Source organism: Pseudomonas sp. GV047, assembly GCF_003058245.1.
GTDB classification, from domain to species: Bacteria; Pseudomonadota; Gammaproteobacteria; order Pseudomonadales; family Pseudomonadaceae; genus Aquipseudomonas; species Aquipseudomonas marginalis.
The window spans coordinates 458,849-543,247 of record NZ_QCWA01000004.1 but is presented as its reverse complement, the minus strand read 5'-3'; the positions used below and the strand labels follow the sequence as shown (position 1 = coordinate 543,247).

At 61.3% G+C, this 84,399-nt stretch carries 88 protein-coding genes, 4 tRNA genes, 1 pseudogene and 1 riboswitch (1 of these 94 running past the window's edge); of the genes and pseudogenes, 41 read left to right on the top strand and 52 right to left on the bottom strand.

Features of this window, described 5'->3' with window-relative positions; genetic code table 11:
• Positions 1-239 precede the first annotated feature (239 nt).
• From asd to leuC, 5 genes are all read right to left on the bottom strand, one after another.
• Entirely contained in the window at positions 240-1,352 is a 1,113-nt protein-coding gene (gene asd, locus C8K58_RS13675; RefSeq protein WP_027604071.1) for an aspartate-semialdehyde dehydrogenase, read from the bottom strand.
• A gap of 64 nt (positions 1,353-1,416) precedes the next feature.
• Positions 1,417-2,499 (bottom strand): 3-isopropylmalate dehydrogenase, encoded by a 1,083-nt coding sequence (gene leuB, locus C8K58_RS13670; protein WP_017530190.1) that lies wholly within the window; start codon positions 2,497-2,499, stop codon positions 1,417-1,419.
• Positions 2,500-2,551: 52 nt separating this feature from the next.
• Positions 2,552-3,316 (bottom strand): class I SAM-dependent methyltransferase, encoded by a 765-nt coding sequence (locus C8K58_RS13665; RefSeq protein WP_108573828.1) that lies wholly within the window; start codon positions 3,314-3,316, stop codon positions 2,552-2,554.
• Positions 3,317-3,445: 129 nt separating this feature from the next.
• On the bottom strand, positions 3,446-4,090 hold the full coding sequence (gene leuD, locus C8K58_RS13660; protein ID WP_027604069.1) for a 3-isopropylmalate dehydratase small subunit: 645 nt from the start codon (positions 4,088-4,090) through the stop codon (positions 3,446-3,448).
• A gap of 10 nt (positions 4,091-4,100) precedes the next feature.
• On the bottom strand, positions 4,101-5,519 hold the full coding sequence (gene leuC / locus C8K58_RS13655; protein ID WP_027604068.1) for a 3-isopropylmalate dehydratase large subunit: 1,419 nt from the start codon (positions 5,517-5,519) through the stop codon (positions 4,101-4,103).
• A 140-nt stretch (positions 5,520-5,659) separates the two neighbouring features.
• On the opposite strand from leuC, the gene C8K58_RS13650 reads away from it, so the two are divergent.
• Together C8K58_RS13650 and C8K58_RS13645 are read left to right on the top strand one after the other, a co-directional pair.
• Positions 5,660-6,550, top strand: coding sequence for a LysR family transcriptional regulator (locus tag C8K58_RS13650; RefSeq protein WP_027604067.1), 891 nt, complete (start codon positions 5,660-5,662; stop codon positions 6,548-6,550).
• Positions 6,551-6,616: 66 nt separating this feature from the next.
• Positions 6,617-9,895 (top strand): EAL domain-containing protein, encoded by a 3,279-nt coding sequence (locus tag C8K58_RS13645; RefSeq protein ID WP_108573827.1) that lies wholly within the window; start codon positions 6,617-6,619, stop codon positions 9,893-9,895.
• Between the two features lie 3 nt (positions 9,896-9,898).
• Here the strand turns inward: C8K58_RS13645 and C8K58_RS13640 are convergent, their stop codons facing one another.
• The 13 genes from C8K58_RS13640 to uvrB form a co-directional block, all read right to left on the bottom strand.
• A complete protein-coding gene (locus tag C8K58_RS13640) occupies positions 9,899-11,155 on the bottom strand; it encodes a hypothetical protein (RefSeq protein WP_108573826.1) in 1,257 nt (418 codons plus the stop codon).
• A gap of 70 nt (positions 11,156-11,225) precedes the next feature.
• On the bottom strand, positions 11,226-12,182 hold the full coding sequence (locus C8K58_RS13635; protein WP_108573825.1) for a hypothetical protein: 957 nt from the start codon (positions 12,180-12,182) through the stop codon (positions 11,226-11,228).
• 97 nt (positions 12,183-12,279) lie between these two features.
• Positions 12,280-13,590, bottom strand: coding sequence for a hypothetical protein (locus tag C8K58_RS13630; protein ID WP_133822118.1), 1,311 nt, complete (start codon positions 13,588-13,590; stop codon positions 12,280-12,282).
• Between the two features lie 487 nt (positions 13,591-14,077).
• A complete protein-coding gene (locus tag C8K58_RS13625) occupies positions 14,078-15,037 on the bottom strand; it encodes a tRNA-dihydrouridine synthase (protein WP_027604063.1) in 960 nt (319 codons plus the stop codon).
• A gap of 55 nt (positions 15,038-15,092) precedes the next feature.
• Positions 15,093-15,527 (bottom strand): thioesterase family protein, encoded by a 435-nt coding sequence (locus C8K58_RS13620; RefSeq protein WP_027604062.1) that lies wholly within the window; start codon positions 15,525-15,527, stop codon positions 15,093-15,095.
• Positions 15,528-15,566: 39 nt separating this feature from the next.
• On the bottom strand, positions 15,567-16,400 hold the full coding sequence (locus C8K58_RS13615; RefSeq protein WP_027604061.1) for an alpha/beta hydrolase: 834 nt from the start codon (positions 16,398-16,400) through the stop codon (positions 15,567-15,569).
• A 14-nt stretch (positions 16,401-16,414) separates the two neighbouring features.
• Positions 16,415-16,954, bottom strand: coding sequence for a TetR/AcrR family transcriptional regulator (locus C8K58_RS13610; protein ID WP_027604060.1), 540 nt, complete (start codon positions 16,952-16,954; stop codon positions 16,415-16,417).
• 182 nt (positions 16,955-17,136) lie between these two features.
• Positions 17,137-17,212 (bottom strand) — tRNA-Glu (locus C8K58_RS13605).
• A 78-nt stretch (positions 17,213-17,290) separates the two neighbouring features.
• Positions 17,291-17,366, bottom strand: a tRNA-Ala gene (locus tag C8K58_RS13600).
• A 50-nt stretch (positions 17,367-17,416) separates the two neighbouring features.
• A tRNA-Glu gene (locus C8K58_RS13595) sits at positions 17,417-17,492 on the bottom strand.
• A 78-nt stretch (positions 17,493-17,570) separates the two neighbouring features.
• Positions 17,571-17,646 (bottom strand) — tRNA-Ala (locus C8K58_RS13590).
• A 147-nt stretch (positions 17,647-17,793) separates the two neighbouring features.
• Positions 17,794-19,275: a glutamate--tRNA ligase gene (gltX, locus tag C8K58_RS13585; protein ID WP_005789780.1), complete on the bottom strand. Its 1,482-nt coding sequence runs from the start codon at positions 19,273-19,275 to the stop codon at positions 17,794-17,796.
• Between the two features lie 200 nt (positions 19,276-19,475).
• Positions 19,476-21,491: an excinuclease ABC subunit UvrB gene (gene uvrB / locus C8K58_RS13580; protein ID WP_027604059.1), complete on the bottom strand. Its 2,016-nt coding sequence runs from the start codon at positions 21,489-21,491 to the stop codon at positions 19,476-19,478.
• A gap of 342 nt (positions 21,492-21,833) precedes the next feature.
• Between uvrB and C8K58_RS13575 the strand changes: the two genes are divergently transcribed.
• Both C8K58_RS13575 and C8K58_RS13570 read left to right on the top strand, forming a co-directional pair.
• A complete protein-coding gene (locus tag C8K58_RS13575) occupies positions 21,834-23,030 on the top strand; it encodes an amino acid aminotransferase (RefSeq protein ID WP_108573823.1) in 1,197 nt (398 codons plus the stop codon).
• A gap of 101 nt (positions 23,031-23,131) precedes the next feature.
• Complete coding sequence (locus C8K58_RS13570; RefSeq protein ID WP_016970937.1) at positions 23,132-23,341, top strand: hypothetical protein; 210 nt, start codon at positions 23,132-23,134, stop codon at positions 23,339-23,341.
• Here the strand turns inward: C8K58_RS13570 and C8K58_RS13565 are convergent.
• Positions 23,338-24,210, bottom strand: a complete 873-nt coding sequence (locus C8K58_RS13565) for a LysR family transcriptional regulator (RefSeq protein WP_098479026.1) — start codon at positions 24,208-24,210, stop codon at positions 23,338-23,340. The genes C8K58_RS13570 and C8K58_RS13565 overlap by 4 nt on opposite strands.
• Before the next feature lie 103 nt (positions 24,211-24,313).
• Here C8K58_RS13565 and C8K58_RS13560 point away from each other — a divergent pair, with 103 nt between their 5' ends.
• The 3 genes from C8K58_RS13560 (at position 24,314) to C8K58_RS13550 (ending at position 27,601) form a co-directional block, all read left to right on the top strand.
• The gene (locus C8K58_RS13560; protein WP_108573822.1) at positions 24,314-25,705 is read left to right on the top strand and encodes an aldehyde dehydrogenase family protein; all 1,392 of its coding nucleotides are present in this window, start codon (positions 24,314-24,316) and stop codon (positions 25,703-25,705) included.
• 73 nt (positions 25,706-25,778) lie between these two features.
• Positions 25,779-27,221 (top strand): ATPase domain-containing protein, encoded by a 1,443-nt coding sequence (locus C8K58_RS13555; RefSeq protein ID WP_108573821.1) that lies wholly within the window; start codon positions 25,779-25,781, stop codon positions 27,219-27,221.
• 23 nt (positions 27,222-27,244) lie between these two features.
• Positions 27,245-27,601, top strand: coding sequence for a response regulator (locus C8K58_RS13550; RefSeq protein WP_108573820.1), 357 nt, complete (start codon positions 27,245-27,247; stop codon positions 27,599-27,601).
• Between the two features lie 2 nt (positions 27,602-27,603).
• Here the strand turns inward: C8K58_RS13550 and C8K58_RS13545 are convergent, their stop codons facing one another.
• On the bottom strand, positions 27,604-27,909 hold the full coding sequence (locus C8K58_RS13545; protein WP_027604053.1) for a protealysin inhibitor emfourin: 306 nt from the start codon (positions 27,907-27,909) through the stop codon (positions 27,604-27,606).
• A gap of 14 nt (positions 27,910-27,923) precedes the next feature.
• Positions 27,924-28,985 carry a M4 family metallopeptidase gene (locus C8K58_RS13540; RefSeq protein WP_027604052.1) on the bottom strand — a complete coding sequence of 354 codons (1,062 nt, stop codon included), beginning with the start codon at positions 28,983-28,985 and terminating at the stop codon, positions 27,924-27,926.
• A gap of 129 nt (positions 28,986-29,114) precedes the next feature.
• On the opposite strand from C8K58_RS13540, the gene C8K58_RS13535 reads away from it, so the two are divergent.
• From C8K58_RS13535 to C8K58_RS13520, 4 genes are all read left to right on the top strand, one after another.
• Complete coding sequence (locus C8K58_RS13535) at positions 29,115-30,044, top strand: DNA/RNA non-specific endonuclease (protein WP_092354936.1); 930 nt, start codon at positions 29,115-29,117, stop codon at positions 30,042-30,044.
• Between the two features lie 36 nt (positions 30,045-30,080).
• Positions 30,081-30,275: riboswitch (cobalamin riboswitch) on the top strand.
• Between the two features lie 113 nt (positions 30,276-30,388).
• Complete coding sequence (locus tag C8K58_RS13530) at positions 30,389-31,399, top strand: ABC transporter substrate-binding protein (RefSeq protein ID WP_027604050.1); 1,011 nt, start codon at positions 30,389-30,391, stop codon at positions 31,397-31,399.
• Entirely contained in the window at positions 31,396-32,400 is a 1,005-nt protein-coding gene (locus C8K58_RS13525) for an iron ABC transporter permease (RefSeq protein ID WP_027604049.1), read from the top strand. Before C8K58_RS13530 ends, C8K58_RS13525 begins: the two co-directional genes overlap by 4 nt.
• The gene (locus C8K58_RS13520) at positions 32,397-33,161 is read left to right on the top strand and encodes an ABC transporter ATP-binding protein (protein WP_092354939.1); all 765 of its coding nucleotides are present in this window, start codon (positions 32,397-32,399) and stop codon (positions 33,159-33,161) included. Before C8K58_RS13525 ends, C8K58_RS13520 begins: the two co-directional genes overlap by 4 nt.
• Before the next feature lie 100 nt (positions 33,162-33,261).
• Here C8K58_RS13520 and C8K58_RS13515 read toward each other — a convergent pair whose 3' ends face one another.
• From C8K58_RS13515 to C8K58_RS13490, 6 genes are all read right to left on the bottom strand, one after another.
• Positions 33,262-33,735, bottom strand: coding sequence for a DUF1203 domain-containing protein (locus C8K58_RS13515; RefSeq protein ID WP_027604047.1), 474 nt, complete (start codon positions 33,733-33,735; stop codon positions 33,262-33,264).
• Positions 33,736-33,811: 76 nt separating this feature from the next.
• Complete coding sequence (locus tag C8K58_RS13510) at positions 33,812-34,264, bottom strand: GNAT family N-acetyltransferase (protein ID WP_166655304.1); 453 nt, start codon at positions 34,262-34,264, stop codon at positions 33,812-33,814.
• Complete coding sequence (locus C8K58_RS13505; protein ID WP_223841618.1) at positions 34,261-34,800, bottom strand: hypothetical protein; 540 nt, start codon at positions 34,798-34,800, stop codon at positions 34,261-34,263. The genes C8K58_RS13510 and C8K58_RS13505 overlap by 4 nt, the downstream gene beginning before the upstream one ends.
• 208 nt (positions 34,801-35,008) lie before the next feature.
• On the bottom strand, positions 35,009-35,935 hold the full coding sequence (locus tag C8K58_RS13500) for an alpha/beta hydrolase fold domain-containing protein (RefSeq protein ID WP_108573819.1): 927 nt from the start codon (positions 35,933-35,935) through the stop codon (positions 35,009-35,011).
• Positions 35,935-36,375 carry a TspO/MBR family protein gene (locus tag C8K58_RS13495; protein WP_065925072.1) on the bottom strand — a complete coding sequence of 147 codons (441 nt, stop codon included), beginning with the start codon at positions 36,373-36,375 and terminating at the stop codon, positions 35,935-35,937. The genes C8K58_RS13500 and C8K58_RS13495 overlap by 1 nt, the downstream gene beginning before the upstream one ends.
• Before the next feature lie 68 nt (positions 36,376-36,443).
• A complete protein-coding gene (locus C8K58_RS13490; RefSeq protein ID WP_108573818.1) occupies positions 36,444-37,016 on the bottom strand; it encodes a nucleotidyltransferase family protein in 573 nt (190 codons plus the stop codon).
• Positions 37,017-37,145: 129 nt separating this feature from the next.
• On the opposite strand from C8K58_RS13490, the gene chrA reads away from it, so the two are divergent.
• Positions 37,146-38,354, top strand: coding sequence for a chromate efflux transporter (gene chrA / locus C8K58_RS13485; protein WP_092354942.1), 1,209 nt, complete (start codon positions 37,146-37,148; stop codon positions 38,352-38,354).
• 35 nt (positions 38,355-38,389) lie between these two features.
• On the opposite strand, the gene C8K58_RS13480 is transcribed toward chrA, so the two are convergent.
• Complete coding sequence (locus C8K58_RS13480) at positions 38,390-38,623, bottom strand: hypothetical protein (RefSeq protein ID WP_074847337.1); 234 nt, start codon at positions 38,621-38,623, stop codon at positions 38,390-38,392.
• A 223-nt stretch (positions 38,624-38,846) separates the two neighbouring features.
• On the opposite strand from C8K58_RS13480, the gene C8K58_RS13475 reads away from it, so the two are divergent.
• Positions 38,847-39,998: a hypothetical protein gene (locus C8K58_RS13475; RefSeq protein WP_092354945.1), complete on the top strand. Its 1,152-nt coding sequence runs from the start codon at positions 38,847-38,849 to the stop codon at positions 39,996-39,998.
• 138 nt (positions 39,999-40,136) lie between these two features.
• On the opposite strand, the gene C8K58_RS13470 is transcribed toward C8K58_RS13475, so the two are convergent.
• A complete protein-coding gene (locus tag C8K58_RS13470) occupies positions 40,137-40,823 on the bottom strand; it encodes a tetratricopeptide repeat protein (RefSeq protein WP_175472291.1) in 687 nt (228 codons plus the stop codon).
• A 14-nt stretch (positions 40,824-40,837) separates the two neighbouring features.
• Positions 40,838-41,503, bottom strand: coding sequence for a hypothetical protein (locus tag C8K58_RS13465; protein ID WP_092354950.1), 666 nt, complete (start codon positions 41,501-41,503; stop codon positions 40,838-40,840).
• A gap of 192 nt (positions 41,504-41,695) precedes the next feature.
• On the opposite strand from C8K58_RS13465, the gene C8K58_RS13460 reads away from it, so the two are divergent.
• The 3 genes from C8K58_RS13460 (at position 41,696) to C8K58_RS13450 (ending at position 43,707) form a co-directional block, all read left to right on the top strand.
• On the top strand, positions 41,696-42,643 hold the full coding sequence (locus tag C8K58_RS13460; protein WP_108573817.1) for a hypothetical protein: 948 nt from the start codon (positions 41,696-41,698) through the stop codon (positions 42,641-42,643).
• A 136-nt stretch (positions 42,644-42,779) separates the two neighbouring features.
• Entirely contained in the window at positions 42,780-43,259 is a 480-nt protein-coding gene (locus tag C8K58_RS13455; RefSeq protein WP_158277077.1) for a DUF3757 domain-containing protein, read from the top strand.
• A gap of 76 nt (positions 43,260-43,335) precedes the next feature.
• The gene (locus C8K58_RS13450) at positions 43,336-43,707 is read left to right on the top strand and encodes a hypothetical protein (RefSeq protein WP_027604037.1); all 372 of its coding nucleotides are present in this window, start codon (positions 43,336-43,338) and stop codon (positions 43,705-43,707) included.
• 98 nt (positions 43,708-43,805) lie between these two features.
• Here the strand turns inward: C8K58_RS13450 and C8K58_RS13445 are convergent, their stop codons facing one another.
• On the bottom strand, positions 43,806-44,528 hold the full coding sequence (locus tag C8K58_RS13445) for a hypothetical protein (RefSeq protein WP_108573816.1): 723 nt from the start codon (positions 44,526-44,528) through the stop codon (positions 43,806-43,808).
• 142 nt (positions 44,529-44,670) lie between these two features.
• Here C8K58_RS13445 and C8K58_RS13440 point away from each other — a divergent pair, with 142 nt between their 5' ends.
• From C8K58_RS13440 to C8K58_RS13425, 4 genes are all read left to right on the top strand, one after another.
• Positions 44,671-45,051, top strand: coding sequence for a cupin domain-containing protein (locus C8K58_RS13440; RefSeq protein WP_027604035.1), 381 nt, complete (start codon positions 44,671-44,673; stop codon positions 45,049-45,051).
• A gap of 103 nt (positions 45,052-45,154) precedes the next feature.
• Positions 45,155-46,414: a hypothetical protein gene (locus C8K58_RS13435; protein WP_027604034.1), complete on the top strand. Its 1,260-nt coding sequence runs from the start codon at positions 45,155-45,157 to the stop codon at positions 46,412-46,414.
• A gap of 21 nt (positions 46,415-46,435) precedes the next feature.
• Positions 46,436-46,915 carry a VOC family protein gene (locus tag C8K58_RS13430; protein ID WP_108573815.1) on the top strand — a complete coding sequence of 160 codons (480 nt, stop codon included), beginning with the start codon at positions 46,436-46,438 and terminating at the stop codon, positions 46,913-46,915.
• A 39-nt stretch (positions 46,916-46,954) separates the two neighbouring features.
• The gene (locus tag C8K58_RS13425) at positions 46,955-47,581 is read left to right on the top strand and encodes a glutathione S-transferase family protein (protein WP_108573814.1); all 627 of its coding nucleotides are present in this window, start codon (positions 46,955-46,957) and stop codon (positions 47,579-47,581) included.
• A 29-nt stretch (positions 47,582-47,610) separates the two neighbouring features.
• Here the strand turns inward: C8K58_RS13425 and C8K58_RS13420 are convergent, their stop codons facing one another.
• The 3 genes from C8K58_RS13420 to C8K58_RS13410 form a co-directional block, all read right to left on the bottom strand.
• Positions 47,611-49,350: an OPT family oligopeptide transporter gene (locus tag C8K58_RS13420; RefSeq protein WP_092354968.1), complete on the bottom strand. Its 1,740-nt coding sequence runs from the start codon at positions 49,348-49,350 to the stop codon at positions 47,611-47,613.
• A gap of 131 nt (positions 49,351-49,481) precedes the next feature.
• Complete coding sequence (locus C8K58_RS13415) at positions 49,482-49,940, bottom strand: transposase (protein WP_092354971.1); 459 nt, start codon at positions 49,938-49,940, stop codon at positions 49,482-49,484.
• Positions 49,941-50,217: 277 nt separating this feature from the next.
• On the bottom strand, positions 50,218-51,126 hold the full coding sequence (locus C8K58_RS13410) for a hypothetical protein (RefSeq protein ID WP_223841619.1): 909 nt from the start codon (positions 51,124-51,126) through the stop codon (positions 50,218-50,220).
• 126 nt (positions 51,127-51,252) lie between these two features.
• Between C8K58_RS13410 and C8K58_RS13405 the strand changes: the two genes are divergently transcribed.
• Complete coding sequence (locus C8K58_RS13405; RefSeq protein ID WP_108573813.1) at positions 51,253-52,374, top strand: lactonase family protein; 1,122 nt, start codon at positions 51,253-51,255, stop codon at positions 52,372-52,374.
• Positions 52,375-52,434: 60 nt separating this feature from the next.
• On the opposite strand, the gene C8K58_RS33090 is transcribed toward C8K58_RS13405, so the two are convergent.
• The 3 genes from C8K58_RS33090 to C8K58_RS13390 all read right to left on the bottom strand — a co-directional run bounded on the left by C8K58_RS33090 (position 52,435) and on the right by C8K58_RS13390 (position 56,223).
• Entirely contained in the window at positions 52,435-53,127 is a 693-nt protein-coding gene (locus tag C8K58_RS33090; protein ID WP_370671250.1) for a methyl-accepting chemotaxis protein, read from the bottom strand.
• Positions 53,128-54,803: 1,676 nt separating this feature from the next.
• Entirely contained in the window at positions 54,804-55,499 is a 696-nt protein-coding gene (locus C8K58_RS13395) for a tRNA (adenine(22)-N(1))-methyltransferase TrmK (protein WP_108573812.1), read from the bottom strand.
• A gap of 13 nt (positions 55,500-55,512) precedes the next feature.
• Positions 55,513-56,223, bottom strand: coding sequence for a FadR/GntR family transcriptional regulator (locus tag C8K58_RS13390; protein ID WP_108573811.1), 711 nt, complete (start codon positions 56,221-56,223; stop codon positions 55,513-55,515).
• 338 nt (positions 56,224-56,561) lie between these two features.
• Here C8K58_RS13390 and C8K58_RS13385 point away from each other — a divergent pair, with 338 nt between their 5' ends.
• Entirely contained in the window at positions 56,562-57,923 is a 1,362-nt protein-coding gene (locus C8K58_RS13385) for an MFS transporter (RefSeq protein ID WP_027604026.1), read from the top strand.
• Positions 57,924-57,942: 19 nt separating this feature from the next.
• Positions 57,943-59,268: a glucarate dehydratase gene (gene gudD / locus C8K58_RS13380; RefSeq protein WP_108573810.1), complete on the top strand. Its 1,326-nt coding sequence runs from the start codon at positions 57,943-57,945 to the stop codon at positions 59,266-59,268.
• Positions 59,269-59,455: 187 nt separating this feature from the next.
• Here gudD and C8K58_RS13375 read toward each other — a convergent pair whose 3' ends face one another.
• Together C8K58_RS13375 and C8K58_RS13370 are read right to left on the bottom strand one after the other, a co-directional pair.
• Positions 59,456-59,845: an addiction module antidote protein gene (locus C8K58_RS13375; RefSeq protein WP_092354977.1), complete on the bottom strand. Its 390-nt coding sequence runs from the start codon at positions 59,843-59,845 to the stop codon at positions 59,456-59,458.
• A gap of 1 nt (position 59,846) precedes the next feature.
• Positions 59,847-60,149: a type II toxin-antitoxin system RelE/ParE family toxin gene (locus tag C8K58_RS13370; protein WP_027604023.1), complete on the bottom strand. Its 303-nt coding sequence runs from the start codon at positions 60,147-60,149 to the stop codon at positions 59,847-59,849.
• 322 nt (positions 60,150-60,471) lie between these two features.
• Here C8K58_RS13370 and C8K58_RS13365 point away from each other — a divergent pair, with 322 nt between their 5' ends.
• Both C8K58_RS13365 and C8K58_RS32710 read left to right on the top strand, forming a co-directional pair.
• Entirely contained in the window at positions 60,472-60,702 is a 231-nt protein-coding gene (locus tag C8K58_RS13365) for a hypothetical protein (RefSeq protein ID WP_092354980.1), read from the top strand.
• 99 nt (positions 60,703-60,801) lie between these two features.
• Positions 60,802-61,248 carry a hypothetical protein gene (locus C8K58_RS32710; RefSeq protein ID WP_027604021.1) on the top strand — a complete coding sequence of 149 codons (447 nt, stop codon included), beginning with the start codon at positions 60,802-60,804 and terminating at the stop codon, positions 61,246-61,248.
• A 15-nt stretch (positions 61,249-61,263) separates the two neighbouring features.
• Here the strand turns inward: C8K58_RS32710 and C8K58_RS13355 are convergent, their stop codons facing one another.
• The 4 genes from C8K58_RS13355 to C8K58_RS13340 all read right to left on the bottom strand — a co-directional run bounded on the left by C8K58_RS13355 (position 61,264) and on the right by C8K58_RS13340 (position 62,909).
• Positions 61,264-61,506 (bottom strand): hypothetical protein, encoded by a 243-nt coding sequence (locus C8K58_RS13355; RefSeq protein WP_027604020.1) that lies wholly within the window; start codon positions 61,504-61,506, stop codon positions 61,264-61,266.
• Between the two features lie 12 nt (positions 61,507-61,518).
• Positions 61,519-61,998 (bottom strand): hypothetical protein, encoded by a 480-nt coding sequence (locus C8K58_RS13350; RefSeq protein WP_092354986.1) that lies wholly within the window; start codon positions 61,996-61,998, stop codon positions 61,519-61,521.
• Between the two features lie 138 nt (positions 61,999-62,136).
• Positions 62,137-62,643, bottom strand: coding sequence for a peptide-methionine (S)-S-oxide reductase MsrA (msrA, locus tag C8K58_RS13345; RefSeq protein ID WP_092354989.1), 507 nt, complete (start codon positions 62,641-62,643; stop codon positions 62,137-62,139).
• Between the two features lie 95 nt (positions 62,644-62,738).
• Positions 62,739-62,909, bottom strand: a complete 171-nt coding sequence (locus C8K58_RS13340) for a CGNR zinc finger domain-containing protein (protein WP_371921652.1) — start codon at positions 62,907-62,909, stop codon at positions 62,739-62,741.
• A gap of 508 nt (positions 62,910-63,417) precedes the next feature.
• Between C8K58_RS13340 and C8K58_RS13335 the strand changes: the two genes are divergently transcribed.
• Complete coding sequence (locus tag C8K58_RS13335; RefSeq protein WP_092354992.1) at positions 63,418-63,762, top strand: DUF6124 family protein; 345 nt, start codon at positions 63,418-63,420, stop codon at positions 63,760-63,762.
• 313 nt (positions 63,763-64,075) lie between these two features.
• Here C8K58_RS13335 and C8K58_RS13330 read toward each other — a convergent pair whose 3' ends face one another.
• The 4 genes from C8K58_RS13330 to C8K58_RS13315 form a co-directional block, all read right to left on the bottom strand.
• Entirely contained in the window at positions 64,076-64,867 is a 792-nt protein-coding gene (locus C8K58_RS13330) for a hypothetical protein (RefSeq protein ID WP_227432253.1), read from the bottom strand.
• A gap of 611 nt (positions 64,868-65,478) precedes the next feature.
• Positions 65,479-65,889 (bottom strand): ASCH domain-containing protein, encoded by a 411-nt coding sequence (locus tag C8K58_RS13325; RefSeq protein WP_092354998.1) that lies wholly within the window; start codon positions 65,887-65,889, stop codon positions 65,479-65,481.
• A 258-nt stretch (positions 65,890-66,147) separates the two neighbouring features.
• Positions 66,148-66,687: an AAA family ATPase gene (locus C8K58_RS32705; protein WP_092355001.1), complete on the bottom strand. Its 540-nt coding sequence runs from the start codon at positions 66,685-66,687 to the stop codon at positions 66,148-66,150.
• A 114-nt stretch (positions 66,688-66,801) separates the two neighbouring features.
• Positions 66,802-67,203: a GFA family protein gene (locus C8K58_RS13315; protein ID WP_108573809.1), complete on the bottom strand. Its 402-nt coding sequence runs from the start codon at positions 67,201-67,203 to the stop codon at positions 66,802-66,804.
• Between the two features lie 366 nt (positions 67,204-67,569).
• On the opposite strand from C8K58_RS13315, the pseudogene C8K58_RS33085 reads away from it, so the two are divergent.
• The 8 genes and pseudogenes from C8K58_RS33085 to C8K58_RS13280 all read left to right on the top strand — a co-directional run.
• A pseudogene (locus C8K58_RS33085) lies at positions 67,570-68,763 on the top strand (FIST signal transduction protein); the annotation flags it as partial.
• A 372-nt stretch (positions 68,764-69,135) separates the two neighbouring features.
• Positions 69,136-69,630 (top strand): methyl-accepting chemotaxis protein, encoded by a 495-nt coding sequence (locus C8K58_RS33080; RefSeq protein ID WP_371263349.1) that lies wholly within the window; start codon positions 69,136-69,138, stop codon positions 69,628-69,630.
• A gap of 95 nt (positions 69,631-69,725) precedes the next feature.
• On the top strand, positions 69,726-70,766 hold the full coding sequence (locus tag C8K58_RS13305; RefSeq protein ID WP_092355010.1) for an alpha/beta fold hydrolase: 1,041 nt from the start codon (positions 69,726-69,728) through the stop codon (positions 70,764-70,766).
• 87 nt (positions 70,767-70,853) lie between these two features.
• The gene (locus tag C8K58_RS13300; protein ID WP_027604011.1) at positions 70,854-71,099 is read left to right on the top strand and encodes a helix-turn-helix domain-containing protein; all 246 of its coding nucleotides are present in this window, start codon (positions 70,854-70,856) and stop codon (positions 71,097-71,099) included.
• Positions 71,092-72,327 carry a type II toxin-antitoxin system HipA family toxin gene (locus C8K58_RS13295; RefSeq protein WP_027604010.1) on the top strand — a complete coding sequence of 412 codons (1,236 nt, stop codon included), beginning with the start codon at positions 71,092-71,094 and terminating at the stop codon, positions 72,325-72,327. The genes C8K58_RS13300 and C8K58_RS13295 overlap by 8 nt, the downstream gene beginning before the upstream one ends.
• A gap of 114 nt (positions 72,328-72,441) precedes the next feature.
• Positions 72,442-72,960 carry a DUF2569 domain-containing protein gene (locus tag C8K58_RS13290; RefSeq protein ID WP_027604009.1) on the top strand — a complete coding sequence of 173 codons (519 nt, stop codon included), beginning with the start codon at positions 72,442-72,444 and terminating at the stop codon, positions 72,958-72,960.
• A 205-nt stretch (positions 72,961-73,165) separates the two neighbouring features.
• Positions 73,166-74,392, top strand: coding sequence for an MFS transporter (locus C8K58_RS13285; RefSeq protein ID WP_027604008.1), 1,227 nt, complete (start codon positions 73,166-73,168; stop codon positions 74,390-74,392).
• Between the two features lie 11 nt (positions 74,393-74,403).
• Positions 74,404-75,792, top strand: a complete 1,389-nt coding sequence (locus C8K58_RS13280) for a PLP-dependent aminotransferase family protein (protein ID WP_027604007.1) — start codon at positions 74,404-74,406, stop codon at positions 75,790-75,792.
• On the opposite strand, the gene panB is transcribed toward C8K58_RS13280, so the two are convergent.
• Entirely contained in the window at positions 75,780-76,595 is an 816-nt protein-coding gene (panB, locus tag C8K58_RS13275; protein WP_092355013.1) for a 3-methyl-2-oxobutanoate hydroxymethyltransferase, read from the bottom strand. The two genes, C8K58_RS13280 and panB, sit on opposite strands and share 13 nt — an antisense overlap.
• A 164-nt stretch (positions 76,596-76,759) precedes the next feature.
• Between panB and C8K58_RS13270 the strand changes: the two genes are divergently transcribed.
• Entirely contained in the window at positions 76,760-76,921 is a 162-nt protein-coding gene (locus tag C8K58_RS13270) for a DUF2986 domain-containing protein (protein WP_092355016.1), read from the top strand.
• 1 nt (position 76,922) lies between these two features.
• On the opposite strand, the gene C8K58_RS13265 is transcribed toward C8K58_RS13270, so the two are convergent.
• Positions 76,923-78,134 (bottom strand): YeeE/YedE family protein, encoded by a 1,212-nt coding sequence (locus C8K58_RS13265; protein ID WP_092355019.1) that lies wholly within the window; start codon positions 78,132-78,134, stop codon positions 76,923-76,925.
• A gap of 130 nt (positions 78,135-78,264) precedes the next feature.
• On the opposite strand from C8K58_RS13265, the gene C8K58_RS13260 reads away from it, so the two are divergent.
• From C8K58_RS13260 to C8K58_RS13250, 3 genes are read left to right on the top strand one after another with little or no spacing between them, the layout of a single operon-like run.
• Complete coding sequence (locus C8K58_RS13260) at positions 78,265-78,540, top strand: metal/formaldehyde-sensitive transcriptional repressor (RefSeq protein ID WP_098479004.1); 276 nt, start codon at positions 78,265-78,267, stop codon at positions 78,538-78,540.
• Positions 78,537-79,439, top strand: a complete 903-nt coding sequence (gene dmeF / locus C8K58_RS13255; protein ID WP_108573808.1) for a CDF family Co(II)/Ni(II) efflux transporter DmeF — start codon at positions 78,537-78,539, stop codon at positions 79,437-79,439. Before C8K58_RS13260 ends, dmeF begins: the two co-directional genes overlap by 4 nt.
• Before the next feature lie 26 nt (positions 79,440-79,465).
• Positions 79,466-79,645 carry a DUF1289 domain-containing protein gene (locus tag C8K58_RS13250; RefSeq protein WP_027604002.1) on the top strand — a complete coding sequence of 60 codons (180 nt, stop codon included), beginning with the start codon at positions 79,466-79,468 and terminating at the stop codon, positions 79,643-79,645.
• A 9-nt stretch (positions 79,646-79,654) separates the two neighbouring features.
• Here C8K58_RS13250 and C8K58_RS13245 read toward each other — a convergent pair whose 3' ends face one another.
• Complete coding sequence (locus C8K58_RS13245; RefSeq protein WP_027604001.1) at positions 79,655-80,452, bottom strand: DNA/RNA non-specific endonuclease; 798 nt, start codon at positions 80,450-80,452, stop codon at positions 79,655-79,657.
• Positions 80,453-80,545: 93 nt separating this feature from the next.
• A complete protein-coding gene (locus C8K58_RS13240; protein ID WP_092355025.1) occupies positions 80,546-81,763 on the bottom strand; it encodes an MFS transporter in 1,218 nt (405 codons plus the stop codon).
• Positions 81,764-81,885: 122 nt separating this feature from the next.
• Between C8K58_RS13240 and C8K58_RS13235 the strand changes: the two genes are divergently transcribed.
• Positions 81,886-82,539, top strand: coding sequence for a TetR/AcrR family transcriptional regulator (locus tag C8K58_RS13235; protein ID WP_108573807.1), 654 nt, complete (start codon positions 81,886-81,888; stop codon positions 82,537-82,539).
• Between the two features lie 12 nt (positions 82,540-82,551).
• Here the strand turns inward: C8K58_RS13235 and C8K58_RS13230 are convergent, their stop codons facing one another.
• Positions 82,552-83,448 (bottom strand): LysR family transcriptional regulator, encoded by an 897-nt coding sequence (locus C8K58_RS13230; RefSeq protein WP_027603998.1) that lies wholly within the window; start codon positions 83,446-83,448, stop codon positions 82,552-82,554.
• 122 nt (positions 83,449-83,570) lie between these two features.
• Here C8K58_RS13230 and C8K58_RS13225 point away from each other — a divergent pair, with 122 nt between their 5' ends.
• Positions 83,571-84,233 carry an RraA family protein gene (locus C8K58_RS13225; protein WP_027603997.1) on the top strand — a complete coding sequence of 221 codons (663 nt, stop codon included), beginning with the start codon at positions 83,571-83,573 and terminating at the stop codon, positions 84,231-84,233.
• A gap of 11 nt (positions 84,234-84,244) precedes the next feature.
• On the top strand, positions 84,245-84,399 hold the beginning of the coding sequence (locus C8K58_RS13220; protein WP_027603996.1) for a pyridoxal phosphate-dependent aminotransferase. Its footprint extends 1,054 nt past the window's final position; 155 of the gene's 1,209 nt are visible here — the first part of the coding sequence; the start codon lies at positions 84,245-84,247; its stop codon lies beyond the right edge, outside the window.

Genomic DNA, 84,399 nt, shown 5'->3' with positions numbered 1-84,399 from the left:
AGGGCATGATCAGTTACCTCCTGATCATGCGTATTAGCCTGTAAACCATGTCCCCGGTTAGAAATGTAAACGATGTCCCCGGTTTGTACCGGGGCAAGCCCCCTCCCACATTCAACCGAGTTCCAACGTTGAAATGCTGTTCACTGTGGGAGGGGGCTTGCTCCCGATAGCGCCCGAAAGAACAATAAAAAACCCGCGCCTGTCACCAGAACGCGGGTTTCTATTATTGCTTCAAGCGATCAACGCTCCAGCAAAATCCGCAGCATGCGACGCAGCGGCTCCGCCGCGCCCCATAGCAGTTGGTCGCCGACGGTGAACGCCCCCAGGTACTGGGTGCCCATGTTCAGCTTGCGCAGACGGCCCACCGGTACATTCAGGGTGCCGGTGACCTTGGTCGGGCTCAGCTCCTGCATGCTGATGTCGCGGTTGTTCGGCACCAGCTTGACCCAGGGGTTGTGCTGACTGATCAGCCCTTCGATATCAGCGATCGGCACGTCTTTGTTCAGCTTGATGGTCAGCGCCTGGCTGTGGCAGCGCATGGCGCCGATGCGCACGCAGATGCCATCCACCGGGATCGGGCTCTTGAACCGGCCGAGGATCTTGTTGGTCTCGGCCTGGGCCTTCCACTCTTCGCGGCTCTGGCCGTTCGGCAGCTCTTTGTCGATCCACGGGATCAGGCTGCCGGCCAATGGCACACCGAAGTTCTCGGTCGGGTAGGCATCGCTGCGCATGGCTTCGGCCACACGGCGGTCGATGTCGAGGATCGCGCTGGCCGGGTCGGCCAGTTGATCGGCGACAGCGGCGTGGGTCGCGCCCATCTGCTTGATCAGCTCACGCATGTTCTGCGCGCCGGCACCGGAAGCTGCCTGATAAGTCATGGCGCTCATCCACTCGACCAGGCCGGCTTCGAACAGGCCGCCCAGGCCCATCAGCATCAGGCTGACGGTGCAGTTGCCGCCCACATAATTCTTGGTGCCGGCATCCAGCTGCTGGTCGATGACCTTGCGGTTGACCGGGTCGAGGATGATCACGGCGTCGTCCTGCATGCGCAGGCTCGAGGCGGCGTCGATCCAGTAACCCTGCCAGCCGGCTTCACGCAGCTTGGGGAAGACTTCGCTGGTGTAGTCGCCACCCTGGCAGGTGAGGATCACGTCGAGGGTTTTCAGCTCTTCAATGCTGTAGGCGTCCTTGAGCGGGGCAATATCCTTGCCCACGGACGGCCCTTGGCCACCTACGTTCGAAGTGGTGAAAAACACCGGCTCAATAAGATCGAAATCCTGCTCTTCCAGCATCCGCTGCATGAGCACGGAACCGACCATACCGCGCCAACCGATCAGACCTACACGTTTCATCGCAACTACACCTTGTTAAAAAGTGGGCCGCCTTGCAGCAACAACTGCAAGCGGGCCCGAGAGATTACAGATTCCGCAGCGCGGCGACTACTGCGTCGCCCATTTCCTGCGTACCCACCTTGGTGCAACCCTGCGACCAGATGTCGCCGGTGCGCAGGCCCTGGTCCAGCACCAGGCTCACGGCCTTCTCGATCGCATCCGCGGCGTCGCTCAGGTTGAAGCTGTAACGCAGCATCATCGAGACCGACAGGATGGTCGCCAGCGGGTTGGCAATGCCCTGGCCCGCAATGTCCGGCGCCGAGCCGTGGCAAGGCTCGTACATGCCCTTGTTATTGGTGTCCAGGGACGCCGACGGCAGCATGCCGATGGAACCGGTGAGCATCGACGCCTGGTCGGACAGGATGTCGCCGAACAGGTTGTCGGTGACGATCACGTCGAACTGCTTCGGCGCACGGACCAGTTGCATGGCGGCGTTGTCGACGTACATGTGGCTCAGCTCGACGTCCGGGTAGTCCTTGGCCACTTCTTCGACAATTTCGCGCCACAGTTGGCTGGAGGCCAGGACGTTGGCCTTGTCCACCGAGCAGACCTTCTTGCCACGCACACGGGCCATGTCGAAACCGACGCGGGCGATACGGCGGATTTCGCTCTCGCTGTACGGCAGGGTGTCGTAGGCCTGGCGCTCACCATTCTCCAACTCGCGCACGCCCCGTGGCGAGCCAAAGTAGATACCGCCGGTCAGTTCACGCACGATCAGGATATCCAGGCCCGCTACCACTTCCGGCTTCAGGCTCGATGCGTCGGCCAGTTGCGGGTAGAGGATCGCCGGGCGCAGGTTGCCGAACAGGCCCAGTTGCGCGCGGATTTTCAGCAGGCCGCGCTCAGGGCGGATATCACGCTCGATCTTGTCCCACTTCGGGCCACCCACGGCGCCAAGCAGCACCGCATCGGCGGCGCGGGCGCGGTCCAGGGTTTCGTCGGCCAGGGGCACGCCGTGCTTGTCGATGGCAGCGCCGCCGATCACGTCGTGGCTCAATTCGAAGCCCAGGCTGTACTTGCTGTTGGCAAGCTCCAGGACCTTGACCGCTTCGGCCATGATTTCCGGACCAATACCGTCGCCAGGGAGAATCAGAATCTGCTTGCTCATGGGTTCCTCATTTCATCGAGCGACCTGCCCGTGGGCAGGTCGGGAAAATTAATCAGCGTTCGGCCCAGACCACCAGCACGTCGGTGCTGAAAGTGCCGTCGGCCTGAATCTCGTAGTAATCGCGCACTTCCTGGCCCATCGCCTGCTGCAGCTGCAGGATCGCGGCGCGCAACACTTGCGGTGTGCGCATGCGTTCGACCCACGAGATGTATTCCAGGCGCAGGCGCTGGCGGCTGCTGTTGCGTACGTGCAAGCCGGCTTCGCTGAGCTGGCGCATCCATTCGGCGGCGGAGTAGTCACGCACGTGGCTGGTGTCGCGCAGCACTTCGACGGTTTGCAGGTAAGTGTCCAGCAACGGGCTGCCCGGTGACAAGACATCGACAAACGCCGCCACGCCGCCCGGCTTGAGCACGCGGCGCACTTCGCGCAGCGCCACGCCGAGGTCGCTCCAATGGTGCGCCGAATAACGGCTGAACACGAAGTCGAATTCGCCATCGGCGAACGGCAGGCGCTCGGCGGCGCCGTTTACGGTGCCGATATTGGTGAGACCGCGATCTTGCGCAGCGGCGGCCACCACATCGAGCATCTGCTGGGACAGGTCGTAGGCCACCACTTCCTTGACCAATGGCGCCATATGGAAACTCACATGACCGGCACCGCAGCCCAGGTCCAGCAACCGTGCATGGCCCTGCCCGGCCAGTTCAGCCTGGAGCAGCGCGAATTCGGTGCCTTGGGCGTGCACGGCACTGCTCAGGTAGGCAGATGCCTGTTCGCCGAATTGTTTTTGCACGACTTGGGTGTGGGCGGTGCTGGTCATGGTGGCATCCTTCAAGGGTTGTGTTGCTGGTATCGGCCCTATCGGGGGCAAGCCCCCTCCCACATTTGGAATGCGTTCCCCCTGTGGAGGGGGCTTGCCCCCGATGAAGCCGGTCCTGCCTACATCAATTTATGCGTCACGAAACAACCAGGGCTGGCTCGCCCGGTGCCTGGCTTCGAACGCGGCAATCGCATCGCCGTCCTGCAAGGTCAGGCCGATATCGTCCAGGCCGTTGATCAGGCAGTGCTTGCGGAAGGCGTCCACCTCAAAGTGGTACACCTTGCCGTCCGGACGGGTCACGGTTTGCGCAGCCAGGTCGATGGTCAACTGGTAGCCCACATCGGCTTCCACTTGCTTGAACAGCTCGTCGACTTCTTCGTCGGTCAGGATGATCGGCAACAGGCCGTTCTTGAAGCTGTTGTTGAAGAAGATGTCGGCATAACTCGGCGCGATGATGCTGCGAAAGCCATATTCTTCCAGGGCCCACGGCGCGTGCTCGCGGCTGGAACCGCAACCGAAGTTTTCCCGGGCCAGCAACACGCTGGCGCCCTGGTAGCGCTCGGCGTTGAGCACGAAGTCTTTGTTCAGCGGGCGCTTGGAGTTGTCCTGGTAGGCGTAGCCCACGTCCAAGTAGCGCCATTCGTCGAACAGGTTGGGGCCGAAACCGGTGCGTTTGATCGATTTCAAGAACTGCTTGGGGATGATCTGGTCGGTGTCGACGTTGGCACGGTCCAACGGCGCGACCAAACCGGTGTGTTGGGTAAAAGCTCTCATCGGGTTTTCCTCAGATCAATTCGCGAACGTCGATGAAACGACCGTTGACGGCAGCGGCGGCGGCCATGGCCGGGCTGACCAGGTGGGTACGGCCACCCGCGCCCTGACGCCCTTCGAAGTTACGGTTGGAGGTGGACGCGCAATGCTCGCCCGACTCCAGGCGATCCGGGTTCATCGCCAGGCACATTGAGCAGCCCGGCTCACGCCACTCGAAACCGGCTTCGAGGAAGATCTTGTCCAGGCCTTCGGCCTCAGCCTGGGCTTTTACCAGGCCCGAGCCTGGCACCACGATGGCCTGCTTGATGGTCGAGGCGACTTTGCGGCCCTTGGCGATCACCGCCGCCGCGCGCAGGTCTTCGATCCGCGAGTTGGTGCAGGAGCCGATAAACACGCGATCCAACTGGATGTCGGTGATCGCCTGGTTGGCCTTCAAGCCCATGTACTTCAAGGCGCGCTCGATGGAACCGCGCTTGACCAGGTCGGCTTCCTGCGCCGGGTCCGGCACGTTCTGGTCGACGGCCAGGACCATTTCCGGCGAAGTGCCCCAGCTGACCTGCGGCTTGATCTGGGCAGCGTCGAGTTCAACCACGGTGTCGAACACCGCATCGGCGTCGGACACCAGGTCTTTCCAGGCTTCGACCGCGGCGTCCCAATCGGCGCCTTGCGGTGCAAATGGGCGCCCCTTCACGTATTCAACGGTTTTCTCGTCCGCCGCCACCATGCCCACGCGGGCACCGGCTTCGATGGACATGTTGCAGATGGTCATGCGGCCTTCGATGGACAGGTCGCGAATGGCGCTGCCGGCGAACTCGATGGCATGGCCGTTACCGCCGGCGGTGCCGATCTTGCCGATCACGGCGAGCACGATGTCCTTGGCGGTCACGCCGAACGGCAAGGTGCCTTCGACACGCACCAGCATGTTCTTCATTTTCTTGGCGACCAGGCACTGGGTGGCGAACACATGCTCCACCTCCGAGGTGCCGATGCCGTGGGCCAGGGCGCCAAACGCACCGTGGGTGGAAGTGTGGGAGTCGCCGCAGACCACGGTCATGCCCGGCAAGGTGGCGCCCTGCTCCGGGCCGATCACGTGGACGATCCCTTGACGCACGTCATTCATCTTGAATTCGGTGATGCCATATTCGTCGCAGTAGTCGTCGAGGGTCTGCACCTGCAAGCGCGACACGGTGTCGACAATGGCGTCGATCCCGCCCTTGCGCTCCGGGGTGGTCGGTACGTTGTGGTCCGGGGTGGCGATGATCGAGTCGACGCGCCAGGGCTTGCGCCCGGCCAGCCGCAGGCCTTCGAACGCTTGGGGCGAGGTCACTTCATGGATGATGTGACGGTCGATATAGATCAGCGACGAGCCATCGTCGCGCCGTTTCACTTCATGGGAATCCCAAAGCTTGTCGTAAAGCGTTTTGCCGGCCATCAGTCGGTCCTCATCAGCGGTGTTTCTATGCGCCGGGCTTTTCAATAACCCTTTGGCTTGTGAGGCTGATGGTATGGCGCTACATTAAATAACTCAAATTCATATTTTTTATGCTTTGGATTACCAACTGGAATACAACCATGGACCTGGCCAACCTCAATGCCTTTATTGCCATCGCCGAGACCGGCAGCTTCTCCGGCGCAGGTGAACGCCTGCACCTGACCCAGCCGGCCATCAGCAAGCGCATCGCCGGCCTGGAACAGCAATTGAAGGTGCGACTGTTCGATCGCCTGGGCCGTGAAGTCGGCTTGACCGAAGCCGGCCGGGCCTTGCTGCCGCGCGCTTATCAGATTCTCAACGTGCTGGACGACACCCGCCGCGCCCTCACCAACCTCACGGGAGAAGTCAGCGGCCGCCTCACTTTGGCCACCAGCCACCATATCGGGCTGCATCGTTTGCCACCGATCCTGCGCACCTTCACCCGGGAATACCCGAACGTGGCCCTGGATATTCAGTTTCTCGATTCGGAAGTGGCCTACGAAGAAATCCTCCACGGCCGCGCCGAAGTGGCGGTGATCACCCTGGCGCCCGCCCCCCATCACCTGGTAAGCGCCACCCCGGTGTGGGACGACCCGCTGGATTTCGTGGTGGCGCCGGAGCACAGCCTCACCGGCAACCGCGACGTCAGCCTGGCCGATATTGCCGGCCACCCGGCGGTTTTCCCTGGCGGTAATACCTTTACCCACCATATTGTCAGCCGTCTGTTCGAGGCCCAGGGCCTTACGCCGAACATCGCGATGAGTACCAACTATCTGGAAACCATCAAGATGATGGTCTCCATCGGCCTGGCCTGGAGCGTCTTGCCGCGCACCATGCTCGATGATCAGGTGGCGAGCATCGCTTTGCCGGGCATACAACTCAGTCGCCAGCTAGGCTATATCGTGCACACCGAAAGGACACTGTCGAACGCTGCGCGGGCGTTCATGAGCCTGTTGGATGCACAGGTGGATCTGCCAGTGATACCGGTATGACGCCGTGCGGCCCCAGGTTGTGAATAAAACCGCGCTGTTTGCCCATCGAGCCAAGGCCCTTTGATAATGCGCAACCCTGTCGACCCTCTACCTCCCCTGCCCCGCATCTACGCCCTGGACCCCCAGCAGGCGGAGCAGAGCTGGGACAGCGCCCCGCAACTGCTGGCAGCCCTGAATGCGGCCCGGCTGGGCGCGTGGTGCTGGGAAATCGACACGGGCCGTATCAGCTGGTCACGGGGCACCCAGGCGCTGTTCGGCTTCGACCCGCGCCAACCACTGCCCAAGGACCTGGATTACCTCGACCTGCTGGCGCCGTCGGATCGCTCCCGGGTGGTGCGCGCCTTTCATGCGGTGCTGGCCGGCGAGCCGTTCGAGCAGGCCATGCACCATCACATCCAATGGCCGGACGGCACGTATCACTGGTTGGAGATCAACGGCAGCCTGGCACCGGACAAGGCCGGTCGGCGCCGCATGATCGGCGTGATCCGCGAGACCACTCGCCAGCGCGAGCGAGAGCACGCCCTCAGCCATTCCGAAAAACGCTTCGCCACGCTGTTTCACCTGTGCCCGAACATGGTGCTGTTGACCCGCCAGTCCGACGGCCTGATCAGCGAAGCCAACCAGTATTTCGAGATGCTCTTCGGCTGGCCGGTGGCCGATGCCATCGGCCGCACCACCCTGGACCTGGGCCTGTGGCGCCACCCCGAACAACGCGCGCAGCTGGTCCAGGCCACCCAGCGCAAGGGTGAACCCATCACCATGGAAGTGCAGTTCTGCGCCAGCAACGGCCAGATCCACGATGGCACCCTCAGCGCGCAAAAGGTCGAGCTGGAGGGCGAGGCCTACTTGATCAGCACCTTTCTCGACACCACCGAGCGCAAAAACGCCGAAAATGCCCTCAAGGACAGCCAGGAGCGCCTGGACCTGGCCCTGGACTCGGCGCAACTGGGCACGTGGGACTGGCACATCCCCACCGGCATGCTCTATGGCTCGGCCCGCGCCGCTCAACTGCACGGCCTGCCGCCCGAGCCCTTCCATGAATCCTTCGAAGCGTTTTTCGAGGGCATGCCCAGGCAAGAGCGCGAGAACATGCGCAACGCTTATCGCACCCTGCGCGAAGGCCCGGCCGGCAATTACCAACTGACTTACCGCGTACCACTGGACGACGGCAGCTCGCGCTACCTGGAAAGCCGCGCCCGCCTCTACCGCGACGAGCAAGGGGCGCCGCTGCGCATGGCCGGCACCCTGCTGGACATCACCGACCAGGTGGAGCGCGAACAACGCCTGACCGCCTCCGAAGAAAAGTTCGCCAGCCTGTTCCAGGCCAGCCCCGATCCCATCTGCGTCACCTGCCTGGACAGTGGCGCGTTCATCGAGATCAACCCCGCCTTCACCCAGACGTTTGGCTGGACGGCGGCCGAGGTGATCGACAAGAGCGCCGAGCAGATCGGCCTGTGGGACGAGTCAAGCAAACGCCTGCAGCGTATCGAACAGGTGATTCGCGACCAGGCGTTGAGCAATGTGGCCATCGTGGTGCACCACAAGAACGGCCAAACCCTGACCTGCATGATTTCCAGCCGGCTGATCAAGGTGGGCGACCAGCCGTGCATCGTCACCACGTTGCGCGACATTACCCAGCAACAACGCTCGGAGGCCGCGCTGAAGGCCAGCGAGGAGAAATTCGCCAAGGCCTTCCATTCCAGCCCCGACGCCATCTCCATCACCGAGCGCGACACCGGCCGTTATGTGGAGGTCAACGATGGCTTCTGCCGCCTCACCGGCTACCGCGCCGAAGAAGCCATCGGCCTGACGCTGTACCAGATCGGCATCTGGGCCGATGAAAACCAGCGTTCCGCCTTGTTGGCCGAATTGCAGATCAAGGGGCGCATCCCTCACCTGGAAATGCTCTGGCACAATAAACGCGGCGACGTGTTGGCGGTAGAAGTCTCGGTCGAGCCGATCACCCTCAATGAAACCCCGTGCCTGCTGCTGACCGCGCGGGACGTGAGCCTGCTCAAAAACGCCCAGGCGCAGATCCGTCACCTGGCCTATCACGACCCGCTGACCAACCTGCCCAACCGTGCGCTGCTGATGGATCGCCTGAGCCAACAGATCGCCTTGCTCAAGCGCCATAACCTGCGCGGCGCCCTGCTGTTTCTCGACCTCGACCATTTCAAGCACATCAACGATTCCCTCGGCCACCCGGTGGGCGACACCGTGCTGAAAATCGTCACCGCGCGCCTGGAAGCCAGCGTGCGCATGGAGGACACGGTGGCGCGCCTGGGCGGCGATGAGTTCGTGGTACTGCTCAGCGGCCTGGATGGCACGCGCACGCAAGTCAGCACCCAGGTGCAGGAACTGGCCGATACCCTGCGCGAATTGCTTTCGGAGCCGATGTTCCTCGATGGCCATCGCCTGCAGGTCACGCCAAGCATCGGCGTGGCGTTGATTCCCGACCATGGCACGACCCCGGCGGACCTGCTCAAGCGCGCCGACATCGCCCTGTACCGGGCCAAGGATTCGGGGCGCAACACCACGCAGATGTTCCATAACAGCATGCAAAAGGCCGCCAGCGAGCGCCTGCGCATGGAAACCGACCTGCGCCTGGCCCTGTCACGCGGCGAGTTCAGCGTGCATTACCAACCCCAGGTGGATGCGCGCGGCAACAGGATCGTCGGCGCCGAGGCCCTGGTGCGCTGGCAGCATCCGCAGCTGGGCGCGCAGTCGCCGTCCGAATTCATCAAGATCCTGGAGGACAGCGGCCTGATCCTCGAAGTGGGTACCTGGATCCTCGACGAGGCCTGCGCCGCCTTTGCACAGCTGATTGTCGAAGGCTTGGTGGACCCGCTGAATTTCAGCCTGTGCGTGAACATCAGCCCCCGGCAGTTTCGCCAGAACGACTTTGTCGAACGGGTGGAGCGCAGCCTCAAGCGGCATCAACTGCCCTGCAACCTGCTGAAACTGGAAATCACCGAAGGCATCGTGATTCAGAACCTGGACGACACCGTGGCGAAGATGCGCCGCCTGAAGAAGCTCGGTGTCAGTTTTGCCATGGATGACTTCGGTACCGGCTACTCATCGCTGACGTACCTCAAGCGCCTGCCGGTGGATGCGCTGAAGATCGACCAGTCCTTCGTACGCGACGCGACCCATGACCCCAACGACGCCGAAATCATCCGAGCCATCGTGGCCATGGCCCGCAGCCTGAACCTGACGGTGATTGCCGAAGGCGTGGAAACCCCGGAGCAATTGGCGTTCCTGCAAAAGCTGGGCTGCCATTTGTTCCAGGGGTATTTGCACAGTCGGCCACTGCCGATCGAAGGATTTCGGCGGTTGTTGGTCTAGCCCTTACACCAGCTTCAACGCAGTAAGCGTTTTGCGCCGCCAGGGCGACTCGTTCAAGGCGTACTTTTGCCCATACAGGTCCAGCATCCCTTTGACGACCACCACGGAATGCCAACCGTCTGCAATCGTACCGATTGCACCGTTGACCAACTCCTCGACAGTGCTGTTACGGATGTAACCGAACAGGCCCAGGCGCTGGAGAGCCTCACCGGGGTATTCGCCATCGTTGAGGGTTTCCAGGGCCGCCGTAAAGCTTCTCCCCGCACGGAAATCGTTGTTCTCCAGCTGCGCCCGCTTGGCGCTGCAGGCATAGAGGAAGTTGGCGTAATCCAGCAATACCGGGTTGCTGCCATAGAAGTTCGACGCGGTGGTAGCCTGCCTCAGTTCCTCATGGCTCAAGCGCAACCGGAAGCCATCGCGCATGGTCACTTCGCATCCGGCTGGCGTTCTGTAGATGGCCGTGTAGATGCCTTCGGGGAAACGGGTGATAGCCGCCTTGATCGCCGACACCGTCACGCAATTGCCCTCCACACCTTGATAAAAACCGCTCCAGATATCGGCGTGCCGGATACTTTCCGATACCTGAGCCAGGCCCCTGTCACGCTGCGGTGGCGTCTCACGATCATCAAACAGCACATAACCGTAACCTTCGCCGTGCGTGTGATTGGCGCCGCCCACCACGAGCGCCGCTCCGAAGTCATGGGTCTGGCGGACCCAGGCCAAATCCCTGCCGACCATGTCGCGGGCGGCAACCCATCGCGACAACCCATACACGCCCATTCCCTCCAGGCAACGCTTGCTTGTCTCGCCCTCAAGGGTCTTCGCCAGGGCGGCGTCGAACGTCGCGTAGCCGCCCAGTTGCTGCTTGCGCTTTACAAAGGCCGCCAACATGAAGTTGGCGTGCTTCAGCGCATCAGGGTCCTGCCCTGTGAACCTTGACGCCCGGGTGACCTGTTCAAGCTCTGCCTGGGACACATGCACCCTGTATTGATCCTTCATGGTGACGGCATAACCTTCACCTGCCTGGGTTACCTGGTGGAAGACATCGGAGGGACGCGGGCCGAGGGTCATCATCATCAGTTTGATAACCGCCACGTGAGTACTGCAGTCCATATTTTCGCCGAATCGACGCTCGGCGGCTGCGAATGCATTCACAGGCCCATCAAGGCTCATCCCGGCCCCGGAGCGGACCATACTTGAACCATGCTCAGGCAGCCGTTTTGCAATGACCGTGCGATGCCCCTCAATCAAAGTGTTCATCGGACTGCTCACTCAAGGCTGGACGAAAACGTACAGCCAGGGCACTGGCCGCACCTCTTGCACGCGCACATCACACCAATGCGATGGCGTCCCCACGAGTCGGCGCGGAACCCTGGCGCCCATACATCTCTTCGCGGCCATTGATCACCGCCACGGAATGGAAGGCTCGATTGCACATGCCCAGCTGCCCCCTGGCGAGATCTCGCACACTCACCCTCTTCATGTGCTTCCTGAGGCCCAGACGCAGGAAACCCTCGCCTGGCCCAAACTCATCCTCCCCATTGTTCAAGCTTCTCACGCCGGCGGGATAACTGCGGCTCGCCCAGCCGTCGTTGTTTTCCATCTGCGCACGCTTGGCACTGACGGCGAACAGGAATTGCGCGTCCTTGAGCATGCCTTTATCGCGGCCGATAAAACGCGAAGCCGCGGCGCCAATTTTTAACTCTTGATCCGTCAAGTTAAGTACAAAATCATCGCGCATCGTCACCCGGTAACCATCACTTGTCTTGATCACCTCTTTATAGATATCCGTTGGACTTTGGCCGAACTTGTACATGGCTGCCTTGATGGCCGATACCGTGACACAGTTACCATCCGGGCCTTGACGAAACCCACTCCAGATATTGTCAGGTTTTGCGCCATTACGTTTATCCGACAGGTTCGGTATAGGCACATACTGTTTGGGTTGCGGCTCCGGCGGCACGACGGGCTCGACGGTCGGATTTACCTGAGGGCGCGGCGTACTATCGGGAACCAACTTATCCGTTTTACTCGTTAGAAGATTAAATAACTGCGTAAAAAACGAAGTGAACAACGCAATAACGCTGGCAGCCGGATCTGGATCGGCGCCTATCGCCGCCTGACCGCTTGGCCCGCCTGCGGTAGCAGATGCAGCGCCTGTACCAAACTCGATAGATTTAAACCGATAGGAAGGTGCAGGTTCGTTGACGGCCGCCGGCAAGTTTCTGTTATACGCCTGACGAACATTCACTACGCGCGCAATATTATGAATCGAACAATACGACATGGTGTTCACTCCACTTTCCGAGTATTTCTCCAAGCGCTGTGCCGCCCGGAGAAACACCGTTTTATTTATCCAAGAAGTTGCGACGCAATGGCAGGAATCAGTTTCCTAACCGACGACGGTTGATAAAGGCCCACCCCTTGAAGTCAGTCTCATTTTCAGCAGGGCCAGGACTGGTGACGTCCGCTTCGGGCTTTGACTGATCTGGAATATCCTTCTGCCTGTTATCGGTCGAGGTCACGGTCTTTGTGTCAGGTCGCGGTGTAGTTCCGGGCAGGGGCGTCGATTCAAGCCGGTGCAGCGCGCCAGGATGGATGCCTGAAGACTTGGCTTTGGAGGGTGGTGTCACCTTGGCGTCAGGAGCCTTGGAGTCCGACAACTTTGCGTCCGACAACTTGGTGTCCGACAACTTGGTGTCCGACAACTTGGTGTCCGGCAACTTGGTGTCGTGCCGTGGAGTCACGTCGAGCCTGTGCAACGGGTGAGCATTAAGCCGTACCTCAGGCCTGATGGGCGGCACCTTGGCATCGGGTTGTGGAGTCACCCCGGGGGTGGGCACCGAAAGAGGATTGACCCCTCCTCCGTCGCGCTCCACATGGGTATCAGGACAGTGGCAATTGCCGATATTGAGCTCTACCTTGACCTGCGCATTCGAGTCGTTGCTCACGTTGACATGGGGCACAGGGACCGACTGAAGCGTCCCTTTGTCGACTTTCACTGTCAGCTGGTTCGTCGTATCCGATGTAGCCCTGGGCGTTGTGCCTGGTTCCACCTTCACTTTCAATTGGGTCGCCAGGTCCGGGGTGGTCCCCGGCAACGTGGCTGGTTCCGCCTTTGCTTTCAGCTGGGTCGTCGCATCCGACGTGACCGCCGTCAACTGAGCGGGCTCTGCCTTTGCTTTCAGCTGAGTCATCATGGCCGGCGCGGCCTGCGGCAACTTGCCTGGATCTGCCTTTGCTTTCAACTGGGTCGTCGTATCCGACGTGACCGCCGTCAACTGAGCTGGGTCTGCCTTCCCTTTCAGCAGGGTCGTCGTATCCGACTTGACCGCCGTCAACTGAGCTGGATCTGCCTTCACTTTCAGCAGGGTCGTCATATCCGGCGTGTGCTTGGGTGTTTTATCGGAATGTGTGGCCAGGGCGGGGGTCATGTTTCTCCCCGACACCATCTCACGCATGGTTTTGAAGACTTGCTCAAGCATGTCGAACAATTTTGAAAATGCTCCGGCGTTGATCATCATTTCACCGTGAGGCGCTCGGGCAATATCAGGCCGAAGCGCAGGCGAAATCCATATTGGATCCGCCTTGGAAGAACTCAGCGGCTCATTGTTTTTAACAGGTGTCGATGGCAGCAAATGGTGACGTGGGCTCTCCACTTTTACAGAGGGTGAACCATTAATCGAGATGGACATGAATACGCTCCTTAGTGGGCGCCGCCCGGCGGTTACACGCCAGGAGTGGCGACAGGATTTATATGTACTGGAAAACAACAGCGCTGCCTTACAGTCCCTACTTCGTGGAGCGTGAGACTATCGAGTTCCAGAAATCGCGCCTCACATAAGGAAACCAACGCTAACTTTCAGACTTTACCCCATGGTCATTCCAAGAAAACCTTGATTCATCGCGCACCGGCGCCGTACTAACAGACATACCCACTCATAAAGTGCTGGACATGCAATTAAGAGACATAACTGAACACACCACTAATAGTTGAACTGTGATAATTCACACGCACAGAACATTCACCCGCAATCATCAAAGCGTCGCAGGAACAGTCACCAGAACGTGCAGAATGATTCAGTCCTTATCCAAAGACTTTTAAACGCAGAAGGCTCCTTGTCTTTCGACAAGGAGCCTTCTGTGAAACATATCAGGCGTTCGACACAGCGCGGTGAAAGGTCAGGCGGCGACCGGAGTATCCATCCCCAACAACCGGCTGACCTGCTCCAGTTCGGTCTCGCGGCGCAAGGCGGTAAACAGCGCGACAGCTTCGGGGTAGTTGCGCGTCAGCATTGCCAGCCACTGCTTCAACCGGCCAGGGGCCTGGCGCTCGGTCAACTGTGCGACCGACTGGGTCCAGAAGTCCTGGAGCATGGGTTGCATTTGCGCCCAGGTCATTTCCACGACGTCTTCGCCTGCACGCGCGGCGGCGATTTGCAGGGCCAGGTCCGGACGCGCCACCAGGCCGCGACCGAGCATGATGTCTTCAACACCACTGATCTCCCGACAGCGCCGCCAGTCTTCGACGCTCCAGATATCGCCGTTGGCGAACACCGGCACCTTGACCACCTCCTGCACACGCGGAATCCATTCCCAGTGGGCGGGCGGTTTGTAGCCATCGGTCTTGGTACGCGCATGCACCACGATATGCGCCGCACCGCCTTCGGCCAGGGCCGTGGCACACACCAGCGCGCCATCCGGGCTGTCGAAGCCCAGGCGCATCTTGGCGGTCACCGGGATATGGGCCGGCACGGCACGGCGCACGTGTTCGACGATCTGGTTGAGCAGCTCCGGCTCCTTGAGCAGCACCGCACCGCCGCGGGACTTATTGACGGTCTTGGCCGGGCAGCCGAAGTTCAGGTCGATCACCTCGGAACCCAGCTCGCAGGCCAGGGCGGCGTTTTCCGCCAGGCATACCGGGTCGGAACCGAGCAATTGCACGCGCAACGGCACACCGGCTGCGGTGTGGGCACCATGCAGCAGTTCCGGGGCGAGCTTGTGGAAATACGCCGGGGTGAGCAGGCGGTCGTTGACGCGAATGAACTCGGTCACGCACCAGTCGATACCGCCCACGCGGGTCAACACGTCCCGCAGGATGTTGTCGACCAACCCCTCCATGGGCGCCAAAGCAATTTGCATGGAAAACACTCAACAAAAATCGTGGCGCAGTTTACTGGGTTTCCCGCGGCAACCGTTAACCCCCTGTCAGGGCGGGACCATAACCGTCGAGAAATTCGGCCGGCATGCGCTTGGGCCTGCCGCTGGACAATTCGATGCAGACAAAGGTGGTGTGAGCCCGCAGCAAGGTCGCACCGTCACGCGGGCGTACCAGCTGGAAACGACGAGTCATCTTCAGGCGCTGGTCCCAATCGACGATCCAGGTGGCCAGCTGCAGCTCATCGCCTTCGTAGCCTGCCGCGAGGTAATCGATTTCATGGCGCACCACGGCCATGGCACGGTCCAGGCGGCGGTACTCGGTGAGGTCCAGCCCCAGGCGCTGGGAATGGCGCCAGGCGCAGCGCTCCAGCCAGGACACGTACACCGCATTATTGGCGTGCCCCAGGCCGTCGATGTCTTCAGGGGCGACCTGCAGATCGATGATAAACGGCGTTGCCAAATCCCAGCCCATGCCTTGCTCCAGTCGATTGATGTCGGCGGGAGCAGTGTATCAGGCGGTTTGCCGGTCCTGTAGACGACAGCCGGCCAACAGCGCCAGCACGCCCTCGATCACCCGGGGATCGGCCAGCACTTTCTGGTGCCCGCCTTGCTCCAGGCGCAGCAGGCGGCTGTCGAACCAGGCTTCGTGGATGGCTTGAGACGCCTTGACCGGAACAAAGGTATCGTCTTCGGCGTGCACGATCAGGCCGGGGATATTCATCTGGTAGTGGGCCACATCCAGGTGCTTGAGCGGCATGCCGAACGTCAACTCCACCTCCTGGATAAACGCCGAGCGTGCCCGCGCCGGCAGACCGACCATGGTGGTAAAGCCGCGCAGCACATCCAGGAAGCGCGACGGTGCGGCGATGCTCACCAACGCCTCGGTACGCAGCCCCAACTGCACTGCCAGCATCGCACTGGCGCCGCCCATGGAATGGCCGATCACGGCGTGCAGCGGCGGCAGTTCGGCAGCCGCCTCCAGCATGGCTCGGGCGAACAGCAGCACGTGAGCTTCCCGTCCCGGCGAACGACCATGGGCCGGACCGTCCAGGGCAATCACCGAGTAACCGTTGCCTACCAACGCGGTGATCAAGCTGGCGAACTGGGTTGGCCGGCCTTCCCAGCCGTGCATCAACAACACCGCAGGGCCTTGGCCCCAGCGCAGGGCCGACAGGCCGAAACGCAAGGTGATGCGCTCCGATTGCGCCAGCAGCGGCAGCTCCCAGTCACGTGGCGGCAGGTCGCGTGGCGTCATGAAGGCACGCCGCATCTTGTTGGCCACGGTTTGCGGTGCCAGGTGTCCAACGGTGCCGTTGAAGCGACGAATCCAGGTTAACGCGCCCATCCTCGCACCCTCTTCTAGCGCACAGCCGACTTGGCCGCGCGTAACACTCGGTCCGACAACTCGCCCGGCCCCAGGGCACGCGCCAAGGCCAGCCCGCCGATCATCAACGCCATATCAGCCAAGGCTTTGTCAGTGTCTTCGGGACTCGCGGCAAGCTGGGCCGCCATCAGTTCCACATGCTCGCTCAGCGCCTCGCGGAAGGCGTCCGGCAGCCGCGCCATCTCGCCCACGGTGGCCGGGATCGGGCATGCCTGGACTGTAGAATCGCGGTGCTTGCGTGACAGATAAAACGCCGCCACCAGGCCCCTGCGCTCTTCTCCCGTCAGCTGTGCGTCCATATCGTCGATAGATGCACGCCGCCGCGCCAACAACTGGGTGAACGCCTCCAGCATCAAGGCGTCCTTGCTTTCGAAGTGCGCGTAGAAACCACCGACGGTCAGCCCCGCCGCGCCCATGACTTCGCCCACGCTAGGCTCGGCCGGACCACGCTGGGTCAATGCAGCGCTGGCGGCTTGCAGAATACGTTCGCGGGTTTGCGCTTTTTTATCGCTCATCGTTGCCTCCGACTTTCATGGGTTGAATATTATTACCATAATAATATTTAGCAAGCGACAAGCATGACCACTGGTCAGCAGAGCAAAGGGAATGGGGAGAGAGAATTGGCCAAACGCCAGACAAACAAAAGGGCCATTCAATAATTGAATGACCCTTAAAAATCCCGCAGAGCGGGTAATCGTGGCGTCCCCTAGGGGACTCGAACCCCTGTTACCGCCGTGAAAGGGCGGTGTCCTAGGCCACTAGACGAAGGGGACACAAACCTTCTATACAACTGACCAGGCTGAGACTGATCGATTCAAGGATGGAGTGGCCAAAACCTTGAACCTGTAAATTGGTGGAGCTAAACGGGATCGAACCGTTGACCTCTTGCATGCCATGCAAGCGCTCTCCCAGCTGAGCTATAGCCCCGGATTTTTCGCCTCGCGGCGCAGCAGACCTTTCGAACTGCTTGTTGAAACTGGCGTCCCCTAGGGGACTCGAACCCCTGTTACCGCCGTGAAAGGGCGGTGTCCTAGGCCACTAGACGAAGGGGACAAAACCTTCTGTACAGCTGACCAGCGCTGAGAGCTGATCGATTCAAGGACGGTGTGGCCAGACCTTGAACCTGTAGATTGGTGGAGCTAAACGGGATCGAACCGTTGACCTCTTGCATGCCATGCAAGCGCTCTCCCAGCTGAGCTATAGCCCCTCATCGGTGAGGACGGGGCGAATCTTAATGGCGGTTTGGAAAGGTGTCAAATTTATTTTCAACATTTTCCAAAATTTTTTGCCGGGATAACAATCACTTACCGACGAAACCCCGGAAAACCTGGGTTTCGTCGCTGCAACGGACTGCTTAAGCGATAGCGCCCAACAGCTTTTCCCACTCTTTGTTTTCTTTCTTCGATACACCACCAAGCAAATCAAGGGCTTGGCGCAGGCGGAAACGGGTCAGGTCCGGGCCGAGAATTTCCATCGCATCCAGCACCGACACCGAACTGGCCTGCCCGGTGATCGCGGCAAACATCAGCGGCATGGCATCGCGCAATTTCAACTCCAGGGATTCCACCACCGCCTGGATCGTCGCAGTGATCGCGTCCTTCTCCCACTGGCGCAGGCTTTCCAGCTTCCACAGGATCAGTTGCATCAACTGGCGAACCTGGTCACCAGAGAGTTTCTTCGATTCGAACAACTTGGCATCCGGGTTAACGCCACCGGCAAAGAAGAAGCTGGCCAACGGTGCGACCTGGCTGAACGTCTCCACCCTGCCCTGCACCAGCGGCGCGATCTTCATCATGTATTCAGGGTTCAGCGCCCATTGCTGCACGCGGCTGGCGAATTCTTCCACCGGCAGATCACGCAGCCACTGGCCATTGAGCCACGAGAGTTTCTCGATATCGAAGATCGGCCCGCCCAGGGACACGCGGGACAGGTCGAAGTTATCGACCATTTCCTGCAGGGAGAACTTCTCGCGCTCGTCCGGCATCGACCAGCCCATGCGCCCCAGGTAGTTGAGCATCGCTTCGGGCATGAAGCCCATGCGCTCGTAGAACGTCACCGAGGTCGGGTTCTTGCGCTTGGACAGCTTGCTCTTGTCCGGGTTACGCAGCAGCGGCATGTAGCACAACTGCGGCTGTTCCCAGCCGAAGTATTCGTAAAGCAGGATCAGCTTCGGCGCCGATGGCAGCCATTCTTCACCGCGCAGTACGTGGGTGATGCCCATCAGGTGGTCGTCGACCACGTTGGCCAGGAAGTACGTCGGCAGGCCGTCGGTCTTCATCAACACCTGCATGTCCATGCGGTCCCACGGGATCTCGACGTCACCGCGCAGCATGTCCGGCACCACGCACACGCCTTCGCTCGGCACCTTCATGCGGATAACGTGAGGTTCACCGGCGGCCAGGCGGGCAGCCACTTCCTCTTTCGACAGCAGCAATGCGCGGCCATCGTAGCGCGGGGTTTCGCCACGGGCCTGTTGCTCGGCGCGCATCTGGTCGAGTTCTTCAGCGGTGCAGAAACATGGGAACGCATGACCCATGTCCACCAATTGCTGGGTGTACTGCTTGTAGATGTCGCTGCGCTCGCTCTGGCGATACGGACCGTGCGGGCCGCCGACGTCCGGGCCTTCGGCCCAGGTAATGCCCAACCAGCGCAGGGCATCGAAAATCTGCTGTTCCGACTCGCGGGTGGAGCGCAGTTGGTCGGTGTCTTCGATCCGCAGGATGAATTCACCGCCGTGCTGCTTGGCAAAGCAGTAGTTGAACAAGGCGATGTAGGCAGTGCCGACGTGGGGATCCCCAGTAGGCGATGGCGCGATGCGCGTGCGGACGGTGGTCATGGCAGGTCTCGAATGGGCGATATAACTGAAATTGAAACAAGGGGCGAATGGTAACAGCCTGGGTGATTTCTGGAAAACCGAGGCGCAGCCATCGGGGGCAAGTCGAATCGTCGCACCGCCCCTCCCACATTTGACGGTGTTCACGAGTCAAAGTGTGGGAGGGGGCTTGCCCCCGATGAGGCCAGCCCAGCCACCGCAGATCAGACAGCCAGCAACCGCTCGCGCAACTTGCCAATCTCATCGCGCGTCTGCGCCGCCGCCTCGAACTCCAGGTCGCGCGCCAACTGGTACATTTTCTCTTCCAACTGGCGAATCCGCTTGGTGATCTCACTCGGCGAGCGCAGTTCGTTTTCGTACTTGGCGCTTTCCTCGGCGGCCTTGGCCATGCCCTTGCGCTTCTTGCTGCGAGAGCCCGGCACGGTGGCGCCTTCCATGATGTCGGCAACGTCCTTGAACACGCCCTTGGGCGTAATGCCGTTTTCCAGGTTGAAGGCTATTTGCTTGTCGCGACGGCGTTGGGTCTCGCCAATCGCCCGCTCCATGGAACCGGTGATGCGGTCCGCGTAGAGAATCGCCCGGCCATTGAGGTTACGCGCCGCGCGACCGATGGTCTGGATCAGCGAGCGTTCGGAGCGCAGGAAGCCCTCCTTGTCTGCATCGAGGATCGCCACCAGCGACACTTCCGGCATGTCCAGGCCTTCGCGCAGCAGGTTGATGCCCACCAGCACATCAAAGGTGCCCAGGCGCAGGTCGCGGATGATTTCCACGCGCTCCACGGTATCGATGTCCGAGTGCAGGTAGCGCACGCGCACACCGTGGTCGGCGAGGTAGTCGGTCAAGTCTTCGGACATGCGCTTGGTCAGCGTGGTGACCAGCACACGCTCCTCCAGCGCCACGCGCTTGGTGATTTCCGAGAGCAAGTCGTCGACCTGGGTCAGCGCCGGGCGGATTTCGATCTCCGGGTCGACCAGGCCGGTGGGACGCACCAGTTGCTCGATCACACGGCCGGCATGCTCGGCCTCGTAGTTGCCCGGCGTGGCCGACACAAAGATGGTCTGCGGGCTGATGGCTTCCCACTCGTCAAAGCGCATCGGCCGGTTATCCAGTGCCGACGGCAGACGGAAGCCGTACTCCACCAGGGTTTCCTTGCGCGAACGGTCGCCCTTATACATGGCGCCCACTTGCGGCACGCTGACGTGGGATTCGTCGATCACCAGCAGTGCGTCGTCGGGCAGGTAGTCGTAGAGGGTCGGCGGCGGCGCGCCGGACTCACGGCCCGAGAGGTAGCGCGAGTAGTTTTCGATGCCGTTGCAGTAGCCCAGCTCGAGGATCATCTCCAGGTCAAAGCGCGTGCGTTGCTCCAAACGCTGGGCTTCCACCAGCTTGTTGTTGGCACGCAGGTACTCCAGGCGCTCGGCCAGCTCGACCTTGATACCCTCGATGGCGCCCATCAGGGTTTCGCGCGGGGTCACGTAGTGGCTTTTCGGATAGAAAGTGAAGCGCGGCAGCTTGCGGATCACCTCGCCGGTCAACGGGTCGAAGGCAGACAGGCTCTCGACCTCATCGTCAAACAGCTCGATGCGAATCGCCTCCAGGTCGGATTCGGCCGGGTAGATGTCGATCACATCGCCACGCACGCGGAAGGTGGCGCGGGCAAAATCCATGTCGTTGCGGGTGTACTGCAGGCTGGTCAGGCGGCGCAGCAGCTCGCGCTGGTCGAGTTTGTCGCCGCGGTCGACGTGCAGCACCATCTTCAAATAGGTTTCCGGGCTGCCCAGGCCATAGATGCACGACACCGTGGTGACGATGATCGCGTCCTTGCGCTCCAGCAGCGCCTTGGTCGCCGACAGCCGCATCTGCTCGATATGGTCGTTGATCGAAGCATCCTTCTCGATAAAGGTATCGGAGGACGGTACATACGCTTCGGGCTGGTAGTAGTCGTAGTAGGAAACGAAGTATTCCACCGCGTTGTTCGGGAAGAACGCCTTGAACTCGCCGTACAACTGCGCGGCCAAGGTCTTGTTCGGAGCCAACACCAGCGTGGGGCGGTTGATCTGCGCAATCACGTTGGCGATGCTGAAGGTCTTGCCCGAACCGGTCACCCCGAGCAGCGTCTGGTGCGCCAGGCCGGCCTCGATGCCTTCGACCATCTGGCGAATGGCCTCGGGCTGGTCGCCGGCAGGTTCAAAGCGGGTGACTAGTTGGAAATCCGACATAACGTACCTCTTGAAGTCACCCCAGACTGTAAACCCGTCGGGGACGAAAAAGACCACAACCCGCGAAGTTTCAGAGCGGGTCGTAGGAAAAAACCATGATAGCTGTAGAAGTGGTGGCGAATGTGACGGGTTTCAAGGCAATCGTCCTGTCTGCCGTGGTTGATCAATGTTGCAATAAGACTAACGGTCGGCAAATAAACCGAAAAACTTGGCCGAAAAGCCGTTTCGGTTGTCGCCCTCAGCGGTGATGGCCTCTATACTAGCTCCCCGTTTGTGCACCGCTCTAGTGCATTCGGCTGGAGCGCGACACGTCCCTCCCTTCCCCCATAGAGCTGCCGCAAAATGAGCCTGTTCTCCGCTGTCGAAATGGCACCACGCGATCCAATCCTGGGCCTCAACGAAGCATTCAACGCCGATACACGAACCACCAAGGTCAACCTTGGCGTGGGCGTTTACTGCAACGAGGAGGGGAAGATTCCACTCTTGCGTGCCGTTGCCGAAGCGGAAGCCATTCGCGTGGCGCAACACGCCGCCCGTGGCTACTTGCCGATCGACGGCATCGCGGCCTACGACAAGGCCGTGCAGACCCTGCTGTTCGGCGCTGAATCGCCACTGCTGAACGCTGGCCACGTCACCACCGTGCAAGCGGTAGGCGGCACCGGCGCCCTGAAGCTGGGTGCAGACTTCCTCAAGCAATTGCTGCCAGGCGCTGTCGTTGCGATCAGCGACCCGAGCTGGGAAAACCACCGCGCCCTGTTCGAAACCGCCGGCTTCCCGGTGCAGAACTACCGCTACTACGACGCCGCCACCCACGACGTGAACCGTGCCGGCCTGCTCGAAGACCTCAACGCCCTGCCGCCCCAGTCCATCGTGGTGCTGCACGCCTGCTGCCATAACCCGACCGGCGTCGACCTGAGCCCGGCCGACTGGCAGAACGTGCTGGACGTGGTCAAGGCCCGGAACCTGGTACCGTTCCTCGACATGGCCTACCAGGGTTTTGGCGACGGTATCCACGAAGACGCCGCTGCCGTGCGCCTGTTCGCCGAATCGGGCCTGACCTTCTTTGTCTCCAGCTCGTTCTCCAAGTCGTTCTCCCTGTACGGCGAGCGTGTGGGCGCGCTGTCCATCGTCGGCGACTCCAAGGAAGAAAGCGCGCGCATCCTGTCCCAGGTCAAGCGCGTGATCCGCACCAACTACTCCAACCCGCCAACCCATGGCGCAGCGATTGTTGCCGCGGTGCTCAACAACCCTGAGCTGCGCGCCCAGTGGGAAGCCGAACTGGCCGAGATGCGCCTGCGCATCCGTGGCATGCGTGAGCAGATGGTTGCCGAGCTGGCCAAGGCTGCTCCGGGCCACGACTTCAGCTTCGTCGGTCGCCAACGCGGGATGTTCTCCTACTCCGGCCTGACCGTTGAGCAAGTCACCCGCCTGCGCAGCGAGTTTGGTATCTACGCGCTGGATACCGGGCGTATCTGCGTGGCGGCGTTGAACCAGTCGAACATTGCTGCGGTAACAAAGGCGATTGTTCAGGTTCTATAAGCCTGACGGCGTCATACGAAGGGGGAAGCCGATGGCTTCCCCCTTTTTATTGGCGAACCCACTAGACTGAACCCTGATTGCCCCTTTGCTGTGAGAGCCCTATGAGAAACGACGACCTGGACCTGCGCGCCGACCGCGACGAATTGCACGACTACACCCCGCGCGCGCCCCAAGCCAAGCGCCAGAAAAGCCTGGTGTTGCAGGTGGCGCTCGGGGTGTTCCTGGGCGGTTTGGCGTTGTGGCTGGTGCAATTGGGCGCGACAGCAATCATGGCCAAGCTGGCCATGGGCACCTTCCAGTTTGGCGGCTAGGCCGACGCCACACCCTGCTCTTCCAGCAACTTCACAAAACTGTTCAAACTCTGCGACACGGTGCCCCGGCGCCAGATCAGCCAGGTGTGCAGGGTGCGAAAACTGTCCGTCAGCGGCCACACGCTCACCGTGGTAAACCCCGGCATGCTTTCCAGCATGCTGCGTGGCATCAGCGCCAGGCCGGCCCCGGCGCTGACACAGGCGAGCATGCCGTGGTAGGACTCCATCTCGAAGATCCTCCCCGGCACCGCGCCGTCCTGTGCGAACCAGCGCTCGAAATGGTGCCGGTAGGAACAGTTGGAGCGGAAGGTGTAGATGCTCTCCCCGTTCACATCCTGCCCTCGCGTGATCGGCGCGTGGTGCAGCGGCGCAATCACCACCATCTCCTCCTCGAACACCGCCACGCCTTCCAGGGTGGCATGCAATACCGGCCCATCGACGAACGCCGCCGCCAGCCGTCCCGACAATACGCCCTCGATCATCGTGCCTGAAGGCCCGGTGCTCAGGTCCAATTCAACCTTGGTGTGCTTCTGGTTGTAGGCCGCGAGCAGCGCCGGGATGCGCACCGCCGCCGTGCTTTCCAGGGAGCCCAGGGCAAATGCGCCCTGGGGCTCCTCCCCCGCCACCGTCGCGCGGGCTTCCTGCACCAGGTCGAGAATACGCCGCGCATAACCGAGGAAATTCCATCCGGCGGGCGACAGGCGCAGGCGACTCTTCTCGCGGATAAACAATTCCACGCCCAGATCCTGCTCCAGTTGCTTGATGCGCGTGGTCAGGTTCGACGGCACCCGATGAATCAACTGTGCGGCGGCGCTGATGCTGCCTTGCTCGGCAACGGCCTTGAAGATTTCCAGCTGCACCAGGTCCAAGTCATTCTCCAATCGTGAATGCATTGCTTAATATTATTCAGTTTCCAGAAAACATGCATCCCCGTAGGCTGAACCCATTCCACTCTTTCAGCCGGACGGTGCCATGAACGCTATTTCCCACCAGACCCACGCCCTGTCGATCAACCCCGCCACCGGCGAAACAGTCGGCAGCTATCCCTACGAAAACGCCGCGCAACTGGACGCAGCCCTCGACCGCGCCACCGCAGCCTTCCGCACCTGGCGCCGCCAGCCAGTCAGCCAGCGTGCCGAACTGCTGCTGGCCCTGGCCGGCGCACTGCGCGATCAAGCCGAAGAAATGGCGCAGATGATCACCCTGGAAATGGGCAAGCCCATCACCCAGGCCCGCGCCGAAATCGAAAAATGCGCCCAGCTCAGCGAGTGGTATGCCGCCCACGGCCCGGCCATGTTGGCCCCGGAACCCACCCTGGTGGACAACGGCAGCGCCCGGATCGAATACCGCCCGCTGGGCCCGATCCTCGCCGTGATGCCGTGGAACTTCCCGGTATGGCAAGTGCTGCGCGGCGCCGTGCCGACCCTGCTCGCCGGCAATACCTACGTGCTCAAACACGCGCCGAACGTGATGGGCAGCGCCTACCTGATGAAAGCGGCGTTGCAGAAAGCCGGTTTCGCCGAAGGCCTGTTCGAAGTGATCAACGTGACCCAGGACGGCGTCTCCACCGCCATCGCCGACCCGCGCATCGCCGCCGTCACCCTCACCGGCAGCGTACGCGCCGGCATGGCCATCGGCTCCCAGGCCGGTGCCGCGCTGAAGAAATGCGTACTGGAACTGGGCGGCTCCGACCCGTTCATCGTACTCAACGACGCCGACCTCGACGCCGCCGTGCAGGCCGCCGTGATCGGTCGTTTCCAGAACAGCGGCCAGGTCTGCGCCGCCGCCAAGCGCCTGATCATCGAAGCCGGCGTGGTGGACGCCTTCACCGCCAAGTTCGTCGAAGCCAGCCGCGCGCTGGTGATGGGCGACCCGACCTCGGCCAGCACCTACGTCGGCCCGATGGCGCGCTTCGACCTGCGCGACGAGCTGCACGGCCAGGTCCAGGCCACCCTGGAAGAAGGCGCCACCCTGCTGCTGGGCGGCCACAAAGTCGCCGGTGCCGCCAACTACTATGAGCCGACCGTACTGGCCGACGTCACCGACCAGATGACTTCGTTCAAACAGGAACTGTTTGGCCCCGTGGCGTCGATCATCACCGCCCGCGATGCCGACCACGCCGTGGCCCTGGCCAATGACAGCGAGTTCGGCCTCACCGCCAGCCTCTTCACCACCGACCCGGCCAAGGCCCGCGACATCGCCAACCAGCTGGAAACCGGCGGGATCTTCATCAATGCGTTCAGCGTGTCCGACCCTCGGGTGGCGTTTGGCGGCGTGAAGAAGAGCGGGTTCGGGCGCGAGTTGTCGCATTTTGGCCTGCGCGAATTCTGCAATGCGCAGACCGTATGGCTGGATCGCAAGTAGCAGCAGTGAACAAATGGCGTTAGCATTCTGTCCACTCGGCTTAACAGCATGTTTTTAGGGTCAGGATCGCACTGTGGAAAAGCTAAATCGCCTTCAAAGCGGAATCGAAGGGCTGGACGCTCTGCTCAAGGGAGGGCTGGTGTCTGGGGCGTCCTACATCATTCAGGGCCGCCCCGGCTCAGGTAAAACCATCCTTGCCAACCAGCTGGGGTTTCATCACGCGCGTAATGGCGGCCGAGTCCTGGTTGCCACGCTGTTGGCGGAATCCCACGACCGCCTTTTCCAGTTCCTCTCTACCCTGAGCTTTTTTGACGCCTCCCGTGTCGGCGCCGAAATCCAGTTTGTCAGCGCCTTCGACACCCTGGAAAACGAAGGCCTCGACGAAGTGGTCAAGCTGCTCAGGCGTGAGATCAGCAGGCAGAGGGCCACTGTCATGGTGGTGGACGGCTTGTTGAACGCGCGCTCAAAGGCTGACTCGCCGATCGACACGAAAAAATTCATTTCCGAACTGCAAGGGCATGCCGCCTTCGCCGGTTGCACGGTGTTGTTCCTCACCAGCTCACGCCTGGATGACGGCAGCCCCGAGCACACCATGGTCGATGGCGTGATCGAAATGGGCGAGGAACTGTTCGGCACCCGTTCCGTGCGCCGTATCCAGTTACGCAAGACCCGCGGCAGCGGCGCGCTCACCGGCCTGCACGAGTGTGAAATCAACGACGACGGCCTGGTGGTGTACCCACGCCTGGAAAGCCTCTATGGCCGGCCGTCCGCGCCCGACAGCGCCGACCTGACGCGCATCGCCAGCGGTATCGGCTCGTTGGACGCCATCCTCGGCGGCGGGCTGCACAGTTCCAGCGTGACCCTGGTCATGGGGCCGTCGGGCATCGGCAAGACCACCCTGGGCCTCAAGTTCCTCTCGGAATCGACGGTAGACGCCCCCGGCCTGCACTTCGGCTTTTACGAAAGCCCTCAGCGCCTGCGGCTCAAAGGCCAATCCCTGGGCATCGATATCCAGGAGATGGAAGACAGTGGCGCACTGACCATCGCCTGGCAGCCCACCACCGAAGGCCTGCTGGACGGGCTTGGCGCGCGATTGCTGCGCCTTGTGGAGGAAAAGGGCATCAAGCGCCTGTTCATCGACAGCTTGAGCGGCATGACCCGCGTCTCCAACAACCCGGCACGGATCACCGACTTCTACAGCGCACTGATGAACGAACTGCGCGCCAGGGGCGTCACGGTCTTCGCCACGTGGGAGATGCATGATCTGTTCGGCGCGGAGGTCACTTCCCCCGCGTCTGAACTGTCGAGCATTGCCGACAACCTCATGCTTATGCGTTTCTTCGAGATTCAGTCTGAACTTAGAAGGACGCTTTCCATTCTTAAGGTCAGAGACAGCTTTTATGACCCCTCATTATTGGAGGTGGTGATCCGTGACCAAGCCGTTGACTTAAGAAAGGTCTCAAGAAATGCCCCCTCAGTTGCATCCAATTCAGCGCTGCCTGGTTCAGCTTTTTAAGTCTTTGGGTAGGTTGAATTGACATGGCCACTATCCTGGTCGTCGATGACGAGTACTTGATCGCCGATATCCTTGCCTACGCACTGGAAGATGAGGGGTTCATGGTCGTCACAGCTGGCAATGGGAAAAAGGCGCTGGAGGTGCTGGAGCGAGAACGGCCGTCGCTGATCATCACCGATTTCATGATGCCGGTGATGGACGGTGAGGAGTTCGCCGAAGCGGTCCGTGCACTGCCGGCCGTCAAGCACCTGCCGATTATCCTGATCAGCGGCGCGCAGGCCCATATCGGCATGCAGCGCTCGGACCTGTTCGATGCGGTGCTGGACAAGCCGTTCGACATCGACAAGCTCATTACCAAGGTGAAGGAACTGCTGGGGTGACCTCAACTGCGGATATGCCGGCGCACACACTGCACCAGCCCATCCAGCGCCTGCGACTTTACCGGCGCGAGCACGCACACCGTATGTTCCTGCTGGCCTTCCTTCACGGTCAGGGTGTAGTGCACCTGGCCCGGATTTCCGGGCTCTGGCGTGGTGCTCTGCGGCAATTGAAAGAAGTTTGAAGCCTCGATCAGCTGCCGTAACTCTTGCTGGTCCGGCTCGGGCAACGTGTTCAACTCCACCGTACGAGGCTTGGTCAAACCCGGAAAAAACGCCGGCCCGCCGTTTTCCTTGATCGAAATTTGCATGGCTGTTCCTCACGTCAGACGTTAATGCCAACCGCTTTCCAGCCCTCCTTGACCGCCTTGTGCTCATCCTTGTTCGCGCCGTAGAGACGACCGGCGATATCGTAGGTTATACGCGCAAAACGTAAAAACCCCGAGTTAGGCCGCAACCGCGCATCGCGCAGCGCGTCATACCAGATACGTCCTGCGCGCTCCCAGGCAAACCCGCCAATCCGGGTCGCCACCTGATAGAACGCATGGTTGGGAATGCCGGAATTGATATGCACCCCACCATTGTCCTCGTAGGTCTGGACAAAATCATCCATATGCCCTGGTTGGGGGTCCTTGCCCAGCAGCTTGTCATCGAACGCGGTGCCGGGGGCCTTCATCGAACGCAGGGCCACGCCTTTGATCTTCTTGGTGAACAACCCTTTGCCGATCAGCCAATCGGCGTCTTCGGCGGTTTGCTTCAACGCATACTGCTTGATCAGTGAGCCGAACACGTCCGAGAGTGACTCGTTCAGCGCGCCGGACTGATTGAAATACATCAACTTGGCCTCGTCCTCGGTGACGCCGTGGGCCAATTCATGGCCAATCACATCGAGGGCCACCGTGAAGCGGTTGAACAACTGCCCATCGCCGTCGCCAAACACCATCTGGGTCGAGTTCCAGAACGCATTGTTATAGTTCTGGCCAAAGTGCACGGTGGCATCCAGCGCCATGCCGGCATCGTCGATGGAGTTGCGGTCGAACACCTCTTCGAAAAAATCGAACGTGGCACCCAAGCCGTCATAGGCTTCGTCCACGGCGGCGTCGCCACTGGCGGGCTGGCCTTCACCGCGGACCAGCTTGCCCGGCAGGCTGTCGGTGCCTTCGGCGCTGTAGATCGAGCGCCGTTTGCCGGCGCCCATGACCAGGGCCATGTGGGCCGGCCCTTTGGCGGGCACTGCGACCATGCGCAGCGAACGGAACGTGCTGTCCTTGGCGCGGGTGCGCAGCGCGATGTCGCGCTGGGCCTTATCACCGTGACGCGCGATCTGGTCGAGCATATACGGCGGGATCAGGCAGAAAATCGGGTTGCGGTGGTGGCGATCACACATTAGCTGGCTCCCTGTTGGCATATGGTGTAGCTCCGGTAACCGTTTGAGGATAGCCCCCCAGGGTTAACCCGTGTCATCAATTGTCATCAATCTATGTTGCAGTCGTGTTTATCCAAGGAGGACTTACCCATGCCAGCCCGCAAAGCCAAAATCGATCTTGCGCACCGCCCACGACTCGCCGATCTGCGCCCGTTGATCGCGACCAATCCCACCCTGATGGAAGCCCGGGCGGCGACGCCCCGTGTCACCGCGGCCAAGGATCTACAGGACCGACAGGGCTACGCCGAGGACTTTCTCAGCAGCTTCGCAGTGCCCTGGCCCACCGCCGCTGAGGCATTGGCGGACGACGTCCAACCGCTGCGCCTGGACTACACGCATTTCTCGGTGACGATGTCCCGTTCCCGACGACTGGCGCTCTACGTGGGCGTCAATATCGATGGCGGGCAGCATGTGGAGATAGTCCGCAGCAACGACACCTGGGCCTACGATGGGCGCCTGCCGATCAGCGCCCAGGTGGGCGAAGAGCTCTATGCCAGCAATGGCCTGGATCGCGGCCACCTGGTACGGCGCCAGGATCCCAACTGGGGCGACGCGGCAAACACCGCCAACCTCGACACCTTCCACTTCACCAACTGCTCGCCACAGATGAGCGGGTTCAACCAGAAGACCTGGCTGGAACTGGAGGACTACATCCTCAATAACACGCAGCGTTGGAAAGCCCGGGCAACGGTGTTCAGCGGCCCGGTGTTCGCCGACGACGACCGCCTTTACCGTGGCATCAGAATCCCCAAGGCGTTCTGGAAAGTGGTGGCCTACCTCAGCGATGACGGCAAGCCCTCCGCCAGCGCCTATATGATCGACCAAAGCCGCGAGCTGGGTCAGCTCGACCTGATGTTCGGCCAGGTCAGGACCTACCAGCGCAGCGTGATCCAGATCGAACAATTGACCGGCATCCGCTTCGCCAACCTGGCGGACTACGACGGCTTCAGCAACGAAGAGCGCGCCACGGGCACGCGAATTGAAGCGCTGATCCGAGGCCCCGAGGATATTCGTCTCTGACCGGGCCCCCTTCGGGCTGTATCGCCTGGCCCTAATCAACTACCATACCGCGCCGGTTCCCGAACGGGACTAATAGGGAATCCGAAGCGCGGTACACCGCGTCAATCGGAACTGCCCCCGCAACTGTAGGTGCCGAGCCTGCTCCCCACTGCCACTGGACCGCGTCCGGGAAGGCCGGAGCGTGGCGACGACGCATCAGTCAGGAGACCTGCCGGCCCAGTAATCACTAACCGGCGGGGTGTCCGGGAAGGGCATCCTTGCCTGCCCGTTCGGCAGCGGTCGAGGGCGTATTTCCGAACCGTACCTGCCCTGTTTCCACGTACGGTCCACACGGAGATCGCCTCATGCTGCCACGCGTTACCGCCCTGATCAGCGGCCTGGGTTTCTGCGCCCTGGCCCACGCCGCGCCAACTCAGTACCCGCTTACCCTGGAAAACTGCGGCAGCACCCTCACCTTCCCGCAGGCGCCCGCGCGCAGCGTGACCATCGGCCAGGCCGCCACCGAAATGCTCTATGCCCTCGGCGTGGCTGACCGCGTGGTGGGCACCTCGCTGTGGTTCAACAGCGTGTTGCCGCAGTTCAAGGCGCAGAACGACGGCATCGAGCGCCTGGCCAACAACGAGCCCAGCTTTGAAGCGGTGATCGCCAAGCGCCCGCAACTGGTGGCCGCCGAGCTGGAATGGGTGGTGGGCCCGCAAGGCGTGGTCGGCACTCGCGAGCAGTTTCACGACCTGAAGATCCCCACCTACCTGCTGCCCTCCGACTGCGAAGGCAAGGACAACCTGGTGGGCGCCGACGGCACGCGGCTGGAGCCGTTCCGTATCGAGACGATCTACAAGAGCATCCGCCAGCTGGCGCAGATTTTCGATGTACAGGATCGCGGCCAACAGTTGAACGATGAGCTCCAGGCGCGCCTGGCCCAATCCGTGGCCACCGTGCAGAGCAAAGGCCTCAAGCAGGCCAGCGCGCTGGTGTGGTTCTCCAGCGCCGAACTGGCCAGCGACCCCTACGTGGCCGGCCACAAGGGCATTCCGGAGTTCATGCTCGAAACCCTCGGTTTGCACAACGTGGTGCAATCCGATGAAGAATGGCCCGCCGTCGGCTGGGAAACCCTCGCCAAGGCCAACCCGACCTTCCTGGTAATCGCCCGCATGGACCGCCGCCGCTACCCCGCCGACGACCATGAAAAGAAACTCGCCTTCCTGCGCAGCGACCCGGTCACGCGCAACATGGACGCGGTGAAAAACAACCGCATCATCATCCTCGACGCTCTCGCGCTGCAGGCCAGCATCCGCATGTTCGACGGCCTTGAACACCTGGCCACGGCCATCGACGGCTACGACCTGCCGCAATGATCCGGACCTTACTCGCCCTGGCGCTATTGCTGATCGCCGTGCTCGCCGGCGTGGCCATCGGCGAAACCGCCATCTCGCCCCAGGTGGTGCTGCAGGTGCTCGCCAACAAACTGTGGGCGGCCGGTTACGTGCTGGACCCCATCGATGAAGGCGTGGTGTGGAACTACCGCCTCACCCGTGCCCTGGTGGCCGCCGCCTGCGGTGCGGGGCTGGCCACCTGCGGGGTGATTTTGCAGTCGTTGCTGCGCAACCCGTTGGCCGATCCGTACCTGCTGGGCATCAGCGCCGGGGCTTCGACCGGCGCGGTGCTGGTGGCGCTGATGGGCGTGGGCGGCGGGCTGATTTCACTGTCGGCCGGCGCCTTTGTCGGCGCGATGGCGGCGTTTGCCCTGGTGATCCTGCTGGCGCGGGCCAGCGGTTCGTCCAGCGGCACCGGGCAGATCATCCTCGCCGGCATCGCCGGCTCGCAGCTGTTCAATGCACTTACCGCGTTCCTGATCACCAAGTCCGCCAGCTCTGAACAGGCGCGCGGCATCATGTTCTGGCTGCTGGGCAACCTCAGCGGCGTGCGCTGGCCGTCGGTGTGGCTGGCGGTGCCGGTGGCGGTCACCGGCCTGGTGGTGTGCCTGTGGCATCGTCGCGCGTTGGATGCGTTCACCTTCGGCACGGATTCGGCCGCGTCCCTGGGCATCCCGGTACGCCGCGTGCAGGTGGTGCTGGTGGGGTGCGCGGCGCTGGTGACGGCGGTGATGGTGTCGATTGTCGGCTCCATCGGCTTTGTCGGCCTGGTGATCCCCCACGCGGTGCGCCTGCTGCTCGGCACCGGGCATTCGCGCCTGCTGCCCGCCAGTGCGCTGGGCGGCGCGTTATTTTTGATTGCGGCCGATGTGTTGTCGCGCACCTTGATCAAAGGCCAGGTGATCCCGGTCGGCGTGGTGACGGCGCTGGTGGGCGCGCCGGTGTTTGCGCTGATCCTGATTGGCCGGAGGAATGCGCGATGAGCGTACTGAGTTGCACCGGCCTGGGCTTCAAGGTGCGTGAGGCGGAATTGCTGCGCGATATCCACCTGGAGGTGCAACTGGGGGAAACCCTGGGGATTGTCGGGCCCAACGGCTCCGGCAAATCCACCCTGCTCAAACTGCTTGCCGGCCTGCGCACACCGGCCAGCGGCGACGTGCGCCTGGGCGGCCAGCGCCTGGGCGACCTGTCCCGCCGCGCCATCGCCCAACAGCTGGCGGTGGTAGAGCAACAGGCCGACACCGACGACGCCATCCGCGTGTTCGACGCCGTGGCGCTGGGCCGTACACCGTGGCTGTCGGCGCTGAGCCCGTGGTCCGGCGACGACGACGCCATCGTGCGCCAGGCCCTGCATGATGTGGACGCCACCCACCTGAGCCACCGCGCCTGGCGCAGCCTCTCCGGCGGCGAGCGCCAACGCGTGCACATCGCCCGTGCCCTGGCGCAACGGCCGCAGATCCTGTTGCTGGATGAGCCGACCAACCACCTGGATATCCAGCATCAACTGGCGATTTTGAAAGGCGTGCAAGGCTTGCCGGTGACCACCCTCATCGCCCTGCATGACCTGAACCAGGCGCTGACCTGCGATCGCCTGGCCGTGCTGGACCGTGGGCGCCTGGTCGCGCTGGGCAAGCCGCTGGAGGTGCTGACGCCACAGCGACTACAGGAGACATTCGGGGTGCAGGCGCATTACCTGACGGACCCGTTTGATGGGGCGCAAATACTGCGGTTGCGGTCTAACTGAACAGGACATGTCCACTACACCGGATCCTAATGTGGGAGGGGGCTTGCCCCCTCCCACATTAGGATCTACAGAGGCCTGCGCATATGGGCCGTCTGCCGGCTTAAGCCGGTACCCGATCTATCCGCCCTGAATAACACCCTTGCCTGGCGTTATGCACATGAATGTAGCTGACCTCGGGATTGGCCAACATCCGCTCAATCAAGGGCTCAATCACCAGCCCTTCCACGACATCTGCATCCACCATCATGCCTTCCTCGGAAAATGCCCGCAGGGACAGCAGCCGGATTCGCATCACCTCCGGCACCTGATTAACCGCGTCAAAAGCCTGCGTCGCCCCCTCGCGGATGAAAATCGCGTGCGACGCACGGTACGGCGAATGCGCCGGCTGGCTGACGTGATTGAGCAACAGCACGCTCTGCCCAACCTGCACGTCTTTCATCTCTATGCGGTCGGGAAAACCGGGGTGACGGTCGACTCGGTAACGCTTGATCCCTCGCGCGGCAAGCTCATCGTCGGGCAAACCAAACACACTGAGAAATGGATCGGGAGCAAGGCCCGTAATGCGGAAGTTCATGGTGGGCGCCTCTTAGGGTGAGCCCTATGAGACGAGCACCTGGACAGCGGGGGCTATCCGATTCTTGCGGTGATATTCACGGGCGGCTGGCTCGCTCGTAGCAAAGGTAGTCGTTCGAATCTGTGCCCACACAGACAAACCCGGCGCGCTCATACATCAGCCGGGCAGGGTTATCGGAACGTACGCTCAATCGCAACTTCAAGAAGTCATTCTGCCCAGCCGCCGCCACGTAAGCGTCCAGCAACGTCCGACCGATCCCCTGGCGTCGGTAAGCGTCACTGACGTTGATCGTACACAGCTCCGCAACCCCCTCCTCTGCCGTCCACAGCGAATAACCGGCGAACTGCCCGCCCACCATCGCGATCGTCAAGCGTTCGAAGTTATCGACCCAGCGCGTAAGGTGGCGCTCCAACTGGAGCCGCCAGGCGGCTTCGTGGTCGGGCTCCCAGCGGCGGATGTAGTCCTGCTCTCCCCGATAGATCGACGGCAGATCAGTCACCGTCGCCGGCCTCAACGTCAGCGCGTTCACTCACGCAACTCACACACAGCGCTGCCCTTCATACCGGAGGCATGTACGCTCACGTGGCGCACGGAAAAACCGGGCTTGTCCACGAGCTTCCTCTCTTCCCAGGCCCCACCGCTGGCGACCTGATAACCAATGGCGCCGTCCGCCTGCCAGGTCAGGCGCAACGTATACACACCGCGTTGGTCGGGGGCCCGATGGAAGAAGGTGTCGATGACCGGCTTGGCTTTGTTGAAGGTGCGCAGTTGGAACAAGCGCTGGTCGCTGTCGGTGGGCGTGTAGCTGGAAAGAAACAGGGTGTCGTCCTCGGCAGCGTCCTCGGCCGCCGCAAGAATCACCGACGGCACCCACTTTTCGCCGCGGTCCTGGTTGTCGGTAGTGACCTTGCAGGTCAACTGGCCTGTTCCGGTGACGTTCTGGCGCAGAACGGTTTCATACATCCCATAGGGCACATCGAACGTCAGTGTTTTTTCGGTGACCTGGCCACAGCCTGCCAGCAGATACAGCGCCGATAGACCGATGGCTCCTTGGAGAATCTTCACGTGCTTTCCTTTGCTTGGGGGGAATGTTTGGAGAAAAGAGGGTACCCGGCCTGCTGATAAAAGATAAGGCGGTTGTGGTGAATCGGTCCTTTCTGTGGGAAGCGGGCTTACTCTGCACTGGCTGGTTTTGGGGCTGCTTCGCAGCCCAACGCGAGCAAGCTCGCTCACCACAGAGGAATGGGTGATCCTTAAAGAGGCGCCTATACAGTTATGCCTGTTCGCCATCAATGCACTGAGTGATCCACTGCCGGCTATAGGCCAACACCCCATCCGCCATCGCCACCGGAAAATGAATAAACCCATGGGCCGACTCCGGCAGCAGGTGTGCTTCAGCGTTGGGCCACCGCTCGGCGGTCAGCAGCGTGTCATCCTTAAGCGGGTCCAACTCCCCGACAAACATCAACGCCGGGGGCAGCCCTTCAAAGTCGCCATACAACGGCGACAACGGCGGCTGTCGGCGCTCATCATCACTCAGCCCCGGCGTGAGCATGCGCAACGCTTCCACCATCCCCGGCCCGTCCAGCAGCAACGTTTCAGGCCCGGCCGCGCGTACGCTCGGTGTACCGGCCAGGTCATAAACGCCGTAGTACAGCACCGCGCCGCTTATGCGCTTGAGCAGTTCCGGCCATTGCTTGAGCGCCAGCAATGTCGCCGCCGCCAGATGCCCACCGGCCGATTCACCGACGACGATCACCGGCAGCCCGGCAAATTCATCATCCGTGAGCAGCCAACGTGCGGCGTTCAGGCAGTCTTCCATCAAGCCTTCGACCGGCGTATCCACCGCCAAGCGATAATCCACCGACACCACCGCCACGTCGCACGCCTGCAGCATGCCCAGGTTGAGGTCGTCATCCATCTGCGCATTGCCGATCACCCAGCCGCCGCCGTGGATATCCAGCACCACGCCCTTGGGCTTGCCGTTTGGCCGCAGGATGCGCACCGGGACGTCGTCGACAATCCGGCTTTCAGCCGGTATGGCACGCTTGAGCGTTTGACTGACGCGCAACAGCGCCTGGATCAAACGCGGCGTAACGCGATTGCGGATCTTGAAGCGCGGCAGCCAGGCGAGCTTCTGATTGAAGCGGCGCATCTGGGCCAGTTCCGCCTCGCTGACGGGCCACGGTTGGCGAGCCATCAGCGGTTATTACGCAGGATCGAGAAATTCAGCGCCGCCGCCACACACAGCCACGCCAGGTACGGGAACAGGATCAAGCCGGTGATCAGGTCCAGGCGCACGGCCAGCACCACCATCGCCGCCACGGTGATCCACAGCAACACGATGATCACCATCCCGGCCAGCAGGCGATGCGCGCCGAAAAATACCGGTGTCCACAGGGTATTCAGGGCAATTTGCGCAGCCCACAGCGCCAGCACCATTTGGCTGCCTGGGATCAGGCTCAAGCGATAGCCGGCCCAGGCCAGCAGCAGGTAGATGATCGTCCAGGCCACCGGGAACAGCCAATTGGGTGGGGTGAAGCTGGGTTTGACGAGGGATTCGTACCAGGCGCCGGGTTTGAAAATGACGCCGGTACTGGCGGCGGCGGCGCAGGCAAGCAGGAAGATAAAGAAGGTCATCGTCTGTCCTTGGCGGGAGTGATTTGAAACTTGGACGTGCGACACCTACCTAAAAGTTCAGCGCCAATTCATTCCGGTATCTCCAACCCGACAATCCTCAGCCAGGGCCACCGCGCCTGATAACTGCGCGCCTTCTGCTCAAACAACGCCTGCTCCGGATGCAGTGGATTAATCCGCAAAATCCCCAGTTCCACATCCTCCAACCCATACGGCGCATACACGTCGCCCGTGGCAATCTCCAAGCCGATGCACGTACCGGCCACCAGATAACGGTCGACCCCGTCGCGCGCCGACTGCAACTGCGGGTAAGGCCGACCAAAGCGCCGAGCGTACCAAAGGTGCACCCGCGCCTGGTTCTTGACCTCGACATTCACGCCAAGGTCTTTGAACAGCTCATCCGCCGCACGAATTACCGCATCCTCCGCCTCGTAGGACAGGTCGGTGTCGAAGTAAAAAACGTCGTAATCCTTCACGCCCTGATCAGCCGGCAGATTCGCCTGATGATTCCACACCGCCTGGAACAGGCAGCCCGCCGTGAGCATGCACTGGTCCACACCAAGGTCAGGCAGGCGCGCAGTGATTTCGGCGTTGATGGGGTTGGCCATGGCCAGTTCGAGCAGGGTGTCGACGGTCAATGTCATGGGGGCTCCTTCATCATCGGTACGGTCCTGGGGAGCAACGGTACAACATTGAGCGCTGGCGCCGCTTCTTCACGTCATCAAAATTCGCTAAGGTGCCGCGATGCCCTGCCCTCACCGAGACCGCCCGCCTTGGCTGACTCCCCTGCAGATCGACGCGAAAGCCCCTGGTCAGTGTTTCTGATTTTCCTGCGCCTGGGCCTTACCTCCTTTGGCGGCCCGATTGCGCACCTGGGTTATTTCCGGGACGCGTTCGTGACCCGGCGACGCTGGCTGAGCGAGCGCAGTTACGCGGATTTGGTCGCACTGTGCCAATTCCTGCCCGGCCCCGCCAGCAGCCAGGTCGGCATCGCCCTCGGCCTGTCGCGCGCGGGGTACGGCGGCGCATTGGCGGCGTGGCTCGGGTTTACCTTGCCGTCCGCCGTGGTGCTGATCCTGTTGGCCTTGGGCATCACCCGGCACAGCACCGCCATCCCTCCCGGCGCGTTGCATGGCCTTAAAGTGGTGGCCGTCGCCGTGGTCGCCCAGGCCGTGTGGGGCATGGCGCGCAACCTGTGCACCAACGCCCCGCGCGTGGCCGTGATGCTGCTCGCCGCTTGCGTGGCCCTGCTGCAAACATCGGCGTGGGGCCAGGTCGGCGTGATCCTCATCGCGGGCATGGCCGGCCTGCTGCTGTTCAAGCCCGCACCGCCCACCGCACACGACGCCCTGCCCGTGACCATCAGCCGTCGCGCCGGGGCGCTATGGCTGTCGCTGTTTGGGCTGTTGCTGGCCAGTCTGCCGATTCTCGCCCAGTGGCTGCCCACCCCAACCCTGGCCGTGACCGACGCCTTCTACCGCACCGGCGCGCTGGTATTCGGCGGCGGCCACGTGGTGCTGCCCTTGCTGCAAGCCGAAGTCGTGCCCCGCCACTGGGTGAGCAACGATGTGTTCCTCGCCGGCTACGGCGCCGTCCAAGCCATGCCCGGCCCGTTGTTCACCTTCGCCGCCTTCCTCGGCGCCTCGATGACCCAAGCGCCGAACGGCTGGCTCGGTGGCCTGCTCTGCCTGCTGGCGATCTTCACACCGTCGTTTTTACTGGTGCTGGGCGCGCTACCCTTCTGGGAAAGCCTGCGCCGCAGCCCGCGCACCCAAGCCGCGCTGGCGGGCGTGAACGCGGCGGTGGTCGGCCTGTTGCTGGCGGCGCTGTACCAGCCGGTGTGGACCAGCGCCATCTTCACCGCCCAGGACGTCGCCCTGGCGCTGATTGGCCTGGTGTCGCTGATGGTGTGGAAACTGCCACCGTGGCTGGTGGTTGTAGGAAGCGGCGCGGCGGGATGGTTATTAAGTCTTACGGTGTGAGCCGCCCAGCCACCGCGCCGTGCTCCGGCTGATGATCAGCCTTTCAACTCACCCGCCCGATGACCCGCCGCATCGTCGTAAGCCACATACAACGACTCGGCGATTTGGCTTTTGATGGCCTTGGTGGACTCCAGTCCCAACACAAAACCTTCCGCCTTACCGCCGGCACGGTTGAGTTCTTCGGGGGTGGACGCGCCGGTGATGGCGTCAAGCAGCTTGATGGCGTGAGGGCCTACACCCTTGGGAAGGCTGATTTGGTCGATGGACATGGGCGATACCTTGAAAGAGAGAGATCGGTAGCGCGTGGAACCACTGCCGGGGGTGGCATGGTAGACCGTTATACGCCGCAAGGGGCTGTTTTCCGGGTGAGCCTGATGCCCCCTTTAAACTCAAGACGCCTTCACCATGTCATTTAGCTATCATGCATCACCCCGGCCTCGCGTCATCGCGCGGGCCCCGCACACTTCATCCAACAAAGACCAGGGACAGGCAATGCCGCCATTCAAGACACTGCTCGCCGCCAGCCTGCTGCTGCTCGCGTTCATGCCGGCCACCGCCAGCGCCGGGCTCTACAGTTCCGATAAAAACAACTTCGGCACCCTGAAAACCAGCCTCACCGACGCAAGCAAGTACCGCTACGCCACGCTGGTGTCTACCACGGTCGGTGGTGACAACTTTGAAACCCTGCACCGGCTTGCCCGGATCTACGCCGACATCCTGGAAAAGGACATGGGCGTTCCCGTCAGCCTGTACGACACCGACGCCCTGCAGCTGAAAAACATCGAAAACTACCGCACTTCGGCCATCGAACAGATCCAAGACAAAAACTTTAACGCCACAGTGCAGACCTGCGCGGTCGCCAGCACCTTCCTGTACCCGTCCACGGTCTCAAACCTGCTGCGCATCATGGCTCCCGACATGGTCATCACCCGCAACGACCCCGCCGTGCATGCGCAATTGGTCGATGTGTCCAAGCACTTCCTGGCGCAGGACCTGGGTGTGTTGATGAAAATGTGCGAGGCCGCCCCTTCACGCCAGCAAGTCGGTGCGTTCAAGGCGTTTTTGGAAGCGCTGCAAAAAGAACAACCCTACATTGCCAGCACCGCACGCCTCAGCCAGCATCGCGTGCAGGCCAACGCCGAACAAACCAGCGAAGACGCCCGACGCGCAGAGATCGACCGGCAGGCATGGGCGCGCAAGGCCGAGCAAGATAAGGCCTACCAAGCCGCCGAAGACGCCCGCGACGCAAAAAGCCTCGCCGACCAAGCCGCCGTCCGCGAGGAAAAACGACTCAAGGCCCAACGCGACGAAGCCGCCCGCCAACAAGCCCTGGCCGCCCGCACGCCCGAGCAAGTGAATTGGGATAACCAACGCAACGAAGACGTGCAGCAATGCTACAAATATTCCGCCATGAACAAAGTCGCCACCGACGCCAACAACCAAGGCTTTTCCATCGAAAAAGCCGAGCAATACCTGGTGGATGCCAGGGGCCTCAAAGGCCAGGATGCCCAAGATATGCGGAGCATCATCCGAGTGGTGCGCTTGACTCACGCCAACGACACACCGAACCAAGCCTTCACAACTGAATACGACCGCTGCCTGGCGCTACGGGCCAAGAAGCATGCGGCAGCTGCAGCGAACTGACCAAGGCAAACGCTCCCCCCTGTGGCGAGGGAGCTTGCTCCCGTTGGGCTGCGCAGCAGCCCCCCAACCATTCGCAGCACAGATGAACAACAGAGCCTGGCCACCCCGTGCACATTCGCCCCTAAGCGGGTGTTCCAATTACGGCATGGAAATCCTGTACTCCGCGAGCTTGGCCTTGTTCTCCTGCTCCAGGTACTTCTTGTCGACGATCTGCGAGAACTTCATGAAGTCGGCCTTGGCGTCTTCCCTGTTGCCCAAATGGTCGTACGCGATCCCGCGCGCATAATAGGCCCAGGCGTAGTCCGGCTGGCGCTGAAGGCCGGTACTGAATGCTTCGGCGGCCTCCCGGTACTGACCCAGGTCTGTCAGTGCGAGGCCCAGATGATAGTAGGTCGGCATATTGAAGCCGGCCCCCTTTCCTGCTTCTCCCATTCCGTTGTCAAGGTTGTACTGCACGAGCTCAAGGGCTTTTTTCGGGTTACCCGCGGCGCGATACATGGCGCTCAAGTCCAGGTAGGCGCGCGGCTCAGGCTTGACCACCAGTTGCATGGATTTCTCCTTGGCGGCCAAGGCTTCGGGAAAGCGCTTGAGGTTGAGGTAGGCGTCGGCCTGCACCGCATAAATCAAACTATGCAGCGAGGCAGGCAGCGTAGCTTTCTGCAGGCATAGATCACCTTCCTGCAGCACCAGGGGGTAGTTTTCGGCTTTGGACGCCTTTAACTGGTTGGCGCAGTGGGCAAGGTTGGCTTTTTGCGGGTTCTGCATCCCTGCACAACCGGTGAGGAAGGCGGAGCAGGCAATCAGTGCGAGCCAGCGAGTATTCATGATCAGCATCCTTGTCAGTCGAGCAGATGAGCGTTGAGGTCAGGGCGATAGACCTGCAGGAGCGGCGCGGTCACGGTGCCTTGCAGCGAGCAAAACACGGTGGTGTGTCCCACGAGCGACGGGGACGTGTCGCCCGCGTCGACCATCAGCACACGGTCTACGAAACCAAACGGCGTAGCGACGCCGGGACCGGTCAGCCCTTCGGTGCGCCATTGGCCGATCGGGTCACCGACACGGCGGATTTCGGCGCGGGTAATGGCTTTGCCCTGACTGACAAAACGGGCGTTATCAACGATCAGCGGCTTGAGCTTTGCAGCCACCTCTTGCGGCGAGCCATCGGCTACAAAACCCCAGAACAGAAAATTGCCGACGTCCTTGATGGTTTGGGCCTGGTTGTAATAGCCGACCATACGCACGCCGTTAACGATCAGGGGCGTTTCGAAGTGTTGGTAAGTGCCACCTTCCTGCAGCGGGCTCATGATGGTCGGTGCCTTGACCGAACCGTAGTCACTCAGGCGCAAGGTACCTGCTGGTAAGCGCGCATCGCGCAGGCTCTCGAAGAAATGCGCATCGCAACGAGAGAACTCGGTCAGCAGTTGTTCGGGCGTGGTGACGGCACGGGCGTGGGCAGTGCAGGCGACGGCGAGCAATGCAACGCCGGAAAAAAGAGAGCGGAACATTAAAATCATCCGTGAAGTGGGAACAACAGCTGTCGGCGGGTGAGTGGGAAACTTTAGCAATACGGGCCTGCCGGAGAATACCCCTGTGCGGCTGGTCCGGCCCTGCCCGGCATAAGCTATCCTGCGCTGCGACATGCACCGCCTGTCACAGACTTTCGAGCAACCTTAAAAACGGCGCACCAGGAGAGCTGCATGTTGATCGGCCATCGCTTCGAGCGCACCGCCCAGGGTGACCTGCACATCCACTCGCGCAATCGGGTGCAAAGCGCATTCGTGCTGCTGACCGGCGCAATGGCCTTCATCCTGCCGCTGGCCTTCGTCGTGTTGGGGTTCAGCGCTGAAAATGCGTCGATGGCGGACCTGGACCCACTGTCCTCGCTGCTGATCGTGCTCGGCCTGCTGCTGATTCCTGCTCTTGGCCTGCTGCTGATGGTGTACACCGGCACCCGCGAGACCTTGCTGTTATCGCGGCACAGCGGTGAAGGCACGCGCCGCACCCGTAACTTTTTCGGCGGCCGCGAACGGGTGCAGTCGGTGTTCAGCATCAATGCCCTCCATGCCCTCGAACTTCGCCGCCGCCCACAGGCCGAGCCGGTCTATACCCAGCTGTGGCTGGTGATGCGCGATGGCAGCGAGCAGCGTTTGACCACCGACAACGTGCCGGTGGTGCCGGGCAGTCAACGCACCGACAGGTGGCTGCGTGAGCTGGCCGGCTACCTGAACCTGCCGGTACCCACCGAGGTGGTGGTCGATCCGGCGGCCAGGGCGACCGCCTATAGGCCCGCCCCCGCCCACGACAGAGCGGCAAAGGGGGTCAAGCCGAAGGGGAAAGAGCTCACCTCTTCACACGAATCGAGCGAGAAACTCGGCCTTCCCGCCCGCGCCCTGCTCACCCTGCTGGGAGCGTTCCTGGCGGTGCTGGAGTTGACTCACGTGATCGCATTGATGCGTGCGCTGTTGACCGGACGGCTGCGGGTCAGCGGGCTTCGAACGGGGTCGACAAGTTTTTACTGGGCTGAGCAACCGATGGTTTTTTCATTCAACCTGCTTGTCGGCATCGCCGAGGTGCTGATTATCGGGTTGATCGCCTGGGGTTGCCTGCGCACGGCGATACTGGGCCGACTTAAAGCCAATCCCTGAGCGCCGCCCTACGACACAAGATCGCTCTTTTATGGTTTTGACTGCGGTTGCGCCATCTGCCGACCTGTCAACATTCACAGTATCCGCCACGGCTGTCAGCGTTCAGAGTAAAGACTACTCAGCCGAGGAGTTCGCCATGCACATCTCCAGCTCGAACCTGGTGTCCATCCGCGCAGCATCGATGATTTTGCTGTGGCCTGCGGTACTGTTCAACCTTGCAGCCTGTACATCGAGTTCCAATACCAACACGGCCGGCAGTATGTGCCCGGGTATCGGGAACATCCACCAGACCAAAGAGTTAAAAGGCTATAGTTACACCGCACTTTCACCCGGCAGCGGATGGAAAGGTGAGAACCCCTATGCACAAGAGCACTACCTCAAGGGAATGAAGTTTGAATCGGCCGCTATTCGCACTGCGCAGCAACGCGAAGGCCAGCCCGAATATTATTTCGTAGCCTGTGACTACGAGGGGCCGGAGCAGTTGGCGTTTTTGAGAATGTCCCAGCGTTTCCCTGTACGACCTCGCGCGGTCGGCCCAAATTGGACGGCAGACGACTTCTGCCGGGCTGGTTCGGTGGACGGTTGCCAATTCACGATATTCACCGAAGTGCCGTGATAGATCTTCGCCGTAAGCTGATGCCCTAAGGCATGCACGCTGCTAATCTCAGGCATTTGGCCCCTGCAGACTCTCTATGCCCCTGACCCATCGCGAAACCGCCCGCCTCGACCGCTGCCTCATCGCCGCCCTCACCGACGCCTGCGAAACCGCCAAGACTGAAATCCCCGGCTTCGATTGGCTGACCCACACCGTCGACTACAACGCCTTCCCCCAAAGCCTGCGGGTGATCTGGGTGTTCGACAGCCGCGCCAGCAAGGAGCACGCCCTCTCGACCGGGGCAGACACACGCATGCGAGAGCTGACTGCCGCCGCACTCAACGATGCGGACGTGCGCGGCGCGCCCATGGAGCGCTGCGTACACTTCGACTCCGAGGAAGAATGCCGCCTGCGCCATGACGGCGATTGGCGCGTGCGCCTGGCCAAGGTGCATACGGCCAAGGTGTGAGTGCGCGTCTTCCTGGCGCCGGTTGTACCAGTGGGCATGGCATCTGCGGGCTTTCGCGATGGTTGCTGCACGGCTGCATTTTTACCCCACCAGGCAGGTCACGCCTGCGTACTGAACCGCTGCACTCCACGCCGCTCATACATCGCCGCTTCCGTCGCTTGCGTCGCCCGCTCGCCTTTGTATTGCAGTTGTTGGATAAAAGTCCGGTCCTTGGCCCCCTTGATGTCCGATGGGTCGTGATCCGTGAGTAGAGGCGCCAGATCAAGGGTCTTGGCGAAGTTTTCGTTAGTCAGGCTGTAAAACCCCAGGCCCGACCAGACGGAATCGGCGTCCACCGTGTCGATGGCGGCATTCCGGTAGGCAATGGCTGCGCTTTTCAGGCCCAGGGATCGGTTGAGCAAATCCGTCAGCCGCTGGGTATCCGAGCGGCTGAGCTGGCTGGCCGAATCCAGCACTTTCAGACGGCCATCGGCTTCGACGGTGAAGCCGTATTTTTTGCCGGCCAAGTCGGGAGCGGTGGCCGACAGCGCTGACTCGAATGACTTGTAGGAAGCCTTCAGCGTACTGAACGCCCCGTTGAAGATTTCAGCGCGGCGAGGAAAGTCTCGCGACTGGGTACGACCGACCCAGGTGTCGACCACCTCCAGCGGTTCCAAGGGGGCGCTGGCTGATCCACTGGGATGGTAGACGGCTGCCGGGGCGGCGTTGGCCAACGCGTCTTTCGCGGCGTCCGTCAGGGGCTGGGCCACGAGTTTCTGCTCGGAAAGTGTAAGACTGGTGTTGGCCGGCGGGAGATAGGCAGCGCTGACGGAAAGAGCCATTTCATCGATCCTTGATTGGCGGGTTCATACAGGTTATCGCCGGAAATCGGCCGAGCTTTAGACGACCAACCTGCAGGATCGTACAAGCCAGGCGCTCCGCGGCCTCGATAGTCTGGCCGTCTTACCTACCAGAGGATGGATCATGGCTACGTCACAGCACTCGGCACAACCGGTAAACCTCGCGCAAAAGGCATCGCTCATCGACGCGCAGTGGAGCCCCAGGGTCGTCGCCGAAATGAACGACTACCAGTTCAAGGTGGTGCGCATCGAAGGGGAGTTCATCTGGCACTCGCACCCGGAAACCGACGAAGCATTCCTGGTGCTCGAAGGGACGCTGCGTATCGATCTGCCGGAAGGCCCGGTGTACGTGGCGGCGGGCGAGTTGTATGTGGTCCCGCGTGGCGTTGAACATCGGACTGCCGCCGAGGGTGAGGCGAAGCTGATGATGATTGAGCCTCGAGGCATCTTGAATACCGGCCACGAAGGCGGCGAACGTACGGCCACGAATGATCTGTGGATCTGAAAAGTGGCGCGGGTGTAGATACTCTCGGTCATTGAACCGAGCCTTTAGCGGGTAATTTCTGGATAATGCCCAGCTCCCGCCCCCGATACGGACATCCCGCTCGATGAAGTTGCCCACCGCCGCCGCCCTCCTCCTCGCCTCTGCGCTGCTGCCTTCCATCGCCCACGCCGACGACGCCGCGCTGACCGACACGCTCAAGGCCTTCACCCGCTGCGACGCGACGTTCTTCAGCCGCCTGAACAGCCACCGCGACGCCTGGCAGGCCTACGCACCGCTCAAGCAGGACAAAGACTTCGCGTGGATCGCGGTGGTCAACCGCGCGGACCGCAAGGCTAACGCGGTGCCGGTCAGCACGCCGCCCATCGCCGGCTTGAAGCTGTTGTCGTACGCCGACGAGGCCACCGACCTCGGCAACCTGGGGCTCTACTATTACTGGGGCTTTGTTGTGCAAGGCAACATCGACGAGGTTGCCCAACGCCTTGCCCCGCTGCTCGACCAACCGGCTCGCCTGCAAAAAGGCGACGGCGCCTACATCCGTAGCGAGCTCAAGGTCGGCGACCGCTGGCAGGCCATCAAGCCACGGCCCGGCACCGCGCCAGGCACCCGCGAAGTCGAGCGCGTACTGCTGGTAGAGCCCGAGGGCAGCGACGGCACGCAATCGCGCATCAGTTGTTCGTTGCAGGGTGGTGTGGATGCGGCGCTGCTGGCCTGGTCGCGGCCGGACATCCAACCGGTGGACTACCCGCGCACTATCGTGGAACCAAGCATCAACGACGTCGCCGTCCCCGCCAGCGTGCTCCAGCGCCTCGACTCGGCCCTGCTGCAGCCGAAGTTCAAGACGTTGAGCTACACGTACCTGTCGAAAAAAAGCGATGGCAGCAACGACAGCCCCACCTCGGTGACCTTTACGGCGGTGGGTGGCTTGCTGAACAAGAATGAGATCTACAGCGACACCTTCCATGTCGAGCGCCTGGTACAGGCGGACCTGATCCAGTTGAAGTCGAAGATGAACGGCGTGGGCGACGGGCAGGTGCTGCTGACCCGCGAAGCCGAGCTGAGTATTCCGAGCAGTTGGACGCCTGGCCAGACGCTGAGCGCCAACCTGCACATGGCGAACGTGCCCGGCAAACCGACCGATACCCCACTCGATACCTTTGTGAGCTGCAAGGTCGGCCAGCGCTTCCCGGCCCGACAGGTGTTTGCCTCGTTGACCGGCGACGCCATCAAGCTGGAGTGCGAGCAAGGCGACTACAAGACCTCGCGCGCGTTTATCGAAGACCTGGGCATTGCCCTGACGCTGGCAACGACCTCGAGCAAAATGCGCTCGGCGTATGAATACACGGCGTTCGAGGTGGTGCGTTAATCGGCAAAAAGGAGGTATGCCATGGAACTGAAATTCAGCCACGTCGATGTACTGGTCGAAAACCTAGAGGACGCCTGCGCGTACTACGCACAGGTGCTCAACGCGCGCATCTCCAAGACCTTCGTCTGGGAACGCGGCGGCCTGCATGTGCGCTACGCAGTGGCGTTGATGGGGCGAGAGCGGTTCATGCTGGTCCAGCCGATCGCAGGCAACCTCAGGGCGCTGTTGGACACCCATGGCGAAGGCATGATTTACCGCCACTGCTATTCGACGCCGGACATCGAGCAGGCCTATGACGAATTGATCGCGTCGGGTGTACAACCCGAAGATGAAAACGGCCAGCCCCTGGCACGGGAGAACCTGCAAACGCCGTCCGGTGGACGGATTATCTGGTTGCCCAAGCGCTTTGGGAATTTCTCTATCGAGATTCTGGAGGAACACTGGCTGGAGGCCTTTATCCTGAAAGCATTTGCCGATTCGGGGCACTCTGCACCCGCCTAGCAGTCTGTTCCTACACACCCCATGCCCCGCGGAGTTCCCATGATCATTGTCCATCACCTCAACAACTCACGTTCGCAGCGCATTCTGTGGCTGCTGGAAGAGCTTGGCCTGCCGTACGAGATCAAGCGCTACCAGCGCGACCCGAAAACCAACCTTGCGCCGCCGGAACTCAAGGCGATCAATGCGCTGGGTAAATCCCCGGTGATCGAAGACGGCGCCAACGTGGTGATCGAGTCCGGCGCCATCGTCGACTACCTGATCCGCCGCCATGGCAATGGCCGCCTGCAGCCGGACCCGGCCACGGCCGCCTACGACCAGTACGTGCAATGGCTGCACTTCGCCGAAGGCTCGGCCATGCTGCCGCTGATGCTTAACCTGTATGTGGGCCGCCTGGGTGAAGCCGGTGCGCCGCTGCACCCGCGGATCGAATCGGAAGTGGCCAATTACCTCGGTTACCTCAACGAGGCGCTGGCACACACGCCGTATCTGCTGGGGGATGACGTGAGCGGCGCGGACATCCAGATGAGCTTTATCGGCGAAATCGCCAAGGCCCAGGGCAAGCTGGCGGCGTACCCGCACCTGGCGGCGTGGGTACAGCGGTTCCAGGCACGCCCGGCTTATCGCCAGGCGCTGGAACAGGGTGGGGAGTATGCGTTTGCCAAGTGAGTAGCTTGCCCTCGACTGCGTGACAGAGGCTAAGGCGCCGCCATCTGCCACAGCGAAGCGCCCACGCCGGTGATGCTCTCTCCCGCAATCAACCCCGCCGCTGCGGTAATCGCAAACCGCTCGGTGAGGCTCGGCCAGCGGCAGCTCACCAGCCAGGTGAGCACCGCACCCAGGGCCATCATCAGCGACACCGAAGCTGGCAGCACAAACGCCAGCCCCAACGCGGCAGCACTGGGCAGGTAGCGGGCGCGATGGGCGGGTAACAGGCTGTCGAGTACGCCCAGCAACACCCCGGCCAGCCCTGCGATACCGATCGCCCAGCGAATGCTCGCCGACAATGAATCCAGCCCATGGGTGAGGGTTTGCGCCACGGCTTTCCAGGTCGCGACCGCCGGCGCCGGCCATTCCTCGGTGAGCAACATCGAATGCGGATCAGGAATCAGCGCCAGGTACGCGAACACCCCGACGATGCTGCCAATGAAAATCCCCAGGATCTGCGCGATCACTTGCTTGTGAGGCGTGGCACCAATGGCCTTGCCGACCTTGAAGTCGTTCATCAGGTCGGTGCACTGCCCGGCCGAGCCGCCAGCGGTGTTGGCGCTCATCAGGTTGATCGGCACCTGCCCCGGCGCGACGATACCGAAGCTCAGCTGGGACAACTGCCCGATGGCGCCAATCGGCGGAATACCGGTGGCGCCCACCACACGGGCAGCGACGGCCGCCAGGCAGATCGCCAGGGGGATGGTCAGCAACGCCATCCACAGGTTGATGCCGAACAACAGCGCCTGCAGGCTCACCACCAATACGATCGACAGCACAAAACCGGCGGCCGGCCCGGGTTTGGGTACGCTCCAGGCTTGCCCGCCGGCCGACTTGGTCGAGGTGTATAACGCCCACAGACGAATCGTCAGCGACGCCAAGGTCGAGCACACCATCAGGCTCACTCCCGGCCACAGCAACCACTCCACCAACGCCGCAAATTGCGGGCCGCTGCTGCCGGCCGGCAAGCTCACCAGGCCTTGCGCCAGCAACCACGGGCCCAGGCCGCCCCAGGCGAGCAAGGCGCCGAGCAGCAGGGTCAGGCCGACACGAATGCCGATAATGCCGCCAAACCCCAGCAGCAACAGCGAGGGGTCGGCAGTGAAGGTCAGGCGCTCCAACTGGGCGGTTGGCGACCAACGCGGGAAGGCCCACACAAAGGTGTCCACCCACTTCATCAGCCCGGACAGCAACGCCGCACTGAGCAGCACCTTCAAGCGCGTCGCCGCTTCGCGCCCATGGTTGTAGATATGCAGCAGGGTTTCCAGGGTGGCCATGCCTTCGGGAAACTTCAGCGCCTTGTCATTGAGCAACGAAGGCCGCAGGTACCAGGCGATCCAGATGCCCAGGAAACTCACCGAGAACACCCAGGCGATCATCGGCAGCGCATCCAGCTGGTTGCCGGTCAGCAGGGTATAGGCCGGGATCGGCGCCACCAGCCCACCGGAAATGATCGAAGCAGCGGCCGAGGCGACGGTCTGGTTGATATTGCTCTCATGCAGCGTCCACGGCAGCTGCTCCGACGACCGCCTCGCCAGGCCCTGCCAGATCGCATACCCCACCAGCAGGGCAATGATCGACATGTTGAACGACCAGCCGATCTTCAACCCGGCGTACACGTTCGAAGGGGTCAGCAGGATACCGAGCACGGTGCCGGTGATGACCGCGCGCAGGCTCAGTTCGCGTTCGACGGGGGGATGAAGGGGGACCGTTGATGAGGTGGCATGCATGCGGATTCCTTTCGGCAGGGGAACAGGACGACATAACAAGTGAGCCCCTCAAGGCCTGAAGGTTCCTACGCGGCAAGCGGGCACCGTTTTTTGATGAGCGGGCTTCAACCACTGCGCCATCAATTACTCAATCAGAGCCATGCAGCATCCCATAACGAATAATCCCCTACCTGCTCCACCAACCCGGCCCGCAAAGGGTTGGCAATGATGTAGCGAGCCATCTTGCGAACATCATCCTCCGCACGGACAGCCCTATCGTGATAACCGGATTGCCAGACACGCTCCTTGCTTTGACGACGCCGGTTGATGGTCAGCGTGCTACGCGACTTCATACGCCGCACCACGTCGGGCAAGGTCTTCCGCTTCAGCTCAAACAACCAGTGAATATGGTCAGGCATGATGACCCAGGCCAGAGAGTCGACCAATCCCAGCTCATGAACCTGCCGGAATTCGGCCACCAACAGACGACCCAGATAAAGGTCGGTGAATAGCTGCTGACGGTGATGCACGACAATGGTAATGAGGTAACTGCGTCCGTATTCAGAGTAACGACCGTGACGCAGGCGATGGGATTGGGGTGTGGGGCGCATTCCGATGCTCCTGGGGACCGTCCTGAAAAGCATTAACACTAGCGCGCCGTAGCTGGCGAGCCAGTGTCATCGGGTGACTGAATGTATCCAGCCCGGAGTGACCTGGCTTTTGTGGTGAGCGGGCTTGCCCCGCGCCGGGCTGCGAAGCGGCCCCAAAAGCTGTTATCAGGATTCACCTGGAAAAACGCGGTGTTCTTGATGGGGCCGCTTCGCGGCCCGGCGCGGGGCAAGCCCGCTCACCACAGAAGCCCGCTCACCACAAAAAGTCCGTTCACCACTACGCGGGCGTACAACCCGTTCCCCCGGCCACCTCGCCATCGGCTTGTGCCTTGTCCAACAGTTGCTGCACCCACGGCCCGTTCCGGGGATTGACCACGCCATAGCGGTCCGGGGGGAAAAACGCCCAATGATGGGCGATTGCAGTAAGGCGCTTGAGCTCATCGGCCGCCAGCCAATACCCGGTGTCCAGCAAGGGCAGCGGTTCGCCGTCGAAACGTCGCCCCAGCATCAGGTTGGTGCCGGGGGCGAAGGTAAAGGCCAGGTCCTGGCAGGGTTGCAGTTGTTTGTCCGGTGCCGGCATGCGGCCGACTCGGTTGTACGTGAAGTCACCGGGGTATTCGTCCTTGAATACCAGCCAGTGGCCCGCCGTGGTCTTGGCGACGATCCACTGCGACACCCCGCTGCTCTGGGTGCGTTCGAGCTGGCCGTTTTTCCATTGCATCAGGGCGTTGCAGTCGGGATCGTAGTCCGAGGCCCACAGGCTGGTGCCCGACACCAGCCTGTGGCGCTCCAGCTCGACCACGCCCTGGTCCGGCATGGCCTGCCAGTAGCGCTTGATGGGATCGCGGGTATCACGCAGGTAGTTGCGCAGCCCCCAGGCCGCCGTAAAGACCACCGCCGCCAATACCTGCCAGGCAAAGGTGTCGCCGATGACACGGTCCACGTCCAGCCCTGGCGCGAACGCGGCCCCGTACAGCCACACGCCCAGCATGAACACCAGGCTGGGCAGGAACACACCAAAGCACAGCGGCGGCAGCAGCACTTCGATCCAACTGAAGTGATGCCCGGCTGCATGCTCCCGTGCCCAGGCCTGCTCCTGGGCGAGCATGGGTGCCTGTTCGCGCGGGCCGATGCCGGGATCGGGGGCCTTGAAGCGCCAGTAAAGTGCGATGGGATCGTTATTCATGCCGCGCATCATGCCCTTGGCGCGGGCAGAGATACAGCGCCCCGACCACCGATAAAACAATCATTGCCGAGACCCGCCTACAGTCATACGATGACTGATCACGCCCATAACAATAAAGGATCACCTGTGAACAAACCCCTGCTCCTGGCCGCCGCTGTGGTCTGCGGCCTCAGTGCCCACGCCCACGCCGCCACGTTTGCGTACATCTCCAGCCCGGTTGACGGGCTGATTTCCCAGTACCGCCTCGACGAAAGTAACGGCGCCCTGAGCCTGGTCGAGCAAGTGACGGCCGGCGACCAGGTCAACCCCATGGCCCTCAGCCCCGACGGCAAGACCTTGTTCGCGGCGTTACGGGTCAAGCCGTTTCAGGTCCAGGGCTTCAGCATCGACCCGACAACCGGCCGCCTGACGCCGCAGTCCAAGGCGCCACTGGCCGAAAGCATGGCGTACCTGGCCACCGACCGCGCCGGGCGCTATTTGCTCGCGGCGTCCTACGGTGCCGATACCCTCAGCGTCCAGCCCATCGACAAGCCTGAACCTATCCACACCTACAAGACCGGCCTGCATGCCCACTCGCTGCGCACCGACCCCAGCAATCGCTTTGCCTACGCCGGCAACCTGGGCACGGACCATGTGCTGCAATACCACTTCGACGCCGCCACCGGCGCACTCACCCCGATCGGAAGCGGCTTCGTGAGCGTGCCGGCCAATACCGGGCCTCGGCACCTGGCGTTTTCGGCCAACGGCAAGTACCTGTATGTGGTCGGTGAAATGAGCGGCACTGTCACCGCGTTTGCCATCGATGACAGTACCGGCGCGCTGACCCAGATTGGCGTGGCCAATGGCATTCCCGAGCGTTTGAAACTGGCCCATGGTGAAGTGCGTGACGCGCGCAACAATGACCTGAAAGACGACCCGACACCGCGCATCTGGGCGGCCGACCTGCGCCTGTCGCCGGACGGCAAGCTGTTGCTGATGAGCGAGCGCAGCAGCAGTTCGGTGTCGGCGTTTGCGGTGGATACCGCCACCGGCGGCCTGCGCTATGTCGACAACTACCCGGTCGAGGAGAAGCAGCCGCGCAATATCGCGTTCTCCCCCAACGGGCATTGGCTGCTGGTGACCGGTGAAAAAAGCGACAAGGTCGGCACCTATGCAGTCAGCGCCAGCGGTGCGTTGAAGCGGGTGGGGGAAGCGGCGTCGGGCAAGGGGGCGCTGTGGATTGAGGTGCTGCATACCTCGGCCAACTGACCTGAACCTGTGGGAGGGGACTTGCCCCCCACAGGGTTGGATCTTGAGGGTGTACAGGCCTCAGCTCAGGCGAAACCGTGCAGTGTTATCACTCAACGCCTGGCTGCCCTTGCTCAAGGTGTCCGCCGCACGGTTTACCGCGCGGGCGCCGTCCAGCAGGCGCCCGGCGGCCTGGTCGACTTGCTGGATATTGCCGCTCACTTCATCCGCCGTCGCTGCCTGCTCCTCCACCGCCGTGGCGATTTGCGCCAGGGTGTCGGTGACGTTCTGCACCGCGCCGGCAATCTCGCCCAGGCGCGTGCCCAGGCCGGTGACGGACTCGGCATCGGTCAACGCCTGCTCGCACGCGGCGCCCATCAGCGTCACCGCCTGGCTCACGGTGGCGCGCAGGCTGTCGACGGTGCCGGCGATCTGCGCCGTCGAGGCCTGGGTGCGTTGCGACAGGCTACGCACTTCATCGGCGACCACCGCAAACCCCCGGCCCTGCTCGCCTGCGCGGGCGGCTTCGATGGCTGCGTTGAGCGCCAGCAGGTTGGTCTGCTCGGCGATGCCGCGAATGGTGTCGACCACCGATTGAATCTGCTGGCCTTGCTGGCTGACCTGCTGCAAGGCGTCCGAGGTGTCGGTCAGGCGCTGGTTGAGCTGCTGGATGCTGGCGGTGGTGCGCTGGCTGTCGCGGCTGCTGTCCTCGGCGATGCGCCGGGTCTGCTGGGCACTGCCCGAGGCCTGTTCGCAGCTGCGCGCGACGCCCATGGACGTGGCGGCCAACTGCGTGGCGGCGGCGGCGATCTGGCTGATCTGGTGCTGCTGGTCCTCGACTTCGCTGAGGGTGCTGCCCGATTGCGAATTAAGGGTGAGCACCGCCGAGCCGAGTTGCTGGGTTTCGTGATTGACGCCGAGCAGGCTGGTGCGCAATTGCACCACCGCGACGTTCAGCGCGGTGCTGATCGCCGCGAGTTCGTCGCGCCCTTCTACCGTCACGGCCACGCACAGGTTGCCGTCGCGCAGGGACTCGGCCAGCGTAGTGATGCCGCTGGCGCTTCGACGGATGGACGCTTGCAGGCACATGAACAGGTACAGCGCCGCCAACGCCAACAGGCTGAACGTTGCCGCCATCGGTATGAATTGCGTGTTCGCGTGCTCGTGGTAGTAGTCCAGGCGCGCATCCATCGACGTCAGCGACTGAACACGCAACGCGCCAAGCGAGGTAAGCATGGCGTCGATACTGCGCTCGAAACCGGCCGTATCCAGCTTGATGCTGCCGCCGAACACGCCGTCGTCGAGCACTTTGAGTTCGTTATCCAACAACTGCAGGCTGGTGTCGTATTGCGCTGTCCACGATTCCATCCCGGCGTATTGCTTGGCCTTGAGCGAAGCCGCAGCCTTGACCAGTTGATCCCGCGCATCGCCGATGCGGCTGCGCAAGTCGCGCATCTGCAAACGGCTCTGCAAGGTGAACTGCCCCGAGGAAATCGAGGACTGCCCGACACTGGCCATCCGCCCGATACGCTCGATCAGGTCGGGCGTTTGCTGGGTGCCCATCTGCATGAGCATGTAGGTTTCCAACCAGGGATCGAGGATCAGGCCGGCGTCGAGAGTGATCTGTTCGCGCAGGGCCTGCATCGCCGTCAGCGCGGCGGTGAAGCGGTCGTAGCCATCCGGCCACCAACCCACGGTGCGCAGGGACGCCGAGTCCATGCCCTTGACCGTGGCCTGCAAAGCCTCGAAGCGGGCCAGGACGTCAGCGCCGGCGTTCTGGGTTTTCAGGGCATCACCGAGGGCCTGCAGGCTTTGCAGGATCAGCGGGAAATTGGCATCCACCTTATCCATCGCCGCCTTCGCCGCTGGCGTCGGGGCATGCAGGATGTCCGCCGCTTTCCAGCGCGCAGCCAGGTTACGTTGGACGGTCAATTGGCCATCCAGCGCGTCCAGGGCCAACAGTTGACGAAGGCCGGACTGCTCAGCGGAAATCACGCCTAACTTGTCGCGATAGTCCTGGCCGATCATCCACAGGCTGCCCGCCAGGGGCAGCATGAACAGGAAGAACAGGATCTGGAACTTACGCGCGAAGCCGAAACGTCCGAGCAGGCGGATACCGGGTGATAAAAGGCTGTGCATGTCCACTCCCAAAAACAACCCACGCGTTAGACGGCAGGCGAAGCCTTGAAATGACTAACGGCAAAATGCCATGTCATTGATTAGGTTGGCACTAGCAAGATACGGGCCGCTGCTGCACAGCCCTGAAACAGGGCACACGACGCGCCAATACGGCCCGAGGCGCGCTCGAAAATGGGGCAAAAGCACCCAGTTGCGACACAGGCATCGTCACCTGCAGAGACGACCACCCGAGGCGCGCACTGAAACGCCCTCAATCACCACAACCTATCGGCCGCACACGGGGAGAACTTGAAGGGTATCCGCCGGGCTGTTCACGCCAGCAGCCGGGTAATCCACTGGACCTGCTCGGCGATGGCTTGCGCCTTCGCCTGCGGCACCCGCTGCCGAGCCTGTTCAAAGCCCGCCAGGGTGCGTTTTTTCAGGCGCAGCGCACGCTGCCACTTGGCGAGGAACGCCGGGCTGCGGGCCTGCAGGTGCAAGGGGCCGAAGTACAGCTCCTCAGCGCTGTACACCACCGGTTCGGCGCGCTCGGCCGTGATGATTTCATAGTAGAAGCGGTTTTCATGCAGCAGCTCCTCACTGAGGATGCGGTAGCCATTGCTCATCAACCAGTAGCGCAACGGCTGTTCGCCGCCGTTGGGTTGCAGGATCAGACGTTCGCGGCCGCTGAGGTGGGCCTTGCCGTTGTCGAGGATGTCGCGGATCGTCTCGCCGCCCATGCCGCAGACGCTGATCGCGGTGATCGCGTCCGCCGGCTGTATCGCCGACAAGCCATCGGCCAGGCGCACCGTGACGTGCTGCTCCAGGCCATTGTCGCGCACGGTGCGCTGCGCCGCGTGGAACGGCGTGCTCGCCACCTCGCCCGCCACCGCCGCCTCAATCACGCCACGGCGCATCAAGGCCACCGGCAGGTAGGCGTGGTCCGAGCCGATATCGGCCAGCCGCGCGCCCCTCGGCACCTGCGCGGCCACGCGCTCCAGGCGCATGGACAAGGTGTGTTCGTTCAACCTGTGTTCCTTTTTATTCGCCGGAAAATCGATCCCGGCTGTTGGTCAGATGCAACACCATCGCCGCCCTTGCGGCATCCGGGTCCTGGCGCTTGATCGCGTTGAAGATCGCCTCATGCTCCAGGTTCGCCAGTTGCCCGAGCTTGGCAAAGTCCGCCCCGCCGCGCTCGGCGCCCTTCACCTGGGTACGCGGAATCATCGCATTGCCCAGGTGCTGCATGATCTCGGTGAAGAACGTGTTGCCGGTGGCTTCGGCGATCAACTGGTGAAAACGCCTGTCCTCTTCCACGCAGCTGTCGTTGTTGACCAGCGAGGCCTGGTAGTCGTCGAGAGCGGCGCGCATGTGGGCCAGCTGCGCGTCGGACCTGCGCACGGCGGCCAGCGCCACCGCCTGCACTTCCAGGCCCAGGCGCAGCTCGAGCATGTTGCGCACGCTGGCGACGGTGTCCACATGCAGGCGCAAGCCTTGCTGGGCCTGTTGCGCCAGCACAAAGGTGCCGATGCCATGGCGCGTCTCCACCAGCCCCGAGGCTTGCAGCTTGGACAGGGCCTCGCGCACCACGGTCCGGCTCACCCCATGCTCGAGCACGATGGTGGATTCGGACGGCAGTTTTTCACCGGGCTTCAACTGCCCAAGCAGGATGCGCTGGGTCAGGGCGTCGAGCACGCCTTGGGCCAGGTTGTTGGAGCGTCTACGGACGGGAGGTCCACTATCAATGGGCATCGTTGCGGGTCCACGGGGTTGGGCTGGAGGGAGCTTAACATCCTGATCGGGCACGAGGCGGTGTTGATTCAAAAGCCAGTCAACTTGTATGACAACCAATCTGATGCCTGCCTTACCTCAATCATCGTCACCGTGAAGAACTCGCGACAACCAACCTTCTTTACCCCGCCAAAACCCCAATAAACATTAATCAAATAACCAAAATACCCGATAACCGTACGGTCTTATAAGAACAAATCACTCACGACCGCATTGCGAACCTCAGAAACTCACTTGTATGATGTCTATCAACAAAACACGCAAACCCGCATAAAAACAATCAGGGGGAGTTTTGAATTGTGAACAATTCAAGCCATGCATCTGCCGCACCAGAAAGTGATCCGGTCCTCGCGCGCGCCGTGAGCAAAGTGAAGGGCCATGTGCTCCCACTGTTCGTGATCATGTTCATCCTCAACTACATCGACCGGGTCAATATCGGCTTTGTGCGCACGCACATGGAACATGACCTGGGCATCGGCGCTGCCGCCTATGGCTTCGGTGCCGGGCTGTTCTTCATCGGCTACGCGCTCTTTGAAGTGCCCTCCAACATGCTGCTGCAAAAGGTCGGCGCGCGCATCTGGCTGACCCGCATCATGTTCACCTGGGGCATCGTCGCCACGCTGATGGCGTTCATCCAGAACGAAACCCACTTCTACATCCTGCGCTTCCTGCTGGGCGTGGCCGAAGCCGGGTTCTTCCCTGGGGTGATCTACTACTTCACGCGCTGGCTGCCGGGGGTTGAGCGCGGCAAGGCCATTGCGATTTTCCTCAGCGGCTCGGCGGTGGCCTCGTTGATCTCCGGCCCGCTGTCAGGCGCGCTGCTGCAGATCGAAGGGTTCGGCTTCCACGGCTGGCAATGGATGTTCGCCATCGAAGGCCTGGCCTCGGTGGTGATCGGTTTCTTTGTGTGGTTCTGGCTCGATTCCAAGCCCCACGACGCCAAATGGATGACCCGCGAAGAACAGGATGCGCTGGTCAACGCCATCGACCAGGAACAGCGCGAGCGTGAAGCCCTGACCAGCGTCAAGCCGACCCTCGGCAAGCTGCTCAGGGACCGCCAGATCCTGCTGTTCTGCGCCCTGTACTTCTGCATTCAACTGACGATCTACGCGGCGACGTTCTGGCTGCCGAGCATCATCAAGAAGATGGGTGACCTGAGCGATGTGCAGGTGGGTTTCTTCAACTCGATCCCGTGGCTGATCTCGATCATCGCCATGTACGCCTTCGCGACGCTGTCGGGCAAATTCAAGTTCCAGCAGGCCTGGGTTGCGGCTGCGCTGTTGATTGCCGCAGCAGGCATGTTCATGTCCACCACCGGCGGGCCGATCTTCGCGTTCGTGGCGATCTGCTTTGCGGCCATTGGGTTCAAGTCGGCGTCTTCGCTGTTCTGGCCCATCCCACAGGGCTACCTGGACGTGCGCATCGCCGCAGCCGTGATTGCCTTGATCAACTCCATCGGCAACCTGGGTGGCTTCGTTGCGCCGACCACTTTCGGCTTCCTGGAGCAGACCACCGGCTCGATCCAGGGCGGTCTCTACGGCCTGGCCGGCACCTCGGTGCTCGCCGCGATCCTGGTGTTCTTCGCCAAGACCTCGCCCGCTGCCGCATCGGCCTCGCCGGGCGCCGTGCCCACCGGCGCTGCCATCAGCAAATCTCTCTGAGCCTCTTTAGGAATTAGCCATGAATACTCCCGTCATCACCCACTTCCAGGTCATCCCGGTGGCCGGTCACGACAGCATGCTGCTCAACCTCAGCGGCGCCCACGGCCCTTACTTCACGCGCAATATCGTGATTCTCAAGGACAGCAGCGGCAACACCGGCGTCGGTGAAGTGCCCGGCGGCGAACGCATCCGCGAAACCCTGGAAGACGCGCGCAGCCTGGTGATCGGCCAACCCATCGGCCAGTACCAGCGCGTCCTCAACCAGATGCGCAGCACCTTTGCCTCACGGGATTCGGCGGGCCGTGGCCTGCAAACCTTTGACCTGCGCATCACCATCCATGCCGTCACCGCCATGGAAGCCGCCCTGCTCGACCTGCTGGGCCAGTTCCTCGAAGTGCCGGTGGCTGCCCTGCTCGGCGAAGGCCAGCAGCGTGATGCGGTGAAAATGCTCGGCTACCTGTTCTATGTCGGCGACCGCAGCGCCACCGACCTGGCTTACCGCAACGAAGCCGACAGCGACGATGCGTGGTTTCGCCTGCGCCATGAAACCGCCCTGACCAGCGAGGCCGTGGTGCGCCTGGCCGAAGCCGCCAAGGCCAAGTACGGCTTCAACGACTTCAAGCTCAAGGGCGGCGTATTGAGCGGCGACGCAGAGATCGAAGCCGTCACCGCCCTGGCCGAACGCTTCCCCGATGCACGCATCACCCTCGACCCCAACGGCGCCTGGTCACTGAAAGAAGCCATCCGGCTGTGCCGCGACCAGCACCACGTGCTCGCCTACGCCGAAGACCCATGTGGCGCCGAAAACGGTTACTCGGGGCGCGAAGTCATGGCCGAATTCCGCCGCGCCACGGGCCTGAAAACCGCCACCAATATGATCGCCACCGACTGGCGCGAAATGGGCCACGCGATCCAGCTGCAATCGGTGGACATCCCCTTGGCCGACCCGCACTTCTGGACCCTGCAAGGCTCGGTGCGCGTGGCGCAGATGTGCCATGAGTGGGGCCTGACCTGGGGCTCGCACTCCAACAACCACTTCGATATTTCCCTGGCCATGTTCACCCAAGTGGCCGCCGCCGCCCCGGGCGACATCACCGCCATCGACACCCACTGGATCTGGCAGGACGGCCAACGCCTGACCCGCGAACCGCTGAAAATAGAAGGCGGCTATGTGAAAGTGCCGGCCAAGCCCGGCCTGGGCGTGGACATCGACATGGACGCCGTGGCCAAAGCCCACGAACTGTACAAAGGCATGGGCCTCGGCGCACGGGATGACAGCGTGGCGATGCAGTTCCTGATTCCGGGGTGGCGTTATAACAACAAGCAGCCTTGCCTGGTGCGCTGAAGCGCTGGGTTCTGGGGGCGGCTCGGTCTCCATAACACCATCAATCCCATGTGGGAGGGGGCTTGCTCCCGATGGCGGAGTGTCAGTCGATACATGGCTGGCTGACACACCGCAATCGGGAGCAAGCCCCCTCCCACATGGGTCCTCGGTGTTTTACAAGGGTTGTGGTCGCTCGCTAAACCGCGCGTCAGGGTTTACCGGCCAAAGCCCGCTTTGCTCTTGCAGCTTTCTTGACTGCCACCGCCGCAATCGGCTGCACCGTCAGTTCCACGCCTAACGCCAGCATCAACTTCTGAATCGTCTCATAGCGCGTTTTAGAACCGCCTTTCAGCGTTTTATACAGGCTCTCGCGATTAACCCCCGCAGACTCCGCCACCTTGTTCACGCCCTGGGCCTTGGCGACCTCGGCAAGCGCTTTCATGAGCACCTGCGGGTCTTGAGATTTCATGCTCTGCGCCAGATAAGCGCTGATGGTTTCCGGGCTATCGAGGAAGCGCGACGCTTCATAGACGCTGGTACCGGAGGTATCAAGATCGAGGATCGGCATGTCCTCTGGTTTGAATTTCGATTCGCTCATTTCATCTACCTCTCAGGGCATCAAGGATCTCTTTTGCCCGTTTGATTCCTCTGTTCTGGTCGGTTTTATCACTGCCCCAGAGCATCAGGTAAGCAGTGATGCCCGTACGCACAAAGTAAATTCTGTAGCCGGGCCCGACAAACACACGCATTTCACTCACCCCATCGCCTACAGGTGCACAATCGCCGAAATTGTTTTCCTCGGCTCGGTCTAACCGTGTGAGAACAGCGGTTTTTCCATAAATATCGCTCATGCCGTCGAGCCATGTATCGAACTCCGGCGTCCTGCCGATCAGATGGGTCACAGAATTATTTGTAGCCTACTGGCTACTCCTTGTCGATGCCAGTGAATTTTGAGTCCGGAATACTCCGGAAGAAAAATCCTAGTCCAGCGCTCGCATAAGCAGCCGATCGATACTATTAGCGCCTGTGTCTAACCTTCACCACGCCTCAGCACCTGCGCATTCTCCCGCTATCACGGTGGCTGACACTCCGCCATCGGCGGCAAACTGAGGCGGCAGACGATAGAGATGAAGCCCAAAGAAAACGTCCTGCACAGCCGCTTCACTTTGCGTAAAATGCGAGCCGTTCTCGATCAGGAAAACTCAACCCAGGAAGGGTAACTCTATGCTTGCCTTGAAGTATTCCGAGACGCAGGAAGGCGTTTACTGCCCCAAGAAACGTATGTTCACCCCATTGCATCGGTGCGATTCAGAGCGGATCACGCACACCGCACTGGATGGAGGCACACGCTTCACAGGCCCCTATTTCAAGCTGAAAGCGCTGTCAGCCATGCAACTTGCTGACGCGCCCGAAGCGCAAGAAACCGACCTCACGCCACCAACGGTGCACGTCTGATCAATTTCGCGGGTTCCTGCCTTGGTATCGGAACGCCCCACTGAGTCCGTGAGGCCGTCGCGCCGCCACTGCGGGCCTCAAACGCAAGGAAACCAGGACATGGCAACAGCAAAAACCAAAAAGGCGTTTGTGTATTCGGCATGGGGGCTACTGTTTTTGAGCCTGGTCGGGGTTTTAGTCATACAGGCCTTCCAGGAACCCCCCCAGCCCAGTAAAACCACTTTCCTCAGCGACCTCATCATCGTGACCGCACGAACGACGCCCGGGAATCGAAAGATCGACGAGCATCTAACCTTCGTTCGCGCGGAAGCGGCCAACAGTCACGCCCTCAAGTTCTATTACACGTTGGTCGATTACGATACCCATCCCGAGGACGTTGACTTGGGCGTGATGAAATCAAGCATCACCCAGGCTGTCTGCGCCGCGCAAATGCCAAGGGACCAGTCCATCATTTCATTGGGTGGCACCTTCATTTACATATTCGGCAGCAAAAATGTAAAAGAGGTTGGACGGTTCGAAATCAACAAGCAGAGCTGTAATGGCTAATGAGCTGGCCCCCCTTCAACCGACTCGCTCGAACCGCCGCCGCTTCAGGAACAACCCCACCCCCAACGCCACCGCAAAGATCGACAGCAACCCCAGGTCAGCCCCCCATGGACGGACCTGGCTCGCCGCCACGCAGCCGACCGCCCCCGCCACCACCAGCAGCCCCCCCAGCCACGTGCGAAGCAGGTACGGTTTGACAAACCGATCGAGCAGAAAAAACAGCACCAGGGCCAGGACCAACTGGGTAATGTCAGACATGTGCTTCTCCCGTCAGGTCTTGATGATCAGTGTCGAGGCGCTGCGTTGCGGGCCGATGCCGCCGTTGACCTGCGCTTCGATGCTGACCAGTACGTCGCCGGCATGATAGGTGGGCAGGATTTCATTGGCATACATGCGCACACCCGCGCCAACAGGAACACCCACGTAAGGGGAAGCCACAGCAGAAGTGGCGCCAGCGAAGGCACTGGCGGCCAGGTTGGCGATCCTGGTGCGCTGGGCATTGAGGGTGTCGCCCTGTTGCCGCGTCAGTGGCTTGGAGATGCCGATCATCATCACGCACGGCAGGCTCTTGGCCAACATCTTGTCGTACACCTCGACGACCTTGCTGTTGACCTCGTAATGGGCACTTTTCGCCTCGCCAAAATGCAGCTCGCGCAGGCGTCCGCGTTCGCTGTCGGTGAGGGTGATCTGCGAAACGTTGAACACGATCCCGTGATTGCCCATGTATTGGAACGTCCCTTCGAACTTCATCGCACGCATCCTTTCGAGCCAAAGGCGGGGATTCTCTAGAAGGCGGGCAGTGGATTCAAGGCATAAGAAAGGAAATGAGAAAATAGGGGGTCAGGCCGTTCTCACCTGTCGCGACCTTCCCCCCGGCGCTACTCACGTTCAAGTCCGCTTGGGCAACTTCCAGTTCGGCCGGATGAAGTGGCAGGTATAGCCGTTGGGTATCCGCTCCAGATAATCCTGATGCTCCGGCTCCGCCTGCCAAAACTCCCTGGCGGGTTCAATTTCCGTGACCACAGGCCCCGGCCACAGGTTGGAGGCATCCACGTCAGCCGCAGTATCTTCGGCAATCTCCCGTTGCTGTTCGCTCAGGTAGTAAATCGCCGAACGATAGCTTGGCCCCAGATCATTGCCCTGCCGGTTCGGCGTGCTCGGATCATGGATCTGGAAAAAGAACTCAAGGATCTGCCGGTAGGAAATCACCGCCGGGTCAAACACGATCTCAATCGCTTCAGCATGGTTGCCATGGTTGCGGTAGGTGGCATTCGGCACATCGCCACCGGTATAGCCGACGCGCGTCTGCAGCACGCCGGGGTAGCGTCGCAACAGGTCCTGCATGCCCCAGAAGCAGCCGCCGGCGAGGATGGCGGTTTCGGTTGGGTTGGTCATGGTCTGTCCTTGCGGTTAATGGAGACAGGGATAGTTATGGGGCAATGCTGGGCAATACCAAGTTCAATCAAAGAAAACTGCCCGCCCCTATCGACTCAAGGTTTATTCCTGGAACGAAACGCCGCCACCTTCATCCGGTTGCCGCAGGTCGCCATGCTGCACCAGCGGCGGCGGTGTGATTTGCTCAGGTCATGGAACAACAGCACGCAATCGTGGGCCTCGCACTGCCGGACAAATTCAAACTTATCGTTCGTGACCAAGCCCACCAGCGACTCGGCCACCGGCCCAAGCAGGCTGGCCGGGCGTCCCTCGACAACAACCTCCAGTGATCAACGCAACCCAATGCAGGAGCGAGCTTGCTCGCGAAAAACGTCAACGATAACGCCGCGACTCTGGTTTCCCGCGGAGCTCCAGGATTCTTCGCGCGCCAGCTCGCGCCTACCTTGTAGACATGTCCTACAGCAAGCTGCAGCGCCTTGCCCCGCTGCCTACAGTTGCGTCAGAATCCGCCGGCTTGTGCGCTTGAGTGGGCGTCTCTAAGGTGGCCCGGTCGCTGACAACTCAGTGATCGGGTTTAGTAGCCCGAGGGTCAATTACACTTAGTGCATGAGCTTCATCTATCAGACGTTCCTGTCTGTACCTGATGGTGGCTGTGCGTAGGGCGCCTTCGGGTGCGCCGGCTTTGTGTAATTCCCCGGTCTACTAACCTGCGTACAGCTGCCACCCTTCTTGTGTAGTAGCGAAAGGGTGTCAGCCTCATTCAGGAATTACACCATGTTCAAAATAACGCCTAATCCTCCGAACGGCCCCGACCTGAAACTGAATCAGGCGGCGCATCGTGCGATTGATCACTACCTCAACGCGGGCGCCGAACCGCCAGGGCCGCCTCCTCCACCTTCGACTACGCTGTTCAGCGTTGCGGACGATGTCAGCCGTGAAGTGCTGATTGCCAATAGCTATGAGACTTTTTCTTCGGTGACTGCGTTGTTGCTGGACCTGTCGGATGAGCTGACGGGGAAGCAGCGGGATGTGGCGTTGGCGATTCATCAACTCAGCGAGTTGGGAGTGTTGCTGATAGATAAGTTGATGGAGCAGAAAGTTGCGGTAGCTGGCAGCTAACCTTTCAATACTCCGATAGATCGCCGAACCGTTGTGGCACCTCTACGGCGACTCGGCGATTTTCTTCGGCCTTGTTGCGCTCCAAATCGAGAGCACTGAAAACTCAAACTCCGCTAGTTCAACTAGAGGGCCATGGCTACACGAAAATAAGAATTCCCATTCGCCAACTCTCCACTATGAACAACCGCTTTTGACCAAACTTGAGAAACCAACATCTCAAATTTAAGCGCTTTGTCACTCGCTTGAGTTAGCTGTCAAAATGCACATTCAGAATGAGTATTTCACAACCGCTCCCCACAACCACATCAGCAAGCTAAATCCCATACACGCCACGAACATGACCGTACATGCACGGAATTCCAAGTTTTTCAAAAAAACGATCTGCAAATGCGACGGCACTCACAATTGCCCATCGAGCACAACCCGCCCCAAGCACTTTATCCGGATAAAAGGGGTTGCCAGGCCCGGTCAGCCTATTAGGCTCAAATCTTCCGCGAAGCTTCTTCTCAAACTTATGCTCGGCGCCTTTATTCTCTTCAGTGTCGCTGGAGTTGAGTATGGTCTCGGGCTCATAGTGAACTAGAGCATTTCGAAGTTCAACGAGCAGCTTCACGTCCTGATAGGGACTAGCGTCCCTCGAAAGTTCTGGCTTCGAATTCAACTCAAGTGCCAACTCGTATTTTTCAAGCATTGTTGCTCGCTTGAGTGGGGACTTCCTCCATAAAGTGGCCATGACTGCACTACTTTGAAGACCTTCGATCCGTGCCGAATCGAAACCTTCACTGCAATCAGCCCATAGTTCGTTAATTACCGCCTCTAAGAACGCAACTGACAGCATAATGCTGGTCACCACACAGGCCGTGTGCTCGCGCAGACCTTCATTCGAAGCGGAGTCTCCAAGAGTCAACAAGGGTTCAAGCACAACGGCCCTCTGTGAGAACAAAGCAGCCGCAGACAAATGGGATATTGACAGATAGTGCCTAGATGAAATGCTAACATATGATGCGACGGCCACAGCAACTTCCTTATAGACAAATAGAATTCTTGAGGTTTTATCCCTGATTACCCACTCAAGCCAGAGCGCATTATATACAGAGCCTAACATCAAGGGAATCACCCTCTACAAGTACAAAATTAAACCTTGGAAAATAACTAACCCCCCAAGCTCTTCCCCAACGCAATCGTTACAACCCGAATAATTAAACAAACTCCACTTCCAACATTACAATCAAGTGAAAATTCAACACCATTAAAACTAATAAAAATTTTTAACGCAATATTTGAGACCTACCAAAAAGATCCATCAATAGGCCTAGCACTGCAAAGATATAGAAAATAGAGTCAGACCACTATTGACTTTTTATTAAAAAAGCGCTCTCAACTCGTTTTTAGACATTTTTTAGTGGATCAGTTGATGGAGTGCAAGGTTACTGGGGCGGGTGGTTAATCCTTCATAAATCAATAGATAATAGAGTCATTGTGCGCCCTCTACAACGACTCGCGATTTTCTTGGGCCTTGGTACCTTCCAGATAGAGCGCGTTGAAATTTTACATTCCGCCAATTCGACTGAAGTGTCATGACAAAACAAAATTGAAATTTTCAATCGTCAGCGGTGAAGGGCCACTTCCGACCCAAAGCGGATATTGACACCAGATAAATAACAGTCACCCCAAGCATTTATATGCTTAGGATAATTGACCAAGGAAATTTATCTTTTACAATACTTCCACCAAATCAAATTCCTCTACCACCAGCTCCATAGACTCGTCGAATGAGCCCTCTCTTTGGAAAAAATCTTTATGACCCTGCATCCAGTAACTGAGACTGAGATCCCCTTCACCTTCCTTCCTTGCAAGATCTTGATCTACATCGCAGTAACGAATTATGCGCATCGAAATGACTCTAACGACACATACAGGTTCGTCCTTACTGTTGAGAATAATGCTGTAACCACCAATAGTGGGTGACTTATCTTCATGCTTGAATGACGAGAGCGAGCTACAGCTAGCCGTTTTTATTCCTTTAGCAACAAGCTCAGCCAGCTCATCTGCCATTTCTGGAGTATCCCCAAATGACCATGCAATGGCACCGGGGTACGTAATTTCTAAATCATCAACTATGCTCATAACTAAATCCCGTCAAACCATATTATTGGCTATATCGCTGGCATTCATGAATCGTCAGGGCCTATGCGAAAGTCAGTTGCTGAAATTCTTTATCCGAATCCAACGTCGGCTCTTCGGACCAGGTATTACACGTAAACTCTTTGGTAGGTGACCGAATCTTTCAGATCCAGGTAAAAGTAGCATTCGAGACAACTGACGGGTGGCTTTTTTGGCCGGAAGAGGACCGGCCTACACACAAAAAATCTGACGGTCCCTCGATCAGTCCCGCGGAGTCTGGCCAGTCGAACTTCCAATGCTCGCGAGAAAAATCCTAGTGTCCCGATTAGACCGCAGATAAACCACGCGGCAAGCTGAGGGCGCAGTTGCGACGAGTTGCTGCATTTTTGCGCGCGCTGATCTTTTCGTCCGCCACATGAACCTAAAAAACTCCGGCAGGTTCGCCAGCAGTTCAGGGCAGTTATGCGGCAGGTCAGGCCGAGACTGACCGCGTTGGAGCAGCGTTCTGCGCAGTACGCGCAAGAATCGAAGCGTCGCCGAACGATCAATCCATATCAAAAGATCTGCACGGGCCATCCGGTTGTCCCAAGTGGCTGAATGACCACCTTCGAATATCCAGCAATCACGGGCCTCGACCTCGAGACAAAGCTGCGTCTTCTCGTCCCGGCTTCGTTCTATCCAACCTGGCTGCCAGTGGATAGTGTCGATATGAACGACCGGCAAGCCCGTGAGCTGACCAAGCTTACTTGCCAAAGTGCTTTTGCCTGACCCAGGTTGACCAACAATCATCACCCGTTGCATCGAAGCACCTTCTCGCTATTCAAGCTGATTTTTTGGGGTGGCGATTTTACGTCAATGCCTATATCGGTCAACAACAAGGGGGCATAGCGACAGACAGCTTTCGCCCAGAAGACTTCAATCAACTGGAGGGCATGGGTTGGTTGGAACGTACAAGTGGGCTGCGGAGTCGAGATGAACGTGTTCCTGCTTTCGAGGCAAGAAGGGCGTATCAAGCGTACCCAGTGCTATTGAAACCCAACTGGCAAACTCGCCTTGAGACCGTGACCAGAACAAAGCCGAACCACACTGCACGCAGAACTCGCGTGATACCGTCGCTGAAGATGCATAGGATTTGATATGGATGGAGTCGCTAAGTATTTGCAGCGCGCTGCGCGGAACACTGCCGTAAGAAGCAAATGCCGCCCCATGACCTTTGCGACACTGGCTGCAATGACAATGACTCACTGCTTTCGGTCTGGTGGATAGCTCGTAACTGACGGCGGCACATAAGCAGCTTCCTTGGTACACCTCTGTCATACGCTCTTCCATGCATGCAAAAGTGCCAGCGTAGCCCTACCTGTCTAATCAGTCGAGCGACGGCTATTGGCCGATTCTGTTGAAAACAGTCGGCCATGGTTTCCGCAGTTGAAAAGTACGCGCCCGACGTTGAAATCTTTACTTTCGGCTGAGGTGCCCACAGGCGGATTTAAAATAGCAGCGTGTAAAAAAGGCGTTTTCACCGGTCAATAATCAGGCAGTTTCGGATGACCGACTTTTTCAACAGCATTGGCCGAAAGCAGCTCCCCTATAAACACCAACCTAAGAACACCCGCGTCCATCCGTCGCATCCCCCACCCTCCCCCTCCAGCCCCCACCCAACCTGCCGATAACCCTACTAACCACATGCCTACCCCCGCATCCCCACCCGACCGAGCCCACCCTATGAACCCACTCTCCCTCCTGAAAAAATCCCGGCCCGCTCGCCAAGGCACCACCACCCTCACCAGCACCGCCAACAACCTGGACGCCGCACTCACGGCCCTGCGTATCACCCCCACCCTGATCACCGGTTTCATCTCCCCCCACCTGGACATCGACGCCATCGCCGCCAAGCTCAAGCGCCGTTTCCCCCAGTCCACCCTCAGCCTGTGCACCACCTCCGGCGAGCTGTGCAATGCGCCCGGTTCGTTGTATTGCGCCACGGGCGAGCGCTGGGACCGGGTGGTGTTGCAGTTGTTCGACGACAGTCTGATCGCCTCGGCCGAGGTGGTGATGGTGCCGCTGGAGTGTGAGGACATTCGCGGTGGCGGCACTCGCCTGGGGATGCAGGAGCGGATTGCCAAGTTGGTGGCGAATATCAAGCGGGTGCAGGTACGTACGTCGATCGATCATCGCGATACCTTGGCGTATGTGGTGTTCGATGGGTTGTCGGCGTCGGAGTCGTTTTTCATGGAGGCGCTGTATGAGTCGGGGCGGTTTCCGTGTTTGTTTGTGGGGGGATCGGCCGGGGGTAAGTCGGATTTCCAGAAGACGCTGATTCATGACGGCCAGCGCAGTTATCAGAACCATGCGCAGATTGTGTTCCTGAAGACGGCGGCCCATGTGCGGTTTGGGGTGTTCAAGAGCCAGAACTTCAAGGCGGCGGATTTGACCTTCAGTGTGCTGACGGCGTCGGTGGAGGACCGCACGATTGACCAGGTGATCGACAGCAGCGGCAATATCAAGAGCATGGTGCAGGCGCTGTGTGATGCGTTCAGTTGCGCGCCCCAGGCGTTGGAGTCGAAGCTGGCGGATTATTCGTTTGCGATTCGGGTGGGCAGTGAGTTGTTTGTGCGGTCTATCGCGCGTATCGATTATGAGCAGCAGATCGTGCAGTTGTTTTGCGACGTGGCGCCGGGCGAGGAGTTGGTGATGGTGCGGCGGACGCCATTGCGGGAGGCGACGCGCCTGGATTATGAGCAGTTCCTGCGTGGCAAGGGTGGCCAGCCGGTGGCAGGGATTTTGAATGACTGCATTCTGCGCCGGCTGAATAACGGCGCCGAGCTGGGCAGCATGGCCGGCATTTTTGGGGATGTGCCGTTGGCGGGGTTTTCGACCTTCGGGGAGATTCTGGGCCTGAACCTGAACCAGACGCTGACGGCGATTTTCTTCTTTCGGGTGGCCAAGGGTGCGAGTTTCAGTGATGAGTACGTGGACAATTTCATCGCCCATTACGGCGAGTTCAAGGCGTTTTTCCTACGGCGTCAGGTGAAGAAGCTGGCGGGGTTGAACCATGTGGTGGTCAAGCAGATTACCGCATTCAAGAACAATGACTTCACCGACACCCTGAATACCCGAGGCCTGGACCGCAATATCCTGCCAGTCTTCGAGGGCCTGGCCGACTTGGGCCTGGTGTTGGCCCAGGCCGAGCGTCAGCAGGAGGACATCGCTTCGCAGCTCAAGCATTACTCCGGCGAGTTGCACGCCTCGATGGATGAACTGGTGGGCACGATTGGCCAGCAGAACAGCGTGTCTGCCCAGGCAGGGGCCACGGTGGAGGGGCTGTCGAGCCAGGCGGATGTCGCGGTGCAGGGGGCGCGCACGCTGGCGGGGTCGAGTTTGCGTATCCAGTCGATTGTGCAGGTGATCCAGCAGATCGCCGGGCAGACCAACCTGCTGGCACTCAATGCCGCGATTGAAGCGGCGCGCGCCGGCGACCTGGGCCGGGGTTTTGCGGTGGTGGCGGACGAGGTGCGCAAGCTGGCGGAAATCACGCGCAAGAATGCGGCGGAAATTGGTGTGGATATCGACTTGTTGTCGAGTGAGATCCAGCGGGTGGCCCAGCAGATTGAAGACCAGTCCACCGGGGTCGGTGCGCTGCGGGAGATGCTGGATGTGCTGGAGGCGTCGAGCCGAGCAACTGAGGGTACGGCGCAACGGACCAAGACCATTGCGGATACGTTGACGGGGTTGACCCATGGGTAGGCGCTAACGGCAGGTAAAAAACGGCGCGGGGCTCATGGCACTGAACGGGGGATTCAGTGCATGATGCGTCGCTCATATCAAGGACGATAACAACCGTGAAAAACGCCCTCGCCGCCCTGCTATTGCCGTGCCTGACCGCTCCAGCCTTCGCCGCCGAAAACCCCGTCGGCTTCAAGACCGTCACCCTGCCTGATGCGCAAGACAAGCGTCCACTTGAGCTGGTCGTCTGGTACCCCGCCACCACCACCGCCAAACCCACCCTGATCGCCGACAACGCGGTGTTCATCGGTGCCCTCGCCGTACCCGACGCGCCGCCGGCTGCCGGCGAGCATCCGCTGGTGGTGCTCTCCCACGGCTACGGCGGTAACTGGGGCAAGCAGGTGTGGCTGGCCAGTGCGCTGGCGCATCAGGGCTACATCGTGGCGGCGGTCAACCACCCCGGCACCACCACCCAGGATCGCAACCCGCAAACCGCCGCGCAGTTATGGCAACGCCCGGCCGACCTGAGCCGCGTGATCGACGCGGTATTGGCCCAGCCGAAGCCATTTGGCGCGGTCGCGAATGGCCAGATTGCCGCCGTGGGCCATTCCCTGGGCGGCTGGACCGTGCTGGAACTCGCCGGGGCGCGCTTCGACCCCGAGCTGTTCAGCCGCGACTGCAGCATCCACCCCAAGCTCGGCGGTTGCATCGGCTACCAGGAGATGAACCCCGCCGGCACGCCAGAAGGTAAAGCGCGCTTGGCGGCGGATTTGAGCGACAAGCGCGTCACCGCCATCGTGTCCCTGGACCTGGGCCTGTCCCGCGGCTTCACCGACGCCAGCCTGGCTGCATTGCCGGTACCAGCGCTGGTGATTGCGGGGGGTGTGCCGTCGGAGGATATGGACCCGCAGCTGGAGTCCGCCGACATGGTCAAGCGGCTGCCTGAAGCAACGACGAAGTACGTGGAGATCGCCGACGCTACGCACTTCAGCTTTATGTCGATCTGCAAGCCGGGGGGCATGGCGCTGATCGAGGAGAGTTCACCGGGCGACGGCATGATTTGCCGCGATGGTGAGGGGGCTCGGCCACGGGCGGTGATTCAGCAGCAGGTGGTGGGGCTGATCAGTGAGTTTTTGGGGCGCAAAGCGCCTAACTAAAGAAAAGGCTATTCAAGAAAAAACGAATCAAATACGATGCATAAGTGTATTAACCCTCACAAATGCATTGTATAGGATGCAAACACTGTGGACGATTTAGGTTTCCTGATCAAAAACCTGCGAAAGGCGGCTGGCCTTTCCCAAAGCCAGCTCGCACTTCGGCACGGTATGAGTCGTGCAACCATCTCCGGAATCGAGAACAACACCATCCCCGAAGTGGGAATTCGCAAGGTGGCTGCGATCCTTGAAGGGTTAGGGTACGAGTTAACCGCGACACCTAAGCGTCGACGCAAAACGCTGGATGAACTGAAAGCAGAAAACGTCCATGACTAGACAAAGCGATCGGCTGCACATCGGCGCCAGCGGCGTGTATGCCGGAATACTCGGGCGCAGTGAAGAAAACCAGCGCGATTCGGTGTTTTCATATAACCAGGCAGTCACCGAAAAGAACGCGGTTTCGCTGACCATGCCCGTGCGCCTGGAGAGCTACATCTGGGCGTATGGCATCCATCCCCTGTTTGAGATGCATCTCCCCGAAGGCCACCTGAAAGCGGAGCTTGTGAGACGTTTCAGCAAGTCCGTGCGAGGTTTTGATGACTTCGCATTGCTGGGTATCGTCGGCCCCCATCAGTTGGGCCGAATCAGCGTCGCCCGAGCCACTGCGGATGAGTTACTACCTGAAATAAAACTCTCCGAGCTGCTCGTGTATGACGGGGCGAAAGATCTGTTCGACGACCTGATGAAAACCTACGCAGCCTACTCAGGCGTTTCTGGCGTTCAGCCGAAGGTACTGGTGCGCGACGCTGACGATACGAATCCTGACGTTGCGCGTCTCACCCATCGTGGCGCTACGCACTTGGTGAAGGCCTTCAATGATTCAGACTTCGCGCAACTGGCGGCCAATGAGTTTTTCTGCATGCGCGCGGCACTTCATACAGGCCTTGAAGTGCCTGAATGCCAGTTGAGTCAGCAGGGTAAGTTTCTGGTGGTCAAACGGTTCGATATCGGTGACAGCGCCTACCTTGGTTTTGAGGATATGTGCGTCTTATCCGGATGGGGGACAGATAAAAAGTACGACGGCAGCTACCAGGGCTGCGCGAAGTTGATCAAGACTTACGTCTCTCCTTCTCTTGTGACTAAGGCACTTGAGGACTTCTTTATGATGGTGGCGCTCTGCGCTGGCATACAAAATGGAGACGGGCACTTGAAAAACTTTGGCCTGCTCTATGAGAACTGCGCAGAAGATGCCGATATTTGGCTCGCGCCGGCTTACGACCTTGTGACGACCACGGTGTACCAAGTCAACGATATTATGGGTCTGTTGCTCGGTGGCTCAAAGGCTTGGCCAAAACGTAAGATGCTGGTCCAGTTCGGGCGCAGTTCGTGCAATTTGACAGAGGCTCGTTGCAATGAATTGCTCGCCAGAGTCCACAGCGGCATGAGCCGTGCAATGGTGGAGCTTTCGGACTATCGAAGCACCCACCCGGAATTTGATGTTGTTGGGGAAAAGATGACCGCTGCATGGGCGACAGGGCTGGCGAGGAGTATTGAGCCGCCGTGATTTTGCTTGCCTGGTATATGTCGTTCTTCAAGCCGGGGGGCATGGCCGAGGCCGGTGATTCAGCAGCACGGCTGACTATTTATCGTTTTAACGCTATTGAACTGCGGAGCGAACATGCAAGAAAGTAAACACCCGAAGGGACTTGGCGGTTGGTTGATCGTGGTTGGCTTGGGCCTGTTTATAGCCTTGGCGCGCCTGGGTTATGCCCTTATCGCGGTGTATTACCCAATATTCGCAGATGGCTCGTTCAGCATCCTCACCTCATCCGGCACGACGATGACTAACGCCCTGTGGGGCGCGATCCTGATTTCAGAAACCCTCGTCAATGCAGTCTTTATCGCGGCCTTTGGTTATTTGGTTTACCTGTTCTTCTGCGAACATTATTTATTCCCCAAGGTTTATATCGTCACGCTCATCGCCTCGGCTGTTTACGTTCCACTTGATGCATGGTTCAGCTCGCTTGTTCTGGTGGATGAACCCATATTCGACTACAACACGACCAAGGAAACCGTCCGCGGATTGGTGTCCACCTCGATCTGGGTCCCCTACATACTGTTCTCCAAAAGGGTCAAGGCAACGTTTGTCCAACACCGGCCGGTTGCGGCGCAAGCGCCGGGCATCGTCAGCCCTTGACGCGGTGAGCATCGAGCGCCTGCCGGATGACTGGCAGGCTGCCAAGGCGATGCCGCTGAACTACGCAGCCCCCTCACATCGATAGCACTGATGATTACTATCGAACCGCTCGCCTATAGGGTGGCCAGGCCCGATTCCTATAATCGCCTCCCAATTCTTCCCCTTCGCCTGGCCTCAGGCGACATCCCCCTTGGAACCCAGCATCATGCCAAGTGCCCTCCAGGCCCCCAGCGGCCGTCCCGAACATAATCAGCAAAGCGTCAAACAGCAGTGGCTGGCAATCCTCTCGGTCGCGGTGGGCGCTTTCGCCCTGGTGACCAGTGAATTCCTGCCGGTAGGTGTGCTCAACGACGTCGCCAGCGACCTCGGTATCAGTGCCGGCCACGCCGGGCTGATGGTGACGTTGCCCGGCATCATGGCCGCCCTCGCTGCGCCGTTCCTGTCGGTGAGCATTGGCGCGATGGACCGGCGTTACCTGCTGATCGGCCTGACGTTGATCATGATCATCGCCAACTCGGTCGTGGCCTTTGCCAGTGACTTCAGCCTGCTGCTGTTCGGCCGTGTCTTGCTGGGCATCAGTATCGGCGGGTTCTGGGCCACGGCCATTGCCCTCAGTGGGCGCCTGGCGCCCAGGGGTGTGGACGTGGCGAAGGCCACCTCGATCATCATGATGGGCGTGACCCTGGCCACCGTGCTCGGCGTGCCGGTCGGCACCTGGCTCAGCGGCCTGATGGGCTGGCGCATGACGTTCCTGGTCACCGCACTGCTGGGCGTGCCGGTGCTGCTGGCGCAGGTGTTCCTGCTGCCGCGGCTCACCCCGGAGAAGGCCATTCGCGTCAGCGACCTGCCGGCGTTGTTTATCAACCCACAGGCGCGGATCGGGTTGATCGCGGTGCTGTTGATCGGCCTGGCGCACTTTGCGGCCTACACCTATGTCGCGCCGTTCTTCAAATACAGTTCCGGCTTCGACGGGCCGACGATTGGTTCGCTGTTGCTGCTCTTCGGCGTGGCCGGGGTGTTCGGCAATATCTTTGCCGGTTTCGCCGCCAACCGCAGCGTGCGTCACACCCTGTTGCTGGTGGCGCTGATGATCGGCACCAGCACCGCGCTGTTCCCCCACTTCGCCACCGGCATGACCGGCGCAGCGATGCTGATCGGGCTGTGGGGCTTCGCCTTCGGCGCCTTCCCGGCCTGTGCCAGTATCTGGATGTTTGTGGTGGCGCCCAAGGATGTCGAACGCGGCATGCCGCTGTTCGTGGCCTTGTTCCAGGTGATCATTGCCTTGGGTTCGTTCTTCGGCGGGCGCATCGTCGACCAACTGGGCAGCTCGGTGCTGTTGAGCCTGGCCACGGCACTGGTGGGCTGCGGTTTTGTTACAGTGCTGGTGCTGGGGCGCAACATCAGTAATAGCCTGGCGGCCCAGCCTGGCTAAACCGAGGGTCCATGGATACCGCCAACGACGCTTCTTTCGCCTATCAGGCGGTGTACCGCTACCTTGTCGAGTTGATCGAGGCGAGCCCTTCGGCAGGCGAACGCCAACTGCCGTCCCTGCGCCAGTTGGCCCGGCGCCTGGGCGTGTCGGTATCGACCACCAAGTACGCCTATGCGCTGCTGGAGGATGAGGGGCGTGTCCAGGCCAGGCCCAAGCGCGGCTATTTCACCCGGGCCGTGCCGGCGCCGCTGTTGAGCGAAGGTTCGCCTGATTTGCTCGACCAGGTATTCGCCAACGCCCGCCAGCCGGGCATGCTGGCCCTGAGCAGCGACGCCCCGGCGATGCTGCTGTCGTTGGAAAACCCCTTGTTGATGATGGAGCGCGAACTGGCCCGCCAGTACCCGCGCGCCCTCACGCCGCTGTACCTGCCATTCGGCGAGCCCGAGTTGCGTGCGGCACTGGCCGCGCGCTACACCCAATCCACCCAGCGCTATTGGCAGGCCGAACAGGTGTATATCGGTTCGGACCTGCACAGCGTGCTGGACCTGTCGCTCAGCGCCCTGGCGTTGCGTGGCACGCTGGCGCTGGTGGAGTCGCCGTGTTCGTGGGCGGTGCTGCGTCAGTTGCAGGCGGCGAATATCCGCGTGATTGAAATGCCCCTCGGCGCGGACGGGCGCTTCGACCTGCCCGCCTTCCAGGCACTGCTCGAGCGGGAGCCGATCCGCCTGGCGGTGCTGTCATCCAGCGTGAACGTGCCCCAGGGCGGCGTGATGCCGGCGCAGGATAAACAGCAGATCTGCCGCTGGCTGGCAGAGCGGGACATCTGGCTGTTCGAAAACGACACCTACGGCGAGCTGTATTTCGAGCCGCCCACCGCCCGCTATCGCGACTTTGCCGACCCACAGAAACTGCTGGTGTTCTCGACCTTCGACAAGGTGATCGGCGCGGAGGCACCCTACGCTTATGTGCTGTGTCGCGGGCAAGGGCCGCAGTTGCAGCGGGTGTTCCTGGAGCGGGGATTTCGCCTGTCGCCGACCCGTCAGAAAGCGATCGCGAAGCTGTTCACCTCCGGGCGCATCGATCAGCACCTGCTGATGCTGCGCGCGGCCTTGCGGGAACGGATGACGCGCATGAAAGCCCTGCTGGAAACGCACGGCGAGTGGCACGTGGTCGAACCCCATGGCGGCGCGAGTTTCTGGCTGGAGGCCAGGCGCCCGGTCGACATGGGGCACGTGTTCGAACGCCTGCTGGCCCAGCGCGTCGTGATCGCTCCGGGGCAGTTGTTCAGCCTGCACGGCAGCTGGGCGCAGCATGTGCGCCTGAGCTACACCCTCGACTGGAGCAAGGACATCACCCAGGCCGTGCAGCTGTTGGCCCAGGCGATCCGTCAAAGCCCGTAGCAGTGTTGCGCTTGGGGGAAGCGGCCCTGGCGCACGTCGTCGGCAAACCGCTCGCACGCATCGCGAATCACCGCGCCGACATCGGCGTACTGCTTGACGAAGCGCGGCAGATGCTCGCCGCCCAGGCCCAACAGGTCTTCGGTGACCAGCACCTGGCCGTCGCAGGCCGGTGAGGCGCCGATGCCGATGGTGGGCCTGTTCGAGTCCAGGGTGATCTGCCGCGCCACGCCTTCGGCCACACCCTCGAGCAGCAGGCTGAAAGCGCCCGCCTCCAGATTGGCGCGGGCGTCTTCGGCAATCACTGCGCCGGTTTCAGCCGTGAGGCCCTGGGCCTTGAACCCACCCATCACGTTGACGAACTGCGGCATCAGCCCCACGTGCGCCATCACCGGAATACCACGCGCCACCAGGAACGCCACGGTGCCCGCCAGCGCCTGGTTGGCTTCCAGCTTGACCGCATCGCAGCCGGTGCGCGCCAACACCTGGGCGCAATTGCGGAACGCCTGTTCATGGGATTCCTGATAGCTGCCAAATGGCATGTCGGCAATCACACAGGCCAGGCGCGTGCTGTCGACCACGGCACGGGTGTGGCCGATGATTTCTTCGAGCTGCATGCTCAAGGTCGACGGCCGGCCATAGCCGACCATGGCCGTGGAGTCACCGACCAGAATGAAGTCCACCAACGGATCGATCAGCCTGGCGATGGCGCTGGTGTAGGCCGTGAGGGAGACGATTTTCTGCTGGCCTTTCATGGCGACCAGTTGGGGCACGGTCATGCGTTTGGTGCGGGTGTGCAGGCTCATGGTGTGTTCCTTATCGCGTTCAATACTCGGGGAATGCGGGGCCCGAGTATTGGCGAAAGGCGTGGCGATTCAATGCACAGATCGGCGCTAAAAAGCGACCCAGGCAGCCGTCGCGGTTTTTTAAGCTGGTATCATCCGCGCACGTACACGCCAGGTAACAACCCATGAATCGCCAGAAAAAACTGCAACAGCTGTTCAAGGCCAAAGCGAAAAAGGCCAGCGCCAAATTGGCACCGAAATCCAAGGATAAGTACATCAGCAAGGCCGAGCGGGAAAAGCTGGCGGCTGAGGCCGCCCAGGCGCCAGACATTTCCCCCGAGGGTTAACTCAGCAACCGCTCAGCGCTTCGGGCCGGCGCTCACCGGCAAAGAAAAACGGCCGCAGGCGCACGCCCACGCTGTTGCCGATAAACGCCGCCACCAGCCACACCCAGCCATGCAGGCTGCCCGAGGCGATACCGCTGAAGTACGCGCCGATGTTGCAGCCGTAGGCCAGGCGCGAGCCGTAGCCGAGCAGCAGGCCGCCGATCACCGCGGCCAGCAGCGAGCGAGCCGGGATCTTCAGGCTGGGGGCAAAGCGCCCGGCCAGGCCGGCGGCCAACAGCGCACCGAGGACGATGCCGATGTCCATGACGCTGGTGATGTCTTCCCACACCGGCGCAGCCAGGGCCTTGGCGTTGCCCGGCAGTTGCCAGAACGCCCAGCTGGCCACGTCCACACCCAACCCGTTTGCCACCTTGGCGCCCCACAGCGCGAAGGCCGAGGTAATCCCCCACGGCCGCCCGGCCAGCGCCAGGGTGGCGTAGTTGAGCAACGCCAAACCCATCGCGCCCCATACCAACGGCCATGGCCCACGCAGGAAGCGGCGCAGGCCTTGGTGTTCGCTGGTCACGCCGGCTTCAAGCTGGCCGTGGCGGCGCTTTTCCAGGCGCACGGTGACGGCCGCGATGAGCGCAAACATGGTCAGGCTGGCGAGCAACGCCGGCACCACGCCGAAGCTCTTGACGATGGACACCGCCGGGAACGCCGGCAACGCAAACCACCAGTCCACATGGTGGGTGGCGATCAGCGAGCCGCAGATAAAGAACAACAGCGTCACCAGCATGCGCGCATTCCCGCCGCCCACCGTGAACAGCGTGCCCGAGGCACACCCGCCGCCCAACTGCATGCCGATGCCGAAAATAAACGCACCGAACACCACCGACACCCCGGCCGGCGCCACCAGCCCGACCACCGGTTGCCCGAACAACGTGCCCGCCCCCAGCGCCGGAAAAAACAGCAGCACCGCCAGCGCGAGCATCACCATCTGCGCCCGCAGGCCAGCGCCACGGCGATCATTGATAAACACGCGCCAGGCGGAGGTGAAGCCGAAGGCAGCGTGGTAAAGGGTCAAGCCCAGCGCGGCGCCGACCACCAGCAACAGCACCTGGCGCGAACCGACGCTGTTTTGCAGGAACAAGGCGCCCAGCACCAGGATGACAAAGGCCACCAGCGGCGCGACAGGCTTGCGCGCAGGGGTGAGGGAAAGAGAGGTGCTCATGGGGTATCTCGGTTTGATTTGAAGGAGTGATTGCGAAGGGGCGAGTATAACCTGTGGGCGCTGCGGTCACCTTGTATAGGGGGGTGGGGTATGAAACACTCCGCCGCACTATAGGTAGGAGGGGTATACCGTGGGCCATATCGCAGCCAACAAAGACAGCCTGATAAAACGGGTCAAGCGCATCGCCGGGCAGATTCAGGCGGTGGAAAAAGCCCTGGCGTCGGACGCCGACTGCACCAAAACCCTGCACCTGGTGGCCGCTACGCGCGGCGCCATCAACGGCTTGATGGAAGAAATCATCGAAGAACACGCCAGGGCGCACGTGGCCGATCCTTCCCTCAGCGAGGAGGAACGCAGCAAGGGCGTCGAAGAACTGCTCGAAGCCATCCGGCGCTACGCCAAATGACGCTCATGCCCCACCACGCCCACGACCATGTGTTCCTCGGCGCCGCCCACGACGAGAACGCCAGGCGCACCCTGTGGGTGGTGATGCTGACGGTGGTGATGATGGTGGCGGAAATTGCCGCCGGCTACCTCACCGGCTCCATGGCCCTGCTGGCCGACGGTTTTCATATGGCGACCCATGCCGGTGCCTTGGGCATTGCCGCCGCAGCCTATGCCTATGCCAAACGCCATGCGCGCAGCCCGCGCTACAGCTTCGGCACCGGCAAGGTGGGCGACCTCGGTGGCTTCGCCTCGGCGCTGATCCTGGCGCTGGTGGCCCTGGGCATTGGCGTCGAGTCGGTGATCCGCCTGCTGGAACCCACCGAGGTGCAGTTCGGTACCGCCACCCTGATTGCCATCGTGGGCCTGGTGGTGAATATCGTCAGTGCGCTGTTGCTGGGCCACGGTCACAGCCATGAGCACGATCACGAGCACCACCACGGCAGCGACAACAACCTCAAATCCGCCTATGTGCATGTGCTCGCCGATGCGCTGACCTCGGTCCTCGCCATCGCCGCCTTGCTAGCCGGGCGTTACCTGGGCTGGGTGTGGCTGGACCCGGTGATGGGTATCGTCGGTGCCATCGTGATCGCGCGCTGGGCCTGGAGCCTGATGGGGGTGACCGCCGGTGTGCTCTTGGATCAAACCGATGAGCACGTCGCCGCCGAGATCCGCGCGTTGGTCGAGCAACCCGGCGACGCCAGGATTACCGACCTGCACGTGTGGCGCGTGGGCCCCGACGCCCACGCAGCGATCGTGAGTGTGCTCGGCCAGGCGACCACGGATGCCGACACCCTTCGCGAGCGTCTCAAGGCGGTGCATGAAGTGAGCCACCTCACCATTGAGTTTCGTTCGGCGTAAGCCTTTACCCCCACCCAGGTGAACCCTTGGCTAAAGACATCGAAAATCCCTGCGTCTCCACCTGCCAGCTCAGCGGCGACCTGTGCGTCAGCTGTGGCCGCAGCAAGGACGAGATCCGCAAGTGGAAACGCATGAAGCGCCCCGAGAAAATGGCCGCCGTGCAACGTGCAACCCAACGCTTGAAAGCGTTGAAAAAAGCCAGGTAAGCCGCTTGATCAGGAGCGCCCCACCGACCCGGATACCGGAAGGTTACCCAGCAATTTGAGCCCGGTGCTTTTCACGAAGGTGTCGTAGTCCATCGGCTTCTGAATGCGCGTTTCGGCGTTGGGCAGCACGTAGGCCCAGGCGCGCTGGCTGGAGGCGTCGTACACCAGCTTGAACAGGCGCGTCGGCACCCAGACTTTGTTGTCGCCGATGGTGCTGTAGCCCGGATCGAACAGCGGCCCGGTAAACACATACACGTCACCGCCCGCGCGCACCGCGAACTTGCGTACGTCGGCCTCGACCTTGCTCCAGATCTTGCGGTTGTTGGTGGGGTCCTGGGGGACCATGTTCGACAGCGCAAACGACTGGGCCATGGCCTTGGCATCGGGGGCATCGGCGGCCGGGGATTGATGGCCGCGATCCATGGCCGGTTGCTGGCCATGGTAATCGCTCAACTCGGCCCGCGCGCCCTTGGGAATGCGCGGGTCCGCGTAGAAATGGTTGGTCCGTTCCTCGCCTTTGGCGTCCTTGAGCTGGCGGGCGTTGAGGCGCTCGACCACCACCAGCGGCGTCTTGCTGGTTTGCGAATACAGCACGGCGAAATGGTCGGAGCACAGCGCCAGGGGTTTCATGCTGGCGGGGATGGTTGCGGTTTTGATCGGCGTCGCGCCAGGGAATACATCGGCACAGCTGTCGAACGACAACTGCCGTTCCTGAGTGGAATAAAGGTCTATCGCACCACGGGCATGCGCCCCGGCCGAAAACAGGATAAAGGCCGATAGCCCAACTGCAATGTTGCGTAGGTGCATGGATTGAATCTTCGATGGAAAGTGAAGCGGCAGGCTCCGCGTACGGAGCCAAGTAAATGATATTTCGAGGATTATGGACTAGCAGATGTCAAATTAGTGCCCGAGCGACGCCGGTTTTCCCGCACCCCGCACGCCCGGCTTGAAGCCATGGGCGCTGGCCACCCAGGCAATGGCAAACGCCACGGCCACCAACAGCAGCATCGCCCACGCAAATGCGCCCACGCCCCAGGTGTCCAGCAGCACGCCACCGACCACGCCGCTGCCGGCAATCGCGCTGTTCCACGCCACCACGTTCAGCGACAGCGCCACATCCGCGCCCTCTCCCGCCGCATCCGCCAGGGCGGTTTGCAGCAAGGTCGCGGCGCCGCCGAAGCTCAGGCCCCAGACCGCCACGCCGAGGTAAATCACCTGCGGCATCGTTCCCAGTAAGCCGAACACCAGGCTGATGAGCGCAAAGCTCGCCAGGCTTGCCAGCACGGTGTTGCGCAATAACGGCTCGACCAGCCTGGCCGTGAGCCAAATCCCCGCCAACGCAGCGATCCCGAAGACCAGCAACACCAGGTCCACGCGCTCGGCCAAACCGGCCGGCGCCACGAACGGTGCGATGTAGGTGTACAGAATGTTGTGGGCCAGCATCCAACTGATCACCACCGCCAGCACAGGGCGCACCCCCGGCGTGGTCAGCACCTTGCCCAGCGACAGGCGTTGATGGGCGGGCTGCGGCGCGTAGTCCGGGACTTTCACCAGCACCCAGGCGATCAGTATCAGGCTCACGGCCGACATCAGGCCGAAGGTGGTGCGCCAGCCCACCAGGCCACCGAGCCAGGTGCCCAGCGGCACCCCCAACGACAGCGCAATCGGCGTGCCGACCATCGCCAGCGCCAGTGCCTTGCCCTGTTGGTGGGGCGCAACCATGCGCCGGGCGTAACCGGCCAGCAGGCTCCAGGCCAACCCCGCCGCCACCCCGGCAAAGAAGCGCGCCACCAGCGTCACGCCATAGTGGGACGACAACGCAGTGATCGAGTTGAACAGCAGGAAACCGACGATGGTCAGCAGCAGCACATTGCGCCGGCGCCAGCCACGGGTGGCGATGGTCATGGGGATCACCGCCAGCACCGAGCCCAGCGCATACGCGGTGACCATCTGCCCGGCCATCGACGGCGAAATCGCCAGGCCATCGCTGATCAACGGCAACAGGCCGGCGGGCAGGGTTTCGGTGACGATGCAGATGAAGCCAGTCATCGCCAGGGCGAGCAAGGCACCGATGGGCAGGCGCTCGGAGGCGGCCGATAAAGTGAGTGAGGGGGTCACGGTAAACTCCTTGGGCAAGACTTAGATACTGATCGATATAAATGTTGCGGGCGATCGGTGCACGTTGTCAACGACTTATGTATCGACTAGTATTTATCTCGCTTTCCCACCGGAGACCTGACATGGCACAAATGGGCCGCCCCCGCACCTTCGACCGCGAACACGCCGTGGAACAGGCCATGCACCTGTTCTGGCAGCATGGCTACGACGCCACCTCCCTGGCCCAGCTCAAGGCGGGTTTGGGTGGCGGGATCTCCGCGCCGAGTTTCTACGCGGCGTTCGGTTCCAAGGAGGCGTTGTTCGACGAGTGCGTAAAGCGCTACCTGGCGACCTACGCCCAGGTCACCGAATGCCTGTGGGACGAAAGCCTGCCCCCGCGCCAGGCCGTCGAAACCGCGCTGCGCCAATCGGCGCGCATGCAGTGTGAAGACGGGCACCCCAAGGGCTGCATGGTCGCGCTGGGCGTGATGAGTGCGCCCAGCCCTGAGAATGCGCGGGTGGCCGACGGGTTGACCCAGTCGCGCCTGCGTACGCGGGCGGGGATTGTGGCGTGCGTGGAGCGCGCGGTTCGGTTGGGCCAGTTGCCGCAACAGACCCAGCCCGCCGTGATGGCGAGTGTGTTTGACAGTTTTTTGCAGGGGGTGTCGATCCTGGCGCGGGACAACGTGCCCCATGCCACCCTCGACGCGGCGATCAGCCAGTTGCTGGTGAGCTGGGATGTTGCCGCGTCTATCGCACCGCCCAGTCCTCACAGCCCTGCAGCAAAAAAACCATAACCTACGAGCCGACTAGAACAGCAACCGCGAAAAATCGCAGCACGCCTGCGCCATCCGCCCCACGTCCTGGTTCAGGCCGAATTGCCGGTCCAGCCGGTGCAATGCCACATACTGGATACTTGGCAACTGCGGCTGTGTAATCAGCGCACGCAACGCCCCCTGCTCGATCAAGTGCGACAGACACGCCTTGGGCAAATAACTCACGCCGATCCCCGACAGCGCCAACCCCACCTGCACCAGCAGGTTATGGCTGGTGAGGGTGCGCGGCATCTGCACATTGTGCGCGGCCAGCCAACGCTCGTAGATCAGGCCGGTGCCCGACTGCGAACCCTGGGTCAGCACGGTGTAATCGGCCAGCACTTCCAGGCTGACGGGGTCGGGGTGCGGGATCAGGCCAGGCGCGCAGATCCAGGCGTTTTCCACGCTTTGCAGGACGGTGCTGTGGAAGCGCGGGTCGCTGTAGACGTCCGGCACAATCACCAGGTCGAGTTGGTCGCTTTCCAGCTTGCGAAACAGTTCGCTGCTCAGTTCCACTGACGGTTCGATCTGCACCTTGGGGTAGGCCTGGCGCAACGCTTCCACCAGCGCCGGCAGCCAGGTCAAGGCGGTGAGTTCGGTGACGCCGAGGCGAAAACGGCGCACCAGCACCTCGCGGGCGCTGACCCGTTCGAGCAGTTGGTCGCGGCTGTTGAGCAGGTCGCGGGCATAGTCGAGCAGCTCACCGCCCTTCTCCGTCAGCCGGGCGTTGCGCTTGCTGCGGTCGAAAATCTCGACGTCGAAGGTGTCTTCCAGCTCCTGGATGCGCTTGGAGATGGCCGACTGAGACATGTTCAGCTTGTTTGCCGCCGCTTCGAAGCTGCCGAGTTCGGCGATCCAATACAGCGCATCGATTTGCTTGAAGGTGATCATGGCGGCCAACTCATGAGAAAAAGCGATGCTATCACATCATAAAATATCGCTAAAACTCTCGCGTCATCACTCCTAAGATCCGGCCATAGCCCATCGCTATCCAACAATTCTGGAGATTTGCCATGTCCTTGCCCGGTTCACGCATCCTTCCCAACGCGCCCATGGCGCCGGCCGAACTGGTCGAGGCGTTTGCCCATGTCGTCACCCCGCATATCAGCGACAACCTCGGCCGCCATATCGGCGCCCGTGGCCTGACCCGCTACAACCGCAGCGGCAAGCTGGTGGGCACGGCGATCACGGTCAAGACCCGCCCCGGTGACAACCTGCTGATCTACAAGGCCATGAGCCTGCTGCAACCCGGCCATGTGCTGGTGGTGGACGGCCAGGGCGACACCAACAACGCGGTGATCGGCGAGTTGATCAAGCTGTATGCCCAACAGCGCGGTTGCGTGGGGTTTGTGATCGACGGCGCGATTCGCGATGTCGCCAGCTTCGAGGACACCCCCTGCTACGCCCGCGCCGTGGTGCATACCGGCCCGTACAAGACCGGCCCCGGCGAAGTGAACGTGCCGGTGTCCATCGGCGGCATGGTGGTCAACCCCGGCGACCTGCTGGTGGGTGATGAAGACGGCCTGGTCGCGTTCTCCCAGGCCGACGCCGCCGAAGTGCTGCGCCGTGCCGCGCAACATGCCGAGCATGAAGAAGCGGTCAAGGCAGAGATCGCCAGCGGTGCGGTGCGCCAGAGCTGGATCGACAAGGCCCTTAGCAACGCCGGCCTGGCGTGAAGGAGTCCCAGATGAGCACTGCATTTTTGTCGGACCGCGTCCTGGGCATCGCCCCCTCCCCCAGCATCGCCGCCAACGCCCTGGTCACCGAGTTGCGCGCCCAGGGCCGCGACATCGTCAACTTCACCGTGGGCGAGCCGGACTTCGACACCCCGGCGCACATTCT

What these genes read in the sequence shown, in the direction of transcription:
- C8K58_RS13540 (WP_027604052.1), bottom strand. Translation starts at nt 28,985, where the DNA reads ATGTGTGATCGCCACCACCGCAACCCGATTTTCTGCCTGATCCCGCCG.
- C8K58_RS13330 (WP_227432253.1), bottom strand. Translation starts at nt 64,867, where the DNA reads ATGTTAGGCTCTGTATATAATGCGCTCTGGCTTGAGTGGGTAATCAGG.
- C8K58_RS33080 (WP_371263349.1), top strand. Translation starts at nt 69,136, where the DNA reads ATGGATGAACTGGTGGGCACGATTGGCCAGCAGAACAGCGTGTCTGCC.
- C8K58_RS13520 (WP_092354939.1), top strand. Translation starts at nt 32,397, where the DNA reads ATGAGCGTACTGAGTTGCACCGGCCTGGGCTTCAAGGTGCGTGAGGCG.
- gltX (WP_005789780.1), bottom strand. Translation starts at nt 19,275, where the DNA reads ATGACCACCGTCCGCACGCGCATCGCGCCATCGCCTACTGGGGATCCC.
- C8K58_RS13465 (WP_092354950.1), bottom strand. Translation starts at nt 41,503, where the DNA reads ATGTTCCGCTCTCTTTTTTCCGGCGTTGCATTGCTCGCCGTCGCCTGC.
- C8K58_RS13480 (WP_074847337.1), bottom strand. Translation starts at nt 38,623, where the DNA reads ATGTCCATCGACCAAATCAGCCTTCCCAAGGGTGTAGGCCCTCACGCC.
- C8K58_RS13445 (WP_108573816.1), bottom strand. Translation starts at nt 44,528, where the DNA reads ATGGCTCTTTCCGTCAGCGCTGCCTATCTCCCGCCGGCCAACACCAGT.
- C8K58_RS13425 (WP_108573814.1), top strand. Translation starts at nt 46,955, where the DNA reads ATGATCATTGTCCATCACCTCAACAACTCACGTTCGCAGCGCATTCTG.
- dmeF (WP_108573808.1), top strand. Translation starts at nt 78,537, where the DNA reads ATGACGCTCATGCCCCACCACGCCCACGACCATGTGTTCCTCGGCGCC.
- C8K58_RS13645 (WP_108573827.1), top strand. Translation starts at nt 6,617, where the DNA reads ATGCGCAACCCTGTCGACCCTCTACCTCCCCTGCCCCGCATCTACGCC.
- C8K58_RS13620 (WP_027604062.1), bottom strand. Translation starts at nt 15,527, where the DNA reads ATGGGCTGGGATTTGGCAACGCCGTTTATCATCGATCTGCAGGTCGCC.
- C8K58_RS32710 (WP_027604021.1), top strand. Translation starts at nt 60,802, where the DNA reads ATGGCAACAGCAAAAACCAAAAAGGCGTTTGTGTATTCGGCATGGGGG.
- C8K58_RS13235 (WP_108573807.1), top strand. Translation starts at nt 81,886, where the DNA reads ATGGCACAAATGGGCCGCCCCCGCACCTTCGACCGCGAACACGCCGTG.
- C8K58_RS32705 (WP_092355001.1), bottom strand. Translation starts at nt 66,687, where the DNA reads ATGCAACGGGTGATGATTGTTGGTCAACCTGGGTCAGGCAAAAGCACT.
- msrA (WP_092354989.1), bottom strand. Translation starts at nt 62,643, where the DNA reads ATGACCAACCCAACCGAAACCGCCATCCTCGCCGGCGGCTGCTTCTGG.
- C8K58_RS13390 (WP_108573811.1), bottom strand. Translation starts at nt 56,223, where the DNA reads ATGCCCATTGATAGTGGACCTCCCGTCCGTAGACGCTCCAACAACCTG.
- C8K58_RS13665 (WP_108573828.1), bottom strand. Translation starts at nt 3,316, where the DNA reads ATGACCAGCACCGCCCACACCCAAGTCGTGCAAAAACAATTCGGCGAA.
- C8K58_RS13560 (WP_108573822.1), top strand. Translation starts at nt 24,314, where the DNA reads ATGAACGCTATTTCCCACCAGACCCACGCCCTGTCGATCAACCCCGCC.
- C8K58_RS13570 (WP_016970937.1), top strand. Translation starts at nt 23,132, where the DNA reads ATGAGAAACGACGACCTGGACCTGCGCGCCGACCGCGACGAATTGCAC.
- uvrB (WP_027604059.1), bottom strand. Translation starts at nt 21,491, where the DNA reads ATGTCGGATTTCCAACTAGTCACCCGCTTTGAACCTGCCGGCGACCAG.
- C8K58_RS13515 (WP_027604047.1), bottom strand. Translation starts at nt 33,735, where the DNA reads ATGAACTTCCGCATTACGGGCCTTGCTCCCGATCCATTTCTCAGTGTG.
- C8K58_RS13525 (WP_027604049.1), top strand. Translation starts at nt 31,396, where the DNA reads ATGATCCGGACCTTACTCGCCCTGGCGCTATTGCTGATCGCCGTGCTC.
- C8K58_RS13355 (WP_027604020.1), bottom strand. Translation starts at nt 61,506, where the DNA reads ATGTCTGACATTACCCAGTTGGTCCTGGCCCTGGTGCTGTTTTTTCTG.
- C8K58_RS13350 (WP_092354986.1), bottom strand. Translation starts at nt 61,998, where the DNA reads ATGAAGTTCGAAGGGACGTTCCAATACATGGGCAATCACGGGATCGTG.
- C8K58_RS13295 (WP_027604010.1), top strand. Translation starts at nt 71,092, where the DNA reads ATGACTAGACAAAGCGATCGGCTGCACATCGGCGCCAGCGGCGTGTAT.
- C8K58_RS13450 (WP_027604037.1), top strand. Translation starts at nt 43,336, where the DNA reads ATGCCCCTGACCCATCGCGAAACCGCCCGCCTCGACCGCTGCCTCATC.
- C8K58_RS13225 (WP_027603997.1), top strand. Translation starts at nt 83,571, where the DNA reads ATGTCCTTGCCCGGTTCACGCATCCTTCCCAACGCGCCCATGGCGCCG.
- C8K58_RS13550 (WP_108573820.1), top strand. Translation starts at nt 27,245, where the DNA reads ATGGCCACTATCCTGGTCGTCGATGACGAGTACTTGATCGCCGATATC.
- C8K58_RS13435 (WP_027604034.1), top strand. Translation starts at nt 45,155, where the DNA reads ATGAAGTTGCCCACCGCCGCCGCCCTCCTCCTCGCCTCTGCGCTGCTG.
- C8K58_RS13455 (WP_158277077.1), top strand. Translation starts at nt 42,780, where the DNA reads ATGCACATCTCCAGCTCGAACCTGGTGTCCATCCGCGCAGCATCGATG.
- C8K58_RS13475 (WP_092354945.1), top strand. Translation starts at nt 38,847, where the DNA reads ATGCCGCCATTCAAGACACTGCTCGCCGCCAGCCTGCTGCTGCTCGCG.
- C8K58_RS13230 (WP_027603998.1), bottom strand. Translation starts at nt 83,448, where the DNA reads ATGATCACCTTCAAGCAAATCGATGCGCTGTATTGGATCGCCGAACTC.
- C8K58_RS13375 (WP_092354977.1), bottom strand. Translation starts at nt 59,845, where the DNA reads ATGAGCGAATCGAAATTCAAACCAGAGGACATGCCGATCCTCGATCTT.
- C8K58_RS13650 (WP_027604067.1), top strand. Translation starts at nt 5,660, where the DNA reads ATGGACCTGGCCAACCTCAATGCCTTTATTGCCATCGCCGAGACCGGC.
- C8K58_RS13315 (WP_108573809.1), bottom strand. Translation starts at nt 67,203, where the DNA reads ATGACAGAGGTGTACCAAGGAAGCTGCTTATGTGCCGCCGTCAGTTAC.
- C8K58_RS13470 (WP_175472291.1), bottom strand. Translation starts at nt 40,823, where the DNA reads ATGAATACTCGCTGGCTCGCACTGATTGCCTGCTCCGCCTTCCTCACC.
- C8K58_RS13635 (WP_108573825.1), bottom strand. Translation starts at nt 12,182, where the DNA reads ATGTCGTATTGTTCGATTCATAATATTGCGCGCGTAGTGAATGTTCGT.
- C8K58_RS13410 (WP_223841619.1), bottom strand. Translation starts at nt 51,126, where the DNA reads ATGAATAACGATCCCATCGCACTTTACTGGCGCTTCAAGGCCCCCGAT.
- C8K58_RS13500 (WP_108573819.1), bottom strand. Translation starts at nt 35,935, where the DNA reads ATGGCTCGCCAACCGTGGCCCGTCAGCGAGGCGGAACTGGCCCAGATG.
- leuD (WP_027604069.1), bottom strand. Translation starts at nt 4,090, where the DNA reads ATGAGAGCTTTTACCCAACACACCGGTTTGGTCGCGCCGTTGGACCGT.
- C8K58_RS13610 (WP_027604060.1), bottom strand. Translation starts at nt 16,954, where the DNA reads ATGAGCGATAAAAAAGCGCAAACCCGCGAACGTATTCTGCAAGCCGCC.
- C8K58_RS13530 (WP_027604050.1), top strand. Translation starts at nt 30,389, where the DNA reads ATGCTGCCACGCGTTACCGCCCTGATCAGCGGCCTGGGTTTCTGCGCC.
- C8K58_RS13265 (WP_092355019.1), bottom strand. Translation starts at nt 78,134, where the DNA reads ATGAGCACCTCTCTTTCCCTCACCCCTGCGCGCAAGCCTGTCGCGCCG.
- C8K58_RS13495 (WP_065925072.1), bottom strand. Translation starts at nt 36,375, where the DNA reads ATGACCTTCTTTATCTTCCTGCTTGCCTGCGCCGCCGCCGCCAGTACC.
- C8K58_RS13615 (WP_027604061.1), bottom strand. Translation starts at nt 16,400, where the DNA reads ATGGGCGCGTTAACCTGGATTCGTCGCTTCAACGGCACCGTTGGACAC.
- panB (WP_092355013.1), bottom strand. Translation starts at nt 76,595, where the DNA reads ATGAGCCTGCACACCCGCACCAAACGCATGACCGTGCCCCAACTGGTC.
- C8K58_RS13545 (WP_027604053.1), bottom strand. Translation starts at nt 27,909, where the DNA reads ATGCAAATTTCGATCAAGGAAAACGGCGGGCCGGCGTTTTTTCCGGGT.
- C8K58_RS13640 (WP_108573826.1), bottom strand. Translation starts at nt 11,155, where the DNA reads ATGAACACTTTGATTGAGGGGCATCGCACGGTCATTGCAAAACGGCTG.
- C8K58_RS13440 (WP_027604035.1), top strand. Translation starts at nt 44,671, where the DNA reads ATGGCTACGTCACAGCACTCGGCACAACCGGTAAACCTCGCGCAAAAG.
- C8K58_RS13415 (WP_092354971.1), bottom strand. Translation starts at nt 49,940, where the DNA reads ATGCGCCCCACACCCCAATCCCATCGCCTGCGTCACGGTCGTTACTCT.
- leuC (WP_027604068.1), bottom strand. Translation starts at nt 5,519, where the DNA reads ATGGCCGGCAAAACGCTTTACGACAAGCTTTGGGATTCCCATGAAGTG.
- C8K58_RS13245 (WP_027604001.1), bottom strand. Translation starts at nt 80,452, where the DNA reads ATGCACCTACGCAACATTGCAGTTGGGCTATCGGCCTTTATCCTGTTT.
- C8K58_RS13285 (WP_027604008.1), top strand. Translation starts at nt 73,166, where the DNA reads ATGCCAAGTGCCCTCCAGGCCCCCAGCGGCCGTCCCGAACATAATCAG.
- C8K58_RS13460 (WP_108573817.1), top strand. Translation starts at nt 41,696, where the DNA reads ATGTTGATCGGCCATCGCTTCGAGCGCACCGCCCAGGGTGACCTGCAC.
- C8K58_RS13365 (WP_092354980.1), top strand. Translation starts at nt 60,472, where the DNA reads ATGCTTGCCTTGAAGTATTCCGAGACGCAGGAAGGCGTTTACTGCCCC.
- C8K58_RS13630 (WP_133822118.1), bottom strand. Translation starts at nt 13,590, where the DNA reads ATGTCCATCTCGATTAATGGTTCACCCTCTGTAAAAGTGGAGAGCCCA.
- leuB (WP_017530190.1), bottom strand. Translation starts at nt 2,499, where the DNA reads ATGAGCAAGCAGATTCTGATTCTCCCTGGCGACGGTATTGGTCCGGAA.
- C8K58_RS13490 (WP_108573818.1), bottom strand. Translation starts at nt 37,016, where the DNA reads ATGACATTGACCGTCGACACCCTGCTCGAACTGGCCATGGCCAACCCC.
- C8K58_RS13280 (WP_027604007.1), top strand. Translation starts at nt 74,404, where the DNA reads ATGGATACCGCCAACGACGCTTCTTTCGCCTATCAGGCGGTGTACCGC.
- C8K58_RS13290 (WP_027604009.1), top strand. Translation starts at nt 72,442, where the DNA reads ATGCAAGAAAGTAAACACCCGAAGGGACTTGGCGGTTGGTTGATCGTG.
- C8K58_RS13420 (WP_092354968.1), bottom strand. Translation starts at nt 49,350, where the DNA reads ATGCATGCCACCTCATCAACGGTCCCCCTTCATCCCCCCGTCGAACGC.
- C8K58_RS13335 (WP_092354992.1), top strand. Translation starts at nt 63,418, where the DNA reads ATGTTCAAAATAACGCCTAATCCTCCGAACGGCCCCGACCTGAAACTG.
- C8K58_RS13270 (WP_092355016.1), top strand. Translation starts at nt 76,760, where the DNA reads ATGAATCGCCAGAAAAAACTGCAACAGCTGTTCAAGGCCAAAGCGAAA.
- C8K58_RS13430 (WP_108573815.1), top strand. Translation starts at nt 46,436, where the DNA reads ATGGAACTGAAATTCAGCCACGTCGATGTACTGGTCGAAAACCTAGAG.
- C8K58_RS13575 (WP_108573823.1), top strand. Translation starts at nt 21,834, where the DNA reads ATGAGCCTGTTCTCCGCTGTCGAAATGGCACCACGCGATCCAATCCTG.
- gudD (WP_108573810.1), top strand. Translation starts at nt 57,943, where the DNA reads ATGAATACTCCCGTCATCACCCACTTCCAGGTCATCCCGGTGGCCGGT.
- asd (WP_027604071.1), bottom strand. Translation starts at nt 1,352, where the DNA reads ATGAAACGTGTAGGTCTGATCGGTTGGCGCGGTATGGTCGGTTCCGTG.
- C8K58_RS13625 (WP_027604063.1), bottom strand. Translation starts at nt 15,037, where the DNA reads ATGCAAATTGCTTTGGCGCCCATGGAGGGGTTGGTCGACAACATCCTG.
- C8K58_RS13535 (WP_092354936.1), top strand. Translation starts at nt 29,115, where the DNA reads ATGCCAGCCCGCAAAGCCAAAATCGATCTTGCGCACCGCCCACGACTC.
- C8K58_RS13325 (WP_092354998.1), bottom strand. Translation starts at nt 65,889, where the DNA reads ATGAGCATAGTTGATGATTTAGAAATTACGTACCCCGGTGCCATTGCA.
- C8K58_RS33090 (WP_370671250.1), bottom strand. Translation starts at nt 53,127, where the DNA reads ATGGGCGTCGCGCGCAGCTGCGAACAGGCCTCGGGCAGTGCCCAGCAG.